Source organism: Lunatibacter salilacus (assembly GCF_009797935.1).
Lineage (GTDB): Bacteria > Bacteroidota > Bacteroidia > Cytophagales > Cyclobacteriaceae > Lunatibacter > Lunatibacter salilacus.
Window position 1 is genome coordinate 1 of the sequence record NZ_VOLC01000004.1, and the last position, 115343, is coordinate 115343.

The 115343-nt window shown below is 41.7% G+C and carries 99 protein-coding genes, 2 tRNA genes and 1 pseudogene (1 of these 102 running past the window's edge); 84 read left to right on the forward strand and 18 right to left on the reverse strand.

Going from position 1 to position 115343, the window contains the following annotated elements:
* On the forward strand, nt 1-423 hold a 423-nt coding region (locus tag FQ608_RS06715; RefSeq protein ID WP_158857069.1), incomplete at its 5' end, for a nucleotidyltransferase family protein.
* 3 nt (nt 424-426) lie between these two features.
* Nucleotides 427-852 carry a DUF5958 family protein gene (locus tag FQ608_RS06720; protein ID WP_158857070.1) on the forward strand — a complete coding sequence of 142 codons (426 nt, stop codon included), beginning with the start codon at nt 427-429 and terminating at the stop codon, nt 850-852.
* A 30-nt stretch (nt 853-882) separates the two neighbouring features.
* On the opposite strand, the gene FQ608_RS27205 is transcribed toward FQ608_RS06720, so the two are convergent.
* Nucleotides 883-1083 (reverse strand): hypothetical protein, encoded by a 201-nt coding sequence (locus tag FQ608_RS27205; RefSeq protein WP_199856329.1) that lies wholly within the window; start codon nt 1081-1083, stop codon nt 883-885.
* Nucleotides 1084-1226: 143 nt separating this feature from the next.
* Between FQ608_RS27205 and FQ608_RS06730 the strand changes: the two genes are divergently transcribed.
* Genes FQ608_RS06730 through FQ608_RS27215 form a run of 3 tightly spaced genes read left to right on the forward strand, consistent with a single transcriptional unit; the run spans nt 1227 to nt 2493 of the window.
* Nucleotides 1227-1388 (forward strand): hypothetical protein, encoded by a 162-nt coding sequence (locus FQ608_RS06730; RefSeq protein ID WP_158857071.1) that lies wholly within the window; start codon nt 1227-1229, stop codon nt 1386-1388.
* Between the two features lie 25 nt (nt 1389-1413).
* A complete protein-coding gene (locus tag FQ608_RS27210) occupies nt 1414-2028 on the forward strand; it encodes a DUF1016 N-terminal domain-containing protein (protein ID WP_199856330.1) in 615 nt (204 codons plus the stop codon).
* Between the two features lie 3 nt (nt 2029-2031).
* Nucleotides 2032-2493, forward strand: coding sequence for a DUF1016 domain-containing protein (locus FQ608_RS27215; RefSeq protein ID WP_262885481.1), 462 nt, complete (start codon nt 2032-2034; stop codon nt 2491-2493).
* Between the two features lie 206 nt (nt 2494-2699).
* On the opposite strand, the gene FQ608_RS06740 is transcribed toward FQ608_RS27215, so the two are convergent.
* On the reverse strand, nt 2700-3062 hold the full coding sequence (locus FQ608_RS06740) for a DUF4180 domain-containing protein (RefSeq protein ID WP_158857072.1): 363 nt from the start codon (nt 3060-3062) through the stop codon (nt 2700-2702).
* Nucleotides 3063-3156: 94 nt separating this feature from the next.
* Here FQ608_RS06740 and FQ608_RS06745 point away from each other — a divergent pair, with 94 nt between their 5' ends.
* The 10 genes from FQ608_RS06745 (at nt 3157) to FQ608_RS06790 (ending at nt 20033) form a co-directional block, all read left to right on the forward strand.
* Nucleotides 3157-5982, forward strand: a complete 2826-nt coding sequence (locus FQ608_RS06745; RefSeq protein ID WP_158857073.1) for an alpha/beta hydrolase family protein — start codon at nt 3157-3159, stop codon at nt 5980-5982.
* Between the two features lie 293 nt (nt 5983-6275).
* Nucleotides 6276-7496: an ATP-grasp domain-containing protein gene (locus tag FQ608_RS06750; protein WP_158857074.1), complete on the forward strand. Its 1221-nt coding sequence runs from the start codon at nt 6276-6278 to the stop codon at nt 7494-7496.
* 234 nt (nt 7497-7730) lie between these two features.
* Complete coding sequence (locus FQ608_RS06755; RefSeq protein WP_158857075.1) at nt 7731-9725, forward strand: hypothetical protein; 1995 nt, start codon at nt 7731-7733, stop codon at nt 9723-9725.
* Nucleotides 9719-10876, forward strand: coding sequence for an alanine racemase (gene alr / locus FQ608_RS06760; protein WP_158857076.1), 1158 nt, complete (start codon nt 9719-9721; stop codon nt 10874-10876). Before FQ608_RS06755 ends, alr begins: the two co-directional genes overlap by 7 nt.
* A gap of 576 nt (nt 10877-11452) precedes the next feature.
* On the forward strand, nt 11453-11596 hold the full coding sequence (locus FQ608_RS06765) for a hypothetical protein (protein WP_158857077.1): 144 nt from the start codon (nt 11453-11455) through the stop codon (nt 11594-11596).
* 564 nt (nt 11597-12160) lie between these two features.
* Complete coding sequence (locus FQ608_RS06770; RefSeq protein WP_158857078.1) at nt 12161-12574, forward strand: response regulator; 414 nt, start codon at nt 12161-12163, stop codon at nt 12572-12574.
* A gap of 183 nt (nt 12575-12757) precedes the next feature.
* Nucleotides 12758-15571, forward strand: coding sequence for a DUF1553 domain-containing protein (locus FQ608_RS06775; protein WP_158857079.1), 2814 nt, complete (start codon nt 12758-12760; stop codon nt 15569-15571).
* A gap of 6 nt (nt 15572-15577) precedes the next feature.
* Nucleotides 15578-17056 carry a DUF1501 domain-containing protein gene (locus FQ608_RS06780; RefSeq protein WP_158857080.1) on the forward strand — a complete coding sequence of 493 codons (1479 nt, stop codon included), beginning with the start codon at nt 15578-15580 and terminating at the stop codon, nt 17054-17056.
* Nucleotides 17057-17073: 17 nt separating this feature from the next.
* The gene (locus tag FQ608_RS06785) at nt 17074-18522 is read left to right on the forward strand and encodes a c-type cytochrome domain-containing protein (protein ID WP_158857081.1); all 1449 of its coding nucleotides are present in this window, start codon (nt 17074-17076) and stop codon (nt 18520-18522) included.
* 605 nt (nt 18523-19127) lie between these two features.
* The gene (locus FQ608_RS06790) at nt 19128-20033 is read left to right on the forward strand and encodes a DUF6807 domain-containing protein (RefSeq protein ID WP_234364101.1); all 906 of its coding nucleotides are present in this window, start codon (nt 19128-19130) and stop codon (nt 20031-20033) included.
* A 5-nt stretch (nt 20034-20038) separates the two neighbouring features.
* Here the strand turns inward: FQ608_RS06790 and FQ608_RS06795 are convergent, their stop codons facing one another.
* A complete protein-coding gene (locus tag FQ608_RS06795; protein ID WP_158857082.1) occupies nt 20039-20623 on the reverse strand; it encodes a hypothetical protein in 585 nt (194 codons plus the stop codon).
* Nucleotides 20624-20891: 268 nt separating this feature from the next.
* On the opposite strand from FQ608_RS06795, the gene FQ608_RS06800 reads away from it, so the two are divergent.
* The 10 genes from FQ608_RS06800 (at nt 20892) to rplT (ending at nt 31798) form a co-directional block, all read left to right on the forward strand.
* A complete protein-coding gene (locus FQ608_RS06800; RefSeq protein ID WP_158857083.1) occupies nt 20892-21671 on the forward strand; it encodes a sialate O-acetylesterase in 780 nt (259 codons plus the stop codon).
* A complete protein-coding gene (locus FQ608_RS06805; RefSeq protein ID WP_158857084.1) occupies nt 21668-22567 on the forward strand; it encodes a metallophosphoesterase in 900 nt (299 codons plus the stop codon). The genes FQ608_RS06800 and FQ608_RS06805 overlap by 4 nt, the downstream gene beginning before the upstream one ends.
* Nucleotides 22568-22827: 260 nt before the next feature.
* Complete coding sequence (locus FQ608_RS06810; RefSeq protein ID WP_158857085.1) at nt 22828-23016, forward strand: hypothetical protein; 189 nt, start codon at nt 22828-22830, stop codon at nt 23014-23016.
* 226 nt (nt 23017-23242) lie between these two features.
* Nucleotides 23243-23743, forward strand: coding sequence for a DNA topoisomerase IV (locus FQ608_RS06815; protein WP_158857086.1), 501 nt, complete (start codon nt 23243-23245; stop codon nt 23741-23743).
* 25 nt (nt 23744-23768) lie between these two features.
* Complete coding sequence (locus FQ608_RS06820; RefSeq protein WP_158857087.1) at nt 23769-25667, forward strand: DNA topoisomerase IV subunit B; 1899 nt, start codon at nt 23769-23771, stop codon at nt 25665-25667.
* Between the two features lie 102 nt (nt 25668-25769).
* Nucleotides 25770-28370, forward strand: a complete 2601-nt coding sequence (locus FQ608_RS06825; RefSeq protein ID WP_158857088.1) for a DNA gyrase/topoisomerase IV subunit A — start codon at nt 25770-25772, stop codon at nt 28368-28370.
* A gap of 193 nt (nt 28371-28563) precedes the next feature.
* Nucleotides 28564-30513: a threonine--tRNA ligase gene (gene thrS / locus FQ608_RS06830; protein WP_158857089.1), complete on the forward strand. Its 1950-nt coding sequence runs from the start codon at nt 28564-28566 to the stop codon at nt 30511-30513.
* A gap of 86 nt (nt 30514-30599) precedes the next feature.
* On the forward strand, nt 30600-31151 hold the full coding sequence (gene infC / locus FQ608_RS06835) for a translation initiation factor IF-3 (protein WP_158857090.1): 552 nt from the start codon (nt 30600-30602) through the stop codon (nt 31149-31151).
* A gap of 21 nt (nt 31152-31172) precedes the next feature.
* Nucleotides 31173-31367, forward strand: a complete 195-nt coding sequence (gene rpmI / locus FQ608_RS06840; protein ID WP_158857091.1) for a 50S ribosomal protein L35 — start codon at nt 31173-31175, stop codon at nt 31365-31367.
* A gap of 86 nt (nt 31368-31453) precedes the next feature.
* On the forward strand, nt 31454-31798 hold the full coding sequence (gene rplT / locus FQ608_RS06845) for a 50S ribosomal protein L20 (RefSeq protein ID WP_158857092.1): 345 nt from the start codon (nt 31454-31456) through the stop codon (nt 31796-31798).
* 200 nt (nt 31799-31998) lie between these two features.
* On the opposite strand, the gene FQ608_RS06850 is transcribed toward rplT, so the two are convergent.
* A tRNA-Met gene (locus FQ608_RS06850) sits at nt 31999-32072 on the reverse strand.
* Between the two features lie 91 nt (nt 32073-32163).
* Between FQ608_RS06850 and FQ608_RS06855 the strand changes: the two genes are divergently transcribed.
* From FQ608_RS06855 to bshB1, 8 genes are all read left to right on the forward strand, one after another.
* Nucleotides 32164-32565, forward strand: coding sequence for an START-like domain-containing protein (locus FQ608_RS06855; RefSeq protein ID WP_158857093.1), 402 nt, complete (start codon nt 32164-32166; stop codon nt 32563-32565).
* A 181-nt stretch (nt 32566-32746) separates the two neighbouring features.
* The gene (locus FQ608_RS06860; RefSeq protein WP_158857336.1) at nt 32747-34525 is read left to right on the forward strand and encodes an LptF/LptG family permease; all 1779 of its coding nucleotides are present in this window, start codon (nt 32747-32749) and stop codon (nt 34523-34525) included.
* Nucleotides 34526-34591: 66 nt separating this feature from the next.
* Entirely contained in the window at nt 34592-34867 is a 276-nt protein-coding gene (gene rpsO / locus FQ608_RS06865; protein WP_158857094.1) for a 30S ribosomal protein S15, read from the forward strand.
* Nucleotides 34868-34968: 101 nt separating this feature from the next.
* On the forward strand, nt 34969-37113 hold the full coding sequence (gene pnp / locus FQ608_RS06870; protein ID WP_158857095.1) for a polyribonucleotide nucleotidyltransferase: 2145 nt from the start codon (nt 34969-34971) through the stop codon (nt 37111-37113).
* 89 nt (nt 37114-37202) lie between these two features.
* Nucleotides 37203-38066 carry a sigma-70 family RNA polymerase sigma factor gene (locus FQ608_RS06875; protein WP_010853621.1) on the forward strand — a complete coding sequence of 288 codons (864 nt, stop codon included), beginning with the start codon at nt 37203-37205 and terminating at the stop codon, nt 38064-38066.
* A gap of 163 nt (nt 38067-38229) precedes the next feature.
* Nucleotides 38230-39174 carry a thioredoxin-disulfide reductase gene (trxB, locus tag FQ608_RS06880; protein WP_158857096.1) on the forward strand — a complete coding sequence of 315 codons (945 nt, stop codon included), beginning with the start codon at nt 38230-38232 and terminating at the stop codon, nt 39172-39174.
* Between the two features lie 9 nt (nt 39175-39183).
* On the forward strand, nt 39184-40215 hold the full coding sequence (locus FQ608_RS06885; protein ID WP_158857097.1) for a peptidoglycan DD-metalloendopeptidase family protein: 1032 nt from the start codon (nt 39184-39186) through the stop codon (nt 40213-40215).
* Between the two features lie 7 nt (nt 40216-40222).
* Complete coding sequence (bshB1, locus tag FQ608_RS06890; protein WP_158857098.1) at nt 40223-40942, forward strand: bacillithiol biosynthesis deacetylase BshB1; 720 nt, start codon at nt 40223-40225, stop codon at nt 40940-40942.
* A 147-nt stretch (nt 40943-41089) separates the two neighbouring features.
* Here bshB1 and pdxH read toward each other — a convergent pair whose 3' ends face one another.
* Complete coding sequence (gene pdxH, locus FQ608_RS06895) at nt 41090-41725, reverse strand: pyridoxamine 5'-phosphate oxidase (RefSeq protein ID WP_158857099.1); 636 nt, start codon at nt 41723-41725, stop codon at nt 41090-41092.
* A gap of 99 nt (nt 41726-41824) precedes the next feature.
* On the opposite strand from pdxH, the gene FQ608_RS06900 reads away from it, so the two are divergent.
* The 4 genes from FQ608_RS06900 to FQ608_RS06915 all read left to right on the forward strand — a co-directional run bounded on the left by FQ608_RS06900 (nt 41825) and on the right by FQ608_RS06915 (nt 45634).
* A complete protein-coding gene (locus FQ608_RS06900; RefSeq protein WP_158857100.1) occupies nt 41825-42394 on the forward strand; it encodes a YqgE/AlgH family protein in 570 nt (189 codons plus the stop codon).
* 57 nt (nt 42395-42451) lie between these two features.
* A complete protein-coding gene (locus FQ608_RS06905; protein WP_234364103.1) occupies nt 42452-44737 on the forward strand; it encodes a DUF349 domain-containing protein in 2286 nt (761 codons plus the stop codon).
* 157 nt (nt 44738-44894) lie between these two features.
* Nucleotides 44895-44967 (forward strand) — tRNA-Thr (locus tag FQ608_RS06910).
* Between the two features lie 265 nt (nt 44968-45232).
* Nucleotides 45233-45634: a hypothetical protein gene (locus tag FQ608_RS06915; RefSeq protein WP_158857101.1), complete on the forward strand. Its 402-nt coding sequence runs from the start codon at nt 45233-45235 to the stop codon at nt 45632-45634.
* A gap of 167 nt (nt 45635-45801) precedes the next feature.
* Here FQ608_RS06915 and FQ608_RS06920 read toward each other — a convergent pair whose 3' ends face one another.
* Nucleotides 45802-46377 carry a hypothetical protein gene (locus tag FQ608_RS06920; protein WP_158857102.1) on the reverse strand — a complete coding sequence of 192 codons (576 nt, stop codon included), beginning with the start codon at nt 46375-46377 and terminating at the stop codon, nt 45802-45804.
* Entirely contained in the window at nt 46352-46477 is a 126-nt protein-coding gene (locus FQ608_RS27750; RefSeq protein WP_262885476.1) for a hypothetical protein, read from the reverse strand. The genes FQ608_RS06920 and FQ608_RS27750 overlap by 26 nt, the downstream gene beginning before the upstream one ends.
* Before the next feature lie 68 nt (nt 46478-46545).
* Between FQ608_RS27750 and FQ608_RS06925 the strand changes: the two are divergent.
* The 6 genes and pseudogenes from FQ608_RS06925 to FQ608_RS06945 all read left to right on the forward strand — a co-directional run bounded on the left by FQ608_RS06925 (nt 46546) and on the right by FQ608_RS06945 (nt 49103).
* Nucleotides 46546-46938, forward strand: a pseudogene (locus tag FQ608_RS06925) (GxxExxY protein).
* 136 nt (nt 46939-47074) lie between these two features.
* The gene (locus tag FQ608_RS27430) at nt 47075-47302 is read left to right on the forward strand and encodes a hypothetical protein (protein ID WP_234364104.1); all 228 of its coding nucleotides are present in this window, start codon (nt 47075-47077) and stop codon (nt 47300-47302) included.
* A gap of 13 nt (nt 47303-47315) precedes the next feature.
* A complete protein-coding gene (rhuM, locus tag FQ608_RS27435; RefSeq protein WP_234364105.1) occupies nt 47316-47666 on the forward strand; it encodes a RhuM family protein in 351 nt (116 codons plus the stop codon).
* A 46-nt stretch (nt 47667-47712) separates the two neighbouring features.
* The gene (locus FQ608_RS06935) at nt 47713-48021 is read left to right on the forward strand and encodes a nucleotidyltransferase family protein (protein ID WP_158857103.1); all 309 of its coding nucleotides are present in this window, start codon (nt 47713-47715) and stop codon (nt 48019-48021) included.
* Nucleotides 48011-48349, forward strand: coding sequence for a HepT-like ribonuclease domain-containing protein (locus FQ608_RS06940; RefSeq protein ID WP_158857104.1), 339 nt, complete (start codon nt 48011-48013; stop codon nt 48347-48349). Before FQ608_RS06935 ends, FQ608_RS06940 begins: the two co-directional genes overlap by 11 nt.
* A 409-nt stretch (nt 48350-48758) precedes the next feature.
* On the forward strand, nt 48759-49103 hold the full coding sequence (locus FQ608_RS06945; RefSeq protein ID WP_158857105.1) for a ribose-5-phosphate isomerase: 345 nt from the start codon (nt 48759-48761) through the stop codon (nt 49101-49103).
* An 81-nt stretch (nt 49104-49184) separates the two neighbouring features.
* Here FQ608_RS06945 and FQ608_RS06950 read toward each other — a convergent pair whose 3' ends face one another.
* On the reverse strand, nt 49185-50297 hold the full coding sequence (locus FQ608_RS06950) for a fatty acid desaturase (RefSeq protein WP_158857106.1): 1113 nt from the start codon (nt 50295-50297) through the stop codon (nt 49185-49187).
* Nucleotides 50298-51017: 720 nt separating this feature from the next.
* Between FQ608_RS06950 and FQ608_RS06955 the strand changes: the two genes are divergently transcribed.
* From FQ608_RS06955 to FQ608_RS27885, 23 genes are all read left to right on the forward strand, one after another.
* On the forward strand, nt 51018-51278 hold the full coding sequence (locus FQ608_RS06955) for a type II toxin-antitoxin system ParD family antitoxin (RefSeq protein WP_158857107.1): 261 nt from the start codon (nt 51018-51020) through the stop codon (nt 51276-51278).
* Nucleotides 51265-51564, forward strand: a complete 300-nt coding sequence (locus tag FQ608_RS06960) for a type II toxin-antitoxin system RelE/ParE family toxin (protein WP_158857108.1) — start codon at nt 51265-51267, stop codon at nt 51562-51564. The genes FQ608_RS06955 and FQ608_RS06960 overlap by 14 nt, the downstream gene beginning before the upstream one ends.
* 252 nt (nt 51565-51816) lie before the next feature.
* Nucleotides 51817-52365, forward strand: a complete 549-nt coding sequence (locus tag FQ608_RS06970) for a hypothetical protein (protein WP_199856332.1) — start codon at nt 51817-51819, stop codon at nt 52363-52365.
* Nucleotides 52366-52881: 516 nt separating this feature from the next.
* Nucleotides 52882-55986, forward strand: coding sequence for a PAS domain S-box protein (locus FQ608_RS06975; protein ID WP_158857110.1), 3105 nt, complete (start codon nt 52882-52884; stop codon nt 55984-55986).
* Nucleotides 55987-56094: 108 nt separating this feature from the next.
* Nucleotides 56095-56517, forward strand: a complete 423-nt coding sequence (locus FQ608_RS06980) for a response regulator (protein ID WP_158857111.1) — start codon at nt 56095-56097, stop codon at nt 56515-56517.
* Nucleotides 56518-56827: 310 nt separating this feature from the next.
* Complete coding sequence (locus tag FQ608_RS06985) at nt 56828-57880, forward strand: nucleoside hydrolase (RefSeq protein WP_158857112.1); 1053 nt, start codon at nt 56828-56830, stop codon at nt 57878-57880.
* A gap of 451 nt (nt 57881-58331) precedes the next feature.
* The gene (locus FQ608_RS06990) at nt 58332-59969 is read left to right on the forward strand and encodes a sulfatase family protein (protein WP_158857113.1); all 1638 of its coding nucleotides are present in this window, start codon (nt 58332-58334) and stop codon (nt 59967-59969) included.
* On the forward strand, nt 59969-61498 hold the full coding sequence (locus FQ608_RS06995; protein WP_234364107.1) for a sulfatase: 1530 nt from the start codon (nt 59969-59971) through the stop codon (nt 61496-61498). The genes FQ608_RS06990 and FQ608_RS06995 overlap by 1 nt, the downstream gene beginning before the upstream one ends.
* A gap of 791 nt (nt 61499-62289) precedes the next feature.
* The gene (locus FQ608_RS07000; RefSeq protein WP_158857114.1) at nt 62290-63729 is read left to right on the forward strand and encodes a hypothetical protein; all 1440 of its coding nucleotides are present in this window, start codon (nt 62290-62292) and stop codon (nt 63727-63729) included.
* Between the two features lie 281 nt (nt 63730-64010).
* Nucleotides 64011-64622, forward strand: coding sequence for an RNA polymerase sigma factor (locus tag FQ608_RS07005; protein ID WP_158857115.1), 612 nt, complete (start codon nt 64011-64013; stop codon nt 64620-64622).
* 75 nt (nt 64623-64697) lie between these two features.
* A complete protein-coding gene (locus tag FQ608_RS07010; protein WP_234364108.1) occupies nt 64698-65744 on the forward strand; it encodes a FecR family protein in 1047 nt (348 codons plus the stop codon).
* A 154-nt stretch (nt 65745-65898) separates the two neighbouring features.
* Complete coding sequence (locus FQ608_RS07015) at nt 65899-69192, forward strand: SusC/RagA family TonB-linked outer membrane protein (RefSeq protein WP_158857116.1); 3294 nt, start codon at nt 65899-65901, stop codon at nt 69190-69192.
* Between the two features lie 23 nt (nt 69193-69215).
* A complete protein-coding gene (locus tag FQ608_RS07020) occupies nt 69216-70667 on the forward strand; it encodes a RagB/SusD family nutrient uptake outer membrane protein (RefSeq protein ID WP_158857117.1) in 1452 nt (483 codons plus the stop codon).
* A gap of 222 nt (nt 70668-70889) precedes the next feature.
* The gene (locus tag FQ608_RS07025) at nt 70890-72359 is read left to right on the forward strand and encodes a BNR-4 repeat-containing protein (RefSeq protein ID WP_158857118.1); all 1470 of its coding nucleotides are present in this window, start codon (nt 70890-70892) and stop codon (nt 72357-72359) included.
* A 192-nt stretch (nt 72360-72551) separates the two neighbouring features.
* On the forward strand, nt 72552-75197 hold the full coding sequence (locus tag FQ608_RS07030; protein ID WP_158857119.1) for a PQQ-dependent sugar dehydrogenase: 2646 nt from the start codon (nt 72552-72554) through the stop codon (nt 75195-75197).
* Between the two features lie 517 nt (nt 75198-75714).
* Nucleotides 75715-76320 (forward strand): RNA polymerase sigma factor, encoded by a 606-nt coding sequence (locus tag FQ608_RS07035; RefSeq protein ID WP_158857120.1) that lies wholly within the window; start codon nt 75715-75717, stop codon nt 76318-76320.
* A gap of 116 nt (nt 76321-76436) precedes the next feature.
* Entirely contained in the window at nt 76437-77528 is a 1092-nt protein-coding gene (locus tag FQ608_RS07040; protein ID WP_158857121.1) for a FecR family protein, read from the forward strand.
* A gap of 141 nt (nt 77529-77669) precedes the next feature.
* Entirely contained in the window at nt 77670-81227 is a 3558-nt protein-coding gene (locus FQ608_RS07045) for a SusC/RagA family TonB-linked outer membrane protein (protein ID WP_158857122.1), read from the forward strand.
* Between the two features lie 22 nt (nt 81228-81249).
* Complete coding sequence (locus FQ608_RS07050; RefSeq protein ID WP_158857123.1) at nt 81250-82845, forward strand: RagB/SusD family nutrient uptake outer membrane protein; 1596 nt, start codon at nt 81250-81252, stop codon at nt 82843-82845.
* A gap of 247 nt (nt 82846-83092) precedes the next feature.
* Nucleotides 83093-85087: a DUF5060 domain-containing protein gene (locus tag FQ608_RS07055; RefSeq protein ID WP_158857124.1), complete on the forward strand. Its 1995-nt coding sequence runs from the start codon at nt 83093-83095 to the stop codon at nt 85085-85087.
* A gap of 361 nt (nt 85088-85448) precedes the next feature.
* Nucleotides 85449-85703: a hypothetical protein gene (locus FQ608_RS07060; RefSeq protein ID WP_158857125.1), complete on the forward strand. Its 255-nt coding sequence runs from the start codon at nt 85449-85451 to the stop codon at nt 85701-85703.
* 135 nt (nt 85704-85838) lie between these two features.
* Nucleotides 85839-86156: a hypothetical protein gene (locus tag FQ608_RS07065; protein WP_158857126.1), complete on the forward strand. Its 318-nt coding sequence runs from the start codon at nt 85839-85841 to the stop codon at nt 86154-86156.
* 201 nt (nt 86157-86357) lie between these two features.
* Complete coding sequence (locus FQ608_RS27885; protein ID WP_317168901.1) at nt 86358-86663, forward strand: sulfatase-like hydrolase/transferase; 306 nt, start codon at nt 86358-86360, stop codon at nt 86661-86663.
* A 189-nt stretch (nt 86664-86852) separates the two neighbouring features.
* On the opposite strand, the gene FQ608_RS07075 is transcribed toward FQ608_RS27885, so the two are convergent.
* From FQ608_RS07075 to FQ608_RS07085, 3 genes are all read right to left on the reverse strand, one after another.
* Nucleotides 86853-87725: an SDR family oxidoreductase gene (locus FQ608_RS07075; RefSeq protein WP_158857127.1), complete on the reverse strand. Its 873-nt coding sequence runs from the start codon at nt 87723-87725 to the stop codon at nt 86853-86855.
* Nucleotides 87726-88077: 352 nt separating this feature from the next.
* Nucleotides 88078-88398: a type II toxin-antitoxin system PemK/MazF family toxin gene (locus FQ608_RS07080; RefSeq protein WP_234364109.1), complete on the reverse strand. Its 321-nt coding sequence runs from the start codon at nt 88396-88398 to the stop codon at nt 88078-88080.
* Between the two features lie 14 nt (nt 88399-88412).
* Nucleotides 88413-88643 carry a hypothetical protein gene (locus FQ608_RS07085; protein WP_158857128.1) on the reverse strand — a complete coding sequence of 77 codons (231 nt, stop codon included), beginning with the start codon at nt 88641-88643 and terminating at the stop codon, nt 88413-88415.
* A gap of 443 nt (nt 88644-89086) precedes the next feature.
* On the opposite strand from FQ608_RS07085, the gene FQ608_RS07090 reads away from it, so the two are divergent.
* On the forward strand, nt 89087-90550 hold the full coding sequence (locus FQ608_RS07090) for a sulfatase-like hydrolase/transferase (RefSeq protein ID WP_158857129.1): 1464 nt from the start codon (nt 89087-89089) through the stop codon (nt 90548-90550).
* Nucleotides 90551-90591: 41 nt separating this feature from the next.
* Here FQ608_RS07090 and FQ608_RS07095 read toward each other — a convergent pair whose 3' ends face one another.
* Both FQ608_RS07095 and FQ608_RS07100 read right to left on the reverse strand, forming a co-directional pair.
* Nucleotides 90592-91125, reverse strand: coding sequence for a VOC family protein (locus FQ608_RS07095; protein WP_158857130.1), 534 nt, complete (start codon nt 91123-91125; stop codon nt 90592-90594).
* Between the two features lie 81 nt (nt 91126-91206).
* Nucleotides 91207-91443, reverse strand: a complete 237-nt coding sequence (locus FQ608_RS07100; RefSeq protein ID WP_158857131.1) for a hypothetical protein — start codon at nt 91441-91443, stop codon at nt 91207-91209.
* A gap of 196 nt (nt 91444-91639) precedes the next feature.
* On the opposite strand from FQ608_RS07100, the gene FQ608_RS07105 reads away from it, so the two are divergent.
* The 4 genes from FQ608_RS07105 (at nt 91640) to FQ608_RS07120 (ending at nt 94614) form a co-directional block, all read left to right on the forward strand.
* A complete protein-coding gene (locus FQ608_RS07105; RefSeq protein ID WP_158857132.1) occupies nt 91640-92077 on the forward strand; it encodes a nuclear transport factor 2 family protein in 438 nt (145 codons plus the stop codon).
* A gap of 316 nt (nt 92078-92393) precedes the next feature.
* Nucleotides 92394-93440 carry a ThuA domain-containing protein gene (locus tag FQ608_RS07110; RefSeq protein ID WP_158857133.1) on the forward strand — a complete coding sequence of 349 codons (1047 nt, stop codon included), beginning with the start codon at nt 92394-92396 and terminating at the stop codon, nt 93438-93440.
* A 17-nt stretch (nt 93441-93457) separates the two neighbouring features.
* A complete protein-coding gene (locus FQ608_RS07115) occupies nt 93458-94066 on the forward strand; it encodes a Uma2 family endonuclease (protein WP_158857134.1) in 609 nt (202 codons plus the stop codon).
* Nucleotides 94067-94347: 281 nt separating this feature from the next.
* Complete coding sequence (locus FQ608_RS07120) at nt 94348-94614, forward strand: hypothetical protein (RefSeq protein ID WP_158857135.1); 267 nt, start codon at nt 94348-94350, stop codon at nt 94612-94614.
* Nucleotides 94615-94721: 107 nt separating this feature from the next.
* Here the strand turns inward: FQ608_RS07120 and FQ608_RS07125 are convergent, their stop codons facing one another.
* Nucleotides 94722-95906 (reverse strand): aldo/keto reductase, encoded by a 1185-nt coding sequence (locus FQ608_RS07125; protein ID WP_158857136.1) that lies wholly within the window; start codon nt 95904-95906, stop codon nt 94722-94724.
* A gap of 265 nt (nt 95907-96171) precedes the next feature.
* Between FQ608_RS07125 and FQ608_RS07130 the strand changes: the two genes are divergently transcribed.
* Nucleotides 96172-97605, forward strand: coding sequence for a mandelate racemase/muconate lactonizing enzyme family protein (locus FQ608_RS07130; protein ID WP_158857137.1), 1434 nt, complete (start codon nt 96172-96174; stop codon nt 97603-97605).
* Between the two features lie 114 nt (nt 97606-97719).
* Nucleotides 97720-98655 (forward strand): RraA family protein, encoded by a 936-nt coding sequence (locus FQ608_RS07135; RefSeq protein WP_158857138.1) that lies wholly within the window; start codon nt 97720-97722, stop codon nt 98653-98655.
* 133 nt (nt 98656-98788) lie between these two features.
* Here the strand turns inward: FQ608_RS07135 and FQ608_RS07140 are convergent, their stop codons facing one another.
* Nucleotides 98789-99400 carry a Uma2 family endonuclease gene (locus tag FQ608_RS07140; protein ID WP_158857139.1) on the reverse strand — a complete coding sequence of 204 codons (612 nt, stop codon included), beginning with the start codon at nt 99398-99400 and terminating at the stop codon, nt 98789-98791.
* Between the two features lie 187 nt (nt 99401-99587).
* Nucleotides 99588-100742, reverse strand: coding sequence for an ATP-binding protein (locus tag FQ608_RS07145; RefSeq protein WP_158857140.1), 1155 nt, complete (start codon nt 100740-100742; stop codon nt 99588-99590).
* Nucleotides 100743-100806: 64 nt separating this feature from the next.
* Here FQ608_RS07145 and FQ608_RS07150 point away from each other — a divergent pair, with 64 nt between their 5' ends.
* Nucleotides 100807-100986 carry a hypothetical protein gene (locus FQ608_RS07150; protein ID WP_158857141.1) on the forward strand — a complete coding sequence of 60 codons (180 nt, stop codon included), beginning with the start codon at nt 100807-100809 and terminating at the stop codon, nt 100984-100986.
* Between the two features lie 85 nt (nt 100987-101071).
* Here the strand turns inward: FQ608_RS07150 and FQ608_RS07155 are convergent, their stop codons facing one another.
* A complete protein-coding gene (locus tag FQ608_RS07155; protein ID WP_158857142.1) occupies nt 101072-101707 on the reverse strand; it encodes a DUF2459 domain-containing protein in 636 nt (211 codons plus the stop codon).
* 354 nt (nt 101708-102061) lie between these two features.
* Here FQ608_RS07155 and FQ608_RS07160 point away from each other — a divergent pair, with 354 nt between their 5' ends.
* The 10 genes from FQ608_RS07160 to FQ608_RS07205 all read left to right on the forward strand — a co-directional run bounded on the left by FQ608_RS07160 (nt 102062) and on the right by FQ608_RS07205 (nt 114963).
* Nucleotides 102062-103993: an alpha-galactosidase gene (locus tag FQ608_RS07160; RefSeq protein WP_158857143.1), complete on the forward strand. Its 1932-nt coding sequence runs from the start codon at nt 102062-102064 to the stop codon at nt 103991-103993.
* Between the two features lie 166 nt (nt 103994-104159).
* Entirely contained in the window at nt 104160-104672 is a 513-nt protein-coding gene (locus FQ608_RS07165) for a plastocyanin/azurin family copper-binding protein (RefSeq protein WP_158857144.1), read from the forward strand.
* Between the two features lie 216 nt (nt 104673-104888).
* Nucleotides 104889-107186, forward strand: coding sequence for a DUF6797 domain-containing protein (locus tag FQ608_RS07170; RefSeq protein WP_158857145.1), 2298 nt, complete (start codon nt 104889-104891; stop codon nt 107184-107186).
* Between the two features lie 217 nt (nt 107187-107403).
* Nucleotides 107404-108510: a hypothetical protein gene (locus FQ608_RS07175; RefSeq protein WP_158857146.1), complete on the forward strand. Its 1107-nt coding sequence runs from the start codon at nt 107404-107406 to the stop codon at nt 108508-108510.
* Between the two features lie 65 nt (nt 108511-108575).
* On the forward strand, nt 108576-109634 hold the full coding sequence (locus FQ608_RS07180; RefSeq protein WP_158857147.1) for a tartrate dehydrogenase: 1059 nt from the start codon (nt 108576-108578) through the stop codon (nt 109632-109634).
* A gap of 3 nt (nt 109635-109637) precedes the next feature.
* Nucleotides 109638-110297 carry a cyclase family protein gene (locus FQ608_RS07185; protein ID WP_158857148.1) on the forward strand — a complete coding sequence of 220 codons (660 nt, stop codon included), beginning with the start codon at nt 109638-109640 and terminating at the stop codon, nt 110295-110297.
* On the forward strand, nt 110287-111675 hold the full coding sequence (locus tag FQ608_RS07190) for a four-carbon acid sugar kinase family protein (RefSeq protein ID WP_158857149.1): 1389 nt from the start codon (nt 110287-110289) through the stop codon (nt 111673-111675). Before FQ608_RS07185 ends, FQ608_RS07190 begins: the two co-directional genes overlap by 11 nt.
* Before the next feature lie 173 nt (nt 111676-111848).
* The gene (locus FQ608_RS07195) at nt 111849-112886 is read left to right on the forward strand and encodes a Gfo/Idh/MocA family protein (protein ID WP_158857150.1); all 1038 of its coding nucleotides are present in this window, start codon (nt 111849-111851) and stop codon (nt 112884-112886) included.
* Between the two features lie 66 nt (nt 112887-112952).
* Nucleotides 112953-113600, forward strand: coding sequence for a GntR family transcriptional regulator (locus FQ608_RS07200; RefSeq protein ID WP_158857151.1), 648 nt, complete (start codon nt 112953-112955; stop codon nt 113598-113600).
* Nucleotides 113601-113676: 76 nt separating this feature from the next.
* Entirely contained in the window at nt 113677-114963 is a 1287-nt protein-coding gene (locus tag FQ608_RS07205) for an MFS transporter (protein ID WP_234364110.1), read from the forward strand.
* A 60-nt stretch (nt 114964-115023) separates the two neighbouring features.
* Here the strand turns inward: FQ608_RS07205 and FQ608_RS07210 are convergent, their stop codons facing one another.
* Nucleotides 115024-115343 carry the end of an AI-2E family transporter gene (locus FQ608_RS07210; protein WP_158857152.1) on the reverse strand. It continues 892 nt past the right edge of the window, so the window shows 320 of its 1212 coding nt (coding positions 893-1212); its start codon lies beyond the right edge, outside the window; its stop codon occupies nt 115024-115026.

The window sequence follows — 115343 nt, forward strand, 5'->3', positions numbered from 1 at the left end:
GCGGTGATGTCGGTTCCAATGGGGGGGCTGGAATCAAGTTTGGCGTCAGGCATAGTCAGGACCTTTGCCCGAAACTCGTCCGCCATTCTGAGGTCCAGTTCGGTTGGATCGGGTGCTGTAGAGAATGCCGCTAAGGGGGGAGGTAATGTTTTATCCAAAGGTGAACTGCTTAGAATCGAGAATGCTGCGACCCGAATCAACAAACCCATTACAGTTGTAGGTAGTCGGGCAAAAGGAACAGCAGGAGCATATTCTGATTGGGATTATGTAATACCAGGGCTTAATAGTAAAAATTGGAGTACTATTAAAAACTCTTTACCAGGTTCTCGTTCGGTTTTGGATAATACACGTCGGAATATAGATGTTTTTAAAGGACCTCTTGATGTAACAGAACCTCATATAATTATAAACCCTCGTCCTTAAATAATGAAAATAGAACACGAAATATTGGTTAATAAATACGGACAGGAGCTTATCAATATAGAGCAACTCTTATATTTATTTGGAGGTTTAGACATGAGTTCTCAGAAGTTATTTTTAAACGAAATTCTGTTTCTTATTCTTCAATCAAAACCGAAAGAAGAAGACATTGAACCGGCTATAATTAATAGTGGTCTGAAAGCTACTTATACCCCTTGTGTTTTACTCAAAAAAGGTGTTGCAAATCATAATTTGGAAAAACTTATAACTCTGCCTGAAAATGAATTGACAAAAGCGTTTGTGTTACTTTTGAATTTGTTTAAAATAGCTTATAAGAGAAGGTTTGCAGTTGAAAAAGACAGTCCTGATAAGTGGTGGTACTGGGATTTGTCTGACGAAACAAATATTAATAGAATACCGCAAAATGTATAAAATAACAAAGCCCGCTAACTGGGGGCGTTGTTATTTAGCGAAAGCCTGTTTGGTCTTAAAATTCTGGATGTAGGTGTCGATGACGTTGAAGAGGACGTTTTTGGTGCCCTCGTCCATTTTTTGGATGTTGTTGATCCTGTCCACTGTTTCCTTGTCGTAAGAGGCGTTTTCGCCTTCCCCGATTAGGTAATCCACTGTAACCCCAAAAGCCCTGGCCATCTTGGCCACCATCTCGATGGAGGGCAGGTTCTCGTTGCGCTCTTACTTTCCGATAATTTCCCTGGATGCGGCTATCCGCTGGGCGAGGTCACCCTGTGACCAGTTTTTTTCTTTTCTGAGCGTTAATGTATTACTCATATCCTGCCTTTATTACGGTGAAAACACAAAGAATCGCCAACCTCTTGAAGCGGGGCAACGATCTGCGCATCGTACAGGTTTTTGCAGGGCACAAATATCCGTCCGCCACGGAAAAATACAAGCAAGCCAATGTGGAAGCCCTTCAGGCGGCTATAAATCAATACCATCCTATTAAATAGACCTGATATCACAAACTGCGGTGTCATGGAAAAAGTAAATTTAAACCGTAATTTTACACCTATGGAGAATTTGGATAAAGACCTTTACAAAGCGTTTTTCAGCGATATAAAAGAGAAAATAAACCAGTCCCAATATGAGGCACTGAGACAGGTAAATAAAACCCTGCTGGCCCTGTACTGGGAAATAGGAAAAAGCATTGTTGGGAAACAGCAGGAGCATGGATGGGGGAAAGCCATAGTAGAAACCCTGTCAAGAGATTTACAAAATGAGTTCCCGGGCGTGCAGGGTTATTCCACTCAAAACCTTTGGTACATGAGGCAAATGTATCTTGAATACAAGGACGACACAAAACTCCAACCATTGGTTGGAGAAATCAGTTGGAGCCACAACCTTGTAATAATGGGCAAATGCAAAGAGGGTTCAGAAAGGGAGTTTTATATCCGTATGACTAAAAAATACGGTTGGTCAAAAAACGTGTTAATCCACCAGATAGAAGGAAAATCTTACGAAAAGTTTTTGCTCAACCAGACCAACTTTGATGAAGCGGTTCCGGAAAAATACAGGCATCAGGCCAAGCTTGCGGTAAAGGACGAATACAATTTTGATTTTTTGGAAATAGGGGAACAGCATAATGAATAAGAACTGGAGCTTGCTTTAATGAAAAACATCCGCAAATTTTTACTTGAAATGGGCGGGGGCTTTGCCTTTATCGGCAACCAGTACAGGTTACAGGCCGGGGATGAAGATTTTTATGTTGACCTGCTTTTATATCACAGGAAGTTAAGATCATTGGTGGCAATCGAGCTGAAAGCAGGGAAATTCAAGCCTGAATTTGCGGGGAAAATGAACTTCTATTTAGCCGTTCTGGATGAAAAGGTAAAACAGGAAGATGAAAACCCGTCTATCGGAATAATCATCTGTAAGAGTAAAAGCAAAACAATCGTTGAATACGCACTGAGGCAATCAAACAGCCCGATAGGCATAGCCAGTTATACCCTCACGGAAACACTTCCGAAAGAATATAAAGACCTGCTGCCGTCGCCACAGGAAATAGAGGAAAAGCTGTCCGGCCTGATTGATGGTGTACAACCAGAGGAAGAATAGGAAAGAAAAGCCACGCCAGCCCCTCGGGAAAGCTTCATGCCTTACCCCAATATTACCATTGCTCGATATCGATCGTCCCGATGGGACTTTTTAAATACACTTCGTGTTTGGTCCCCCGGTTGAAACCGGGGGCTACTATATCGGCCGTGCCTAACGGCACTTGGATGTTCAAGGAAACCAATGTACTGAAGAATTCCTATATTTTTTCACCCCCTGCTAAGCACATCAATTGCCTGCTCAACCGTAGCCACAAAGTTGACATGCTTGCCCTTATTACTTTCGTAAATAAAATCCTTAAGCGCCTGCCCGGGATATTTATAAAAATCACCAACAATGGCTAACCGAACCCGATAGGTGGAAAATTTTTGAAGGATCTCACCCGCCATCCCGTTTTTTAGGTCAAAAAAGGTTGGTATAATATTTTTTTCATGGATAATTATCCGATCGTACCCGTTGTAATACATGTTTCCCATCATATCCAACCCGTCTTCCACATTCTTGATGATCAATTCGGAGGAAGAAATTTCAGCAATGTGGATGTCGTCATTGACGTGGGTAATTATTTCCATTAGTATTGCGTTTTGAATTTTAAGATTCAAATTTAACCCGCTTTTTTATTTTTCCCGCATTCCCCCTTATCTTGAGCCTTCTTAACGCCATTTTATGAAAAAGCAGCTACTGTTCGGTACGTTTTTATTGATTTTTATCCTTCCAGCGCAGGCTCAGAAAAGGGCAAAGGTTTCCCCGACACCCAAAAAACCACTTACCGAAGAGGTATATGATGAATGGAAGAGCATTACATACAAACAAATTAGTCCTGATGGTACCAAAGTAGCCTATACACTCAACCCTGAGAATGAGGATGGAGAACTGATTCTATTAGACGTAAAAACCCAAGCCGAGAAGCATGTGCCCCGTGCAGAATCGATCAAATTTACTTGGGATGGTGCGTATCAGGTCTTTTTGATAAAGCCTGAGAAAGAATTGATAAGAAATCTTCAGCGGGAGAAAAAGAAAAAGGAGGATTTCCCAAAAGATTCTCTTGGAATATATCATTGGCAAAGGGGTGAACTGGAAAAAATCCCCCATGTTCTCTCCTATAAGCTCCCAGAAAAAGTAGGTGGATGGGTAGCATTTCAGACAAATACAGAAAGTAGTGAAGCAGAAAAGGATACAAGTGCTGTCACCGAAAATAAGAAGGAGAAAAAAGCTTCGGAAGAAAACGGTTTCCACTTACATATTAGAAATCTGGAATCGGGTGAGGAAAGAGATTTTCCTTTTGTAATCAAATACCAGTTTGCCGAAGGGGGGGTGGGTTTGTTGTTCCACAGCACAGGCGACGAACAGGCATTTGATGCTGGGGTTTATTGGTATGATCTAGTAAAGAAGGAGCTTGTTTCTCTTTTGAAACTTCATCCAAAGAACAAGGTTCAGCAATGGGCCATTGCTGAATCGGGAGACAAGTTATCATTTATCGCCGATTTGGATACGTTAGAGGCATTGATTCCTGCCCCAAAACTGTTTTTGTGGAAGGATGGAGAGCCCTCAGCCGATCGTTTTTTTGTTGAGGAATCCAAAGGTATTCCAGAAGGCTGGCTGCTTTCCCCGGACTTTGCTCCTTATTTTTCAAAGGACAGCGAAAAGCTTTTTCTGGGCACTAGGCCGGAACCCATAGTTCAAGATACCACTTTATTGCCCGAAGAAGTAGTTCAAGTTGAAGTCTGGCATTGGCAGGATGATTATATTTATCCTGAGCAGAACCGAAGACTGGAAAGCGATCAAAAAAGAAGTTATCTGGCAGTGATCCACCTCAATAATCAGAGTTTTGTTCAATTGGCCTCATCTGAAATTTCAGATGCTGAACCTGCGGCTGAGGGAAATGGAACGTTTGCCCTTGGCAAAGATGACCGTTCATACCGTATTTTGAGAACCTGGGATATTAGCTCTTTTGAAGACCTGCATATTATAGATTTGGAGACCGGGGAGCGGAACCCGATTGCAAAAGAAATAAAAGGTCGCTCAGGAATCTCACCGGGAGGAGATTTCGTCTACTGGTTTAACAGTCCGGATACCGCATGGTACACGCACGAGGTGGCCACCGGAAGGACACTTCGCCTCAACACCCCAAAGTCCATTTCATGGGTAGATGAGGAAAACGATCTCCCGGATTATGCCTCCTCTTATGGACTGGCGGGATGGACTGAAAATGATAAGCAATTGTTGCTCTATGACAGATACGATATATGGGCCTTTGACCCTAAGGGCAAAATAGATCCAGAAAACCTAACCAAAACGGGCAGAGCAGATAATAAGGTATACCGATATCAGTCGTTGGATCCCGAAGAAAAGGCCATCGATATAAACAATGCATGGATTCTACCTACCTTTGACGAAACGACCAAAGAAGCAGGTTATACGCAGTTTGATCCAAATTCAAAGAGCATGAAGTCGCTTATTCAAAGTCCTCACCATTTTGCGGGATTGGAAAAGGCAAGAGAAAATGATCGTGTAATCTTCACTAGAGAAAGCTTCCAGGATTTTTCGGATATATATCTTACTGGCCTATCTTTTAAATCCCCAAGAAAAATCAGCAATGCCAACCCACAACAGGATCAATACCTTTGGGGTACGGCGGAACTGGTGAGTTGGAGATCGCTGGATAATATTCTGCTGGAGGGGATCCTATACAAGCCGGAAAATTTTGATCCCAACAGAAAGTATCCCATGATTGTGGTATATTATGAAAAATTCTCAAATACCCTTCACTACCACCACAAACCCGAACCTATCCGTTCTCTGGTCCACCGGACGATGTATGTGAGTAATGATTACCTAATTTTTATTCCTGATATCGTTTATCGTGAGGGGTATCCCGGTGAAAGTGCCTACAACGCCATTATGCCTGGGGTCACTTCGCTTATAGAGCAAGGATTTGTAGATGAAGAAAATGTAGGTATTCAGGGCCATAGTTGGAGCGGATATCAGACCGCATATATTCTCACACGGACCAATATGTTTAAGGCTGCTGAAGCCGGCGCGATTGTCGCCAATATGACCAGTGCCTACGGGGAAATCCGCTGGGAGACTGGACTTGCCCGGACATTTCAATACGAGAAAACACAGACACGGCTCGGAGCCTCCCTTTGGGATAACCGATCGTTGTATATTGAAAACTCCCCTTTGTTTTATGCCGATAAGATAGAGACCCCGTTGTTGCTGATGCACAATGATTCGGATGGTCATGTTCCCTGGTATCAGGGGATAGAGATGTACTTGGCCATGCGGAGATTGGACAAAGCCTGCTGGATGCTAAATTACAATGGGGAACCCCACTGGCCCGTCAAGCGGCAAAACCGGATTGATTTTCAGACGAGGATGCGGCAGTTTTTTGATCATTATCTTAAGGATGCTCCTATGCCATTTTGGATGGATAGGGGTGTACCTGCGATTGAAAAAGGTATTCGGCAGGGTTTGGATTTTGTAAACTAATTTCGACGGCAGGTTGGTGCGATCATGAAGATCGAAAATCACATAATTTATTCGATTAGAGTTGTTACCTTTTCTTTTTGTGAGCAATATCTTGAGGTTGACCTGAATAGGATACTCCTGATAACCTTAGGGAGATATGAAATTCTTCATTTTGTTGGTGTTTAGGATTTTTTGCTTATTAACTTTTGATATATAAATAAATTTAAAAATAATATGTCAAAAACAGGTTATTGGTCGGAAATTTGTTGCATTAATTAGAAATTGAATATTAATTATTAAAAATAAATATAATTATGGCAAATTGTTTTGCACTAATGGGTTGGAGTTTGCCCGTTATCGAGAGTATGCAAAAACTCAACAAACCTTATGTAGTAGTTTCTTTTCCCGACTTTGAGGGATATGCAAAAGAACATAACATACCTTTCGTAAGCTACCAATTTAACGAGTGGAGTGATACCTCGAATTCCCTGGATTTGTATGAAAAGCTAAAGCCATTTAATGCTGACGTAGCTGTTCCACTTTTTGAAGAAACGGTAGAATGGGCCGGTGCGCTCAACTCGATCTACCGGGATGATCCAAGAGTACTTAATCGGGCATTTTTGTTTCGTAATAAAGCGATGATGAAAAGAAAAGCTTTGATAGGCGGCTTACGGGTTGGTCTTTTTGAGGAAGTTCACAACAAAGAAGGTGTAAGGAATTTTATGAAAAGGCTTAATCAGGCTAACCTTCAATTAGATGGAGAGCAGGATAGTTGGGTACATATTAAACCATTTGCATCGGCAGGAACCGTTGGGCACCGTCTGTTGAGGTCAATGCAGGATATTGAAGACAAATGTCAGGATAGTGACTTCCCTTGTCTTGCGGAAAGCCATTTACCCGGTACAGAATTTTCATGTGAGGCATTCATTCACGGTGGAAAAATCCGCTTTCTAAATATCACAGAATATGTAAAATTGGGATATTCTAACTTTATTCCCGAAGGCCATCTGTTGCATTCCAAGCGGGATAAAATCATGAAGGAAATGCAAAAGCTGGTTGATTTATTCGGAATTCAATACGGGATGATTCATCCGGAGTGGTTCCTTACCGAAAATGACGAACTGAGCTTTGGAGAAGTTGCCTGTAGAATTCCCGGTGGTCATATACTGGAACTGGCAGCCAAGGCCTATGATTTTGACGCTTTAGGTGCTTTTGTTTTATGTCACGACCCAAGCTTGTCTGAGGAAGAGCTGAAGGAAATCCTGCCACCATTGGATGCCCGACCGAAGCAGTTTTACGGCAACGTGATGATCTATCCGCATAAGGATGTGATCAATAAACTTGAGATTCCGGAAGAATTGAAAGAAGAACCTTATTTTCTCGATCATAATTTGATTCCTCCCTATACCAATCAAAAGATCAACAGCCGCGAAGGTTTTGGTAACCACTTTGGTACAGTGAATTTCAAAGGCGAAGATCCGGACAGAATGACTGAGCTACTCTTACATTACGAAAACGTAGATTTCTATCATTAGAAAAATGATTTTATCAAATGTATAAATACAACCTCTTACATTAGGGGTTGTGTTTCATCATTTTTATTACTCCGATTAATACAATAAATATTAAGACTAGCTTTCCTGCTAGATTCAGAACAAATATCAATCAATATCCAACCCGCTTACAACAGGCAGGTATCGATCATTATCCATTAAACCCAATATCAACCAATATCCAATATCAATCAATGTCATTAAAAAATGCTTTTTATGCATAATCAAGTGCTTACAGACAATACATATCAGAAATTCGAAGAACATTTCAAGGAGTTCAACCTGGCAACAGTACTAACTAGACCCGAGAAGGCACGTACAATGATGGGTCAGATTGATTTACTCATAGACACCACAGAAGGGCTTGATTTTATTTACCAAAATATAGAAAATCTATCTAACGCAGGCATATTTGAAGGGTCCCCTTGGGCTGATCCCTCCAAACTGGTGGCAGGCTTGGTAAATGGGACACTTAAAAGTGGCCACCCAAATTCTACCATCGAGATCCTGAGCGAATTGCGTTTATTGGCTATTGCAAAAGGGGACTTGGAGATGAAAGGCATAACCCCTTCCGATGCTGAAAATTTCATACAAGAAGTCATCGTGGCCAATTTGGAGTTTGTTTTTAATGAGCCATTGGAGGAGACTAGGCTGGTGATGAGTGAGCATGAACTGAAGAAAGTTCACACCCTATTTAAGTTCATTGCGGAAAAAACCAAACTGGACAATGTCAAAGAAAAGCTCGTGGAAGAGCTGACATTGATCTGTGAGCAGAGACCAGTAGTCACTGAAAAACAGCGAAAGATAATAGCCCTGGTAAAGGAAAAAATAGATCTAAACCCTAAAAATGATCTGGACGCTCGGCTTCTGAGGTTTCAAAGATGTATTTACAGACCAACCATACATACCGTCAATAAGGATTATCAAGAATATGGTGCCACATTGACTGAGTTGTCAGAAGACAAGTTGCGGGAGGAAGCCATGGACATGAGCAAAGCCATGCTAAGTTTTGGATTGGTAAGTCAATATCATTCCGTACTGCTGATTTTTCTTATTGAGAATGGGCATAATGAATTGATACCAGAGTGTTTGGGCTTGACTGATGCAGGCAAAGCAAGATGGAACGAATTCAGTGAATTCATCTCCAATTTAATTCTGAAAACCATTCATCCATTTAATGCTCAATGTATATATGGGCTGGCCAAAATGCTTGAATCGGGTATTTTTTCCAGAGAGGCTGTCCGTTCGGGATTGGCCAATATGCTCACTCTCGAGATTCACCCTGAGGTGGAGGCTCGGATATTGAAATCTACCAAAACTCCACATGAAAATTTAACTGCATTACAGTATCTGATGGGAGCGTTGTTTAGGGTATTGGGACAGCCACTTGGTGTAGGACAAGGTAATAATCCAACCTGTCAAAGTGCCCGCGGTATTAGTATGTGGAGTCAACATGCCCCTGCCAAACTTATCGATATGGTGCAAACGGCAGCCACTTATAATGATCTTTCCTTTCGATTTGAAGCCCAGGAAATAAAATCATCCCAAGTAGGTTTGGGCTTGGTTCAGAAACTAGACCATAATTTGGATGCGGTGTCGGTGACTTTGGTGCCTATGCTGGATAAGGTTTACAATGAGATGATGGTAAAAGCAGCCGGGCGAGGAGAGGATCCCCACAAGTGGGTAAATCCGGCACTCTACGGACAATGGATTCAAATTGGTTTTGCATCGGCGTATGATTACCTGTACAATGCCATCATTGACTATGACGGATTTGTAAGGGTGTTTTATGCCATGTGTCATCCAGCTTATAATGGTGGACATAGGTTGATCTACCCAAATCCTGTGGGGATCTTTATCACAAGTGCGAAAGGAGATATGTTAGGTTTCCATGCTGTTTCTTTGCTGCGGGTTGATTTAGATTATAAAGGAGTCTACAGGGCTTATTTTCTTAACCCCAACAATGAAGGCCGCCAAGATTGGGGTCAAAAAATCAAACCCTCCGTCCACGGAAATGGAGAGATATACGGGGAATCATCCCTACCCTTGCATGAATTTGCTGCAAGGATTTATGCTTTTCATTACAACAATTTGGAAGCGGCAGATAAAATGGAAAATGTTCCTGAAATAGAGATTCAAAAAATCAGAACGTTGGCTAAGGAAAGTTGGGGGCGTGCTTACACTTGGCTAGAAACAAAAAAAATATGGTAAAACATTCCTCGAGGATTGAATTGAAACAATCCGCATACAAAAACAATATAAACTTTATCAGAAAAAAAATTGGTGAACATGCGATCGTTTCTTCAGTAGTGAAGGCCAATGCCTATGGTCACGGTATTCGAACCTTTGTGCCAATGGCCGAAAAATGCGGTGTTAACCATTTTTCGGTTGCCTCCAGCTTTGAGGCTGAAGAGGTGATGAGCGTATGCTCTCCTTCAAGCCGTATTATGATTATGGGCATTATCTACGAAGAAGACATTCCCTGGGCGATCGAGAACGATATTGAGTTTTTTGTTTACAATATTGAGCGGCTGCCGAAGACCTTGGCGGCCGCTAAAAAAGTGGGGAAAGCGGCCAAAGTCCATATTGAAGTAGAAACGGGAGCCAATAGGACTGGATTGCCCCAGAAGGATTTTCTCAAAGTGCTCACTTTTCTGAAAAAGCATGAGGAGCATATTGTCTTTGAGGGTCTTTGTACCCACTTTGGCGGTGCGGAATCCATTGCCAATCAGTTTAAAATTGACATGCAACATAAGCGGTACAAGGCATTTCTCAAGCAATGTAGGGAGAAGAAAATACTGCCTAATATCCGACATATTGCTTGCTCCGCCGCTGCGTTGGCCATGGAGGATACGGTGTACGACATGGTTCGGATTGGAGTAGCGCAATATGGATTTTGGCCCAGCCCGGATATATATTTTGCGCACCTGCACGAAACCAACAAAAAATCGGATAATTCCCTTAAGCGGATTTTTACCTGGAAAACGGACATTATGGACATCCGGGATGTGGAACAGGGAGAGTTCATCGGCTATGGTACATCGTTTCAGGCAACACACAAGATGACCATTGCTGTGATGCCCTTGGGCTATTCCAACGGCTATCCAAGGGCTCTGTCCAATAGAGGATTTGTATTAATCCATGGTAAAAAGGCTCCGATCGTTGGCCTTATCAATATGAATTTGTTTATGGTGGATATTACCCATATAAAAGAAGCTGAGCTTGGCGATGAGGTGGTACTCATAGGAAGGCAAAATAACAACGTGATTAACGTGTCCAGTTTTACCAACAGCACGCAGCTATTGAACAATGAGATGCTAAGCAGATTGCCTGCCGCTATTCCACGGACTGTAGTGAGGTAATGGATGGGTTAAGAAAGAAGATAGTCAACGGACCGCTAAAAAAATGGATGTAAGGCAAATTACCCTTCAATTCGTAATTAGTACTTTGGCCCCTAGCGTCTTCTTTCTTTAGAATCACTTAATTTATTAAATCGTTAATATCTCTAATTGCGGCATCTTTTGAGCATTTCGCGATTTTTGCCCCTTTGGAAGATGTTAACTTTCCTTCAAATCCGTCAAGAATTTTATTTAACAACTTCTTCTGCCTTTCATTCTAGCCCGTTTTTGAATGTTTATTCCAAAATTCAGCCATAAGCAAAACAGGGTTTAAAATTGTTTCGGTAGAATTAAGTGCGTTCAACAGGCAACTTAGAAACCATTTCAACCAGTCAGTTATGTCTAGATTTCCTTTTTGGGTTTTTTTAAGTACTTCGTAATAAGCTTTTCTTTCCGCTCTGATCCGGACCAGTCGGGAAGAGTGCTGCATGCCAGTCAAAAAGCTGTTCAGTGGTTAGCGGACTAAAACAATTCTGAGTTGCATCAAGCATCATTTCAACTATTCCATTCTTTTTCTTATTTCTTCAAATCGTAAAACAGTTGCACAACTTGGCAGGAGTGGATATGGTGCTTGAAAAAAAGCGCATGGAGGAAACCGTTTATTTTATTTTTGAAGTTTCCCCCGAGGGAAAAATGGAGAATCTGGAAGTAACCAATCCCGAACCGCATCCCCACTTGCCCTAGAGGCATTAAGGGTCCTGTACGAATATCCCTATCTCTGGAGACCCGCAAGCGAAGATGTTGAAAAATGCCGCGTATTGATGCGTGTACCCATACGTTTTAAGCTATAACATGCCCCCAGCATCAAACCAATAGAATTCCACCACATTTCAACTATATTTCCCTTCAAAAATATACACCAGTATCTAATATCAACAAATATCATTTTTCATATTTAGGCCATAGGCCATATTTCAACAATATTTCCACCATATTTCCCTCCAATAATATCCACAAATATCCAGTATCAATAAATATCAATTCAAGAACTACCGTCAAAGAACAACTAATAACCCATCAAAATATAATACCAAAAAACCCTGAATATTAATACATTGAAACCATTATAGTATTTATTTTTTTTAATCCGTAATTTAACAGCAATATTTTGGCCTAGAATTTGCAAATTACCAACAAGAACCAGACATTTTAAGGAATTTCTGAATAAAACGATTTCCTTTGCAAGTCGAAGAGTGGATAGCCCAGTAGGGTTTCATCTTTATTTTAAATATTAATTTTAATTTTAATATGGATAAGAAGTTGAATTGTGTGATGTTGGTTGATGATGATGAGGCAGTCAACTATTTGCATCGGGAAATCTTGGAGGAAGCCGGGTTTGCAAGCAATATTATTGTGTCCGATACAGCAAGTAAGGCACTTAGTCTGCTGGAAAAACCTGATAGGGAAGCCTGTGAGCAACCCGATGTGATTTTTCTGGACCTTAATATGCCTTTAATGTGTGGGTGGGATTTTGTGGAACGATTGGCCGACAAGAAGATTGGTGATGACTCCTTTCCACTTATTTTCATTCTCACCACTTCAATGAATGTAAATAATTTGAAAAGAGCAGTTGGGTCCAACAGAATTACAGGGTTTTTACCCAAACCACTTACTGAAGAAATGTTGCATGGAATTTTATCCCGACATTTCGCCAGCTCCTAATATTCGCAGTTATCAGTGATTTTTTCCGCTTATCCCCATTTGGGTTTACTTATGTATAAGCTTATATGGGGAGCGGTTTTAATTTAAAATTTCTCTTTTTGAAATGCGTTTATTATTTGTTTACTTTGGTTTGCTGATAACAGCCTGCCTTAAAACAAAATAGCCCTATTCCCCCATTTGCCCATGAATTCCATATACGCTAAATGGAAATACCTCCTCGCCGCATTCCTTTCAATTTGGTTTGTGGTATGGGGTATCAATGCAATATCCTTAGAGAACAAACACAGGTATGTTCCCGCTGCTATTTTGGGACAGGAAGTGGATTTCAACCGGGATATTCGCCCCATCATCAATAAAAAATGCATAGCCTGTCATGGCGGGGTAAAAAAGTCAGGCGGTTTCAGCCTGCTTTTTGAAGAGGAGGCGTTGGCGGTCAATGAGTCCGGCGAACGGGCAATCGTACCGGGAAGTATCCGAAAAAGTGAACTGATCAAACGAATAAACCACCGTGATCCAGAATATAGAATGCCCTTGGAGGGTGAACCGTTGGAGAACGAGGAGATTGCCCTTTTAACCAAATGGATCAATCAGGGTGCAAGATGGAAGGATCATTGGGCATACATCCCGCCAGAACCCCAACAAATCCCGAATATTTCCGATCCATGGATTCAGAATGACATAGACAAATTCATTCTCTCCAAGCTCAATAAGGAAAAGCTGCTTCCAAATCCAAAGTCAGATAGATATACCCTGCTCCGACGCGTGAGTCTTGACCTGACCGGACTTCCACCCACGCTGGAGGAAATGGAAGCATTTATAGGGGACGAATCCGACTCGGCTTTCGAAAAGGTAGTTGACCGCCTGCTGGCTTCTCCCGCTTTTGGGGAACGATGGGCAGCTATGTGGATGGATATGGCCCGGTATGCTGATTCAAAAGGTTATGAAGCCGATCGACCCAGAAGTATCTGGAAATACCGGGACTGGCTAATCAAGGCTTTCAATGATAACGTTCCTTTCGACCAATTTATCACCTTGCAGCTGGCTGGGGACCTGCTTCCCAATCCTACTGATGAACAGCTCATCGCCACTGCCTTTCACCGCAATACCATGAACAATGATGAGGGGGGAACAGACAATGAGGAATACAGAACTGTTGCGCTGATCGATCGGGTAAACACTACTTGGTCTGTATTGCAGGGTACTACGATGGAGTGTGTCCAGTGTCATAGTCACCCTTATGACCCTATTAGGCATGAAAATTTTTACCAATCCATGGCCTTCTTTAACCAAAGTGCCGATGCGGATATACCCAGCGAATCCCCGACCTTGGTTCAGTTTAAGGAAGAGGAAGACTTACAGAAATTGAGCCGGGTCAAAAATTGGGCAGCAACACATCCGGGTAAGAAGGATTCGGTTTATTTTGAAAAACTGATCCGTATCACAGAACCGAAGCTACATCCCCATTACTTTGAACAAATGGAAAAAGATATTCCCATTCGCGGTACGGCCACCTTCAAAGTCACGGACAGTGTTTACTCATTTACCAAAGAGGTGCCACTGATGAGTGAGGACAGAATAATGCTTCGCTACAGGGCCGATACCTCAGTGGGGACCCTTCAAATACGGCTAGATAACAAAGAGGGCGAATTAATAGGCTCCATTCCAGTCAACAGAAAAACAAAAACTGAATACAATAAGGAAGTGAAAAAGGATAAAATATATACCATCAATGAAACGGTATCCTTTCCGGTAAAACCAATTTCAGGAAAGCGGGATATTTACTTGGTTTTGGAAGGAAATACGGGATTAAAGACGGAATGTACCATAGAATGGGTTTTGTTTCACCATGCTCTACCGGGAGAAGAAGAAAGTGGCTTTGAAGAAATAGCTAGAGATTTCCATGAAATTTTCAACAGTACGAACGAAAAAGTCACCACTCCCATTATGCTGGAGCTGAAAGATGGGTACCGAAGAAAAACCAACGTATTCGAAAAAGGCAGCTGGATGTCTCATGGGGAGCAGGTAGAACCCGGCGTTCCGGCGAAATGGAATGCCCTCACGCCAACTATGGAAAAAAACAGATTGGGCCTGGCTCAATGGCTGACAGATCCGGACAACCCTTTGACGGCCCGGGTGACTGTAAACCGGTTTTGGGAACAGCTTTTCGGGTTGGGTATCGTTGAGACCATTGAGGATTTTGGATCTCAAGGTTTTGCCCCCACCCATCCGGAATTGTTGGATTGGCTGGCTTTGCAGTTTGTCCACGAACATCAGTGGGACATCAAAAAATTACTTAAGCAGTTGGTCATGTCGGCTACCTATCAGCAATCTTCCCATATGAGGGAGGACTTGGAGCAGGTAGATCCCCGGAATCAATTATTGGCGCGGGGCCCTAGGCTCCGATTGACCGCTGAGCAGGTTCGGGATCAGGCATTGGCTGTCAGCGGATTACTTAGTCCAAAGATGTTTGGACCAAGTGTGATGCCCGAGCAGCCTGAGGGGATTTGGCAGGTAGTGTACAGTGGGGGAAATAAATGGGAGACAAGTAGCGGAGAAGACAAATACCGCAGGGCTTTGTACACCTTTTGGCGTAGAACAAGTCCCTATCCTTCATTTATTTCCTTTGATGCACCTAGCCGAGAAGTGTGTCTTCCCCGTAGAATAGATACGAACACGCCACTTCAAGCCTTGGTATCCCTAAATGATCCGGTTTATTTGGAGACTGCCCAAGGCTTGGCACGGAGGACGCTGGAGAGCTCACCGGAAGCCAATCCTGAAAAGTTAATTGCGATCATGTATGGATTTGCGATGGCAAGAGGGTTGGATCACGAAAAGCTGCAGGATCTTATTGAACTATACAGGCAAACGCAGGTCTATTTTGACAATGACCCGGGTGCGATCTGTCAGTTTACCGGAGAAGAGGACAAAGAATTGGCCGTCATGACCGTGATGGCTAACGTGATCATGAATTTGGATGAATTTGTGATGAAATCATAACATGCCATGAATTTACAACAGGAATTACAATATAGAACACTTCAACGCGAGACGCGGAGACATTTTCTGAAGCAATGTGCCCAGGGTTTGGGTTCCATTGCCTTGGGGTCGTTGATTGGTTGCGGTGCCTCAAGCACTCAAGAAGAACAGGCTTCGGCAGTGATGGAAAGTCTCGCTGCCAAAATGCCGCATTTTGCACCTACGGCCAAGCGAATAATTTACCTTCATATGGCCGGCGCACCTTCTCAGTTGGAGCTGTTTGACTACAAGCCCGAGTTGGGCAAGTTGGATGGAAAAGATTGTCCGCCTTCTTTGTTGGAAGGGAAAAAATTTGCCTTTATTCAAGGAGTACCCAAAATGCTGGGTCCTCAAGCGGAATTTAAGCCTCGTGGTGAATCCGGGATGATGATTTCAGACTGGTTACCCCACTTTTCCACCATTGCGGACGACGTGTCCCTGATCCGCACCATGCATACCGACGAATTCAACCACGCCCCTGCCCAATTGCTATTGCAAACGGGAGGCCCCCGATTGGGAAGGCCCAGCATGGGATCCTGGGTGACCTATGGTTTGGGTTCTGATAATGAAAACTTACCGGGATTTATGGTACTGGTATCAGGAGGGAATACCCCCGACGCCGGTAAATCAGTATGGGGAAGTGGGTTTTTGCCCTCGGTGTACCAGGGCGTGCAGTGCAGGTCAGAGGGTGACCCGGTTCTGTTTGTTTCCAATCCGGAAGGAATGAGCCGGGACTTACGCAGAAATACCATAGACGCCATCAATAAAATCAACGATAAGGAATACCAGGAAATGGGAGATCCGGAGATTTTGACCCGTATTTCCCAATATGAAATGTCCTTCCGTATGCAGACCTCCGTTCCAGAGGTAATGGATATAAAAGATGAACCGGCCTATATACATGATATGTACGGGACGGAGCCCGGCAAAACGTCCTTTGCCAATAACTGCCTTTTGGCTAGGAGGCTGGTCGAACAGGGTGTTCGCTTTGTTCAGTTATTTGATTGGGGATGGGACACCCACGGGGTGAGTGAGGGAGATTCAATAGAAGGCGGACTGAAAAACAAATGCAGCCAAGTTGACCGACCTATGACCGCACTGATTAAAGATCTAAAACAACGAGGCCTGCTGGATGAAACCCTTGTCGTTTGGGGGGGAGAATTTGGCCGTACTCCCATGCAGGAAAACCGGGGAGGTAAAGTTTGGCCCTTTAAAGGAAGGGATCACCACACCGAAGCTTTCCCCATCTGGATGGCTGGGGGTGGTGTGAAAGGCGGCTACACCCACGGGGAGACAGATGAAATCGGGTATTATGGAATCAAAGATAAAGTTCACGTCCATGACCTGCAGGCGACCATCATGCATCTGCTGGGTATGGATCATGAAAAATTCACTTACTTTGCCCAAGGTAGGGATTTTAGGCTGACAGATGTGGCGGGAAAAGTAGTTCATAAAATTATAGCATAAATACACTTGAGTATAACATGGAGCAATCGGGAGATTTTATAGTATTCTTAGGCAGGTTTCACCCGCTGTTTTTACACTTGCCAATTGGATTTTTGGTACTGGCGGTTTTGCTGGAGCTGGCTTCCAGAACGGAAAAGTACGCCGCTCTCAAGCCTGCGGTGGGTTTCACGCTTTTACTCGGTGCGCTGTCTGCATTGGTAGCTGCCATATTGGGATTGATGTTGGCACAGGACGGAGGCTATTCGGAGGATTTGCTGTCCATTCACAAATGGCTGGGGATAGCGTTGGTCGTTTTTTCGTTCGGAGCGTGGATTTTATATGTGCAGAAGGAAAAAAAGCAAACAGCTACACTTAAAAAAGCATATGTAGGTTCATTGGCACTTATGATGGTCCTTCTTGGAGGAGCGGGCCATTATGGGGGTTCCTTAACCCACGGTACCACTTACCTAACCCAAAATATGCCGAACGGACTTCGGAAGTTGGTAGGCTTACCCGTGCAGGAAGGGCCTAAACTGATTACCAATTTGAATGAAGCGGAGGTTTTTTCGGATATCATTCATCCCATCTTAGAAATGAGGTGTAACTCTTGCCATAATGCGAGTAAAAAGAAAGGGGAGCTGCAAATGCATACGGTGGAGGCTTTGAAAAAAGGGGGTGAAAATGGTGATGTTTTTGTTCCCGGAGACCCGACAAAAAGTATGATGATTCAGCGGGTTCACCTTCCTGACGTGGATGAGGAACACATGCCTCCCAAAGGCAAGACCCAGTTGACACCCGAGCAGATCGCCTTGCTGGAATGGTGGATAGGGGAGGGTGCTCCCTTTGACAAGAAAGTGCAGGAAGTAGCCATAGCTGCTGATATTGACGCCATCTTACAAACCTTGGTGGATCCCAATGCCAACAAAACAGAGGTAGAGATTCTGCTTGCAGATGATACCTCTCCCCCTGATGGGGAAAAATTAAACGATTTTAAATCCAAAGGAGTCATGATCAAGGCACTTTCCAACAATTCCAACTGGCTTCAGGTGACTATTGACAAAAACCTTCCTGTGGCGGATCTCTTGTCAGAACTCTCAATTGCCTTTCCGGATCAAGTGACTTGGCTGGACTTGAAAGAGACTCCGATTACCGATGCGACATTGGCTCCGATATCCAATTTTAAAAACCTAACCCGGCTTAGACTAGAAAAGACAGCTATAACCGATGAGGCTATGTCACATCTACAAGGGTTGAATTACCTTGAATTTTTGAACATCTACGGATCCAAAGTCGGTAATGAGGGGATCGAAAAGCTTGCAGATTTGCGAAATCTTCGACGATTATACGCTTGGGAAAGTGGGGTAACGGCGGAAGGTGCGAAAAAATTGGAAGAAAAAATGAGACAACTTGAGGTTAATTTGGGGTTTGAGGTACAAGTACTGGACTCATTGACTGTAAATGTCCTTCCTGTAGGACTGAAGGATTAACGTTAAGTTTGTTTAAGACATCTAGAGTTTTTAAACACAATTTGAATACCCTAGTTCTTCAAAAGGAATGGAGATAGGGTATTTTTTATGCCCGATGCCGACATACCTGAAAACAAACCAAAACTTGGGGATATTCACCTGTCCTCAATCATCACTTATACTTTTCGAGCTATTCGATACGCTATTTTTGAAAATAAATGAATACCTAATCCGTTACCGTTGAAAAAATAAATCCATGGTTTTTTTGGTAGGTGCAATATTTTTAGTATGTTTAACAGATAATGGAATTCGAAATGAAGAACAATTTCGTTATTTTCAAAATATTAATAGCTGTTAGTCAGTTCGAATAAACCCAACCTAAAGGAATCTTAACAAAGATTCCTTTTTTTTTGGCTTAAATTTTACCCGGTTATGTTCTAGCTTCTGATTATTTTTAAAATCCGGGTTTAAATTAACACCAAATATTATTCGTTATATCGAAATTTTCCGGAACGGGTTTAGGTATAAACGGATTAAATGGATAATCGCTTCACCCCTTGTGGAAGCAGTTTTTTTCCCCAGACATAATCCCTATTTTTGAAAAATTCTAATCAACTAATCAACCCATGAAAAAAACCATGATATCCCTTGCACTCCTTATAGGTTTGGCAGGAATGCAATGTGAATCAAGCTTTGCTCAGCAGAAAATCCGGGCGGAAAAAATCGGATCCAGAATTGACATCCATATCGGCAATCTTTTTTTTACCAGTTACCGTTTCGACTCGAACGAAAAGTATCCGTTTTTTTATCCCGTAAACGGGCCCTCCGGAGCGTCGGTATCGTCAATGAGAAATGGCACCTACCCGCATCACAGCTCCCTGTTTTTTGGATGTGATATGGTTAATGGCGGTAATTATTGGCAGGAAGGCTTGGACCGGGGACAGATTGTGTCCTTGCGGGCGGAAATCGAACAGGTAGATGAATTTACTGTGGTGATTCACAATGAAAATATCTGGACACGCCCGGGTGCTAAAGCCCCAATCAAGGATATCCGTAAAATTACTGTGACAAGTTCATCCAAGGATATTTTCCAGATTGATTTTGACGTCACCATGGAAATGCTGGAAAATGTGACGATTAAAAAAACGAACCATTCCCTCTTTAGTGGAAGGATGGACCCGGACTTGTCTGTGGTTAATGGTGGTACGATGATAAATGCCGAGGGGGATAGGGGTGAAAAGGATACTTTCGGCAAACCTTCTCCTTGGATAGATTTTTATGGTCCACGAGGGAGCGGGATAGAGGGAATGGCCATTATACAGCATCCATCCAATGACTGGTATCCATCGCCTTGGTTTACCAGGGACTATGGATTCTTTTCCCCCACACCCATGTATTGGCCGGAGGACGATAAGGAAACTGTCTTGGAAAAAGGAGAAAAAGTGACGCTGAGGTATAGGGTGCTTGTACATGCTGGAGACCATCAGGGTGCCGGCATTGCCAAGCATTTTGAAGACTATAAGGGACAATAAAAAAGCTAGTCAAAATACCCTGTCCAAAAAAGCAGTTGAATGCCGGTAAATAAGCCAGTAGCCATGCCGGCTAATACTTCCTCCCAGCTGTGGCGCTTTTGTGTAATCCGTGCCCAGCCGATGAACGGGACAATGATGCCTAAGATGGCAGCAAGGGTAGCGTTTAATGGCAATAATCCACAACATATAAAAGTGGATATGGTCATATGCAGGGATGCCTTGATCCAAAAGTTCAATATGAATATAAGTAACATTGCTTCGATAAGCAAAAGACAGCCAATAATCAGGACGGAAGGCTGACCGCTGAAATATAAAAACCCGATAAGGATTAATGAAAGGGAAAAAATGATACCAAACATCGAAAAACGCTGCTCCCGGATGGAAACATCAAAATTGGAGTACTCACCTTTGTGTGTTTTCCAGATATTCCAGCCAATCAGTGGAATGACGGCAATTCCCAGGATAGCGAAGGATGTCCAAGCGGCAGTTCGTGGATCTTGGATGGTATAGGTGCTGTAGATTATAAAAAGGGAAATCAATAAAAGAGGGTGTGCTAGGCGGGAAATTGCTAAGGCTATATGTTGCTTCATTGTTTTTTTGGACACAAAAATTTTAAACCCGAATTATGCGTTAGGGTACGTAGCAGCCTGTCCCGACTACGTCGGGAAGGGGTTAAAACGCAATAAAATCAGTCACTTTGGAGAGTGAAGCGTAGTAGTTCCTACGGTGAACTCGAAAAGCGAAGTGAAGCGGCTGATTTTGAAGCGTTTTAAGTACGCAGTAGAAATTTTAATGCATATTTCGGGTTAAATATAGCGGCTAATCCATATCTTTCAAAAACTTCTGTAAATCTAGACTATGCTGATTAGCTACATTTGGGCAGTACTTGGAGGGCTTTTGTTGATGGAAATCACACCGCAAGGCCTAGCACAACCAATTCCCCAAGACTTGGATATTTATTTGGTTATTGGCCAGTCCAATACGGCAGGGCGGGCGGAAATTACGACAGAATTGCAAGAATCAATTAGTGGTGTGTACCTGTTTACCGGACTGGAAGATAGCCTGTGGATGCCTGCCAAAAATCCCTTAAACCTTTATTCGACCATACGGAAAGAAGTGGAAATGCAGCGACTTGGTCCGGCCTATAATTTCGCCAAAACGCTCAGAAATCATAAGAGAGATCAAGAAATCGGCCTGGTCGTAAACGCAAAAGGAGGGACCGCTCTGGCGGAATGGATGCCCGGAACGCATTTTTATCAAGAGGCAATTAGCAGAGTAAAATCAGCCTCAGCGCATGGAACCATCCGGGGTGTCATTTGGCATCAGGGAGAATCCGATCTTAGTAAGTTAGAAACCTATCTTCCAAATCTGGAAATCCTTATAACGCAATTGCGCACAGACTTGGGGATTTCGAATCTTCCTTTTGTGGCGGGCCATATCGCCACTGACCAGCCCGAGAGAGAAGTGTTTAATAAACTCATTGACAAATTGCCTGAACAGGTTCCTTTTACCGGGGTGGTTCATTCGAGACGTACGCAGACGTTTGACCAGGTACATTTTGATACAGATAGTCAATTGCTAATGGGAAAACGGTACGGGAAAAAGATGCGTAAACTTTTAAGAAAAGGAAAACAATGAAATTAAGGATCAGCCTTATCGTCTTAATAACCGAATTGATGATTGTAATAACAGGTTTAGCCCAGGAAAAGCCCCTTTTTTCTTTTGGCGTAATTTCAGATGTACAGTATGCAGATGTGGATCAGGCAGGAGAGAGGGACTATCGGGGAAGCCTTGCGATTTTGGAAAAAACAGTAAAGGAACTGAATCGGCACGAGCTGGCCTTTACAGTCAATTTGGGGGACCTAATCGACCGGGATCTGGAGAGCTTCGGCAAACCGCTGTATGTACTGACACAGAGCAAGGCAAAAATCCACCATGTTTTTGGCAACCATGATTATACCGTTGCGGATGAACATAAGAAGGAAGTACCCAAACTGTTGGGCAATCCTAATGGTTATCATGCATTTACCCATGGGCAATTCGTTTTTGTTGTGCTCAACGGCATGTACAATAGCCTTGACGGGCATCCGGTTGGATCGAGGGGATATAAAAAAGCGGAGGCTACCTTGGCAGAATTGGAAGTGTTGGGTGCTTCGAATGCCAAGCCATGGAATGGTGGATTAGGGAGAAAGCAAATCAATTGGCTGGAAAAAACACTTGCCAACGCCCAAAAAGAAGAGAAACGGGTGGTTGTTTTCTGCCATTACCCGCTTTTGCCGGAAAACGGGCTTCACTTATGGAATAACCGGGAAGTTTTGGCAATGTTGGATAAATACACCAATGTAGTGGCGTACTTTTCGGGCCATCACCATGCGGGCAACTATGTGGTGGAAAACGGGCTGCACCACCTAACCTTTTACGGCATGGTCGAAGCCAAGTCACCCAACTTGGGTGCGGTGGTACGTGTTTTTGAGGACCGATTGGTATTGGAAGGAATAGGTGATCAGGAATCCAGGGAGATGCGGTTTAGGTAGGTATGCTGAATTGGTTGTTAAATGGTGCCAGAACTATTCTCCCTGCCTAGGCTGCCCCACTCCATCCCTGCCCTCCTGTAACCGCTACGCTACTCCAGGATTTGCAACTTGAGGGGAGGGCGATCGATGACGTCACATAAGTTAATTTTCCCTTCGAAAATGTTCTAACCAAGGTCTTCGTTTTACCCACGGCTATGATGATTTCACACCTAAGGCTCTGAATTCCTTAATCATGACTCATATCTAACAATCCCGTAGGGATGACCGATATAGTAGCCATGGATTTCAACCCATGGTTAAAAAAAACAAGAATCCACCCCCGTTTTGGCCGCAAATCCGTCAATTTCTCCAAACCCATTTCCGCCAAAACCCCTGCCCGGTTGGTACAGCATATTGCGTCAAAGCCAACCAATTCCTCCGAACAGAAATCCAGACAAATCGTTCATTGATATTGAATTCATTCGAGCGACGGGAAGGCAAAGATTGATGGAATCGGGTTTTGGCGGGAAATGAAAGGCCCCTCAACAATTCCCGCGGCCAAAACGAAACCAAAAATTTCCACCCGCTAACAAATTGACTATGCGGCATCTTGCGGTAAATTGGAATTTCGTTGAAACACTAAGGCCCGAAATGAACTTATAAATTTTTATATTAGCGGCCTAATTGAAAAAAGTTATGTATCGACGATTATCCAAAGCGTTTTATGTATTAACCATCCTGTTGTTCCTTATCGTCTTCCTGTACATCTACTCAGCTTCACCGGAATTCGTTACTTATGAGCTGTCCGACAGGGGATTGCCGCTGAAACAGTTCGCCAAAGAAACCTTTTTCTACCTGTTTATCGGTGTCTTTTTGGTGGTTAACGTGTTGCTTATTCTCCCTGCCAAGATGATTGAAATGGAATATACTCCGATGTTGAGGCGTGTTTTTCCCAGGGGAGAAGGTTTCCGGGATCACGTACTATCCTGGTTTTACTCCTTTGCCGCAGTATTAAATATCTCCACGGTGATACTCATCTTTTACCTGCACAGCATCACCAACCAAAATGAGATCAGCAGTTCGGAATTCAATTTCTTTTTTTACCTGATACCCGTCTTTATTGTGGTGTGGATTATTGGTTTTTTTTATATCCTTGCCAAGCGAATAAGACAGGTGAAAACAACAGCTTCTATTTAACCCAATAAAATTTCTCTTTGCAGCTATGCCTGAAAATGTAAAATACAATGAAGACAGCATCAAGTCCCTTGATTGGAGGGAGCATATCCGACTCAGACCGGGTATGTATATCGGTAAGCTGGGTGATGGCAGTGCCCAAGATGACGGTATCTACGTGTTGGTAAAGGAGATCCTTGACAACAGCATTGACGAACATATGATGGGAAATGGCAGGACCATCGACATCAAGATAACAGAACACCGTGTTGAGGTCAGGGATTATGGCCGGGGCATCCCCTTGGGCAAAGTCATCGACTGCGTTTCCAAAATCAATACCGGAGGTAAATATGACTCTGGAGCCTTTCAAAAATCCGTTGGGCTAAACGGTGTCGGTACCAAAGCTGTAAACGCCCTATCAGACTATTTCAAAGTGCAGTCTTTTCGGGACGGGGAGACCAAGGTGGCAGAATTCGAAAAGGGCATCCTTACGGAAGACAGAAAAATTGATAAGACTTCCGACCGAAACGGCACCAAAATTATTTTCACCCCAGATGCTACCGTGTTCAAGAATTACCATTTTATCCCCGAATACCTTGAAAACCAAATATGGAACTACGCCTTTCTGAATGCGGGACTGACGATAAATTATAACGGCAAGAAATTTTTCTCAGAAAGGGGACTTTACGATCTCCTTAACAGAAAAGTGGATGAGGACAGCATCCGATATCCGATCATCCACCTGAAGGGTGCTGACATTGAAATGGCGCTTACCCACAGCAACCAATACGGAGAAGAATATTACTCATTTGTAAATGGGCAGTTTACCACACAAGGTGGAACCCATTTGGCGGCATTTCGTGAGGCGATCGTCAAGACAGTCCGGGAATTTTTCAAAAAAGACTACGATGCCTCCGATATCAGGCAAAGTGTCGTGGCGGCAATTGCGGTACGGGTCCAGGAACCGGTATTTGAATCCCAAACAAAAACCAAGCTGGGATCCCAAAGTATGGGTACCGACGGACCGACGGTGCGGACCTTTATCTCTGACTTTATCAAAAACGCACTGGACAACTACCTGCACAAGAACCCCAGCACAGCGGATGCATTATTGAAGCGCATCCTCCAGTCCGAGCGGGAGAGAAAGGAGATCTCCGGAATTAAAAAATTAGCCAACGAACGGGCCAAAAAGGCCAATTTGCACAATAAAAAACTGAGGGATTGCCGGGCTCACTATGATGATACAAAGGCGAATGAAGAACTGAGAAATCAAACCATGCTCTTTATCACTGAAGGTGATTCCGCATCGGGATCCATCACCAAATCCAGGGATGTGCAGACTCAGGCGGTATTTTCCTTGAGGGGGAAACCCCTAAACTGCTATGGTATGACCAAAAAGGTGGTTTATGAAAATGAGGAATTTAACCTCTTGCAACACGCCTTGAATATTGAAGACGGTATAGAAAATCTACGGTACAGGAAGATCGTGATCGCAACAGATGCCGATGTGGACGGCATGCATATCCGGCTGTTGATTATGACCTATTTTCTTCAGTTTTTTCCCGATTTGGTGAAAAATGGCCACCTGTATATTTTGGATACACCACTTTTTCGGGTTCGGAATAAAAAGGAGACCATTTACTGCTACACCGACGAGGAAAGGCAACGTGCCATTCACAAGCTAGGCAAAACGGCGGAAATCACCCGGTTCAAGGGGTTGGGAGAGATTTCCCCCGGGGAATTTGGAGCTTTTATAGGTGAGGATATAAGGCTGGAGCCGATTATACTTAGGAAGGAAACCAAAATCGCTGATTTGTTGGGTTTCTATATGGGGAAAAACACACCCGACAGGCAGACCTTTATCATCGATAACCTGAAGGTAGAGAAAGACATTGTTCACGATGACCCTGCCGCCAAAGAAGTAGAGGAAGAGAGCGAGGCAGCATAATTTGATTTATTTTTGGATAAGCAAGGTTGATAGGGAAAGCCTTGTTAACAGGTTGGCCATAATGGGCCAGCACCTAAAATTTGGGAAATACTTGACTTACTAATGAGCGATACGACTGATAACATACCGGAAGAAAACGAAGATAGCTTGCACCAGTCCATACCTGTCACCGGCATGTATAAGGAGTGGTTTTTGGATTATGCCTCTTATGTGATTTTAGAGCGTGCAGTTCCGGCCATTCAGGACGGGTTAAAACCCGTACAGCGGCGGATTCTCCATGCGATGAAGGAAATGGACGATGGCAGGTTCAATAAGGTAGCCAACATTATCGGGCAATCCATGCAGTACCATCCGCATGGGGACGCATCCATCGGAGACGCCATTGTCAACCTGGGACAAAAGGAGCTTTTGATAGAAACCCAGGGCAACTGGGGGGATATACGTACAGGGGACAGTGCTGCGGCATCCAGATATATTGAAGCCCGGTTATCCAAGTTTGCCCTTGATGTCGTTTTTAACCCGCAGACGACCGAATGGCAGCTATCTTATGATGGCAGGAAGAAGGAACCGGTCACCCTTCCTGTAAAATTCCCCTTACTGTTGGCACAAGGCGTGGAGGGGATAGCCGTAGGCTTGTCCACGAAAATCCTACCCCACAATTTTTGCGAACTGATTGAAGGATCCATACAAATCCTTGAAGGTGGAACTGCCCAGATGCTGCCCGACTTTCCCACTGGGGGTCAGGCGGATTTTTCCGACTACAACGAAGGAAAACGCGGTGGCAGGGTAAAGGTCCGCGCACGAATCGAGGAAGAGGACAACAAGACCCTCCTTATCAAGGATATCCCATTCGGGACCACGACCAATTCCCTGATTGAATCCATCATCAAGGCAAACGATAAGGGGAAAATTAAGATTAAGAAGGTGGTGGACAATACTGCCAAAGATGTTGAAATTCAAATTCAACTGGCCCCGGGGCAGTCCCCGGATATGACCATCGATGCCTTGTATGCCTTTACGGATTGTGAGGTAAGCATTTCGCCGAATGCCTGCGTAATCATAGACGAAAAGCCCGTTTTCCTCACGGTCAATGATATTCTCAGGTACAATACCGAGCAGACCAAGGTTCTGCTAAAGCGGGAATTGGAAATCCGCAGGGCGGAGCTGATGGAAAAACTGCTCTTTTCTTCTCTGGAAAAGATCTTTATCGAAAACAGGATCTATCGGGACATTGAGGAATGCGAGACTTGGGAAGCAGTTATTCAGACCATAGACAAGGGGCTTGATCCTTTTAAGCCTGATTTCTATAGGGACATAACTACGGAAGACATTGTTCGTCTTACGGAAATTAAAATCAAGCGAATTTCCAAGTTTGACACCTTCAAGGCCGATGAACTGATGCGCAAGCTTCAGGATGAGCTGAAGGAAGTAAACCATCATTTGAAAAACCTGACTGCTTACGCAATTGACTACTACCGCAACCTGTTGCAGAAGTATGGCAAAGGAAGGGAACGTAAAACAGAAATAAGGGCCTTTGACACCATTGAAGCTACTGTGGTTGCCGCTAACAATGCCAAACTCTATGTCAACCGTGCGGACGGTTTTATCGGCTATGGGCTGAAGAAGGACGAATTTGTCTGCGACTGTTCCGACTTGGATGATGTCATTGTGATTCGAAAGGATGGAGTTTGCGTTGTCAGCAGAATTCAGGATAAGGGGTTTGTGGGCAAAGACATTCTCCATGTGGCCGTTTACCGCAAGGGGGATGAGCGCATGGTCTATAACCTGATCTACCTGGATGGCACCTCGGGAAAAACCATGGTAAAGCGGTTCCAGGTATTGGCGGTAACCAGAGATAGGGAATATGACCTGACCAAAGGAACCAAGGGTTCCAAAGTACTTTATCTGACTGCAAATCCAAATGGAGAAGCGGAAATTATCACCATTTACCTTACCCAAGGCGCGAAAGCCAAAATCAAGGTTTTTGATTATGACTTTAGCTCCATAGAGATTAAAGGGCGCGGAGCGGGAGGAAATATTCTGACCAAATACCCTATCAGAAAAATCCAGCATAAAATGGATGGGGTGTCTACCCTGGGTGGGCTGAATATTTATTATGACGCTTCCATTGGCCGCCTGAATACCGATCAGCGAGGTAAATTGATCGGTAACTTCCTCGGAGAGGACAAGATCATCGTTTTTTATAAAAACGGAGACTATGAACTTACCGGATTTGAATTGACAAACCGTTTTGAGGCTTCCAACGTCTTGCTTATCGAGAAGTTTATTCATGAGCGGGTATTCTCTACCATTTATTTCGACGGCGGAAGCAAAACGTATTTTGTAAAGCGGTTTTTGATAGAAACCACTTCTCTCAATAAAAAATTTAACGTTATTTCAGACCATAAACAGTCCTACCTGAAAATGGTGACTTCGGACAAACAGCCACAAATCAAACTGACCGTCTCAAAAGGCAAAGAAAGGGAAGAACAGGAATTTGACCTGGACATGCTGATCGATGTAAAGGGATGGAAAGCAATTGGGAACAAATTGTCTCCGCATCCTATAGAAGACATAAGCCTCATTTCCTCCTCAAAAGAAGCGGAGAATGAAACTTCCGAGGATGAAGACTTGGAAATTGGATCTACGATAGATTTAAACGTGAAAAAGGACGATGAAGAGGATCAGTTGGGCTTGTTTTAAAGATAGTGGAGGCTCTTGAAAGATAGTTGGTTAGTTTTGAAAATCATGCCGATCTTACACCGGTACTTGTTTCAAGGCTAGCGTATTTTGAGATAAGTAGCGCTTAACTTTTTAAAAACCATGATCTATTCTCATATTTGCAAGAATTAAGATCGCCTGTTTGTATAGGCGCTATGTACTATAAATTGTATTCATGTCTACCCAAGAAATTAAAATTACCTTTCCTGACCAGTCGGTCAGGGAATTTGTGAAGGGAATTACCGGGCTTCAAGTCGCCAGTAGTATCAGCGAAGGTCTAGCCCGTAATGTCCTAGCCGCCAAAATCAACGGAGAAGTGTGGGATGCCACCCGACCCATTGAAAATAATGCCACGATAGAATTGCTCACCTGGAATGACACCTTGGGCAAGTCAACTTTTTGGCATTCATCAGCCCACCTTATGGCCGAAGCCTTGGAGGAATTGTATCCCGGAATTAAGTTCGGGATAGGTCCGCCAATAGAGAACGGTTTCTATTACGACGTTGACTTCGGTGAAATGGCTCTTGATGGAGCTGAGTTGGAAAAAATCGAAGCCAAGATGGTGGAGTTGGCCAAGAGAAAGAGCGAATTTGTTCGCAAAGATGTCTCCAAACCGGCAGCGGTAGAATACTTTAAGAAGAAAGGCGACGAATACAAGTTGGATTTGTTGGAAGGCTTGGAGGACGGAACTATTACCTTTTACGAGCAGGGAAATTTCGTGGATCTCTGCAGAGGTCCACATATCCCGCATACCGGATTTATCAAGGCCATCAAGTTGCTTAATATTGCTGGGGCATATTGGCGGGGAGATGAAAAAAACAAAATGCTTACCCGGATCTATGGAATCACTTTCCCCAAAGCCAAGGAGCTTCAGGAGTATCTGACCATGCTGGAGGAAGCGAAAAAGCGTGACCATAGGAAGCTTGGACGGGAATTGGAACTATTTACCTTTTCTGAAAAGGTAGGCATGGGCCTTCCGCTTTGGTTGCCTAAAGGAACCCTACTTCGGGAAAGGCTGGTGAATTTTCTTAAGAAAGAGCAGGATAAGACCGGCTACCAACAGGTTATCACCCCTCATATTGGGCATAAGGCACTTTATGAAACCTCCGGGCATTACGAAAAATACGGGAAGGATTCCTTTCAGCCCATTACTACTCCCCATGAAGGAGAGACATTTCTGTTGAAACCAATGAACTGTCCCCACCATTGCGAAATATACAAAAGCAAACCAAGGTCGTACAAAGACCTGCCCGTCCGCTATGCGGAGTTCGGCACTGTATATCGCTATGAGCAAAGCGGGGAGTTGCACGGGCTAACCCGGGTGAGGGGCTTTACCCAGGATGACGCGCATATTTTCTGTAGACAGGATCAGTTGAAGGCAGAATTTATTAAAGTGATTGACCTTGTGCTTTACGTATTCAAAGCTTTGGGCTTCGACAATTATACGGCACAGATATCCCTGCGTGATCCTAACGATAGGGAAAAATATATTGGCGGAGATGAGGCATGGAACAAGGCTGAAAACGCAATCATTGAGGCAGCCGCGGAAAAAGGGTTGATAACGGTTACGGAACTGGGTGAGGCTGCATTCTACGGTCCCAAATTAGACTTTATGGTCAAAGACGCGCTAGGAAGAAGCTGGCAGCTGGGAACCATTCAGGTGGATTATCAGTTACCGGACAGGTTTGAGTTGGAATATGTGGGAGCGGACAATCAGCGTCACAGGCCGGTGATGATACACCGGGCACCGTTTGGGTCGCTGGAGCGCTTCGTAGCTGTTTTGATCGAACATTGTGCGGGTAATTTCCCGCTTTGGCTGGCACCGGAGCAAGTGATTATCCTTCCAATTTCTGAAAAATACATTGCGTATGCGGAGGAGATCAAACAGGCACTTGAGGATCAAGAAATCACAGGAAGCATAGATAACCGGGACGAAAAGATTGGCCGGAAGATTCGGGATGCTGAAGTGAAGAAGATCCCGTTCATGATCATTGTCGGCGAAAAGGAAGAGGAAAATGGGGAACTTTCGCTGCGGAAACACGGAGAAGGCGATCAGGGAAGCTTCACTCCGGGAGCTTTTATTGCGTATTTCAAGGACATAATCGCTTCATCATTACAGAAATGAAACGGAAATAAAAAATTTTGGATTTTTAATAATCCAAAATTTATTTGATATTTGCACTTTAAATCTAAAAAACAACCATAAACATTTTGAGAGGAAAAAGAACGTATACACCGAGACAAGAAGAACCATATAAGGTAAATTCCAAAATTAGGGCAAGGGAGGTCCGTGTCGTAGGTGATTTTGTAGAGGGTGGAAACGCCGTCATGCCTACTGACAAAGCCATCAAACTTGCCGAGGAAAACGGACTTGATCTCGTCGAAATTTCTCCTTCCGCTGCACCTCCGGTTTGTAAAGTGATTGATTATGCGAAGTTTAAATACGAGCAAAAGAAAAAGCAAAAGGAGATCAAATCAAACGCCGCTAAAACCGTAGTAAAGGAAATCAGATTTGGACCAAACACCGATGACCACGACTTCGATTTCAAATTGAAGCACGCCATCAATTTCCTCAAGGAAGGATCGAAGGTGAAGGCCTACGTCCATTTTGTGGGAAGGACAATCGTTTTCAAGGAAAGGGGTGAGATGCTTCTGTTAAAATTTGCCCAAGCTTTGGAAGAGTTTGGACAGGTGGAGCAGCTACCTAAAATGGAAGGAAAACGGATGAACATCTTCGTTTCCCCGAAAGCCGGTAAAAAATAATTTCAACTAATATATATCGCAATGCCAAAAGTAAAAACAAAATCAAGTGCAAAAAAGAGGTTCACCGTGACGGGAACCGGGAAAATCAGGAGAAAGCATGCCTACAAAAGTCATATTCTGACTAAGAAGTCCACCAAAAGGAAGAAGAATCTTACCAAGATGGGGGTTGTACATGAGTCAGATGAAGGACGTGTAAAAGCAATGCTTAGAATCTAATTTTCAAAAATCAGTAAGGTTATTTATTTCACCAGAAGCTTGGTAAAAAAGTCCGAAAGGCACCAAGGGTCAAAAATTAAAAATGTATGCCACGATCGGTCAATTCAGTAGCTTCAAGAGCTAGAAGAAAAAAAGTATTAAAAGCAACCAAAGGTTACTTCGGAAGAGGTAAGAACGTTTGGACAGTAGCAAAAAATAAGTACGAAAAAGGATTACAGTACGCATATAGGGATCGTAAAGTTAAGAAGAGAGAATTTCGGAAACTTTGGATTCAGCGTATCAATGCCGGCGCCAGGTTACACGGCGTGTCATATTCACAATTTATGGGAATGTTGAAAAAAGCAGAGATCGAACTTAACCGAAAAGTGTTAGCCGATCTAGCCATGAACCATCCCGAGGCATTCCAAGCGATAGTTGAAAAAGTAAAGTAAGTTCCGCACTAACTTATTTGAAACGAAAAAACCCTCCTAGGAGGGTTTTTTTTATTGGTTTTTCCTGACTAAAAAAATCTTTGTAAAATATTTTCCCTATATTACATTCAAACATATGGCTGCCGGAAATTGGCCTATTTGGATGTTCTGTCGGTCTGCAAGGGCATAAAAAAAGCTTCATGCATACATGAAGCTGAATGTAGCGAGGAGGGGAATTGAACCCCTGACCTCAGGGTTATGAATCCTGCGCTCTAACCGACTGAGCTACCTCGCCATTTGGGAATGCAAATATGTGAGGTTATTCCTTTAATTCCAAGGAGGTGTAACAAAAATTGAGACTTTTTCTTATTACAACAATTACTGCTATGGTTAAAAATAAATTTGTTTCTGATTATCAGATAAATACTTCCAAGAAAGTCATTTATCCATATTTAAGTACAGCTAGCGGACTTTCGCAGTGGTTTGCTGACGATGTCACGATCAACGAGGACAAGGTTTTTAATTTCGTGTACGACGGAGAGGACCATTTTGCCAGACCCACCATCATGCGGCTTAATCACCACGTCAAATTTGAGTTTTTTGACCCGGAAGATGTAGATGGGGTAGAGGAAAACCATTCCTTTATTGAATTTAAACTAGAGGAAAACGAACTCACCCAGACATTTTACCTTCGTGTCATAGACTATGGAGATACCTATGACGATCAGGAGCAACAGGAAATTTGGGAGGGACTCATCACCATTTTGAAGGAAATAATCGGGGGATAAAAACAAGAAAATTATCTATTTTCACATAATATCCAGACCTTTGCAGCGTAATCAGCATGCGCCCCTTTTCCTGAAACGTTATTCATGAAGAGAGTAGACCAGTTAATCTTGGGGCCGTTTTCTTACATTAATCGTCGTGGATTTTATTCTGCTTAAGGTGAATATGCTCAAATACTTTTTCATCAAGAAATTAGACAAGTTAATCTTGGGGTCCTTCATAGGGCCGTTTATTCTTACATTCATCGTTGTGGATTTTATTCTGCTTACGGTGAATATGCTCAAGTATTTTGATGAAATATTTGGCAAGGATTTGCCATTTATGGTTTATATGGAGCTGATTGGCTATTTTGTTATCAGTATTTCTCCAATGGCACTTCCCCTTGCGGTTTTGCTCTCCTCTCTGATGACCTTTGGCAATTTGGGTGAGCATTTTGAGCTTACCGCTATCAAAAGCGCCGGCATATCCCTAATCCGTGCGCTACGCCCCATCGGTATTTTTGTAGTCTTTCTTACCATTGGAGCTTATTTGTCCAACAATTACCTAGTGCCTCGGGTAAATCTTAAAACATTCAGCCTGCTGTATGATATCCGCATGAAATCACCCGCTCTCGATATTAAGGAGGGGGTCTTTTATAACGGCATACCCAACTACAGTATCAAAGTGAATAAAAAACTGGACGAGGTTCGGTTGCAGGATGTGTTGATCTATGACCACACATCCGGACAGGGGAATATCCATGTAATTACGGCAGATTCCGGCAGAATGGAGCCGTTTTTCAATGAGCGCTACATGCAGCTTGTCTTATACAATGGCTTCAGCTATCAGGAAGGTCAGGGGCAGCGGGGCATTGCGGAGAAAGCGCCAACCTTCAACCGTACCGAGTTTTCAACCAACCAAATGGTTTTCAGTCTGGATGCCTTTGACATGAACCGGACTCCGGAAAACCTTTGGTCCAATAACCGCTCCATCAAAAACATTAAGGAAATCAGGACCGACTTGGACTCGATGGATTTGGCACTCAACCAAAAATACTTTTATAACTATGTCAATACCGAGGCTTCGTATCCTTTCTTTGCCAGAAACCGCAAGCTGACTCCCCCGGCGGATATTGAAAGAAAGCGACTTATCTCCGATTCTCTCCGTAATGTGAAATTCCAGGCAGAATTCGAAAAGGAATCCCGTGCGAACAGCGACGGATCCGGCAGCCCGATAGGGTCCACAGCAGCCCCGACTTTACCGGATGATCAACGGCAGCTGAGGGCGGATGAGTTAATGGGAGATTCAGCCGCGCAAACTACTGGTGGGACAATCAGCAGGGCGGATTCCGCACGGGCCATAGTGGATACCATGGCAGTTGTTCCTGCCCCCAATCTGGCGGGAAATCCGAATTTTGTTCCAGCCACCACAGAAAAACAAATTGTCCTGTCACCCGAGGAAAAGGCCTCATTGGACTCCTTAAGACAAACCCGGAGGTATTTGGTTTCCGCGGCTTCCGGGGGATTGACCACGGCTAGGAATATCAAGAATAATTTCACCACAAACAAAAATGAAGTCGACGTCATTGCCAGAGAATTTAGGAGATTTCAAATTTCATGGTATCAAAAATATACACAGGCCATTGCCTGTTTTGTCATGTTTATGATCGGGGCACCATTGGGAGCTATTATCAAAAAGGGAGGGCTGGGGATGCCTGTTCTGGTTTCTATCATATTCTTCGTATTATACTATATGTTGACGATTACCGGGGAAAAGTGGGCGAAGGAAGGAATTGCCGACCCGCTGTTCGGGACAGCTTTTTCCAATTTGGCACTTATTCCCTTTGGAGTGTTTTTTCTCCGGCAGGCTCGAAAAGATGCCCGTATTTTTGAGGCCGACTTTTACGCCGCCATGTTTCAAAAAATAAAGACGAAGTGGGTAAGTTCCAGGAAGACGGAAAAGTTGAAAGAAGAACTTTCATAATTAGAAATATTAATTGTATCTTTGTGGCTGTTTTATTATATTATCCGTAAACTAGTTTGACTAAGCATGTATTTAACTAAAGAAAAGAAATCTGAGTTGTTTAAAAATCATGGTCGGTTAAAAGCAGATAACGATACGGGTTCACCAGAGTCACAAATAGCTCTGTTCTCCTTTCGTATTCAGCATTTGACAGAGCACTTGAAGACCAACAAGAAAGACCACTCTTCCAGATTGGGTCTTTTGAAACTTGTCGGTAAAAGAAGAAGTTTATTGAATTACCTCGTTAAGATCGACATCGAAAGATATCGTTCAATCATAGCGGAGCTTGGTATTCGTAAATAAAATTTTTGTAAGGTTCTTCACGGGAAGAACCTTACTTTTTTTCAATTCATATAGTAAACCTTACTTTTCTAACTATTCACCTTACAGAATCATAGGATTTTATGTTACCAAATGTTATTAGCAAGTCCATCCTCTTAGAGGATGGAAGAGAAATTACGATTGAAACAGGTGCGTTGGCCAAGCAGGCCGACGGTGCTGTAGTCGTTAAAATGGGCAAAGCAATGCTTTTGGCCACAGTTGTTACCAAAAAAGAAGCCGGCGAAGGTGTTGATTTCCTTCCCATGTCAGTGGATTATCAGGAGAAATTCGCAGCCTCGGGTAAAATCCCAGGTGGATTTTTAAAGCGGGAAGGCAGACTTTCCGATTATGAAATATTGATCAGCCGACTGGTTGACCGGGCTATTCGTCCGATTTTTCCGGATGATTACCATGCGGACACCAACATTTCCATTACACTGATGTCTTCCGATGAGGATGTCCTGCCGGATTGTTTGGCAGGCCTTGCTGCGTCAGCAGCCATCGCGGTTTCCGATATACCTTTCAATGGACCCATTTCAGAAGTTCGTGTAGCAAAAATTGACGGCAAGCTTATCCTTAACCCCAAACCTTCCGATCTCAAGAAAGCTACGTTGGAGCTTATAGTTGCGGGATCTGAGGAGTTTATCCTTATGGTAGAAGGAGAAGGCGACGAAGTCTCCGAGGATGAGATGGTAGATGCACTTCAATATGCCCATGAAGAAATAAAGCGTCATTGTCAGGTGCAAAAAGAACTTACGACCCTTGTAGGAAAGGACGTTAAGCGGACATACAACCACGAAACGCACGATGAGGCGTTGATGGAGAAAATGAAATCCGAATTGTACGATAAGTGCTACGAAGCAGTAAGCCGTCAAATCCCCAATAAAAACGAGCGCTCTGAAATCATCAAGGCAATCAAAGAGGGATTTGTTGAAAGCTTGGGCGAGGAACATGGATACAATGCATCGTTGATAGGCCCATACTTCGGTAAAATACACAAGGAAGCAGCTCGAAATTTCACGCTTATCGAGAAAAAGCGACTTGATGGTCGTAACCCGGACGAAATCCGCCCGATATGGTCAGTTGTGGATTATTTGCCTTCCGCACACGGATCCGCCATTTTTACCCGTGGTGAAACTCAGGCTGTCACCACCTGTACACTTGGCACGAAATTGGATGAGCAGATGGTGGACGGAGCGGTCCATTCTGGATATAATAAATTTTATTTACACTATAACTTTCCTGGATTTAGTACTGGAGAGGTAAAGATAAACCGTGGACCTGGACGTAGGGAAGTGGGACATGGCAACTTGGCTATGCGTGCTCTAAAGAGAGTACTTCCTTCCGAAGCCGAAAATCCTTATACCATCCGTATCGTTTCTGATATTCTAGAATCAAATGGCTCTTCATCCATGGCTACAGTTTGTGCTGGATCGTTGGCCATGATGGATGCTGGTATACCGATCAAATCGGCTGTTACCGGGATTGCGATGGGAATGATTTCCGATCCGAAGACAGGAAATTACACCATCTTGTCCGATATCTTGGGAGATGAAGATCATTTGGGTGATATGGACTTCAAGGTAACAGGCACTGCCAAGGGAATCACTGCTTGTCAGATGGATCTAAAAGTGGAAGGTTTGGACTATAATGTGCTGAAAGAAGCGCTTTACCAAGCCAAAAAAGGAAGGCTCCACATTTTGGATGAGATCACTAAAACTTTGGCTCAACCGAACGCTGAATATAAACCTCATGCTCCAAGGTCTAAAAACATGGAGATTCCGAAAGAACTTATCGGGGCTGTCATCGGACCAGGTGGTAAAGTGATTCAGGAAATCCAAAAGGATACCGGAGCCACGATCATCATCGAGGAATCAGACAACAAGGGTAAAATAAATATTTTCTCCAACAATCAGGAGTCCATGGATGAAGCCATCAGCAGAATCCGGGCCATTGTAGCACAACCGGAGATAGGCGAAGTTTATACAGGTAAGGTAAAAAATATCATGCCTTTTGGTGCTTTTGTCGAATTTATGCCTGGTAAAGATGGTTTACTTCATATTTCCGAAATCAAATGGGAAAGGTTGGAAACGATGGATGGCGTGTTGGAGTCCGGTGAGGAAATTACCGTGAAACTCATAGACGTGGATAAAAAGACAGGAAAATATAAACTTTCCAGAAAAGTTTTGCTTCCTAAAGGTGAAAAATCCGATAAATCGTCCCAATAATCTTAATTAAGTTCGAAATAATACCAGCGGTTGAACTTATTTAAAGTTTACTTCTGTTATTTAGTGAGTCAAAAAAATCAGATACTTGAATGAGGCAGCTTAAAATTAGCAAACAGATTACCAACAGAGAAAGTCAATCTCTGGACAAATACTTACAGGAAATAGGAAAGGTGGATCTTCTCACCGCTGATGAGGAAGTCGTATTGGCTAAAAGAATCAGAGAAGGAGATCAACTTGCCTTGGAAAAGCTCACAAAAGCCAACCTCCGGTTTGTGGTATCTGTTGCCAAACAGTATCAAAATCAGGGCTTGTCCTTGGGTGATTTGATCAATGAAGGTAATTTGGGCTTGATTAAAGCTGCACAGCGATTTGACGAAACCCGTGGGTTTAAGTTCATCTCTTATGCCGTGTGGTGGATCAGACAGTCCATCCTTCAGGCACTTGCAGAACAGTCCAGAATAGTTCGACTGCCCCTTAACCGGGTAGGTTCACTTAACAAAATCAGCAAAACCTTTTCGGAGTTGGAGCAGAAATTTGAAAGAGAGCCATCTCCGGAGGAATTGGCCGAAGTGCTGGAAGTGACTGCCGGCGAAGTGGTGGATACCATGAAAATTTCCGGTAGGCATGTATCCATGGATGCTCCGTTTGTCCAAGGTGAAGAAAACAGCCTTTTGGATGTGTTGGAGAATGACGGGGAAACCAAGCCGGATGACGGACTGATGAACGATTCCCTTCGCAAAGAAGTGCAACGTGCGCTGTCTACGCTTACCCAGCGTGAGGCAGACGTCATTACGCTGTACTTTGGACTGAACGGTGAACATGCCATGACGCTTGAGGAGATAGGGGAGAAATTCAACCTTACCAGAGAGCGGGTTCGGCAAATCAAAGAGAAAGCAATCAGAAGGCTAAGACACACGTCGAGGAGTAAAACCCTCAAGCCTTATCTGGGATAAGTACTTATTTTCATAGCATACGGAGAGAGGGGTAGTTGCTACCCCTCTTTTTTGTACCCGCTAACGTTAAAATTCGTTAACAACGGACATTTTCATTGAGGGTGGAGCGTTGTTTATTTTATAAAAATCGCAAAATTTGCCATTCTTTTAAAAAGCAGTATACATGAGTGAGGAAATAGAAAAGATAAAGGTATTGATTATTGGATCGGGTCCGGCCGGATATACTGCCGCCATTTACGCGGCAAGAGCTGGTCTTAATCCGGTTTTATATACGGGAATCCAACCCGGAGGTCAATTGACCATTACCAATGATGTGGAAAACTATCCGGGATATCCGGATGGGGTCATGGGACCTGAAATGATGGAGGACTTCCGAAAGCAGGCGGAACGGTTTGGAACCGATGTACGCTTTGGATTGGTGACCAAGGTTGATTTTGATTCGCAGCCGCATAAAGTAACCGTAGACGATTCGCAGGAAATATTGGCAGAAACTGTCATAATATCCACCGGAGCATCTGCCAAGTGGCTCGGACTTGAAAGTGAGACCCGTCTCAATGGGAAAGGAGTATCAGCTTGTGCCGTATGTGACGGATTTTTCTTCAAGGGATTGGAAGTGGCAATAGTAGGGGGTGGCGACACTGCGTGTGAAGAAGCATCTTACCTGTCAAATATTTGCAGTAAAGTGTATATGATCGTCCGAAGAGACGAACTGCGGGCCTCTCAGATCATGCAAAACAGGGTGATGAAAAATCCAAAGATAGAAATTCTCTGGAATCATGAGACTGTCGAAATCCTGGGAGAGGAAGAAGTGACGGGAGTCAAACTGAAAAACAACAAGACCAACGATATTTATAACCTGGCAGTTGGGGCGTTTTTTGTGGCCATAGGACATCAGCCAAACACGGAGGTATTTCAGCCTTTTATCAAGATGGATGAAAACGGCTATATTCAAACTATTCCCGGGACCACGAAAACAAATATTCCCGGTGTGTTTGCCTGTGGCGATGCCCAAGACCATGTCTACCGGCAGGCAGTTACAGCCGCGGGTACGGGTTGCATGGCCGCTTTGGATGCGGAAAGGTATTTATCTGAGCACGAACTATCCTAATTCGTGTTCATGGACCCAAACTGGCGAAACTGTTTCATCTTAGTTTTCCTTTGGATTTTGCCGGGAATAGCGATAGGGCAGGTTAATCAGCGGATAATCAAGAAATCCAATACCCAAGACAGAACCACTCCAGATCAAAAAAATATTCATCCCTTTGACGTACAGGAGTATTTATACAATTTACAAAAAGGAACGGATTCTTTAATTTTCACAGGAAACGTGGATCTTAAAAAGCGTCTTTCAATCGTCAACGAGGATACGCTTTCTATCGTATGGGCACCCACCAACCAATTGGTACAGGTGTCTGAACAAATTCTGATTGACAGTATTTGGGTGACGGCTTTTGAGTATTATGCTTCCTGGGATAGCAAGAAGATTGACATTTATGATTTTGATCCAAAAGGCTTCTTGGACACCATACCTATCCGTTTGTACGAACCACAATCTGGTTCGCTTTGGAGCATGCCCCTGAAGGACAGTAGGCTAAGTTCGGATTTTGGATTTCGCAGGTACCGTTGGCATCATGGGGTGGACTTACGGTTGACTACCGGAGATGATGTTTACAGTGCTTTTGACGGCATTGTGCGTATGGCTTCCTATGACCGGTATGGATACGGTCATTTTGTATTGGTCAGACATCGGAATGGATTGGAAACACTGTATGGACACCTGTCTAAAACCCTTGTGAGTGTGGGGCAGGAAGTACGCTCCGGGGATGTTATAGGGCTTGGTGGAAGTACTGGAAGAAGCACTGGCCCACACCTTCATTTTGAAGTCCGGTATAAAGGACTTTCCATGAACCCGGGAGATATGTTTGATTTTAACGACCACAAACTGAAACAGTCCATTTTTACACTTACTTCCCAAAATTTTGAACATGTCCTCAAAATGAGGGAGGCCATTGTCCATCGGGTAAGAAACGGGGAAAACCTGTCGGTAATTGCAAGAAGGTATGGGGTGTCCGTTTCTCATATCACCCGGATGAATAATATTTCCACCAGCGCTGTACTTAGAGTTGGGATGGGACTGAAAATTAGATAGATAAGGTATGAACAAACTTGATATACTGGTAATAGCAGCGCATCCTGACGATGCGGAGCTCTCTTGCTCCGGAACAATCGCATCCCATGTGGCAAAGGGACTAAAAGTGGGTATCCTAGATCTTACGCAAGGGGAAATGGGAACTCGGGGAACGCCCGCCATTCGGCTGGAAGAATCCGATGTTGCTGCGAAGATATTGGGCTTAAGTGCCAGGGAAAACCTCGGTTTTGCTGATGTGTTTTTCACGGAGGATAGGGAACATCAAGTTGCCATTGCGCGGATTATCCGAAAATACCGGCCTGAAATCGTATTGGCCAATGCCGTAGCCGACCGCCATCCCGACCATGGAAAGGGTGGCAGTCTGGCAACCAAAGCCTGCTTTGTCAGCGGCCTCCGAATGCTGGAAACGGAGTGGGATGGCAAAGCTCAAGAAGCTTGGAGGCCTAAAGCGGTCTACCACTACATACAAAACAATTACATTGAACCGGATTTTGTCGTTGACATCACGCCTTTCTGGGACACCAAAAAGGCCAGTATTATGGCATTCAAGTCCCAGTTTTTTGATCCCAATAGTAAGGAGCCCGAAAGCTTTATTTCAAGCCCTGACTTTATGGATTTTATTGAGGCAAGAGCCAAGGAGTTTGGCCACAAGATTTCCGTCAAATATGGGGAAGGTTTTACCGTCGAACGTGTGGCGGGGGTTGATAATCTGTTTAACCTCATCTAAGGGAAGCAATTAATTAGGAATTAAAAATTACGAATTACGGGGGGGGCATAATTTGTTTAACCTCATCTTAGGGAAGCTTTTAATTACGAATTACGAATTACGGTTGGGTTAATGATCAATTACGAATTAACCATTAACAATTATCCATTAAGGAGCAAGGCGTTTGAGCGTCCAAGAACTGTCAGGCATAAGGGTGTATAGTATCCTGTCATGAAGTCTTGCGGGGCCTCCTTGCCAGAATTCGATTTTTTCAGGCATCAGGCGAAATCCACCCCAATGCGGAGGTCTTTTTAGCTCTTCTGAGGCAAACCGGGCTTCCATGGCTTCTTTTCTCTTTTCCAGAAAGTCCCTGTCAGGGATTTCCTCGCTTTGTGGGGAGGTCCAGGCACCGATTTGGCTTTCTAGGGGTCGGGAAAGGAAGTATTCATCGGACTCTGCCTCGGAGATCTTTTCTACGGAACCTTCTATTCTTACCTGCCTTTCCATTTCAGCCCAAAAAAATGTGATCGCAGCAAAGGGATTCGCAAGCAATTCCTGACTTTTTTTGCTTTGGTAATTGGTGAAAAAAACAAACCCCAGATCCACCCCTTTCAACAAGACAATCCGGGAGGAGGGACGGTTTTCCGGGGTAACAGTCGACAAATGCATGGCATTCGGCTCATTGATACGGGCATCAATCGACTCCTTCATCCAGGATTTAAATTGTTCTATAGGGTTTGAATCAACCTTATTTATTTCTAATATTTTGGAAGAATACTCCTTTCTTAAGCCTGCTATTTTCATTATTTTATTTATTTTTCCTTTATACTAATTTAAAAATGTAAAGATATTGGAATTAAATTTTTTTGCTTTATCTTATGCCCTCTAATGAAAAGAAATTTAATGAATGTTAATTCAAACATACCGCCATCGTCAGGATGTTTATTAATATCCGAACCCTTTCTACAGGATGAAAATTTCGTTAGATCCGTCATCTTGCTGTGTGATGCCAATGAAAAGGGATCCTTCGGTTTGATATTGAACAAGCTTTCCATGTTTAAGTTGGGCGACCTGCTTGAGGGGATGTCCAACCTGGAATCCGAGGTGTATGTAGGCGGACCGGTGGAGCAAAACACACTACATTTTATTTATTTTGGAGAGAAAATGTTGGAAGGAAGTGTGCAGTTGGGTAACCAATTATGGTGGGGGGGAGATTTTACGGAGTTGGTCGAAAAGCAGAAACTAGGTGTGGTTGACTTGGAAAACTTCCGTTTTTTTATCGGGTATTCGGGCTGGTCCGAGGGACAGTTGGATGCTGAGCTGGAGCAAAACTCCTGGATTATTTGCAATAATCACTCTACAAGGAATATTTTCTTTTCCGATCCGGACGAACTATGGCGTGATATTTTGAAGAATATGGGGGGGGATTATCAGGTTCTGGCAAATTATCCCATAGACCCAAGACTTAATTAAATCAAAATCACTACTTTTGTTTTAGAGCAAAATCGGAAGCAAGTACGCTTGACACTTATGGAGAATGACAAAGAAATGTCTGAAGAAGACAAAAAGGTGACCCAATCGGTAAATGAAACCACCGAAACGGGTAATAGTAAAAAATCAACAGACGAAACGCCTGAGACTGTTGCGGAAGATAATCAAGAAGGGATAGTGAATGAAAGCCCTGAAGAAAAGAAACCGGAAGTCGCTTCGGAAGATAATCCGGCGGCGGAAAGCGGTGAAACGGTGGCTGAGGAAGACGCAGTGACAGCATCTCCCTCAGATGCGGCGACTGAAGAATCCGTAGCCGCAGTGAAACAGGAAGCGGAATCGAAAGAAACACCAAAATTCGCGGCAGAAGACAGTGAGCATCCGGAAGTAGATGAAAGGCAGGAATCTAGTTCTAAACCTAACACAGACATAGTAGCCGAGGATAACGCTGAGGTGGTTGCTGAAGGAAAGCAGGAAGTCGCTGTAGATGATAAATCCGAAGTGAAAGCGGAAGGCAAGACTAAAGCAGAAGAAGGCGGGTCAGTGGCAGCTAATGCCAAAGACGATGCTTCTGCAGAAGAAGGCCACGACGAAGACTCCTCAGATGGGGAAGATGAAGCACCGGATTTCAGTGAATATTCGAAAAAACAGTTGGTTCAAGAGATAAAGGAGGTTTTAAAGGAAGAAAACCTTATAAAGCATGAGCGAAAAGCGTCCGATCTGAAAGGGATCTATGAAGAACTCTATCAGAAGGAAAAGGAGGCAGCGCTGGAACTTTTTACGGCTGATGGTGGAGCGGCGGATGATTTTGCCTATAGGGGCGACGACCTCGATAAGGAATTTTTTACTTTAATCCATGACTTTAAGGAAAGACGCAGTAAGCAATTCCGGGAAATAGAACGATCAAAGGAGCGGAATGCCGTTGCCAAAAACCTAGTTCTCGACAAACTGAGAGAACTGGTGGATAGTGAGGAAACTACTTCAAGTATTGACGGGGTCAAGGCCATTCAGGAGGAATGGAAGAGCATAGGACCTGTTCCCGGCAATCAGAATAAAAACCTGTGGGCCTCATTTAATGCCCTCATGGACCGGTATTATGACAACAGAAGTATTTACTTCGAGTTGAAGGAACTGGATCGGAAGAAGAATCTGGAACATAAACTGGAGATCTGCGAAAAGGCGGAGGCCTTGGTAGAGTTGGAGGACTTGAAAGATGCGATCAAGTCGCTAAATGATCTTCATGAGGAATTCAAACACCTGGGCCCTGTGCCCCGGGAGGAGCAGGAGAAGGTCTGGCAACGCTTTAAGGCGGCCTCCGACCAGGTTTATTCCCGTAGAAAGGATTACTATGACGAGCAGAAGGTAGCGCTGAAAGGCAACCTGGATCTTAAGCTGGCCCTGATCGAGAAACTGGAACCCTTCAAGGATTTCCGTGCCGAACGCATCAAAGACTGGAATATCAAGACTAAGGAAATGCTTGCCATCCAAAAGGAATGGGAAACTATTGGACCAGTTCCCAGAGAAAATGGGAAGGAGATAAACAGGGCCTTTTGGGGACTATTCAAGCAGTTCTTTAACCACAAGAATCACTTCTTCAAAGAGCTGGATGAGGTAAGAAAGGTTAACAAGGACAAGGCGGAAGCGTTAATTGCGGAAGCCGAAAAACTGAAAGACAGTACCGAGTGGAAAAATACCGCCAACGACCTGATCGGCCTACAGAAGGAATGGAAGGATCTTGGCCCCATGCCGGAAAAAATACGGGATGACCTGTACCACCGCTTTAAAGCCGCTTGTGATTCCTTTTTCCAAAGCAGAAGGAGTAGCAACAAGGAAGCCAATCTGGAGTTTGATGATAATTTAAAGCAGAAGGAAGCGATCTGCAAAAAGATCGTAACGGAAGCCAAGGCAGGCAAAGACCTTAGCACAGATACGCTGGAGGACTATATCAAAGCCTACAACGAGATCGGGTTTGTTCCGCGGAAGAGCATCAAGGACATTGCGGCCAAGTTTACTGCTGCCGTCGACGAATACGTGGCTAATCTCGGTGTGGATGGACAGGACAAGGACGAATTTCTGTTTCGCCTTAACCTCAACAAAATCCAAACAGATCCCAACGGTGCCCGGGTGCTTAACAAAAAGGAGCACGGAATCAGAAAGCAGATTTCGGATTTGGAGAACAACATCACCCTTTGGAGAAACAACCTGGAATTCTTTGCCGCATCCAAGACGGCGGATAAGCTGAAAAATCAGTTTGACGAGAAAATCGACAAGGCAGAGCAGGAGGTAGACCGTCTGAAGAAAAAACTTTCGATCATCCGGGAATTTTAAGCCGCTCATTGTTAGGGGGATATTATATCCCCCTTAATTTTCCTTACCATTTGCTTGATTGCTTCGGTATAGACGGCTATATTTGCATCGCATTTAAGGAAAAGAATCGCTTTTCTTTTGCAAAATCCCGCCATTAAATGGGATACCAGGATAAAAAGCCTCCTTAGCTCAGCTGGTAGAGCAACTGACTTGTAATCAGTAGGTCGCTGGTTCGATCCCGGCAGGGGGCTCTTGATTATCAGGCACTTACAAGTTCATTCTTGTAGGTGCCTTTTTCATTTGCACAAGATTTGCACAAAAGAAGTTATCAAAACTTTAAAATTCGTGAAATTCATGGGAATGAATAAGTACAAATCTGCACGAAAAGGTGTTATATCGGTATTTGGCTAATCGTTAGTTTTTTAGTTTAACTTCGTTTGATGGTCTCTTTAAAATCATTTTTTTGGAAATGAATCAGAAATTTTTAACTTTATTCAAATTAAATATTTAATAGAGATGTTCAAAACAATTATCTTAATACCTGTTTTTTGTTTATTGCTTATTTCTCCCTCATATTCTCAACTGGCAGAAATTGGAAATTTTAAATTTGACAAATCAGAAAGAACCGTTTCCTGGGTTAACGTTTTTGAAGTTGAGCAGAAAATTAATTTCAATTCATTAAAAACATACTTTTCGGAAAATGGAATAATTCAGATTATTTCGGAGGATTCTACTTCTTTCAAAGGGGAATTTGTAAAAAGGCCTATTGATAACCAAAAATATGGATATTCTAGGGGCAAAACTCCCATGGTTTTACTTGATGTTGAGCAAATTTTTAACGTATCAATTGAATTTAAAGAAGGTAGGTATAGGGCTTCTTTGACTAATTTGGGTTATATCAACGACTGCAAAGGGTAATATTGAATCTTATAATGGAGATTTTAGTTTTACTAAAAAAAATGAAGTTAGAAGAAATATTTCTCCCATTATTGACATTTTGAACCAATTTTATATTGATATGCTGACATTTAAACAGATTAAAATTAAAAATGAGGACTGGTAAATAAATATAGCTATGATTAATTTTAAAAAATCATCTTTTCAATATCCCGTATATTGAGTAATTCAGCTTTCCGTATTTGTCCCATTATTCGCAAATACCTCTTTGTAGGTTTTCCGGCATACGTTTTTTTGAAGTGCTTTTTATAAAGTTCGCTGTACAGGTTGTCAGTTCTGTAATATATCCCTAATGTTTTATCCAGTTGCCTGTACTTCTTGCTTTGGGTTTGGGTTTCATACATACAGCCGTTGAACGCTTCACGGTGCAAAAAGTAACCGCCTATTGAATACAGTTTACGGCAATGCTTCTTTGTTTGTGGGCAAATGAAATACCATATTTCCCCCCGGTTCAGGTTGGAAGGGGTTGAGGTCAAATAAACTTTGTATTTTCGGGGTTCGTCCCTGTAATTGTAATCCAGTTCAAAGCATGGTTGGTTGTCAAGTGTGCAAACCTTTATTGAAATGCTGCCTGCTGGGTTTCCGTTTCTGCTCCAGTCGAGTGTACCGCTCATTATTTGACCGGGTGAAAGGTAGCCCCATCCCTTCAGCTTTGAAATATGTATCTGCAATGCTTCATCAAACAAGTGTATATTCCGATCCATCTTGACCACCTGTTCCGATGATCTTGACCACCAATCCGGTCATCCTGACCACTCTTACAAGGGTGGTCAGGATGGCCGGATTGACAGTGGTGAAGATCATCGGAATTTACGCATAGTCTTGAACTGTGATTTTTATGATGAATTTGATAGCATGATTGATGAAAAAATATGATCAATGAAAAATACAAATATTCGGAACTAACAGGTAAGATTATCGGTACAGCAATGGAAGTCCATTCATTTCTTGGCAATGGCTTTCAGGAAGTAATTTATCAGCGTGCATTATCCTATGAATTGGAATTACAAAGCATTCCCCATAAAAGGGAATTAGAAATGAATGTTCTTTACTAAGATATTCAAGTAGGTACAAGGCGAGTTGATTTTTTAGTAGATGAAATAATAAGCGTTGAAATTAAAGCTTTAACTCAATTAGAGCCGGTACATCTTGCACAAGCAATAAACTATCTGGAAGCCTACAATTTGGAAATTGGGCTGTTGATTAATTTTGGCGACGCAAAGCTGAAATTTCATCGGTTGGAAAACAAAAAGTTTAAACCATAATTATGTTATCACACGAATCAAATAAATCACAGTTCAGACAATTTGACGAAAAAGGCGGACGAGGCAGAATGTACCAACTCTATGATACTCAGATGACGCAAATTATTGAGGAATTAAATGAGGCAACAGCAGCATAATGGAAAATAACATCATACTATACAGCAATGAAAATGAGAAAGTAAGCATCAAAGTTACTTTTTTGAAAGATACTTTTTGGCTGCCTCGAAAAGGAATTGCGGAAATGTTTGGCGTTGAAGTCCCTGCTATCAATAAGAAGTTAGCCAATATCTATGAATCAGGGGAATTGACAAAAGAAGCAACTATTTCCATTTTGGAAATAGTTCAAACAGAAGGCAAACCGTAGTGTAAAAAGAAAAGTGGAGTTTTACAATCTCGATGCCATCATAGCCGTGGGCTACCGAGTAAACAGCAAACAAGCAACGCACTTCAGGATTTGGGCCACTCAGACGCTCAAAGAATTTATCATTAAAGGTTTTGTGCTAAACGATAAAATGCTGAAAAACGGCAAGCCCTTTGGCAAAAATCATTTTAATGAACTTTTGGAGCGTATCCGTGAGATACGAGCCAGCGAACGCAGATTGTACCAAAAAATATTTCGGATCTGGACAGACATTGGAAAAAGCCAAAAACAAAAAATCCAACAAATGAGCAGCATAATGAGAGAAGATTGGATAGAAGTTGAGTATGCTCGATTATGGTTATGTTAACCATGTCCCGAAAATAGTAATGAAAATTAACTATCTTTGAATTGAAATGATACAGATAATAAAAGAAAGACTTAATGAAATAATTGCCCTATGTAAGGTGCATAAAGTAAAGTCTATCGCATTATTCGGCTCGGCTGCAAAAGACCTAATGAATGAAACCAGCGACATTGACTTATTAGTGCAATTTTCAGAAGAAATTGAAGTCCTTGATTACGCTGACAATTATTTTTCTTTTTTAGAGAAATTAGAGAATCTAACGGGCAAGAAAATTGATCTTGTTTCAAGAAAATCACTTAAAAATCCAGTCTTGATAGAAGAAATTGACCGCTCTAAGATAGTCTTATATGCAGCCTAAAGTTTTAAAATATATCCTTGACATCCAAAGTGTCATCCAAGAAATCGAAACAGTAAAAAGTAAAACCAAAAATAATTTCATTTCTTTTGAATCAGACATCATCTTGCAAAGAGCAATTGAGAGAGATTTAGAAATTATCGGAGAGGCAGTTAGAAAGATAATTGAGATTGATCCTGCTATCAAAATAACTTCTGCGAAGAATATTATCGGATTACGAAATATTATTTCTCATGCTTATGACACTGTTGAACCGGAAATGATTTGGGGCATTATTCAGAATAATATTCCTGTTTTAGCAGACGAAATTAAAAATATTAAAGGGACGTAATGAAGAGCCTTGCAATCCGGGGTTCGGCTCCGCTCACCCCTGGTTTTTTAGTCGTCTAGTGGAATAGCAAATTCCATTTATCTGTCCTCACGATTGCAATCACCTGCTGTTCGACATTTGCAATGTCGAATTACAAATAATAAGGATTTGCAATCCTGGTCCCAATTTAGTCGTCTACTGGAATTACAAATTCCATTTATCTGTCCTCGGGATTTCAAATCCCGAGGAGCACGTTTTTTTAGATGCAAGAAAATCCTATCTTTAAGACATAGTCGGCAACTGAGTATACCTTCCTGGCGGAAGGTATTTCAAAGCAAACGGAATGTATAGGATTGTAACTATTGAACTATTTTCTTGGGGATTACATCGGTCGGATAAATGGATATAGGGAAACAAAAATTTGATGACAATGAGGTATCAGGTATATGTTGTTGAGCTATCGAAACGAGTTTTTACAGAAAACACAAAGTTCAGAAATGCTAATCCGCAGTTTAATGGAGTGCTTGAATGTCTTTATGTGGGCATGACCAGCAAGACTCCATTGGAACGATTCAAGCAACATAAAACGGGTTATATAAACAAAAAAGGACATAAATTATCTGCAAATATTGTCGAGAAATATGGAACCTACTTACGACCGAGCTTATACAACCCAATTAATTTGCATCCAATGACAAGAGCAGAAGCATTGGTAATGGAAAAAAAACTTGCGTTGAATTTGCGACGAAAAGGATATGCAGTTTGGTTCAACTGATATTTAATATGCGCCCAATTCATTTGCAAAAGTCTTAACTCTACTATCTCATATTCTTTTTATTAATTTCAACATCATAAATTACCGCTGCTTTCCTTGGCGTTCATCACCTTCTGCTTGAAAAACCAGCAGGTCTTCTTCCTTAACTCGAGCTTGCTGCTTTTTCTCAGTTACGGCATTGGCGTCAGGCTCAAAGTAGTTTCGCAAAAATTCTTCTTTGGCATCATTGTACTGCGAAACAGCCCCTAACTTATACAATCCGTAAATATAGATCCATGCCATATCCAATTGGTAGGTCAAAAAGCCGGCCCTCGCACTATTCGGGTATAGGTGGTGGTTGTTGTGCCATTCTCCTGAGAACCAGCCTGGCCTATTTTGGTTAATGGCTAGGTTACTCCGGTCGAAATCAACCCCTTCTACATGTTTTTGTTTACCGCCACCATGTCCGGTATAGTTGAAGGCGCGAACCAGTAAAAACCATAAAATGGCAGCGCTAAACAGCGCACAGGCAAGTGAGTGGCCGCCAATCAAAAAGAAAGCCGTGTACCAAAAAGACCAGTTTAGGATCCTGACAATCATCTCATCAAGTGGATTGCTCACAGTGCCCCACTTTTTGTACTGTTCATAGGTATTGATTTTTACGCCTGTATGCTTGAGGTAGTTAGAAACCTTTTTGTATTCCTTTTCATCTAGATCCGTTGAGATACCTTGATGGTTTGCATCTGAAAGCATGCAATATAAGAGTCCGGCCTTGGCATTGTATGGATCTCCCGGTTCATCAGAAAGGGCATGATGAACATGGTGCGAAATGGTATAAGTTTCTTCTGGAATAGTTCTCACTACTAAATTGCGCGTAATGAAACGCCAAATCGGATGGCTGAATTTATAGGCCCTGTGCGTACAGAAGCGATGAAACCAGATGGTGCCGTGAGTACTCATGATTATCATGCTGTAAACTACAATCAAAGGAATGAACCATGGATTGAAGAACTTAAACAGGAATAGGGAAAGGAAAGGGACGAGACAAAAAACGGTAGCCCAACTTACGAAGGTTATCCAGTTTTTTTTGGACTTAAATATATTTACCCGAGAAAAGGCTTCCGTAAATAATTCTTTTTTTGATGGTATTACAAGTCTACCATGCTTTTCCCATCCGTAAGATGGCGGACGGAGTACTCTATTTATAAATGTCATATTCTATTATAATTGATAATCATTTGATTCTATAATCTTAATTTTTTGATATCCGGCTATATGGGTTTAAGATGAGTAATTATTGCACAGATTATCGGAGGTTGGCGCTAGTTATAAATGAAAAGCCTATACTCCATTAAAATTTCACTGATTTTATTACTACTTGGTTGCAAAGAAATGAACAAGCAGGACAAGATTAAAATTCAGTTAAAGATCTAAATAATTACCTATTTATAGAAAAAAATATATTTTGTACTAAGTAAAGTTTAATAATATAATTTTAACCTGAAGAAAATTTTCGTCCAATTTTTTTTATAATCAATACCTTGGCTCCACTGATTGTCGGGGAAATAGCGCAAAAGTGCCGTCAACTTTCTTGCGGATCAAATTATGGCGAATGAACCAAAACACATACTGCTCCCATGCTTTTGTGTAAAATAGGATGTTTATCTGGAAAGGCTTGATGTTGTTTTGGGGTTCGGCTCCGCTCACCTCTCGATTTTTAGTCGTCTAGTGGAATTGCAAATTCCATTTATCTGTTCTGGAGAATGCAAATCACGGGCAGCAGGGGAGCAGGTGAATTAAAATCACGAGCGCCTTTAGAAGCAATAAACAAAAGTGAATAAATTCCCTTGCCAGATTCCGTTGGATGTAATTTGACAATTCCAACTGGCTTGGACAATTTACCAAATTTTGGTATTTTTGGGAAAAGTTGAAAAAATGAGCAAGAACACATCCATATCGCTTGGGGATTATTTTGAGCAGTTTGTAAGCAATCAAGTAGAATCTGGCAGATACAAAAACGTCAGTGAAGTAATCAGAGCTGGGCTTCGACTTTTGGAGAACGAAGAAAGTAAAGCCATTGCCCTTAAACGAGCCATTCAAGAGGGAGTTGAGAGTGGAGTCGCTCGCGATTTCGACCCCAAAAAAAACCTTCAAGAACTAAAAGCAAGAAGAAGCAAGTATAATGGCTCAATATAAACTGACCAACAAAGCTGTTGAGGACTTGAATGAAATCTGGGACTATACAGCTAATAAATGGTCGGAAGAACAAGCCGATAGATATTACAATATGTTGTTTGACAATTGCCAAGACATTGCTAATAATCCCGATTTAGGACGAAACTATAACGGAATTGCAAATGACTTGTTCGGACTGAAATCAAATCGACATATAATTTTTTACCGGATTCTAGAAGATAAACCGATTGAAATAACTAGAATCTTATACGAAAAAATGGACTTAAAAAACAGAACAACTGAGTAATCAAGAAGCTAGATTCAACATGGTTTATCTTGTCCGTAATATCACGGTCCGTCTCTGACCAATACACATACTGCTCCCATGCTTTTGCGGAAAATAGGATGTTCATTGCAAAGCCTCATGGGCCAACCAGCTAGCCAAGCTTTACAAATGACCCATATCCCCCAATTACTCTAGATTTCCAATATTTACCTGTTTTTCAACTTACTCGCGTCTTTTTGATTTCCAATATTCGCCAAAATTTCGTAATACATTGTGCGAAAACACTTGTTGGACAAATTTTATCAGGATGGAGAACAGCGAATCAGTCTCCGTGATCGTATTTTCCGTGAGGTAGTAGGAAATCTACTCGTCCACAGGGAATTTGCCAACGCTTTTCCGGCGAAATTCATTATTGAAAAAGAGCGGATAGTAGCTGAAAACTGGAACCGTCCGCATGACGCTGGCGTGATTGAGCCGACCTGCTTTTCACCCTTTCCTAAAAACCCAGTAATTGCCAAGTTCTTCAAAGAAATCGGAAGGGTAGACGAATTGGGTTCAGACGTTCGGTATACCTTTAAATATTGTGAAATTTACACTACTGGGACAATTCCGGAGTTCCTGGAGGATGACGTTTTCAAGACAATTATTTCTCTAAAATCCAAAGAAAGTAGAGAAGTCGTTTCAGCCTCCGATTGGGATGAGGTTTGGGGAAAAGTTAGGAGAATGTTCGCGGGAGATATGGAGAGTGAAAAGAAATACGGAAGAAATCGTTGCATGGATGCTTTTGAAACCGGAAATTACAATGGAAGAAATCGCACATAAAAAACATAAAAGTCAAAGCACGGTGGAGAAAACCATAAAAAAATTAAGTGAAGACAAAATATTGGAAAGGGTTGGGTCAATAAAAGCAGGATACTGGAAAATAAACTTGTAGATGAATAGCAAATCCACTACGGCATTTAGAGCGGCCATAGGTCCAGCAGGCTACTTAACTGGGTAAAGTGGGGAAAAGTAAATGTACAGGAGGGCAGCAGTGAGATAGCTCAAGCAGCAGTACCAGCCAGATCTGGTCGAACATTGGAAATTGGTTCAATCTTAGGTACTTTTGGTGCCAAGCGATTTACAACCTGTCTGCCGACTGGCAGGCATGAGGTGCCTCCGCAATACCGCGGAGCAGGCAGTGGAAGGGAGACTTTCACGCACACCCTGCTGTTACGCTTAGCTGAAGTTCAGTGAAAGGGTGTGGCTGAATTGAAAATCACGAACGCCATTAGAAGCAATGGGCAAAAGTGAGTAAATTCCCCTGCCTGACCCAATTAGTAAACATTATAGAAAAGCATGAAAGGACAAACTTTTCGTTTTAGTGAAAAAGACAGACTTAAAAATTTAGAGTCTTACCAAATATTAGGTATAGCTGAAAAAGATGATTATGACTTTATCACTTCCATGGCTGCACAAATCTGCGGCACTGAAATTTCACTTATCAGCTTGGTCACGGATGATAAACAGTGGTTTCTATCCCATCATGGATTAGATACACGAGAGACTCCTAAAGAATACTCATTCTGTGCCCAGGCTATCAAAACACCAGACCGACCTTTTATTGTAGAAGATTCCAGAACGGATTCCCGCTTTTCGGATAATCCTTTAACTACAGGCGATCCTCATGTCATCTTTTATGCAGGCATTCCATTGGTAAGCCAAAATGGATTTCCGCTGGGCACCCTTTGCGTCATAGATAATTTTCCTAAGCAATTGAGTGATGAGCAAATTAAATTGTTGAATAAACTTGCAAGACAAACCATAAGTCTTTTGGAATTGAGAAAGTCCCAAAGGGAAATTGAAGAAATAAACAATCAACTAAATGAAAAGAATTTATTGTCTACGCTAACGGAAGAGGCAAATCAAATCGGTACTTGGGAATTGGATATCGACTCTGGTGAAACAGTTTGGAGTAAGGTCGTTTACCAAATTCATGAGGTTGCTTTAGATTTTGATCACAATAAGGCCAACGCAATCGAGTTCTACCATCCGGATTACAGAAGTGTTGTTACCGATGCACTTCAAAACACCATAAAAAATGACCAGCCAATAGATATAGAAAGTATCCTTATCACCGCCAAAGGCTACCACAAATGGGCTAGAATTATAGGAAAAAAAATAGGGAACAAAGTCATTGGGAGTTTACAAGACATCACAAAAATCAAAGAAAAGGAACTAAAGTTCAAAGGCATTTTTAATTCCACTTTTTCTTTTATCGGTTTCATCAGTAGAGCTGGAATCTTGCTAGAAGCAAACGATACCGCTGTGAATATGGCAGGCATCAGGCATGACGAAGTAATCGGCAAATACTTCTGGGATTGCTATTGGTGGCAAATATCATCGCAAACGCAAGAAGAGCTTAAAAAGAATTTTCTGAAAGCCCTTTCGGGAGAAGCAGTTGTATATGAAGTCAGTGTTTGGGTAGCGAATAAAACACCAATCACTATCCTATTTAGCTTAAAGCCTATTTTTGATGATAACGGAAATGTGATTTACATCATTCCTGAGGGCCGGCCGGTTCAGGAAATAGTGGATGCTAGGAGGAAATTTAAATCCGTAATAGAAGGGACTAATGTAGGTACTTGGGAATGGAATGTGCAAACAGGGGAAACGGTATTCAATGAGCGTTGGGCAGAGATAGTAGGCTATACGCTGGAGGAGTTAGCTCCTATAAGTATCGATACATGGATGAAGTTGGCAGACCCGGATGATCTGGAAGAGTCTGGGAGAATACTAAACGAATGCTTTGAAAGAAAGTCTGAATACTATGAGTTTGAAGCTCGAATGAAGCATAAGGACGGACATTGGGTGTGGGTGTACGACAGGGGAAAAGTATTTGAATGGACCGAGGACGGCAGACCCTTGATGATGTACGGGACTCATCAGGATATCAACGAAAGAAAGCAGAAGGAAGAAGCCCTCAGAATAAGTGAAGAAGCTTTTAGGGGTAATTTTGAAAATGCAGCCGTAGGGATGGCTTTACTGGACGAAAATGGAAAATGGCTAGAAGTCAATGCGAAGCTTTGTGAAACAGTAGGATATTCAGAAGAGGAATTAAAACAGCTCACGTTTCAGCAAATCACCCACCCGGAAGATCTTGATGCTGATTTGGCATTGTTACAGGAATTGACAGAAGGTAAAAGAAACCACTACCATATGGAAAAACGCTATTTCCATAGGGAAGGACACATCGTATACATTATACTTGCTGTATCAATGGTAAAGGACCATAACGATAACATTTTGTACTTTATATCTCAAATTATTGATATTTCAAAACAAAAGCATACCGAAATAGAATTGAAGAAGCTTTTGGTAGAGAATCAAGCGCTCATGGCTGCTACTACCGAAGTAGCATTTGTGTCGATTACTACTGATGGAAAAATCATAAACTCGAATACAGGAGTCAGGAAAATCCTAGGGTACAAAAATGAAGAAATCATAGGTAAAAGTATTCAGGAGCTACTTTTTTTAGAAAATGAATGGAAGGATGTAGCAGAAAAATTGCTCAATTGCCTACCTGAAAAAGGTAAAGAGCATGAATTGCTTTATGCCTTGGCAAATGATACAAAACACAGGATTAGAGAGTGGACTTTTAAGAAGAAAAACGGCAAATTACTACTGGTATTGCTATCAGTAACTGAAATTATATTAGACAATAAAACCCATGGGTATCTATTTGCCGCAACAGACATCAGTCACATTAAATCCATTCAGAAACAGCTGGAACAGAAAAATGAAGAGTTGGAACAATTCGCCTATATCGCTGCGCATGACTTAAAAGAGCCGTTAAGAGGTATTACCACCTACCTTTCTATTTTGAAAAAAAAATACAGTAAACAGCTAGACGAGAAGGCAAATAGCTATATCGACAATGCGTATAATAACGCTGGAAGAATGAAGAATTTAATTACTGATATTCTCGATTTTTCTAAGACTGGGGATGTGGGACAAGAGCAAGTGAATCTGGATGAATTGCTAAATTCGATTTTCACCAATTACCAAAATGACGATAAACTAAAGCAGATTAATTTCTCAAAGTCTAAATTACCGACAATAAAAGGGGATACCAGTTCATTTGTACAACTATTCACCAACTTAATTGACAATGGAATCAAGTATCAGCCGGCTGATAATGTGCCTGAAATCACTATTGGTGTTACTGAAGATGAAAAAACCTATATATTCCGTATTACAGACAACGGGATCGGCATAAATCCGGAACATCAGGATAGGGTATTTGAAATATTTAAACGCTTACATACTGACTCCGAGTACAGCGGCACAGGTATAGGACTGGCGAGTTGTAAAAAAATAGTTTCCGCCTTCGGTGGAAAAATATGGTTTGAACCAAGTGAACCAAAAGGAACTATCTTTATATTTACGATCCCGAAATTTTAAGTTATGAAATCCTGCATGACTGAATTGTCATGCAGATTAATGATAATTATTCATGCGAAATTCCTCCCGAGCTATCGGGATGGCCTATGAAAATCAAATTATAAACAGATGAAAAAACTGATCATTCTTTTAGTAGAGGACAACAAAGAAGATGCTTTTTTAATTAGGGAAGCATTAGAAGATCAAGAGTTTTTGAAAGAGCTATATCATGTAGTGAATGGTGTAGAGGCCATCAAATTTTTAAAGAAAGAAAAACCCTTTGGACAAGTAGAGATACCAGATTTGATTTTAATGGATATCAACATGCCAGTAATGGATGGTCATGAAGCCCTAAAAAGAATCAAATCACTAGAGGTTGTAAAGCATATCCCTGTTCTGATGCTTACCACCTCATCCAGAAAGGAAGATATCCTTAAAGCCTATAAAGAGCAATCCAGCTCCTACATCGTGAAACCTGATGACATCTACGAATTGGAAATCTTGGCTGAAACTATAAAAAACTACTGGAATAATACCGTAAGACTACCGTAAGACTACCGGAATAGTGAACTAAATACCAACATTGTTTTCTTATTTTCAAAAAACGGGAATGAATGTTTGCTGTGCAATAGGCGGGGCTTCATGTACCTCAGACAGTTTTGTAGTAGGAGGTAGGTCTGTGCTCCGCAAAACGCTGCCTTAGCTGATTTCAAAGTGAAAACATGTTTGCATTCCATTGCCTTAGAAAATCGAGCCATTATCTGAAAAAAAATGCAATTTCAGCAGTAAGTTCCGCTTTGATTATATTAGTATTGCCTTAAACCCCCTTGCGGAATATATCTAAATCATTAGATGACCCAGTATGCAAAAAATTTCTCTTTTATTAATTGTGGTATTGCTTTTATCACGTTCTCCAATCCAAAATGGAAAAACTAGTTCATCTGTCTCTGAGCCTGTAAAGATTATTTTGGATACAGACATGGGATCGGATTGTGATGATGCGGGTGCTTTTGCATTGCTACACCGTTATCAGGATCTTGGTATGGCAGAAATAATAGGATGCATATATAGTTCAGGTAAAGTCCCCTTCGGTGCGGGAATTGTTGAGGCAATCAATATTTATTATGGACGCCCGGATATACCCATCGGAGCGTATCATGGAGCCGAAGTCGGTGATCCGGTAGATAAAATGACGGCTGAAAAATTAGCGCGAGATACGGCTGCCTTCAAAAATAGTATAATTTATAACACAGATGCTGAGGAACAAACCCGTTTGAACAGGAAATTACTTGCCAGCAGTGAGGATCATAGTGTAACCTACGTTACAATTGGACATACTAAAGGTCTCTATGATTTACTTGTTTCTGGGCCGGATGATATGTCACCACTGTCCGGTTATGAGCTTGTAGATGAAAAAATAGAAAAATGGGTTTCAATGGGGGGAGTAGGTGCTTACAATCAGGATCAGAAATTTGTATCCGATTGGAACCTCTTCCAGAATGGATCGGCAAGCTATAGCAGGTATTTGGTAGAGAATTTCCCAAGACCAGCCTATTTTTCTGATGGGGGCTCCAATGTCATGACCGGGAAATCATTAAAACATACCCCTCCGGGAAATATTGTAAGGGCAGTCTACCGGGATTGGCTCTGGAATATGTCAAAAAAAACACTTGATGACCAGCGGCCCAGTTGGGACTTGATAGCTGTGTATTTTGCTGTTGAAGGTCTTGGTGACTATCTGAAAGACTCAGGTAAAGGATGGATGGAAATTGATATTGAGAAGGGTGCCAGATGGCATAAGGATGAAAATATCGTTAATAGGACACTGATCCAACAGAAGGAAAATACCAATGAGAGTTTTGGTGCTTACCTGAACGATATGATAGGGGCAAGGCCAAAGTATCATAAAGAATAAAAATTCGCTTACCTGCAACTCAGATGATAATGCCCAGACCATTAGCCCTGTCAATATTAATTTTTCCGACTATGTACAGGGTACAGGAGGTTCAGGAACCTTCGCGCAGTAGGGTTGCATCATGTGGAGCTTAGATCAATTGTAGGTTGATTAACCGCCTCGGAATTGTCGGCGGATGGATTTGTACAGTTCGGTGTATCCCGGTTGTCCCGCGGAATTTACCTGATAGCGATTACAGATAAACATAGTCGGAGACAATTGGAAAAACTAATAGTCAGATAGTATTACGTATCGTTCAGAAAAAAGCTGCTCCAAATGGGGCAGCTTTTTTTGTTTAAACAAAATTTGACTATTTTTCCATACCATTTTGAGCCATAAAATTTTAGCCATATAAAGAAATACTAACTTTCATTAAGATTTCTTACGCAAATCAACCTTTAATAACCCCATCATGAAATTCTTTACCCCATACAATTACTATGTTATAATTCTGTTTTGTTGGATACTTACCACAGCTTGCAACAACGTAGAAAAAGAAAAAAAATCTCCACCAAACATCGTATTCATCATGAGTGATGACCATGCGTATCAGGCCATCAGCGCCTACAGCGATAAGTTGATGCAGACGCCGAATATTGACCGAATTGCTAAGGAAGGCGCAATATTTACCCGGGCTACGGTTACCAACTCCATCTGCGCCCCTAGCCGGGCGGTGCTGCTTACGGGGAAACATAGTTTTATCAACGGAAAGATAGACAATATGGCTGCTTTTGACTGGGAGCAGGATAACTTCCCCAAGTTGCTCCAAGCTAATGGTTACCAGACCGCCATGATTGGTAAAATTCATATGGATGGGATTCCGCAGGGATTTGACTTTTCCATGGTGTTACCCGGGCAAGGTCATTACTATAATCCTGATTTTCTGATAGAGGGGGAGACGGTGAGAAAGGAAGGCTATGTGACAGATATCATCACCGATACTACGCTGGATTGGCTGCAGAATACCAGAGATCCTGACAAGCCCTTCTGCGTGCTTTACCACCATAAAGCACCCCACAGGGAATGGGAACCCGCACCAAGGCACTACCGGGAATTTACCCAAAGAAAATTTGAGGAACCGACTACCTTATTTGATGACTATGAAGGCAGGGGAACAGCGGCCAAAGAAGCTGAAATGAATATCCTCAAGCACATGAACTGGGCGGGGGATTCAAAGCTTTATCCAGAGACCATTGCAAAGCTAGGGATAAGCCCGACGGTGGTTGGGCCCGGCAATAATAGCTGGGATATAGGTGCTTTTGAAAGGACCATCGGCAGAATGAATGAGGCTCAAAGGGCCGAATGGGATGAAGTTTATGGACCCATCAACGAAGATTTCATTAAAAGGTATCCCACTATGACGGAGGAAGAGCTTATGAAATGGAGGTATCAACGCTATATGCAGGATTACCTCGGCACCATCGCAGCCGTGGATGAAGGAGTAGGCCGAGTGTTGGATTACCTCGATGAAGCAGGTCTTGCGGAGAACACCATCGTGGTATATACTTCCGATCAGGGGTTTTACCTGGGAGAGCATGGCTGGTTTGACAAGCGTTTTATGTATGAAGAATCCTTCCGCATGCCGCTGATGGTTCGTTACCCGCCGGAGATTGAGCCGGGGACAGTCATTGACGCATTGGTACAGAACCTAGATTTTGCGCCTACCTTTTTGGATTACACTGGGGTAACTATTCCAGATGACATGCAGGGCGAGTCTTTCAGGAAACTGGTAAGCGGTGAGCGGGGAGAATGGCGTGATGCCGTTTATTATACTTATTACGAATATCCTTCCGTGCATATGGTGAAGCGCCATTACGGAGTGGCAACGGAACGTTACAAATTGATGCATTTCTACTATGACATCGATGAATGGGAAATGTATGACCTGCAGCAAGATCCCAAGGAGATGAAGAATGTTTATGGTGATCCAAGCTATGAACAAGTGCAAAAAGATCTGCACAGCAGGTTGGAAGCCTTACGGACACAATATGGCGATTCCGATGAACTGAATCAGCAGTTTATAGACCGATATATAAATCGAAATAATTGATGACGAACGATAGAGTTATGGGGGCAGGTATCTTGGGTCTCGTTTTTCGACAGCTGATTGTTGTCGTTTTATGTTGTTTACCGACCATGCTACAGGCGCAACAACCGAATATTTTGGTAATCATCTCCGATGACCTGAATACCAAAATCGGCCCCTATATGGAAATAGATAACCATACCCCGCATCTTGACCGGCTTGCCATGGAAGGGATGCGGTTTTCTAGGGCCTACAGCCAATTTCCGCTCTGTGGCCCATCTAGGGCTTCATTTATGAGCGGTTTGTATCCGGAGTCCAATGGGGTATTGGGAAACAATGACCAGCCGGGTAGTTATAGAAAGGAAACACCCGCTTTGGCCAACCATCCTTCCATGGCGGGATTTTTCAGGGAGCGGGGTTATTTTACCGCCCGGGTTTCAAAGATTTTCCATATGGGTGTTCCGGGCGGTATAGAACGTGGTGAACCGGGAGGGGATGACCCGGATTCCTGGGATTATGCGTATAATGTGATGGGTCCTGAAACGATGAGTCCAGGTGATTTGGAGTTATTGTCCCCCAAGAACCTACACTATGGCTCCAATTTCGCCCAAATGGTGATAGCGGATAGCCTCCAAGGCACCCAAACAGATTACATGGCCGCCAGCCAGGCAATAGCCATTCTGGAAAACCGTGCGGGTAAAATACCGGAAGGAGGCACCAACAATCAGCGGATTAAACAAGAGGCTCCGTTTTTTCTTGCGGTTGGATTTGTCAGGCCTCATGTGCCTCTTATTGCCCCTGAGAGCAGCTTTGTACCATATCCGGTCTATGAGGTGGAACTGCCACAATTCATTATCGGTGACAATGTTCCCGAACAGGCATTAAGAAGGCAAAACGATAAAGTATGGGGCATGGATGAGCTCCAACAAAAAAAGACTATTGCTGCCTATATGGCCAGTGTCCGTTTTATGGACGAGCAGGTCGGGAGGCTACTGGATGCCCTTGAGCGGTTAGAGCTAAGAGAGGAGACGATTGTTGTTTTTCTTTCGGACCATGGCTATAACTTGGGTGAACATGATAGTTGGTCTAAAGTAAGTCTATGGGAGGGAAGCGTGGCAGCACCGATGATTATTTCAGTACCGGGAACTGCGTATATGGAAAAACATGGAACAACTAATAATGCGATCACCGAACTGATGGACCTCTATCCCACATTGGCGGATTTGGGAGGGTTTGGGGATGAAATACCTTCCATTCTTCAAGGAGAAAGCTTGACTGGTATTTTAAATGGGACTAGGAATGATAAAATAAAGGACTACGCCTACACAATCAACAATGGGGGTGCTACCATCAGAACAGATCGGTGGAGATACACCCGATGGGGAGATGATACGGAGGGTGATAATGAAGAGCTTTACGATCACCACAATGATCCGGAAGAGCATGTGAATTTGGTAGGAGAAACTTCTAAAAATGGAGATTTACTTCAATTAAGAGTTAAATTTGAAGAAGTCAGAATAAAAGCACGAAATGGTGTTGGTGTGATAAAATAATAGCCCGCAGATCTCGCAGATTTACGCAGATTTTTTTGAATTATGATGGCCTTATTTTTTTTTAGCCCTGTAAGGATGTAATCTTAGTAGCCAGGGGTATAGCGAAGCGGAGCCCCTGGAAGGGATATAATCGATCGGTTTTGTTTTGGCAGCGGGGACGGTTGAAGAGCCTGCCTTTTCCGCCAAAACCCGGCTTTGTTGATCTTTGCCTTCTTGAGGAAATAGCCCGCTGATTGCGCAGAACTTGTCCCGGTTTTTCGTGATTTTCGCTGATTTTTTTAGGATAGCCCCAACGGGGTGACATCAACAGCCAGGGGTGTAGCGAAGCGGAGCCCCTGGATTGGATTTAATCGATCGATTTCGTTTTGGCAGCGGGGATGGTTGTGGTGCCATTCCTTTCCCGCCAAAACCCGGTTCTGTTGATCTTTGCCTTCTTGAGGTGGAATGGAACGCTGATTAGCCGGATTTTACGGATTTGAGCGGATTTTATGGGTTATGAATGATGAACGTAGGAATGGATAGTGTCTGGTTTTTAGTCGAAGGTTGGAGTTGGGTTTTGATCCGAACGGGGTTTAACAACAATAACCATGGGTGTAGCGGCAGCGGAACCCATGGATGGGAAGACATCTCGGTTGTGTTTTGGTCCTCTTGGATTAGGACAGTACCTAGCGAAGAGAAACATCCAATCAGAGAGAGCTTGAGAAATCAATTTAAAGAAGCAAAAAAGGGCGAAGTGATACAGATTTTGAAATTTGAAGGGATCCGGCTAATTTCAAGTTTATTTAAACGATATGAAAAAAGCAGTAATTGTCATAATCATCCTAATCCAAAGTTTTCAAGCGGAAGTAATTGGCGAAATAAGAGAGAAATTTACTAGTGAAACCAGCAGCCCGGGCGATGAAATAATGCCGTACGAAAAGAACCCGTTTTATTGGCAATATAAACAAAAACCAATTTACCTGAGAGGAGGGAGTGATAATGATAATCTATGGCAATGGACAGGAACTAGGCTTACCGAACATTTGGATTTGCTTACCTCTGTTGGAGGTAACTATGTGCGTAATACAATGTCGGACAGGGATGAGGGAGATGTATTTGCATACTATAAATTGGATAATGGAAAATACAACCTTGGGGAATGGAATCAGGAATATTGGGACAGGTTAGTTTATTTTCTTGAAGAGACAACCAAAAGAGGTATTATTGCCCAGTTAACTCTCTGGGATTGTTATGACCTCTCCGGCACATCATTCGATAAGCATCCATTCAATCCGAAAAATAATGTAAACTGGGAAGAAGGATTGGTTGGCGGAATGGAGGATTTTTATGGTGGTTCATTGTCAACTGACAATCAAGAAGTCCTCAAGATTCAAAAGGAATTTGTTCAAAAGCTTCTTTCAGTAACCCTTCAATTTGATAATGTACTCTATAATATTACTAACGAAAGCTTTCTTAGTCTTGAGTGGGAGGATTATTGGGCTGCATTTGTACAGGATTTAGCTCAAAAAAATGGGAAAACAATCTATATAACCAGTATGAATATAGTTGCTTCTACCGGAGTAAGACACGTTATGAATAGAAGAAACCTCTATTCATTTGTGGAAATTTCCCAAAACAATCAAGAATCAAGAGGAGCTAGGGGAAAGGCACACTGGGAAAATGTTGTTAAATGGAGACGGATTCTAGAACTTCAGGAGGAGGGAGCAATGCCTATGAACAACGAGAAGATTTATGGCTCTAGGGAAAATACAAACTATTCTTTTGGAACTGGTACAGAGGCAGAAGACAGATTTTGGAAGAATGTTTTTGGTGGGGCTGCCTCTGTACGCTTTCATAGACCTGATGGTGGAATGGGTTTATCCGAAAGAGCCCGGATAAATATAAATGCGTTGTCGATGTTTTTGGAGGAATTTGATATCTTTTCTTCCGGTCCGTACACGGAAATAGATTTTTATGCCGAATCCGAAGGTTATGCTTTAGCCAATATTGGAAAGGAGTTTGCTGTTTATCTTCCTGCTGGAAGATATTCACTGGAACTCGATCCTTGGCTTTTAGCCAAAAAAGTAAGTATTAAGTATCTGGATTTTGATTCGGCTACGTGGTCGGAGGAAGAAACCTTGGAATTAACCTGGGAAAAGGGTCTAAGTGAATTCTTTGGGTACCAACAGGGAATCCAAATTACTTCTCCTTCCAATCGCCCTTGTATAGCAGTAGTCAGATTTTTAGAATAGGATAACGAAAAAATCAAATGGATAGAGAGAAATTCATAGTTAATACTAATATCATTTTTCAATATGGTTTTGATAAATCTGAATTTAATCAACTGTATATGAAAAGGTTAGATTAATATGATTAAGATTTTTTAATATTATAGGTTACATTTCCAGTTATATCCGCTTTGTCAAGTGAAGACCGATTCTTATTTGCTTTTTGTAATCAAATACAGAATAAGAAATTAACATTAAGCCATTGCTGAATAAATTAAGTAAGGGCTGAAAAGCCAGAACCCAAAATGCCTGTGAAAAAATTTTTACCGTCGTATCTTGAATCCGAGAAGGCTTTATCTATTGAAGAACCCGGTGCATTCTCCTCGGATGCATCGGCTTGGAAAGCGTTTAGGGAAGGAAATGAGTCTGCGTTCATTTATATCTATGAGTGCTATTTTCATGTATTGTATGCGTATGGCTTTAGGATTATGGCTGATTCTTCCGTTGTCAAAGATGCCCTTCAGGATATGTTTATTAACCTGCGGGAACGTAGACAGTATCTTGGGGATACAGATGATATTAAGTTTTATCTCTTTAAGTGCCTCAAAAGACGTTTGATTAAGGATTTTTCAACTTGGCAAGGGAGAAAGGAAGGATTGGAAGCGATTCCAGAAGGGATCCATTTTGCCCTTTCCCATGAGACCCAATTGATAGATCAACAGCTTACCGGGGAAAAGATAGTCAAGCTGAACGCAGCCATTGCACAATTGAGCCCACGTAAAAGAGAAATAATCTACTACAGCTTCTACGAGGGTCTTTCTTACGCACAAATTCAGGAGATTATGGGGTTGGAAAATCAGCAAACTACCAGAAACCTGATGTATAAAGCCATCAGGTATTTACGGAAAATGATTTAGTCTGATCAGGTTTTACACTTTCAAAAAACTGGAAATTAATACTACACCAACATTATCAGCTTGCCTGTGAGAGAAATGAAAAACATAGAAGACTTTTTGACCCATCCTGAATTTATCCGATGGGTTAAACGGCCGGACAAGGAACTCGATGCCTATTGGAACCAATGGCGTAAAGCCAATCCGGAGCAACTTTCCTCCATGCGCTTGGCTAAGGAAATATTACTTAGAACTGAGTTTGACCACTCGGAACCGCCTACGGGAATGAAGGACGAAGTGCTGCAGCATGTCCTTAGGCTAAGGGAAAGAGCTGCACCTTCATCATCAAACATTGGTGAGAAACACCGACCGAAATGGACTTGGATTTTTTGGGATGGATTAGGACAAATGAGTCGGGTAGCTGCCATTTTAGTAGCCAGTTTTGTACTTGGGTGGGTTTTAGCGCCAATTTCTCAGGTAAACCTAGAGCCGCATCTAGCCCAGATTGAAGAAACATATATACAAAAAATCACCGGAAAGGGGGAAAAAATGCAGCTTACCCTATCCGATGGCACAAAGGTATGGCTAAACTCCTCCAGCGAAGTAACCTTTCCTGAGAAATTCGGAAACGAAAATCGGGAGATCAGTCTTAGGGGAGAGGCTTATTTTGAGGTGGTGCGGGACAGTTTGAGACCTTTTATGGTTCAGACCCATGATTTGCAGACCACTGTTCTCGGTACCAGCTTCAACGTCAATACCAAGGAGTCAGGGAAAACCAAGATCGCCCTTTTGAGCGGAAAGGTGGAGGTATCGTCATCACAAAGCCAAGTTTCTTTGGTGCCAGGTGAAATGCTAAATTTTGACAATGTCAACGCCACCTTTGATATTACTGGCTTTAGTACGTCGCAAGTACTTGGTTGGAAAGATGGAGTGCTTCGGTTTCAAAAGGCTTCACTCCGGGAGGTGAAGGAAGGCCTTGAAGAGTGGTATGGCGTAGAAATCAAACTTAAAAATGAGAAGGGTATAAACTGGCAGTTTTCCGGGGAATACCCGCAGCAGATACTGGAGGAAGTACTTGAGAGTATGTCATATATCAAGGATTTTGACTATCAGATAAATGATAAGGTAGTAACACTAACTTTCTGAGACTATGAACAATACAGACACATCATAGAGAAAGCCGAAGAGTAGCTATCTACCTTCTAAATAAAAAAGAAACCTGCGCATGGCAATCATTGGGGAATGGCACCATGGCAGGTTTGGTTTACCGAAATCGATTATTCAATAAACTTATGTAAATATGAAAAATAAATTACTAAAGACAATCATTATGTTGTCCAAATGCTTTCTATACGGTTTAGTCTTGCAGACCCTGCTGCTAAACTTGGTTTTGGCCCTGAATGCGAACGGGCAATATAAAAATATAGAGGAGGTTAGGGTTACCCTTTCATCAGATCAGTTGAGTCTAAACCAGTTTTTCAAGGAGGTGCAGCGGCAGACACCCTTTAAGTTTTCCTATGAACACAGGGATGTAGACCGGCAGCTATCGGTAACATTCGCAAAGAAAGAAGGCCCGGTCATTGATTTCTTAAGGGAGGCCGCACAGCAGAGTGAGCTTTCCTTTCGGCAGGTAAATCACGGGATTGATGTGTTGAAAAGGAATAATGGTGGAGTTGAGGTGATTGATGATGTGGATATAATTTCAATAACTGGTACCATATTGGATGAAAATGGAGAACCCTTGCCGGGGGCAACTGTCACAGTAGAAGGTTCCACTGTAGGTACAGTTACAGATATTGATGGCAATTATTCAATTGATGTAGATGAAGGTGCTGTTTTGGTGGTTTCATTTATTGGATATAAGACCAAAAGAATTACCGTTACCAATCAAACTCAGGTTAATTTTGCTATGGAACTGGATGAATCTTCTTTGGAGGAGGTGGTTGTTATAGGATATGGAGAAGTTCAGAAATCAGATCTAACTGGTTCCGTATCCTCCGTTAAAGGTTCAGACTTGGCAGCATTTCCTGCTTCCAATCCTGTGCAGGCATTATCTGGCAGAGCGGCAGGTGTTCAGGTAACTCAAAATACTGGAGCACCAGGTGCGCCTATTAGTGTGAGAATTAGAGGGACAAATTCAATTCAGGGAAATAATGAGCCACTATATGTTATTGACGGATTTCCCTATTCCGGCAATCCAAATCTATTGAATAATCCTGACATTGAGTCTGTCGAAATTCTTAAAGATGCTTCTGCTACTGCAATTTATGGTTCAAGGGGTGCAAATGGTGTAGTCTTGATAACTACAAAAAGAGGTAAAGGTGGTGTAACCAAAGTTGATTACGAGGGCAGTGTCAGTATTCAAAAAATAAGAAATAAAATTGATTTAATGGATGCTAGAGAGTTTGCTACCTTTTATAATATTCAGGCTACCAATGATAATTTAACACCCTATTTTTCCAATGAGGAAGTGAATAATTTTGAAAGAGGCTATGATTGGCAGGACGGAATATTCCAAGATGCCCCGATCAACAGCCAATCATTGTCTATTTCAGGTGGTACTGAAAAAACGCAGTTTCTTATAAGCGGGAGTTTCTTCAACCAAGACGGGATAGTACGTAATAGTAATTTCAACAGAACGTCTTTAAGAGCAAATGTCTCTCATAAGCTTAATGATGTTTTTTCAGTAGATTTTAACACGACTCTTAGCCGGATAGACTCTGACAGGCAAAGTTCGGGGGGAGGCAATAGAGGTGGCTCTCTAATCTCTGGAATCCTTTCAGCTCCACCTACTTTGACACCCTATGAAGATGATGGTGGATTTACAATGTTGAATACAGCCTATTCTTTCAGCTCCAATGTGATAGTAAATCCTTTTAACTATACAGACTTTCAAACCGATCATTTAAAGTCAAACAATGTGTTAACCAATGCAGCAGTTACCATTAGACCAATAAAAGGACTGTCCATAAGAATTTCCGGAGGAATTGAAAATGCTGACAACAGAACGGATTTTTATCGTCAGACCCAATTTGTGAACTCTTTCGGGAATGCAAATATTGCCTCCACTCAGTATACAAGTATATTGAATGAGAACATTATTAATTATACGAAGTCATTCGGTAATTCTCATCATCTAACAATTACTGGAGGATTTACCTATCAAGACTTTCTTAATACATCATTGAGCGCCTCCGGTTCCGGTTTTATAAGCGATGTCAGCGAAACCTATGAACTATCAGCAGCAGAAATCTTCAATGTTCCAAACACGTCTTATTCGAAAGCAGTTCTTTTATCCTATCTCGGCCGTGTTAATTATGGATTTAAAGATAAATTGCTAGCTACAATAAGTTTTAGATCGGATGGGTCTTCTCGCTTCTCTCCTGGGGAAAAGTGGAGTTTTTTTCCCTCGGCGGCCCTTGCTTACAGATTATCAGAAGAAGATTTCATCAAGAGAATAGATTTTATTTCTGACCTTAAAATACGGAGTAGTTTCGGAGTAACAGGAAATCAGGCCATTTCACCCTACCAGACTTTAAACCAATTATTTGCAAGAAAGACAGTTTTTAACTCTGCCCTGTTTACATCATATGCTCCGGGAACACGGTTACCCAACAACCTAAAATGGGAAACAACTTTTCAGACGAACATTGGATTAGATTTGGGTTTGTTTGATAATCGTATCTTTTTCACAATGGACTATTACAAGAAAAATACCCGCGATTTGTTAAATACAGTTTCCCTTCCCGCTTCATTGGGATATTTAACAACACTTCAGAATATAGGTGAAGTTGAGAACAGGGGTCTTGAGTTAAATGTTGACGCTCAAATTTTAGAAAACAATTTCAAATGGAAACTTAACGGAAACATATCATTCAACAGAAACAAGGTAATAGAATTGTATGACGGACAGGATATTCTTAGTCAACCAATAAATATTGCTGTAGTAAATGATGTTGTTAATATATTACGGGAGGGGCTTCCAATGGGTGTTTTTTATGGTTTTAAGGAAAGTGGATATGATGAAAATGGAAAAATTAAATTTGTCGATTTTAATGAAAACGGGATGCGTGATGCTGGTGATAAGACTGTTATTGGCGATCCAAACCCAGATTTTATTTATGGATTGAACTCCACCATGTCTTATAAAAACTTTGATCTTAACATTTTTATACAAGGTTCATATGGGAATGATATTTTCAATGTTAGTGCGATTAACCAAACCCTGGATTATGGGTTTGGCTTGAACCTGCCACGTGAAGTATTGTATGATAACTGGACGCCAGAAAATGTAAATGCAAAATATCCTGTTATTAGCAGAACTACCCAGCCCCAAATATCTGACAGGTTTGTAGAGGACGGCTCATTTCTTCGGTTAAGAAATATTCAATTGACCTATAATTTCCAGATTGAGCGGTTAAGATATGTCCAAGTATATCTGAGTGCGCAAAATTGGATAACATTTACAAAATATTCATGGTTCGATCCCGAAATAAATACCTATGGGAGTGGCAACTCCATAAGACAAGGGATAGATCACTATAGTTATCCTACCGCAAAGACGTTCACAGTTGGGTTACGCTTGGGATTCTAATTTAAACATTTAATGTAAAAAACATGAAAAATTATATAAAAGTAACATATTCATTTGCTATGCTATTGTTTTTTGGTTGCAATAGTTTATTGGATGAATCTCCAAAATCATTGGCAGAGGAAACCTTTTATAACACAGCAGCAGAAATTGAAGCCGGGCTATTTGCAATTTATGCTCCGTTAAGAAGTGGTAGTTGTATGGGTGGTTTGTATCCTGCTCAACAAGAAGCAATGCCAGATTATGGCTATGGAAGGGGAAGTTATGTGCCGGTAAGCAATTACCAAGGTCTAGATAATACAAATATATCCCGAGTCGGGCAAATGTGGAATTTGTTTTATGAATCCGTTCGAAATGCAAATCTCGTTATTATAAACACACCCAACGCGGAAATGGTCAGTGAATCTGAAAAAGCACGATTCATCGCTGAAGCAAGATTTATGAGAGGAATGATATACTTCATTATGGTAAGGAATTGGGCTGGAATTCCTTTAAGAACTGAGGCTAATATGACTGTGTCAGATATACCTAGAAGTTCAGTGGATGATGTATACGAATTGATAGTAGAAGATTTGCAATATGCAGATCAAAATTTGCCTGAAAATCCCGCCCAAGCAGGAAGACCTACGTCTTTTGCCGCAAAAACTGTCCTTGCCGATGTATTTCTTCACCAAGGGCTATTTTCACAGGCAGAAGATAAAGCATTGGAAGTTATAGAATCCAATAAATACGCTTTATTAGATACAGAGGATTCTGATAATTTTCAACGAATTTATGGAGCGGATGTAGTTACTACATCAGAAGAGATATTTTATCTTAAATATTCCCGTGAAGACAACCAAGGTTTTAATTTGGTCATGTTCCCCCATCATCCTGGATCAGGACTACATGGTGCTGGTGGATATTTTGCCCATTATACCGACAATGTAACAAATCCTTTCATTGTAAACTGGGACAATAATGATTTACGAAAAAATTACAATATTTATTCTTGGAATATTGGTCTTGGACCTAATACTATGCTATTCAAGAAATTTGTTGACCCAGCAGCCCCGGGTGCGAATTCTGCAGGAAATGATTATCCATTATACAGATATGCAGACCTTCTACTGATTCATTCTGAGGCATCAGCTCGTTCAAACGGGGGACCTAGTACTACAGCCTTGGAGAGTTTAAATCAAGTTCACAGAAGAGCATATGGATTTCCACATAGAAGCCCTTCTCCCATCGATTTTAAACTTTCTGATTACAATTTAAATTCATTTCTCGAACTAGTTATTAAAGAAAGGGGGTATGAAACGATGTTTGAAGGTAAGCGATGGATGGATTTAAAACGTTTAGGAATAGCTGAACGGGTCATACAGGAAGTCCATGGAATGAAAGTTGATCCTAAGCACTATCTATGGCCAATTCCAATTTTTGAAACAGATTTTAATAATGCAATTGATGCCATTACTGATCAGAATCCAGGATATTGAAAAAATGGACAATGAATAGTCTTGCATGCTAATTATCATAAAAGGTAAATCTAAATTTTGAAAAAGAAATTCCCAGATTAGTCCAAGTACCTGGTGGTTCTACAACTTTGGCTTTTAATATTTGTAGGATTTTGCCAGGTTCTGGTGAATGGGGACGCTTACATCGAATGCAGGTAATCTATCTACTTATAAATAGATATTGAAAATATAAATATTTAAATCATGAAAAGAACCATATTTCTATCTCTGCTCCCAGGAGAGAATTGTCATCGGCTTTCCCTTTTATTTGTGATGATTTTTTTTATTGTGGGTCCTGGAATCTGTCAATCCCTGAACAATACAAAACATGCTGGCTACCGGGGCATATGGTTTACCTTGGGGCAGGAAAGTGATGAATATGAGGGAGATAAGTACTCTGGTGGGCTGGCATTTTGTTTCAGTCATACACTTACTCCAATGGCCATTTATTCACCTGAAGTAGATAAGACCTTTTTCGTTTACGGAGGCACCACCGAGTCGGACGAAAAGCATTTGTTGGCCATGGCTTCCTATTACGATCATGCCAACCATCGCGTTCCGAGGCCAACCATAGTCAGAGACCAGCTTGGGGTAGATGATCCCCATGATAATCCGAGCATCACCATAGATGATGATGGTTACATATGGGTTTTTATAGCCGGCAGGGGCCGTAGACGGCCGGGACAGATATTTAAGGCTACCGAACCCTATTCTGTAGATGAATTCGAGGAGATTATCTCACGTGAACAGACCTATTCTCAAATATGGAATGTGCCGGGAAAGGGATTTATGCACCTGTTGACCATGTACACCGGAGGCAGGGAATTATACTGGGAGACGAGCGAAAAGGGAGACGACTGGACGGAAAATCCTTCGGAGGATTTACGTAAGCTGGCAGCCTTTGGTGGACATTATCGAGTAAGCCGGCTTGATCAGAGTAAACAACGTGTTGGATCAGCATTCAACTATCACCCCGGAGGAAGCCCTGACCGGCGGACAAATGTGTATTATGTAGAAACCAATGATTTTGGGAACACTTGGACTACTATAGACGGGCAGGTCCTGTCGCTGCCGCTGGATAATCGTGACAATCCTGCCCTTATCATGGACTACGAGGCAGAAGGTAGGTTAGCATACATTACAAAACTGCTGTTTGATGATGTTGGAAATCCTGTCATACTTGTCGTTACAAGTGATGGGTTCGAACCGGGTCCGAAGAATGATCCGCGAAAGTGGGAAATCATTCACTGGACAGGGGAGGAATGGGTGACCCATGAGATCACGAGGTCAGATCATAACTATGATATGGGTAGTCTTTATATTGACGGGGACCGCTGGACCCTACTTGGACCGGCACTTCCGGGGCCCCAGCCTTATTACACTGGAGGTGAGATTGGACTGTGGCTGTCCACTGATAGTGGTAAATCATGGAATTTACAAAGGGCGGTCACTAAAGAGAGTCCAAGAAATCATAGCTATCTTAGGCGCCCTCATAATCCGGAAGAACCATTTTTTGGCATATGGGCGGATGGAAATTCTAGTGAGTTTTCTATTTCCAACATTTACTTCACAAATTCAGACGGATCGAAGGTGTACATGTTACCTTATACCATGGATGAGGATTTTGCAGAGCCCATTTTGCTGGACCCACCGATACCCCAAGGTCCTAATTGAGGGGGACTTCTGAGTAACACTAAAAAGGATTAATTGGTGCACTAGAGTTATGGAGTGTAACACTGAAAACAATGGTCAAAAGCCAGTAATTAATTACCACGAATTTTATGACAATAAATTATTATAAATATATATTTTTTGTATATCATTTATCACTTCCCTATACAAAGTAGTTTAAATTAAAGGAAAAAAATGAAAAATTTAAATGTTCTATTGTATGTACTCATGTGGATTTTCTTCCAATGTACTTCATCCGATCCTTATAGAGATCAAGTTAAACCAGAATCCAATAGGTTCGAAATAGAATTGTTGGCTGAGGATCTAAATCAACCTATGTCAATGGATATTTTAAATGATGGAAGGGTACTTATTGTTGAGAAAGATGGGGCTGTCAAGGTTTTCGATCCTAATTCAAATCAAGTAAATACAATAGCAGAAATACCTGTGAATAAAAGATTCAGCCAACCATATACCACTTCTGGAAATAAGTATGATGCAGATGATGGTATGCATGGAGTTTTATTGGATCCTAATTTCGACGTCAACAAATTTATATATTTATACTATTCTCCAGAGAGTGAAGATCCTAAGAGTTTATTGGTTCGATATAAATGGGAAGGTGATTCCCTCGATTTAGATTCGAAAAATATATTATTGGAGTGGAGTACACAACGAGAAAGATGCTGTCACTGGGGAGGGGGAATGGTCTTTGATCAGGATGGAAATTTGCTTTTAGCTATTGGTGATAATTCTGGATTTAATCTAAAAACCGAATTCGGAGATTCTCGTAGAACTTCCGGTAATTCAAATGATCTCAGGGGATCTATACTTCGAATAAAACCTGAATTAGATGGGACTTATACCATTCCAGATGGAAATTTATTTTCCGAGAAAAACCTTAATTCAAGACCTGAAATTTATATAATGGGAGTCAGAAACCCATGGAGGTTAAGCACAGACAGCAAAACTGGTTGGTTATATTGGGGTGAAGTGGGTGAAAGCACTGATGAATTTAATAGTGCACAAGAGGCAGGAAATTTTGGTTGGCCATTCTTCATAGGTAATAATGAAAAAAACGCTAAAATAGAAACTGAATATGATACTACACATATCACCAACAACTCCCCTTACAATACTGGTTTGACGGAATTGCCCTCTCCTCCAGTCCCAGCGTTAGTCTGGTATGACCGTAATCCGTCCGAGATTTTTCCAATACCAGGTAGTGGTAGCCTAAGTGCTGTTGGAGGGCCTTTTTATCGAAAAGCAGATTTTGCAAGTGCCATTAGACCATTTCCTGCTTATTATGATGGTAAATGGTTTGTTACTGATTATGTTAGAGGTTGGGTTATGGTAATTGAAGTGGATGAAAAAGGAAACTTTAAAGCGATTGAAGAATTCATGCCAGAAGGCACGTTTACGGGGATTAATGATATGGATTTTGCACCGAATGGAGATCTCTATATATTGCAATACGGGCATGACTCGTATGAGTCATATGCCAAGGATGCAAAATTATTTAGAATAAAATATAATGATGGAAATCGCAAACCTATTGCAAAAGCAACATCAGATAAGAGATCAGGATCTGTTCCGATGGAAGTAACACTATTGACAAAGGGAACTATAGATTATGATAATAATATCAACCAATATAAATGGATTATTACGTCAGAAAATGGTGAATACACCACATTTAATGAGCAACAACCGGTTGTAAGCATAAATATTCCTGGTGTATATCAGGCTATCCTTACTGTCACAGATTCAGAAGGAGCCACCGATTCCGATACTTTAGAAATTATTACTGGAAATGATCCTCCTAAAGTAACTTTTGAATTTTTTGAAGCAAATAGTAGTTTTTATTTTCCCGGAGATCAATTACAATACTCAGTTCATATAAGCGATCAGGAAGATGAGGAGATAGACTATTCACGGATGAACGTTTGGGCCGATTATCTACCAGAAGGATTCAATTTGAAATATTTTATAGAGACAATTGAAAAGTCATCTACATATTTACCAGCGAAGTCTATATTAGGAGAACAGCTTATAGAGCAAAATAAATGCAATCAATGTCATTATTTAGATCAAAAGGCTGTTGGTCCTTCATTTAAAGAAATTGAAAATCGCTATCAAGAGGTAGAAAATGTTTACGAACTGTTGTCTGAAAAGATAATTGGAGGAACCAGAGGCACTTGGGGACAAGCTGAAATGCCAGCACATCCATCTATTACGCTGAATGAGGCTAACGCAATTATTGAGTTTATTTTGAATTCAACAGAAAAAAATGAATCAAGAGGGAGCTTGCCAATAAGTGGTAGTATATCAGTACCTGATGAGGCTAACGCTGGATATATGATTTTCAAAGCGTCATATAAAGATAGTGGATTTGAAGAGATTCCATCAATAGAAACTGTAGAAATAGTTGGATTAAGAGATTCTAGAGTCTTTGTATCGGATGTTGATACAACGAGGAATATGCGCTTATATGTCCCACATTTTAAACAACCTAACCATTTGATTCCAAATGATACAATGTCCTTTATTGGCTTAAGGAATATCGATTTATCAGGTATTAATAAGGTTAGTTTAGATTTAATCAATTTGTCCCAGGTAAATGATTCAGGTTGGGGAATAACGATACGAACTAATTCCGTTAATGGTGAGATTATAGGGTCTACAATGATTGGTGATATGGTAGAGGTTGATGAAGGGTTTTATCAAATACAAATACAGCCAATTTCTGGAAAGAGGGACTTATATATAGAGTTTAATAATAATAGTTTTAAGAAAGATTTAGTTCAGTTTGAAATAAGAAGTTTGAAATTTATTAAATAAATTGAATCGCTCATGTGCGAAACCAACTCTTTAAATAATTTGATCTAAGAATATAACAAAATAAAAGATGGGAACCTGTTTGAAGCTTTCCCATCTTTTTTCTATTGTTGTTTCGATTAAGAATCAACAATATGAAACAAATCAATATTGAATTTTGTCCAGGCATTTTTTATCGGCTAACTTTTATCCCTAGTCCCTAAGGAAATTGTCTCTTATTATCTTGAAAACGTATCACTTCGGCAGCTACAAATGAAACCATAGATCTGAACGTCATGGAACTTCCCGGAAACTGCATAGCGGTATTCGACAATGGGAACAGAGCTACTCAAGGTTTGAAAAGTAGGCCAGTTCCAATAAGTATTTTGTAACCCTCAAAAGGACAACGCCAAATTTGATTGGATGCTGATTATTGACTATTCCCAAACTTCTCTATCCTTATCAAGAAATATTTCTCTCTTATCTCTATTGTCTTTACTAAAAAAACTAAATACATTAGTTTTAACAAACCAATAAACCCTTGCGCCAACAAAACCCAAATAACGAATCCCATTTAGATGCCTATTTGTGGCAACAGCTCAAAAACGGAGACGGGAAGGCTTTTGAGCGGATTTATATAATTTATGTGGATGACTTGTATCGGTTTGGGAAAAGTATAACAGATAGGCATGCATTTATCAAAGATTGTATTCAGGATGTTTTTATTGATTTGTGGCATTATAGGGCCAAACTGACTGACAACGTTCATATTAAGTTTTATCTTTTTCGGGTCCTCTCAAACAGAATTCAGCGTCAGATTGGAAATGAGCGGAAAAGTAAAAATCAGGAGTACGGGGAGTTTTTTGATAAAAACATCTTTCAGCCGTCTTCTGAAGATGATTGGATTTGCAATCACGAATTATCGGTCAGCAATAATAAGCTTGAGAAGGCCCTTTCTATGCTTCCGGTAAGGCAAAGGGAAGTGATCCATTATGTTTTTTTTGAGAAGTTGACCTACGAACAGGTGGCAGTGATTATGGAGATTACTATTAGATCTGCCTATACGTTGACTTGGAAAGCGCTTCAAACCATGAAAAAATCATTTTTATATATTATTTTATTACTATATAATTCAATATTTTTTTAAGTAAAAGATAAAATCATTGCACATTTATTGAAAGATGTTAAAATTTTAAAAAAAAACGCATTTTTAAAGGATACATTTTCATCTTTTTTACCTCTTTATCATGAAAAGTTTTTCCTATGGAATTGTCGAGTCAAACCACAGAAGATTTTGTTTTGGATCCTGAATTCAGAAAGTGGGTGCTTTCTCCGAATAATAGTCGAAATATTCGTTGGGAGCGTTATTTACAGGAGAATCCAGGTAGAAGAGATGCAATACTTTTGGCAAAAAGTATCGTATTGAACCTCGACCATTCATGTTTTGATAAGGATGGCCTGAGTGAAGCGGACAAAGTCCATATTTGGAATAAAATAAAAGAAGGTGCAACACAAAGTGGTGCTTCGAAATCGATAGGTTCAGTCGTTGTTCCAATTTCTTCTGAGGCAATATTGAAAAAAAGGAGAACTAATAAGGGTAGTTTTTTGGGTATTTGGAGGTATGCCGCAATAATACTTTTTTCCCTGGGACTCGGGTGGCTGTGGATTATTAATATTGAGAATCAAGATGAGGAAGTACTTGCAGTTGCGAATTGGCAAAATTATGAAACCCCACTTGGTGTCAAATCTACCATTACGCTGAGCGATGGTTCCGTAGCAACATTGAACTCAGGAACCAAGATCAGGTATGTCGAAAACTTTATTGGGTCCGAACGGGAAGTTTTACTTGAAGGAGAGGCATTTTTTGAGGTAGCAAGCGACAGCACCAAACCCTTTGTGGTCCATGCTGGGGGGCTTTCGACCCGTGCGTTGGGTACATCATTTAATATCAAGGCATTTGAAGACGAAATGACTGAGGTTGCACTCGTGACCGGGTCAGTTGAGGTGAGAGATACAGAAGGATCAAATGTCGAACGAATACTCCCCGGCGAGGGTGTCTTTTCCATTCCGGGTAAGGGGAACATGAATCGACAAAGGGTGAATTTGGACCATATTACTGCTTGGATGCAAAAAACTATTGTTTTCGATAAAACGCCGTTTAGTAAAGCAATGCTTACCCTTGAAAAATGGTATGGGGTCCAAATCAACGTGGTCAATCTTAAGGAAAAGGATTTGAAGATTACGGGCAGGTATCAGGATGAGACCCTGAAAAACATCCTGGAAGGTCTGGGTTATGGAACCAGTTTAGAATACCGTATCAATGGAAAAGAAGTGACGATCAAATTTAAAGAATAAACCCAATTGTTGCCTATGTAGAAAACTAAAAAATAAAAAGGCTGAAAGTGCGCCAACACTTCCAGCCAAAAACCACCGAAAGCGGAGCCTTCGGTGATGAAAATTTAAACCCTTTGGTAAAGTTTAAACAGTTGTAAAGTTATGAAAAAAAACTTACGGTCGTACCTATTGTACATGTCCAAAAAACTACTACACATATCATTGGTCCAGTGTTTGACGATTACCATTCTCTTTGCTTGGGACGGCAATGCCCAAGTCAAACGGATAGACGAAATTCGGTTGAACATTGAATTTAAAGAAACCAGTATAATTCAGGCCTTTCGACAGATTGAAAGGGAGACAGGATTGAATTTTGTTTATTCCAACAAGGAGATAGGGAATTCCGACATGCTCACCGTGGGCAAAAAGGAAAATCTTTATGAAATATTGGTGGAGATTTCAAGGCAAACAAACCTTCACTTCAAACAGATCAACCACAATATTATCGTACGTAAACATACTCCCTCTGATAACGGGCAAAAGGAAGTGAGCATTATTGAGCAGGCGGCCGTCACCGTAAATGGAACGGTGGTGGATGAGAATGGGGTGCCTATGCCTGGCGTGACCATTTTGATAGAGGGCACATCCACTGGCACTGTTACGGATATCGAAGGCAAGTATGTTATCGAAGTAGAGGAAGGTGCGGTACTTGTTTTTTCATTTATAGGGTATGAGAATCAGATACGACTTATAGGTTCTTCCAATGTAATAGATGTAAGGATGGTCGAGGACGCTAGTTCTTTGGAGGAGGTAGTGGTCATTGGGTATGGTACCAAGAAAAAACGGGATGTCTTGGGTTCTGTAGCCTCCGTAAGTGGAGCTGAAATCACACAGTTGCCATTTGGGTCTTTGGATGCAAGTCTTCAGGGATTGGCACCGGGAGTCCAGGCTGTAGGGTCGGGAGGAACTCCAGGGGCACCGGTGAGGGTGTTAGTTAGAGGAACAAACTCCATTTCTTCAGGCACGGATCCCCTATACATCGTTGATGGCATGCCAATATTTTCAGGTATCACCGGGTTGGAAAGATCACAGAATACCACTCCTCAAAGTCCCCTGTCTACCATCAACCCTAATGACATAGAATCGATAGAGGTTTTAAAAGATGCCGCCGCAACGGCGATTTATGGTTCCAGGGGATCTAACGGCGTGATTATTATAACTACAAAATCTGGAAAGTCTGGTGTGGGTTCCACAGATGTAAACTATTCTACAGGTGTTTCCGACCTTTACCGCACAGCGGATGACATAGGCTTTGCAACTACCGCCCAATGGTTTTCCATCATGGACCAGGCCAGAAGTAATTCAGGGCTTTCTCCATATGATCCCAATTTTAATATTAATCTTTTTATCGACAATCCTAAAGCCAATATGACCCGTCAGGAGGCGGAAAGTACTCAGACAAATTGGTTTGATCATATTTTACGAACAGGATCCTTTCAGGATTTGAATTTATCCACGTCCAGTGGTTCCGAAAAGAGCTCATATTTTTTATCTGTCAATTATAGAGATGATAAAGGTGTTTTAGAAAACAACCGCTTGCAGCGGTTTTCTACGCGGGCAAATTTGGACTTCACTCCGGCCAATAATCTAAAAGCTGGAGCACGGTTGAATTTCACCTATACAAAAAATAACCGGGTGAAATCCGGGGGTGGTGGTCTTGGTGGTGATACCGGGGGTACTGCCGGAGGATGGGTACAAGCGAATTACAATACGTTGCCATGGTATAAAGTCGAAAATCCAGACCACCCCAGTGGCTATTGGAATCCACGATCCGGAACGAATTTGGTGGCTAATATCAACCCTGATTTGTTTTTAGACCAGGTAGATCAGTACAGGGTCTTGGGAAATGTGTTTTTGGATTACAGTTTGCCATGGGTGCCGGGACTTTCACTCCGGTCTGAACTTTCAGTGGATTTTATCCAAAATAACAGTGTCTTTTGGGTCAGTAATACCCTAAGAGAGCTCGGAACTTCCGCCACAGATCAGGCAGTTACCTCCAATAATTTTAATTACAACCTTTACGGAAGTTACGCAAAGAGTTGGGGTCAGCATGATGTGTCGGCCGTGTTTGGTACTGAGTCCCAAAGTACCAGCTTCTATCGAAGGTTTATGTTTGGAGATCAGTTGGTGGGTACCTATCAGCAGTTAGGCTCCCCTGATAACAGGATTGATATGTTTTCGGGAGTTGAGGGGGAAAGATACCTGAGGGCTTATTTTGGACGGGCTGATTATAAGTTTAAGGATAAATACCTTCTTGGAGTTAGTTTAAGAAATGATGCTTCCTCTGTTTTTACTCCTGAGAATAGATGGGGAACATTCACGGCATTATCAGCAGGGTGGATAATTTCCGATGAAGCATTTTTCGATGGGGGTGAATTCAGTCTTCTTAAGCTTAGAGGAAGCTTTGGACAAACTGGCAACCAAAATATTCCCGGTAATCTGGATATAACCAGATACAATGCGAATCGAAGATACGGGGTGCCTGAATTGATTGGTGGGGGATCTTCCATACAAGCAATTGGAAATAGAAACCTCGTTTGGGAGACTACCAATAGTTATGATGTTGGAATAGATTACGGATTACTGTCCGACAGGATCTCTGGTTCCATAGCCTATTATGTACAGGATGTGAAGGATATGTTACTCCAGGTTCCCATACCCTTATCCACCGGCCTTGATGGTGGCAGCAGTATTTGGGCCAATGCCGGTCAATTGATTAATAAGGGATGGGAATTCTCCATTACTTCTGTCAACATAGATAAAAACAATTTTAAATGGACCACCAACTTCAATTTCACGACCAACACCAATAAAGTGGTTGGATTGAATCCTGATGTGGATGCCACAGGCCAAGGGATAATTGCCGGTCAGACCATCACAAGAAAAAATGGGCGGCTAGGAGCATATTTTCTGGCAGAGTTTGCAGGGATTGATGCGGAAAGAGGAGTAGAAATGATCCATGAAATTGACAGGGCCAAGTTTTTGGAAACTGGGGAAACTGTCAAAACCGGAAGGTTAATCCCGGCCACCCAACCGAACGTGCGTGACCATCGGATAGTCAATGAAGACAAAACGGGTTTGCCCACCTATTTTGGTGGTTTGACCAATTCATTTAACTACAAAAGTTTTGACCTAAGTATCTTCCTAACCTTCATGGGTGGCAATCACATCTACGACTATGCGGAACACCGGGGGTCTTATGCGCAGCGTGGACAGTTTATGCTTCGGTCAGCAATTATTGGGAATACTTGGACTCCTGAAAATAGAGATGCGGAATATCCACAATTGAGGTGGGACAGTTCCTATCCTTGGGATTGGAACGCTGCCTCAGGAGAATGGGTGCAAGGTGTTGGAAATTATAACAACGAATCCATCTATCATGACAGATTTTTGAAAAGAGCGGATTTCATGCGGGTTAGAAATATACAGATAGGATATAACCTTCCATTGGAACTTATGTCAAGACTGAAAATTCAGGGCATCAGAATATTTGCTTCGGGCACGAATCTATTTACTTTCACTGATTTTAATGGGTGGGATCCGGAGGTAATAAATATTACCGGAGGTGCCCAAAGCAATAACCTGGCACCTGGTATAATTTCAAACCCCATCTTACCAAATTTAAGAACCTACAGTTGTGGTATCAATGTGAAATTTTAATCCATCGCTTAAATTGAAAGTCATGCAAAAATTAGCTATATATTTTCTCTCAATCCTTATGCTCTTGGGCACAAATGGATGTAATGATGAAGAATTCTTTACCCTGGCCAATCCACCTGAGGATCCGTGGTTGAATTTAAGAGATTTTGAAAGAGCTCCCGTGGGTACATATTGGCTGGCATTTAGAAAGGGAGCTTGGAATAATCTGATTGGAGGTATGCGTCTGCTAAAGACAACCCAAGGAGACAATGTTCAGCTATTGCCAGGAACCTCTGCCAACATCCCTTTCAATGAGATGTATGGCCGAATGGCAAATGTTGAAATTGATAAATCAAGGAATGCTTTTGTGACGGCCTATCAAATTATTGCCTCCTGCAATGCTGCCCTGGATTTTATTGGTAGAAATGGGGGCAATCCTTTTCCAAACGCATCTCAGGCCGATGTCGATAATAATCTCAGAAGGATTGAAGGCGAATTACATTTTATGCGCGGCTATGCCTACTGGGTTTTATCTACGATATTCCTTCCACCATTTGAATCTGGAGGAACAGCCGGATCTAGGCAATTGCCCCTCAGGCTATCATTTGTAGATAATTTTGATGGGGCTAAAGCTCCCGATATGGGTACAGGTCCGGAAATTTATAACCAAATTGTAGATGATCTAAATAAAGCTAAGTCCCTTTTACCGGAACGGTTTAACTCCTCATTGCATCATCCATCTTATGAATTTGGAAGAGCGAACAGATTCACTGCCTCCGCATTGCTGGCAAAGGTGTATTTTATGATGGACCGGGATGCGGAAGCAATACAGGAATTGAATTATGTCATTGATCAAAACGGCGGGGATTATGACCTGTCAGAGGATCCTCTTGAAGCCTTTAATAAGGACAACAGTACTCGGGGAAAGGAAGTCCTTTGGTATGCATTGTATTATGACCCTGTGAATCGGGTAGGGCCTGACGAATTATCGAGTATGACCTTGCGAAGGCAGGTCACCACAGGGGCCAATACGTTTCAAAGATGTACTTGGAACCAATTCACTATAAGTTACAATACCTTAGCTAAAATTGGTTGGATGGAAGATCCTTTGAATGGGAATTATGCTCTTACGGAAGAAGCCATGCAGGATAAAAGATTTAATCAACTCTACAGAAAATTAGATGGTTACAATCCTGACCCGAATGCTGACCCCTTTGTGTATGAAACTATACACTCAGAAGTTGTGACACCAATGGTCTGGTGCGATAAATATTACAGGGGACAGGCAATAGGTCTTCTAGCGAATATACCAGTGATTCGTCTGGCAGAAATGTATTTGACAAGATCTTTGCTTCGGTTAAGGTCTGGGGATATTGGAGGTGCTACAAGTGATTTGAATGTGGTGAGGCAAAGGGCAGGTATCGGTCCTTTGCCGGGTACTATTTCGGAGGAAGCGATCGATAACGAAAGGATCAAAGAATTGGCATTTGAGGGTGACCGGGTAGATTATTTAAGGTCGGCCAAAAAATCCATTCCGGGAGGGGACAGGGGAATCCCGGTCGAGCCTTTTTCGTCAACCTCCTTTGTATGGGCTTTGCCACAGAGTGAACTTGATTTAAACCTGAATTATAGGGATTAATTGACTAGTAATTTTAAGGCATAGTAAAACCCGATCAATGATTTTTATTCATTGGTCGGTTTTTTAATGTTATTGATTTCATATTTTAGTTCACCGTATCTTCACATGCCTAGAATTTCATTTATTAGCTAGATTTTAAATATTTATTGGATTTTAAGTGTGTAATTTTTAATTTGAACATGCACTTAAACTTAATTTCGAGCATTGATAGTGTACTTTTGAATTGTTAAGAATAAAACCCAATAAAATGATAACCAAACCCATCCTGATATCCTCTCTTATATCTTTATTTTTCTTTCACCACGCATTTCTGCTGGCCCAAGATCAACCCCAAGAGCTAGAAAAACTAAACAAATCCGTCACACCATTCTATTTCCCATTACTCTCCTTTACGGACCCCAAGCAGCGGCAAGACCATGGGGATGGGGAAGTTCAGGTTTCTGGAGAACTGAAGGATTGGCATAAGATTACCCTGACAATGGATGGCCCTTTTGCACATGAACTGGACAAAGAACCCAATCCATTTACGGATTATCGCATGACGGTGCGGTTTGTACATGAATCCGGGGAGCCCGAGTATTCCGTTCCCGGTTATTTTGCGGCTGATGGAAATGCTGCCGAGACAGGTGCTGATAATGGCACCAAGTGGCGGGCGCATCTGTCTCCCGATAAAGCAGGTAAGTGGCAATATGAGGTTTCGTTTTTGAAAGGAGAATTAGTAGCGGTATCGGATCAACCATGGTCCAAACCACTTGCACCTTATGATGGGGTAAAAGGAGATTTCAGCATCAATCCGACTGATAAGGACGGAAAAGATTTTCGGGCCAAAGGAAGACTGGAATACGTGGGAGAACATTTCTTAAAATTTAAGGGGACCAATGAATATTTTCTAAAAGTTGGTCCTGATGCTCCGGAGACGTTATTGGCCTATGCGGATTTTGACGGCACCTATAATGTACACACCGAAATCTGGAATACCATTGTCCCCATCAAACATTTCAGGGATCATCTAGGGGACTGGAAGGATGGTGATCCCACTTGGCAGGGAGAAAAAGGAAAAGGGTTGATCGGGGCGGTCAATTATTTGGCATCTAAAGGAATGAACACTTTTTCATTCCTGACTTACAATGCAGGAGGAGATGGCGAAAATGTTTGGCCCTTTATTGAAAGAAATGAAAAGTATAAATACGATTGTTCAAAGCTGGACCAATGGCAAATTGTTTTTGATCATGCGCAGACCAAGGGCTTACATTTGCACTTTAAAACTCAGGAAACAGAAAATGATGATGATAATTATCCGGCTACCAACAAAGCCAGGGGATCTTCCGTAATAGTTGAGTCCCTTGATGGAGGGGATTTGGGGCCACAAAGACGATTATATTACCGGGAATTGATTGCCAGATATGGTTATAATCTTGCGTTGAATTGGAATTTGGGAGAGGAGAATTCTCAAACAACCGAGCAACTCAGCGAGATTACAAAATTCTTTTATGAAAACGATCCCTATAGGCATAATGTAGTGGTGCATACCTACCCACAACAGCAGGATGACGTTTATACGCCCTTATTAGGCAATAATTCTCATTTGACTGGAGTTTCTTTGCAAAATTCATGGGATGCTGTCCACAAGAGGACCCTACAATGGGTTAATGCATCAAAAATGGCCGGAAAACCCTGGGTGGTGGCGAGCGATGAACAAAATCCAGCCGGAACAGGTGTACCTCCGGACCCGGATTTTGGAAATTATGAACCCTTGGATTATGATATCCACGATATAAGAAAAAGTACCTTGTGGGGAAATATAATGGCCGGTGGAGCCGGAGTTGAATATTACTTTGGCAACAGGCACCCGGATAGTGATATGCAAAGTGAAAATTACCGCAGCCGGGATAAATCCTGGGATTACTGTAGCATTGCCCATACTTTTTTTATGGATCATGAAATCCCCTTTTGGAAAATGACCAACCGGAACGCACTAATTTTTAATGAGGACGACGGAAACGAAAAATATTGTCTTGCGCTTGATGGGGAACAATACTTGGTATATCTCGCAGACACACAGACCTCAAAATTGGACCTTAGAGAAATAGAAGGCTCATTTACAGTGAAATGGTTTAACCCGCGAAAAGGAGGAGGACTATTGGATGGCAACATCACCGAAGTTGAAGGTGGGGATATAATCGAATTGGGCTTGCCTCCAGAAGATCTGGAGGAAGATTGGCTGGTTTTTATTTATTTATAATCAATAGCTTCCTAAATATAAATTAGTAAATTTTTCATAATCAAAAAGACCAACCACATAGGACACATAGTTTTTTGATAATTGGGAGGATGATTTATTTGATTAGCGAAAACCAACTATGTGAACTATGTAACTATGTGGTTAAAAAAACCAACAATTGAATTCTTAGATGTAACATATTTGCTTATTCGCAAATGCGTGAAACTTAATACCTCAATGCGCTGTCTTCCCCATCAGAGGTTCGATGGTTAGGTGTTAAAAATATAAAATATTATTATTGAAAGGTATGATAGTAAGGGAATTCAGTATTACTCTCGTAAATTACGCTTTCAGTTAAGGTGCAACACCAAAATCATTAACCATGAAAATGAAATCTCATAAGCCGATATATTGGATTTGCAGGAGCGTTGTTTTCTTGATCATCTCTCTGATGGAAGTCAACTCTGCATGGGCTGTTGAAGGAAGGGTGCAAATAGATTACACGACAAAAGTAGGGGAAAAGAAGAAGGGAAATCATTCGGAAAGCGGAAAAATCAGGGTGGCTACCTGTCAGTTTCCTGTTTCTACCGATATAAAGGAGAATTATGGGTGGATCAAAATGAAGCTGGCATCCTGATCTCTGACCTGGATATTTCAAGTCAGTATTATGATGCAAGCAAGCCATTTAGGTTGGATGCGATTAACGGAAAATTAAATAGCGGGGAAGTGGTTGAGGATCCGAAGTCCGTCAACAAAAAAAGTGTATATTGAGATGTTTCAACCGGGACCCCAGCCTTATTATACAGGAGGGGAAGTGGGGATTTGGACTTCTGAAGACAATGGCAATACATGGTCATTAAAAGGTCCGGTTACCCAAAACAGCCCAAGAAACCACAGTTACCTTCGTCGCCCCCATAATCCGGAAGATCCGTTTTTTGGCATGTGGGCAGATGGCAATTCCAAGGAATTTTCCATTTCTCATATTTATTTCACCAATTCCAACGGTGACAAGGTTTACATGCTTCCATATACCATGGAAGAGGAATTTGAAAAGCCTATCTTAATGGATCCGCCCAGTCCCTTGAAATGATTTGATATACATCAATTTGCCAAAAGCTGTTTTTCCGATACCTTTAATTGAAAAGCAAGTAAAAAGCCAGAAATTACGCCATAAAAAATCCCTTAAACTTTAAGTTTAAAAGTGCAATACTTGCGGTCACAGTTATGGCTTCCTGCTCGGGCCCTTCCCAAACCCAAAGCGACCAACCAAATATTATTTTGATCATGGCAGATGATATGGGATATTCGGACCTTGGATTTTTTGGTGCTGAAAATCGCTACCCCTAATAAAGAGCACCTGGCACGGAATGGTTTGGTGATGACGCAGTTTTACAATACTTCAAGCTGCTTTCCCAGTAGGGCAGCACTGCTTACCGGCCTTTACCAACATGAATACCTGTTTTGGGAACACCGGGGTAACAAAGCCGGCAGAAATGGGAAATGGAAAATTGTTCATAAACAAAGCGAGCGGATTTGGGAACTTTATGACCTGGAGTCCGACCGGACCGAATTGAATGATGTCAGTATTTGGTGTTAGAGTTGGAGCGAAAATACAATGAATGGGCAACAGGTGCCGGGGTATTGACTTGGGAGTAACTGGAAAGGCTTGGAAGGAAGCAAATAATAACTTATTTTCTTTTCTTTGCTTATTAAATTTATTGTATAGGGGAATAGATTATTTAGTTGCTACATCTAGGCTTTATAAGATTCCTTTCAGGGGCAATAATTACTTTTCCAAATAAGGCATTATATCCAGTTGAAATATTTCTTTCATACCCACCGCCCAGTATTGTTCGTCCATACTTGCGGAATCTATCCAGTCCTCATCACTGATAGAACTTCTAAAGCTTATTAATGGTTCGGCTTCGGGGCCGGCTGTAAACCTTAATTGAGAAGGGTTGTTTTCTATGACGTGTCTGATTACCTCTGCCACCACTACAGGGGGAACATGGTTGTCTAATAATGCAAGTACTAAAGCCCTAAATCTTTTGATAGCCGGATAGCTTGTAATTTCAGGAACTGGTTTATTTTTATAAAAAATTCCAGTATCAATTACACCGGGTTGAACAATAGCTACCCTGATGTTAAATTCCTTTATTTCCTGAGCCAAAGATTCACTAAAAGCCTCTACCGCCGCTTTGGAGGCACAATAGGGACCATGAAAATTGGTATATACTTTGCCTGCTATAGAAGTCACATTAATGATGCATCCACTTTTTCTTTCCCTCATGGAAGGCAATACTGCCTGGATACACCGTACAGTACCAAAATAATTTGTTTCCATTATTTTTTTAATTTCCTCTAGGGGTAATTCTTCTATAGGTCCTACAGTATCAATGCCTGCATTATTGATCAGTACATCAATACCAGCCTCTTCAGTAAGAATAAATGTTACGGCCTCCTTTACGGATTCGTCATGGTCTACATCTAACGGGAGAATGGTAATTGGAAGGTTGTTTTTTTCCGCAAGTTCTGCCAATTGGGGGGAATTTTTTGGGTTGCGCATGCTGGCATACACTTTATGTCCATTCTTTGCCAACAATTCGGCTGTTGCAAACCCTATTCCAGTGCTACTTCCTGTTATAAGTATTATGGCCATAATATTTGGGTTTAGGTTGACTATCTATGTTAGTATTGCTTTTTCTAAAGAATGGATTAAAGCTAATAAAAAAACATAGGAGTAGTTAGTAATCAGGTATTAAATGTTGAAATAGAGGTATCAAAAAAGCTGAGCCTAGCAAATGGTTAGGTGGTATTTTGGGCTCAGGTTTAAAACCAAGGCAGGATTGTCCTAAAATAGTGGCTGTAAATGGTATGACTAGGCCTCAGATAGAAAGACTTGGTGTCAGGAATGGAAAATAGAGTTATCAATCCAAAGGATATCAGAACGGATTTTCCCAATATTTATGATTTGTGGTGAGTCCCCTGCCATAGCCGAAACACAAGTTTTTTTATAATTCGAACAATTCTTTCAGTCTTCGATTAACTTCTTGTTGTTGATCTGCAGATAGATTACCTAGTTGCCTTTTGATTAATTCTTTAGGAATAGTTACCAAACGATGTAGTCTGATAACAGATTTTACGGCCAAACCCGTTTTAGCAAAATCACTATCTTTTTGTTTAAGTATTATATCTGAAACAGTTGGCTTAATAGGGATTTGACTACTAATGAAACCAATAATTACATGTTGGTGGTCTCCAATTTCGTTTGTCAGACATACAGCAGGCCGTACTTTTGTAGCACTGAAATCATCAAAGGGAAAAGGGACCAATATGATTTTTATGTTTAATCATTTAAAGGCTTCCCATCAGTAATAGAATAAATATCTTCTAATTTATCTTTGAGAAAGTCAAATGCAGGATTTGTTGAAATTCCAGAAATCCATTCTTTTACTTCGTTTTCATCCTCTTCGATTAAGATAATGATTTTTACTAATTTTCCTCTTACAACCAAAGGCTGGTCGAGAAGTAGTCCACCGTCTTGATTAATTCGTCCTGTAGTCTCTATTGCTTTCATGTCCTTAAATTTATACTAGTTCAATAATATAAAATAAAAATCAAATTCTCCATTCATATGAAACCAATTTGGTGGAAGATACATCTGTTTAATTCCGAACGGGATAAACTTTAAAATGATCAGGCCGATATTCTTGCATCCTTCCCTGAGACTGCCGTTTGCCTCCGAGTGGTTTTCATTCACATGTTCTTTGCCCCAAAGACCGCAAGTTATTGCGGATATTTTTAGTTCAGCAAGACCCAGTTTAAGATTTTAAAGGAGCTTCATTACCCCCTACAATACTCGTTGAACCTTTTGAATTTCCCACTCGTGTATGGGTTGCAACACTTTGCCTTATAAAAATATGGAAACGTCCTTAGCGTTGACCCCTAGCATATTTTTAAATCATTAACATGATTGCGGATTACCATTAGTATATTTATAGCTCAATAAATAACCTAATTATGAATAGCAAAATACTCCTTCTTGTTATCATCCTTTTCATATCAGGAGGTTCCCATGCCCAAAATACTCCTGAAGAAAAACCCAACTTTCTCTTTATCTTCTCCGATGACCAGCGCTATGACCTGATCGGTGCGCTCGGGCAACATGAGGTGCATACTCCTAATTTGGATAGATTGGTTAAGGAGGGTTCCACTTTTACCCATGCCTATAATATGGGTGCTTGGAACGGAGCCGTCTGTGTGGCAAGCCGGGCAATGATGATTAGCGGATTGTCTGTCTGGGATGCCCACCGAAAAGAAAGCGATTTCCAAAACAGAGCTGACCAAAAACAATTCTGGCCCCAGTTATTGGAAAAGGTGGGTTATGAAACTTATATGACCGGCAAATGGCACGTGAAAGCCAAAGCTGAAAGCATTTTCCAAAATGTAGTGCATGTAAGACCAGGTATGCCCAATCAGACGCCTGAAGGCTATGATAGGCCCAAAAGTGAAGCAGATACCACCTGGCAACCATGGGATAAAAGTTTTGAGGGTTTTTGGCAAGGGGGCAAACATTGGTCTGAGGTGTTGGCGGATGATGCGCTGGGTTTTTTGGATAAGGCCGGAAAAAGTGAATCCCCTTTTATGATGTACTTGGCGTTTAATGCTCCCCATGATCCCCGACAGGCCCCCAAAGAATATGTGGACATGTATCCCGTGGAAAGCATTGCCTTGCCACCCAGCCACATGGATATGTACCCTTATAAAGACAGCATTGGCTTGAGTGAAAAACTAAGGGACGAGGCCCTCGCACCCTTTCCCAGGACGGCCTACGCCGTTAGGAAAAACATCCAGGAATATTATGCCATTATCACCCATATGGATGCTCAAATCGGGAAAATTCTGGACGCCTTGGAGGAAACAGGGAAAATGAACAACACCTATATTCTTTTCACTTCTGATCACGGTCTTGCGGTTGGCCATCACGGATTGATGGGCAAGCAAAATATGTTTGATCACAGTATAAGGCCCCCCTTGCTGATAAGCGGTCCGGATATACCAAAAGGCAAAAAATTTGGTCAGCAGGTGTTTTTGCAGGACGTAAGTGCCACCATGTTGGATTTGGCGGGCGTGGAAAAACCAAAGGAGATGGTTTTTAACAGCCTGATGCCCTATATCCGGGAGGGATCAAAAAGTGCCTATCCTGCTATTTATAGTTGTTACCTAGACCTGCAGCGTATGGTCAGGACTGATAACCATAAGCTGATCGTCTATCCAAAACTCAATAAACTGTTGCTATTTGATATGGAAAAAGACCCGGAAGAGCTGAGAGACCGTTCAGATGACCCCGCTTATCAACGTGTGAAAAGTGAGCTGATAGCGCTCTTACTCCAGCAGCAAAGTGATTTGAATGACCCTTTGGGGAAAATTGATTTTTCAAGTTATCAGAATAATAATGATAATAGGATTTCCAAGGGAAATTAAATCATTCGGATTGGCATATACATCTACATTTGCCCTAAGGCTTAATAATTTCCCGTATTGAGCTGTTCTAAAAGCTGATTTCCAGCTTCTGTCAATCCAATTATCTCAGTTGCAACTCCAATGTCGGTATAGGTGTCAAAAAAAGCAACTTTCGCTACGGGTAAAATAAGGCGTTGAATTTCCGTGACACCTTTTTTTTCCAACTGAGCAACTGCATCATCAAATTCTGGGGCTTGTACCATATAAGCGATATGCTGTATACCGCCATTCTTTTGTTGGGCCAGAAAATCGGTAAAGATGCTTTTTCCTGAAACCGGTTGGATCAACTCCAGCATGGTACCTCCGGACATGGCCAAATAAAGGTGAAATTCAAAATCGGCAGGTTGTCCATTATAAGTGCCTTCCAAATCCTGGGATCGTAAATTTTCCATTTTCATGAAATGAGGAACACCCATTGTTTCCTGAAAATATTTTGCGGATTCCTCAATATCTGGAACTACCCAGGCAACTTGCCCAAAATACTTTCCAAATAAGGTTTTTTCCTGTTCTTTAGTAGTTGCTTTTTCTTTTTTCATGGCTTATTAAATATTAATGTATAAGGGAATAAATTATTTCTTTGCGACATTTAGGCTCCATAAGATTCCTTTCGGAAATACTTACTTTTCCATATAAGGCATAACATCCAGTTGAAACCCTTCTTTCATACCCATTGCCCAGGATTGTTGGTCCATACTTACGGAATTTATCCAGTCCTCATCACTGAGAGAACTTCTAAAACTAATTAAAAGCCATGCGTCGGGTCCAGCTGTAAACCTTAATTGAGAAGGGCTATTTTCAATCACGTTTCTGATCACTTCTGCCACCACTATGGGGGGAACATGGTTGTTTAACAATGCAAGAATTAAAGCTAAAAAAATTACCCTATGTGTAGTTAGTACTCAGGTATCAAATGTTGAAACAGAGGTTACAACGTAGTAGTACATTTAATCCTAAAGCTAAATTAACCTCCTAAAAGGAACTAATTCGGCTGTCTGTATGTGATTTTTTCTTAATTTTAAATTTAATTATTAACCCAAAACACCTAGCACCATGAAATTATATTGCCATTTCTTAATTTTAATCGTATTTTTTGCCTGTGCCGGACCAACTAATGATGAAGATTCATTAGCTTCTGAGGTGCTTGAGCTGGAAAAAAAACGTTTCCGGGCTGTGGTGGAGGGCGATATTGATTTTCTTCAAGAGGTGATCAGTGAGGACTTATATTATATCCATTCAAATGGAGCTGTGGATACCAAAGACAGCTTTATAGGCCCCATTGCGACTGGTGACCGACGTTACGACGATATCACGCTCGAAAGTTCCCAGGTCAGACTTTATGGCAATACAGCCATCATTAATGGAGAATGCACCTACCACCGCAAACACCCAGATGGCACACCCAATAACCTTCGACTTAGGTACACGAATGTTTATATCAATATGGAAGGGGATTGGAAAATGGTAACGTGGCAGTCCTTTAAAATGTAGCTAGGCATAACATTTTGATTTTTCAATAATATGTACCCGAATTGAGTGACCATTAAAAAGGTCAGCCGTTTAAGGCCTGATTTAAAAGGAGCATGTCTTGGAACTGGCTAAAATCCGGGATATTCTCTATCTTTAGATTATCGATATCGACTGTATAGGGCGCTTCCCGAAATTGATGACACCCTGAAAACTGTTCTCGGCCGATGGGGTGATATAAACAAGGAATACGACTGGGAGCGGATTAAAAAGAAAGTAAATAGCGTGAGATTTTAAAATAATAGAAATACCGTTACTCTAAAAACATAAAATTAATCATATGAAATTTCTTCCTTATGTCGTAATGTTCTTGCTTTCATTAAATTTGAGCGCAACATCCGGTACTAAAACCCACTGTCTGTATAAGCCTGACACAGGCAAAGAAACCAAGGATTATAATGAACCAAAACGAAACGCTCCCTTAAAAGCTTTAATTGTTGACGGACAAAATAACCATGCTGTCTGGCCAAAATCTACCATAATGATGAAGCAGTACCTGGAAGAAACAGGACTTTTTCAGGTAGATGTTTATAGGACCAAGTTTACTTGGGGAGCAGAAAGGGAAAAGGAGTACCTGCCATTAGCCGGAGTTGGAGAAACAACAGATCTGGAAAACCCGCAACAGGATCCGAATTTCTTCCCAGAATTCAAGAATTATGATGTTGTAATATCAAATTTCGGATGGAAAGCTGCAGATTGGCCTGAGAACGCCCAAAAAGCGTTGGAAAATTATATGTCCTCCGGTGGAGGGTTTGTGTCTGTGCATGCCGCAAACAATTCATTTCCTGACTGGCTGGAATACAATAAAATGATTGGTCTTGGTGGTTGGGGTGATCGTACCGAAAAAGACGGGCCCTATGTGTATTATACTAATGAAGGCGAACTAATACGTGATATTTCTCCGGGAAAAAGTGGCGCACATGGACCAAGTCATATTTTTCCCATCACACTTCGCATAAAAGACCATCCTATCACTAATGGAATGCCGGAAGTATGGCTAACCACTGAGGATGAATGCTATGCCCAATTGCGAGGACCAGCCGAAAATATGACCATACTGGCTACAGGCAAGGATGTTTCGGGCAAAGCTCCTACTGACCGGCACGAACCAATGCTAATGGTGGTCGACTACGGCGAAGGGCGAATATTTCATACCGCACTCGGGCACGATGATTTCTCCATTGAAAGCGTTGGTTTTATCATCTCATTTTTAAGAGGTGCGGAATGGGCCGCTACCGGAAAGGTCACCATACCCATACCTCATGATTTTCCTACAGCAGAAGAATCCAGCAGCAGGGTTTTTAAGCTAAAAAATGATAGCAAATAAAATTGAAAATTTGATACATGGAAGGCAAAAAACCCGATTTAGTTAAGGAACCCGATTTAGAATACGGTATCTATTCCTATGCCGACTACCTAACCTGGCAGATGGACGAGGTGGTTGAACTGATTAAAGGGAAAATGTTTAAAAAAGCTGCGGCCGCCCCCAGAAGGATTCACCAAAAAGTATCTGTCGAATTGACCCTGAGATTAGCCGGTTTTCTTAAAGGAAAAAAATGTGAGGTTTATACTGCCCCGTTTGACGTACGTTTTCCCACCTCATCAAAAGCAGATCAAAAAATATTTAATGTCGTACAGCCGGATATCTCTGTGATTTGCGATCCGGAGAAACTCGATGACCGGGGCTGTATAGGAGCTCCGGACCTGATCGTGGAAATTCTCTCGCCCGGCAACAGCAAAACTGAATTGAAGCATAAGTTCGAGCTTTATGAGTCAAACGGGGTTCGGGAGTATTGGATTATTCATGCTGAAACCCAGGATTTGCTAATCTATAGTCTTTCAAATGGAAAATATGAACCCTCACATTTGTTTACGTCCGGTGATGTGGTGGAGTCGAAGGTAATCGATGGGTTTAAGTTGGATTTGGAAGATTTTTTTGGGGATATCGAGTAATTTGATAAGGATATCGTCAGGGTGAGAACTGCCACGTATAAGTCATCGAATAACATTTTCCAATCGCCCATCGTTTATTTAACCATAAATGTTTAAATTTAACCATGAAATCGAGCATGACGAAGGCGACGAACGGAGGGATGATTATAATTGCGAGATTCCATGTGGCCATTAAAAAACAATTATAAACACATGAAATCGAGCATGACGAAAACGTCACACAGTGGGATGATTATCGTAGCGAGATTCCATCTGACCGTTAAAAATCAAATTATAAACAGATGAAAAATGAACATAAGATCGTGGAACTTCTTTCTGAAATGCTTATCCGGCAGGACAGGTTTGAAAGCGGTTTGGCAAAAATAACTTATGTAGTGGAAAAGCTTGTTCCTGCCATGGATCAGCTTGGAACAGCCGTGGATCAGCTTAGAACAGGCCTGGAAAAATTAAGCAATTCCCAAGAAAGACTGATAGCCATTCAGGAAAGGCAGGAAAAGATTTTGATAAACATATTAGAGGTTTTGGCAGACGAGAGTTCGATGAATTGATTGAAATGGAACAAATGGGAGGAAAAAAGGTGGTGCTCAGAAAAACAAAGTGAAGTTAAACCAATAATAAAGTACCAAACTCTATTCAGGACTGATTTCGCATAGAATTAACCCGGTTGCAACTCTACCTTTTTACCGGCAATTGAAAGGTTGTCATCCACGTGTTGTTCATCCCAAAGATTGGAGATTACCGCTGATATATTTTGGTTTTGCAATGCCCAAATATAAGCCTTTACTGGAGCTTTCATTTCCCCAGGCACAATCCGTTGCACTTTTTGAATTCGCCATTCGGGTATGGGTTGCAGTGCTTTGTGTTGGGTAGCCACCGCCATGGCAGCTTTCATGGCAATTATTCCCATGCCGCTTTCTTTGGCCAATTCGATTTCTCTTTCCATATATCCGCCATTGATAATGTTATAAGCTACCATGGCGACCTCATAACGCCCAGTTTCTCTGGCGGCCCGTAATACTCCCGCTGGATCATTATGGCTTGACAATCCTAAGAAACGGACTTTTCCGTCTTTTTTAAGCTGTTCGAAAGTGGTAAAGGTTTCGTCAATTTGTACTTCTTCGGAGGATCCGGCACCGTGTGGACACATCAGAATATCGAAATAGTCAGTTCCGACCCGTTTCAGGCTGCCCTCAACGGACTGAACGATAAACTCCTTGAACTTTGGACTTCCTTCCACCTTATGGGCATAGTCAGCAGCCATGGCATTGCTTAGGTAGGTTCCTTCAAAAGAGTTCTGCTGTCCGGGCCAATAGGTTATAAAATAGCCGGGCTTATCCACATTCCGGGAAGCCCGCATTTCCCCTGCTCTTTTTTGATAATACTCCTTTCTATTACTAGGCAGTCCATCATAAATCTCCCGGTAAAGGTTATTTCTTACATTGGTATAGTTACTCACTTTGGTAGTCATAAACACCTTTTCCCGTTTGGCACTGTTGTCGATGATTTTACCGTAGCTTTCTTCACATTCGCCATTACCGTAGGCTGGAGCCATATCCAGGTAGTTTAATCCACGTTCCACGGCAAGTTCCGTCATACGCAGGTTACCCAGCCTAACCGGATCACCACCATTGACAACTTCGGAGATCATCAAGCCGGTATTTCCCAACTGCCTATAGGCCATGCCTGCCTGCTTGTTTCGCCATTCAGGTTTGATATCCGGTTGCAGGTGTGAAGCAAGTGTTTTTGTTGTTTTAGCATTTCCCAAAAAAGGAATGCCTAAACCTATAGCGGCACCTACTGAAATAAATTTTCTGCGATTGATATTGAAGTTATTTGGCATAATATCTAAATTTTATATCTACCTTAATTTTTGTTTAATCCAAACTTCCTACTAAAAATATCGCTTCTTTTAGCGTAAAAAGTATTTTTTTTCATTAATTTCAGACAATTAAAGTTTGAAAGGTTTAAGATACAAAATAGGACGGAGAATTTAAAATTTTTCAACTCAATAACCTAATAAAGAATGATTTGCGTTTTAAAACCTAACTTCTCCAAATAAATTATTGGAACATGTTTTTGATAAACCCAGATAATAACTACGATAAATGAAAAGTAAAAACAATCAAAGCCTTTCCCGGAGGGCTTTCCTTACTACCGGGGGAACCGCGATAGCGGCAGGTCTGACATACGGCCTCTCCGGTTCAAGTTTAGCTTCTGGAATTCCCAAAAGCAACTCTTCTGTTGGTAAGCTTAGTACCAGTAATACCATACCATTCGTACCGGGTGATTTTACCGAAAAGCGTTCCCATCCCGCTGAAGGTTTGGAGCGGGAAGACATCACCATCACGGACATCAAAGTCACCCCTCTATCCTATGTGCATAAAGGGGATTATCTGTGGCGGGTAGGTGGGCTGGTCGTTTGGAAATCTGATGCGGCCCTAGTCCAAGTGTTTACAAATAAAGGAATTGTTGGCATTGGGGAGGGCAGTCCCTATCGCGGTCCGGACAACTTGAAGAAATATACCGACACCTACATTACTCCTCTTCTGAAGGGGGCGAATGTCTTTGATGTTGATTTTATCACCAATAACCAAGGACACAATAGCATAGCAGAAGGGGCATGGGCAGGCGTCAACAATGCTATTTGGGATATAATTGGAAAAGCGAAAGGGCTGCCGGTATATAAAATTTTATCAGGCGACCGGACGCCCAGCAATAAAGTTCATATGTACGCCAGTGGTGGCGTGGAGCATGCATGGTATGACAAGGGTGATGAAGCGCTTATTGCAGAAGCACTGCGTTATAAAGAGGCTGGTTTCGATACGTTTAAATTCCGCCAGGGAACCAGTTGGAAATTCAGTGGCATGACAATGGAGAAATATATCCCCATTTTACAGCGTCTCCGCACGGCTGTCGGTCCGGATTTTAAACTCTGCATTGAGAAATTCCCATGGGACATGGATACTATTCTCAATCAGCTTTGTCCGGTGCTGGAAGATTTGAAATTTTATTGGTATGAGGAACCGGTTTCACCTTATGACCCCAAAGCCATTGAACAGCACATAGCCATAAATGAGGCCATGCCGTCTGTGATGATTTCAGGGGGTGAACCCTTGTGGAACCGACATCAGGTTTATCCTTTTACCAGTTCCGGAGCAATGGATCTCATCCAGACTGACCCTAATTTGACCGGGATTACCGAAGGGTGGCATATTGGACAAATGCTGTACAAACAGGGTAAGAAATACAGCCCACACAATTGGGTGGGTGGGCTTACCACCATAGCCAGCATACACTTGGTGGCAGGGGTTCCAAGTGGTCATATGTGCGAAACTAATATGACCCACAACCCCTTGAAATGGGAAATATTCAAGGACCCTTATGAGATAAAAAACGGCTATTTGACCATTCCTGATAAACCTGGATATGGAGTGGAATTGGTGGATAATATAGAGAAAAAATTCCCTTTCGAACCCGGATTTTATGGTAAGCCCAACCCCGTCATGGATGGAGCGGATATCCCACTCTGGTGGAGTTAAATGCGAAATTTGAATAAAATTTCTACTTCAAAGATTAAAGGCTGATTCAAGTGAAAGCCCTTTTCAACAAGATATATCATTTCTAAATAGGTCACCTGATAACTACATTCAACTATGGAAAGCAGCCGAATTAAGTTACTATTTATTCCATTTTTCTTTGTCCTATGTTCCTTTCTGCATGCGCAATCACTTACAATGGAAAGGGAGGAAATGATTGGATTGACTCCCGACTGGGAAGGAGAAAGATATCCGGATGGAAGGCCTAAAGTACCTGACGATATTTTAAAGAGGATGAAACAAATTTCTCTGGAACAAGCCTGGTCGGTACTGAGAGGAGCAGGTTATTCCCAACAATATGAAACTGACTGGGAAAATATTTATCCCGGAGAAGTATTGGTAGGTAGGGTCCTAACTGCCCAATACATGCCCCTTCGTCCCGAGATAAGAAAACACTTGGAAGAAAAGGGGGCGGAAGAAGGACGAATAGGAGATATGGTATCGTGGCCGATCGACATGCTCGAAAATGGAGATGTATATGTGGCTGATTCCTATGGTAAGGTAGAAGACGGACCTATCATTGGCGATAACTTAGCTACCTCCATTGCGGCCAAATCAGGGAATGGGGTAGTGTTTAACGGAACGGTGCGGGACCTTGATGGGTTGATGGAAATTCCCGGCTTTACCTCCTTTATCAGGGGATCCCACCCCTCTTACCAGCAACAAATGATGTTAACCGGGATAAATATTCCAATCCGAATTGGCCCCGTCACGGTGATGCCCGGGGATGTGGTACTTGGAAAATTGGATGGGGTAATCTTTATCCCTCCCCACTTGGCTGAAAAAGTGGTGAAAACGGGGGAATTGATTTTGTTGAGGGATAGGTTTGGCCACCAACGGCTGCGTGAAGGGAAATATACACCAGGACAGATAGACGCCCGCTGGAACGATGAAATAGAACGGGATTTTTCCCAATGGATGGAGGCCAATATGGATGATTTGCCTGTGCCAAAAGAAGAAATTCAGGAGTTGTTAAAGACCAGGACATGGTAATAGTTTCGTCGGAGAGCTTTATGGTGTAAGAGTTTACAAACAAAAATAGTGGCATGATTGAATTAGGATTGCATAGTTAGCGACAGTTGCTTGTTATAAAAATAGAATCTCTCATATGCCGATTGCTAATCAATCAGGTGATCTCGGCAAAAAATGGTTCTAAGTCCAGTTCGAAACCTAAAACTACTGAAGATTTTGCCCTATCACCGGACGTTAGTAAGCGGGAACTTTGATATTTGCCCCTAACCAAGGTGTAAATCAATAGTGTCTGCCCTAGCGCATCCATCAGCCAATATTCCTTTACTCCAGATTCTTCATACACCTCATATTTATGTTGGAGTTCAAGTTGCTTGTTACCGGGAGAGAGTACTTCCACCACCAGGTCAGGGGCTCCGATACAGCCTCTGTCATCCAATTTATCTAGATCGCAAACTATGCAGATGTCGGGTTGTACAACGGTATATATTTTATTATCTTTTTTGGATTTTACAGGAAGGCGAACGTCAAAAGGGGCAACATAGGCTTGGCACTGTTTGCCTTTTAGGAACATGTTCAGTTCTGTGAGTAAGTTTCCCGTCACTCTTTGATGAATTCTGCTTGGAGCTGCGGCCGCCCTTTTGAAAACTTTCCCCTTAATCAGCTCTACCATTTCTTCAATATTCCAAGACAGGTAATCCGCATAGGTATACCGCCCATAATTCAAATCGGGTTCTTTTACGATAGATTTGGCTTTCTCCTTTTCCATATTTGAATTTAACAAATTATGGACGAATCGTATCTAATTTTTATGCAAATGTTTATTCACCAACGTTTCATTGTAAACTACTACCATGGGATTGGGGTCGTTTTAGACGTTGAATTCGAGGAGGGCTAATACAAAATGTATTTTTTTGCTAAAAAGCATGAAAATTATAAACCCCGTGAAGCAACACTTAAATTGTATGCAGATCTTTAAAGCCAACTATGGTAACTTGACTCCGTTTCTGTGATTCGTTTCCACCATAAACCAGGAAATTGGAGACATCGGGTTTGAATCCTTTAAATTGGTCTAGTGATTTGAAAAAATCGTTATGTAGTGTTTTTCCTGATTTTACCTCTATTGCAATAAGCTGTTGACCTCTTTCTATGAGGATGTCGATTTCATTTCCAGAAACATCTCTCCAAAAAGAATAATTTTCATGAGTGTTGTTGTTCCACGTTTGTTTAATTTTTTCCAATAGTATTAAATTTTCAAATACCTGTCCTTTTGCAAAATGTATTTCCAAATCATATTCGGTCCTTATACCTAATAAATAAGCCAACAAACCAGTGTCGTAGAAATAAACTTTTGGAGTCTTCACAATTCGTTTGTTAAAATTATTGTGATAAGGCTTTAGTCGGAAGGCAATAAATGATGCCTCCAGAAGACTCATCCATGAATTGATGGTCTTATTGTCTAAACCCAATTCATTCCCCAAACTGCTCTGATTTAACAGTTGCCCAGTTCTACCTGCTAGTAGATGGATGAACTTTTGAAATACATCCAAATTGGTTATGTTTTTAATTAATCTCACGTCCCGCTCCACGTAAGTTCTTACGTAATTTGCGTAAAAATCTGTGGGGTCAATGTCATTCACCCATTTTCTGGGGAATGAACCATTTAATGCATATTCCTTCCAGTTTTCGAATAAATAGTTCCCTTTTTCAAGTTCCTTCAAGGAAAGCGGCAACAAATTAAATAAGGCTACCCTTCCTGCCAAGGACTGGGAGATACTTTCCAACAATAAAAAGTTTTGAGAACCGGTGATGATATATTCGCCGTTTTTTTGACGTTGATCAGTGTAAACCTGTAAATAAGAAAACAAGTCTGGAGCATATTGAATTTCATCGATGATGACACCATCTTGATAAGTTTCTAAAAATCCCTTCGGATCGGATTTGGCAAATTCCCTTTTTGAAATGTCTTCCAAATTCACATACGTAAAATCGGGTTTAAGTAATTTACATAAAGTTGTTTTACCCGACTGCCTAGGTCCGGTGATAGCCACTATCGGATATTTACCGAGTGCACTGGAAATTTTACTCGCTATTTCTCTTTGTATTTGCATTATTTATGTAAATTTAGGAATTCAATTCCCAATTAGCAAATAATCTTGGTTAATACTTCGGTTTTTGTCCGTTGATATTATCGCAGCCTTGCAGGCTAAAAAATGGGTAAGTTGGGAGAAGGACAAGGAGAAACTACTTTATAAAAGCCTGCGCTTCAAATTGGGCGATATTGTAATGCAGGCTCAAGATCAGCTTAAAAGACGCCAAAATGAAGGAATGGTCTCTTATTGTGATTTTTTGTAATAAATGATCTATATTAACGAATCAATAGGACGTAACTCAAAATTTCATGAAAATTACTCACCTCTCATTCTTATATCTTGTCCACCTATTCCCCTTCCATCACCAATTCACCAAATTCCGCCACCTTTCTCAGCACGCTTCCAGTAGTCTGTTGCCAGATGGGACGAATCGGAAAACCCGCCCTTTTCAAGGCTTTTGCAACCCAGACATTTGAGTTGTTGGGAAAATAGTAGGATGAGCTTCCCTTGTAAAAATAGCTGTCTTTATAAAATCCATCCGCGACAGGTATGATTTTTTTGTTTTCATCCAGCTTGAATTCGCCTACCAAAAAAAGGCATAGCTGATAAAGCTGATCATCATTGAGTTCAATTTTTACTACATCCGTCTTAAAATAGAAGTCTTCTAACTTCCAATGAATTGGGTTTATGTGTAATGCGGAAGAAGTAGGCCAGAATACAGCCTTAAATGCATACCAAAGGTTAAATCCCGGATGCGTAAAAAAATCTTCATCTCCCCACCCTATTTCCAGATAAGGTGCTTTTGAATAATTATGTCCTTCATGCCAGAGGCTATCAGGCAAAGCGTAGCCTGGGATAACGATTCCGGTATGCCAGCTGATACTGCTGACATAGATGACATGAAGTTCTTTTGTTTCCTCCTGAAAGCGGTCAGGAGGACCCAAAAGAAGCAAAATCCAATAAAAACTCAACAAGGTTGTCATAATACGTTTGGCTTAATCAAGAATTGAGTCTTGAGATGGTGTTGGCTTGAAAGCTTTTATCAACACTATAATTATCCCTATTACTTTTAAATTAGGTTTCATAAGTAATTTTTAACCTGTTAATTTACTCGTAAATTAATCTAAAACATAACATCCGCTCACCAAGCCTCTTAGTCATTAGTTGTGAGGATTGAATTGCAAAAAATTATGAAAAAAAGAAATTTCGTCCTCGGGCTATTATGTCTTTACACTATTTCGGTTTCCTACAGTTTTTCACAACAAACATTCAAAGACTGTAGCGCCTATCTTCGAAATGATACTTTGGTTATACAAAACTCCAAAATTAAGTACTCCATGCTTTGGAATAAGGGGAATTTTATACCTCACGCTATAGCAGATGGTAACGGCAATCATCCGGTGACTTTCGTTGGTAATGAGCCTGCATTCGACTTGGTGAATGCTCCTTTCAGGGAAAATAGGGATATTCAAATCAATTTTATGAAACAAAGTATCCACGCTCCAGCCCATCTACGTGTGAAGGTGCTGAATGAGCATGATGCTTCTGTGAAGGTACTGCGTGTTTTTAAGATATTCCCGGAGACTTCGGCCATTACCATGGAAATTTTCCTGCAATATGGGGTTTTGGCTCAGCAAGCAGATACCGAAAAAGTAAAGCTGGATGGCACCGAAAGCTTTTTTAAACAAAGCCCAGAAGATAAGGACCCTTACCTACAGCATTTTGGACTTGCTTTTCCCCATTGGAAACATAAAGTGATTAGGTTTAGGGATGTGACCGATAGAAATGATAACCTCGTTGACGAACAAACTATCATGCCCTATGGTGCTGGCCGGCAACTTCAGGGTAATTTATTGCTGTCTAGGGATGTGATTAATGAGGTGGGATTTTTCTTGCTCAAGGAGGGTCCTAATGGAGATAGTCAGATTAATTATCCGGGCTACGATTATTCCCTGTCCAAAACCAATATCACTGTACCTTTTTCAGGTTTTCCCTTTAACGCTCGGGATGGGGAATGGGTGAAGGGATATCCCTTGACAATAGGTCGTTCGGAAAGGGGAACTCCAGTAGAATGGGCCTTACGGGAATACTTGAAAAATTCCGTCAATTATGATCCCGAAATGTATGAGATGGTCATGATGAACACCTGGGGAGATAGGGGACAGGATGGAAAAATCAGTGAGGAATTTGTTTTAAAAGAGTTGGATGTAGCGAGAGAACTTGGAGTTAGTCATTACCAACTGGATGATGGCTGGCAGCAGGGGCTTTCCAAGAATTCTGCGAGCAGCGAAGGAAAACTGTGGGAGAGGTGGCTTCCGGAAGACTGGGAACCCCATACGATCCGGTTTCCCAACGGTTTGGACAAGGTGGTCGAAAAGGCCAACAGCTTCGACATTCGTCTTGGATTATGGTTTAACCCATCCATGGCCAATGATTTCGCCGCATGGGAAGACGACGCTAAAATAATCGTTGACCTGCATAACAGTACCGGCATCCAATATTTTAAAATCGATGGGGTTCAGATTCCCACAAAAGCAGCAGAAGTAAATTTGCACCGTTTCTTTGACAAGGTGAAAATGGAAACTGACAATAAGGTATTCTTTAATCTTGACCTGACGGCGGGAATCCGGGGCGGCTATTTTCTAACCAGATATGCCGGGAACTTATTTTTGGAAAACCGCTATACAGACTGGGGGAATTATTATCCATATAGAACCCTTCGCAATGTATGGATGCTTTCAAAGTATTTCCCTCCTGAGTTTTTACAGGTAGAGTTTTTAAACAAATGGCGCAATACGGACAAGTATCCCGCTAAAGACCCCTTTGCACCTTCCCAATACGATTTTGAATATGTTTTTGCCACTGCAATGGCGGGGCAACCGCTGGCATGGTTTGAGGCTACCGGACTTCCGGAGGAGGCTTTGGAAATCGGGGAAACAGTTAGAAAATATAAAGAGCATCAGGAAGATTTTCATTCGGGTTTTATATTTCCCATTGGGGAAGAACCTACTGGAAGCTCTTGGACGGGGTTTCATTCGGTAAATCCTGACAGGCAGGAAGGGTATGTATTGGTCTTCCGTGAAAAGAATGAAAGGCAGTCAGCGAAGTTTTCCCTTCCCTCGCTACAAGAGGGCACCTTTACATTTACGCACGTATTGGGAGGTGGCAAAGATTTCACCGCCGTGGTAGGTTATAATGAAGAGGTGGAGTTTTCGCTTCCGAGTCCAAACTCCTATCAACTGATGAAATATAAATTGGTTCGGCCTTAACTCACGTAGTTCACATTTTCAGAGGAAACTTATTTTCATCCAAAATAATAAAATTTTCAGGAAATATGTGTATGTTTACCTATCAAAAAATGTATACGGTATTCAAAAAATTTAATAATTGGTTTTCTTATAAATCAATAAATTTAAGTTTAGTAAAGAGTATTTTATGAGAGGAATAGCTTTATCATGTTTGGGATTATTTCTAGTCTCCTTTTTTCTTATCCTGCCGAAGTCAGATCATTTGGGAATAAGTAGACTGTATAATTCATCAATTCAAAACACATCTTTAGAAACTATTTCGGAGTATGCAGATACCACTGTGGTAGAAATGAAGACTGGAGGTATTGATCTGAATTATTCTGTAACAGAAATCAAGGCCAAATCCGGAGATATCTTGCTTATCCGATACATCAATGAAAGCGATATGAGTCATAATATTGTAGTGGTAAGGGAAGAAGAAGATATCCGTCCGGTGGGGATTGCCGCACTTCAGGCCATATCGAGTGATTGGATTCCGGAAAAAGAAAAGCATCGCATTATCGCCCACAGCGAATTGGCATATGCGGGGGATACCGTGGAGTTCTCCTTCAAAGTGCCGCCACCGGGAACATATCCATACATCTGTACCTATTCAGCTCACTGGACCCAAATGCAGGGCAGGTTAATCTCAACGGAATAGATCTATTATAATCCAGTTTCTTAATATCAATTATAGACAATCATAATTAAGAAAACGCTTCAAGTACATTGACTTTACCAATTTTGGTTAAAGCAATATTCCCACAGATCTATGACAAACTCATTTAAACAACTTTTACTCAGTTTATTATTTACTTTGACAGTAATCATATGCTCAAATATACCACTGCAAGCCCAGTTTCAACCTTCGGATAACATGAATCCTATGATTCATGGGCCATTTGTTACATCTACAATTGCTTATGATCCGCTTACTTCTAGTAGCATATTTGTTAATAAAGGAATTGCTGTCAAGTTGGGAAAGGATTCCCAGGCAGTAATGACGTTTGATACAGATCTATTGCGTGTTGCAAGTGCTTGGACAGGTGGATTTCTTCATTGGTATTTGGAAAGAGATGGACTGGAAAATTGGCCCAGTCCAAACGGGTATACCCATTTCGAAACAAGCAAGACCCCTGGATGGTCACTTGACGGGAAATTTAAGGATCCAAGAACTTGGCCTTACGGGCCAATTCCAAAAAATCTGGGCCACTACAAGGGATTATATATAAACGGCGATAATGTCCTTTTTTCCTATACAATAGGTGATACTGATGTCCTTGAATTGCCGGGTTTTGAACAAATTGATGACCATCCTGTATTTTCCCGGACGTTTAATGTGAGCCCCACGAATGAAACATTGTCCTTGCGGGTATTGCAAGTACCTGAAAATGCTGAAATTGAGGTAGTGGAAATGTCAAATTCAAAGGCGCATATCACAATAAAGGTTGGAGAAAATACCCGAATAGTAGGATTGCAGGGAGTTATAGATGCTAACTGGAGGATACAAAACCGTCATCTCATCCTTGACCTTCCAGAGCTAAACCAAGCGGGTAATTTTAAGCTTTCGATCGGGCCGATTACGGCTGATAACGCATCGAATTATATGGCTTCACACCTAGATCAGGCTAAGGATTTATCCGATTTGTCCGAATATAAAAAACCGGGGCCAGACCAATGGGAGACACTACAAACTGAAGCGGTAATGGGCAGTAATGATGAAGGGGCATTTACTGTTGATCAGCTTACACTACCGGCTGATAATCCATGGAAATCCTTTATTCGTTTAATGGATGTGGACTTCTTCTCCGATGGACGTGCGGTAGTGGTTTCTCTAAGTGGAGATGTATGGTTGGTTGATGGCATAAAGGAAGAATTAGAAACACTTCAATGGCATCGATTTGCAACCGGTTTGTTTCAGCCCAGTGGGGTTAAGGTAGTAGATGACCAAGTGTATGTGATAGGCCGTGACCAAATTACGAGATTACATGATTTGAACAAGGATGGTTTTGCGGATTATTATGAGAATTTCAATAACGAGCTTATGGCTTCAACGAATTTTCATGCCTTCACATTGAATTTGGAAACGGACGCAGAGGGAAATTTTTACTTTGCCAAATCCACCCCGTGGCCCCCTTATATCAGTGGACAAGGGCCTGCCAGAAACGCAGAGATCACTCCCCATCACGGAGTACTTTTTAAATTGTCGCCGAATGGTGAGAACCTTGAAATTATTGCCACGGGCCTGCGGAACCCCAACGGAATGGATATCAACGCTGACGGCGAAATAATATATGCCGACAATGAAGGGAACTGGGTCCCAACAAGTAAAGTACATAGAATTAAAAAAGGAGCATTCCACGGCTTTATTCCATCGGCACATCAATCGGATAAACCTGATTCCTTTGAACTGCCAATTGTCTGGACCCCTCATTATATTGACAACTCTCCCGCCAAACCTATGTTTATAACAAGCGCTCAATGGCCTGAGGAGCTTAAGGACAATTTATTATTAGCTTCATACGGTCGTGCAAACCTTTCTGTGATTTTAAAAGAGGAAGTTGATGGCGTATGGCAGGGTGCCCATTTGTACCTACCCCTCATGTTCAAATCAGGACTTGAGCGTGGCCGATTCCAAAAAGATGGACACCTATACATCGCAGGGATGACTAGCTGGCAATCCATCGGAGAAGATTGGGGTTCCTTTCATCGGGTGAGGTATACCGGGCAACCATTGGATATACCCATAGCTGTAAATACCAAAGCGGGTGGAATTGAGCTGCGTTTTAGCCAAAATCTAGATCCCGAGGTGGCAACAAATAGTGAGAACTTTCAATTACAAAAGTGGACCTATCCTTGGACAAGCCAATATGGCACCCGTGGAAGATTATATTCTGTGGACAATCCAGGAGAAACAAAACCTGATCCGGTAAAAGTTGAATCCATTCGTCTATCCGCTGATGGTAAATCGGTATTTCTAGAAATTCCGGATTTGAAACCGGGTGCTGTAGCTACCTCCATTGGTAAACTTGATGGGGTACCCGATATGATTGAAGCCTCATTGGGTTTGGTGATGTCAATAAGTTATCAGATTTCTACCGCTGATGGTGTGGAGTTAAATCACATGATTCATAAAACCATACATAGAGTTCCTACTGAGCAATTTACTAAATAGAATATGGAAGTATTCATTTATATGCTATCCTGTGTCATCATTGTTGCTAGTCCTAACAGGTTGAACCTCTGTATGCTACCTGGGGATAACAAGGAAGACTGGTTTATGCTCGTAAGGAAAAGGTAGGTTGCTTAGCGTACTATTCTATAAATAATAATAATTCAATATTAGGTTAATCTAGCCTGTATTGAAATCTTAAATAGCTAAATTAAAAATCATGAAGAATAAACAACTATGGATGCTGACTTTATGTCTAGTCCTATCTTCCACAATGCTCTTTGCGCAATCCCATAAAACCGGAAATACGGTAGTTGAAATAAAGAATGAGCAGTTTTATGTCAATGGAAAACCTACTTATGAAGGTAGGGTATGGAAAGGAAATAAAATTGAAGGCTTACTTATAAACTCCAGGATGGTTCAGGGTATTTTTGATGACTTAAATCCGGATACACGACAATTATTCAAATATCCCGACACCAATACTTGGGATCCGGACCGGAATACCGATGAATTCGTCGCCGCCATGGATGAGTGGAAAAAATATGGTTTAAATTCTTTCACTATAAACCTTCAGGGAGGAAGTCCCACGGGGTATGGTAATAAAGCGTGGGTAAACTCTGCCTTTCATCCTGACGGGGAACTCAGAACAGACTTTATGAAGCGATTGCAAAAAATTCTCAATAAAGCAGACGATCTAAATATGGTAGTGATGCTGGGTATTTTTTATTTCGGCCAGGACCAATATTTAGATGATGAAAAAGCTGTGATCAATGCCGTAAAAAATTCAGTAAACTGGGTTTTACAGGAAGGCTACAGAAACATCTTAATCGAGGTGAATAATGAATGTGATGTCAATGCCTATGATCATGAGATATTAAAACCGGCTAGAGTCCACGAGCTAATTGACTTGGTAAAAAGCATGGAGCACAAAGGAAATAGGTTATTGGCCAGCACCAGTTACAAAGGAAACACCGCCCCTAAACCGAATGTTGTAAAGTCTTCCGATTATATTTTGATTCACGGGAATGGGGTGAAAACAACAGAAATGATGGAAAAACTTATTAAAGCGACGCGGGAAGTGGAAGGATATCGGCCAATGCCTGTAGTCATCAATGAAGATGATCATTATGATTTTGAAAAAGAGCGGAACAATTTCACAGTGGCGATAGAAAACTATGTCTCATGGGGATTATTTGATTACAGAAGGGATGGAGAATCTTTTGAGGAAGGCTACCAAAGTGTTCCAGTGGACTGGGGAATCAATTCCGAACGGAAAAGGGGCTTTTTTAATTTGGTCAAAGAAGTTACCGGCGGGAAGTATTAAATATCAAGTTGAGATTCAATAGATAACATTATCCAAAAACGAGAACCTAAACAATAAAAAAATATATGAAGACGTATCGATTAGCAATAGTCCCCGGCGATGGCATTGGCCATGAAATCATACCCGCAGCCCTTAAAGTTCTAGAGGCAGCAGCAAATAAGTTCGGCTTTGAATTAAATTATACGTTCTTTGATTGGGGAGCGGGCAGGTATGTTAAGGAAGGGGCGTTTATGCCGGAAGATGGCTTGGAGACATTGAAATCTTTCGATGCTGTATTCTTTGGCGCTGTCGGATTGACGGAGGTAGATGATACGCTGCCGGCCAAATTATATACCTTTAAAGTACGGACCGCCTTTCAGCAATATGTCAATTATAGACCAGTGAAATTGTTTAAGGGGCTTGAAAGCCCTCTTCGAAATAAAACTTCAAAAGAGATTGATTTCGTGGTGATCCGGGAAAACAATGAAGGGGAATTTGTACAGTCTGGTGCATTTTTCAGACCGGCAAGTCCTGAGGGCTTAGCGACAGATACCAGCATTTTTACCCGTAAAGGCATCGAACGAGTCGCCCATTTTGCCTTTCAATTGGCACAAAAAAGGAGAAAAAAAGTCACCAATGTTACCAAATCCAATACCTTGATTCATAGTTTAAAATACTGGGATTCGGTTATATCAGAAGTTTCTGAACAGTATCCCGATGTCAAACTGGAGAAAATGTATATTGACAACGCCAGTGCCAATTTTATCCTGCATCCGGAGTATTTTGATGTTATACTGACAACCAATCTCTTTGGTGATATTTTAAGTGATCTTGGTGGTGGTATCATGGGTAGTTTGGGCCTAGGAGGAAGCGGCAACATCAATCCCGAAAAGGAATTCCCGTCCATGTTTGAACCCATTCATGGGTCTGCACCTGATATTGCCGGGAAAGGAATAGCCAATCCAGTAGGTACGATTTGGTCTGGAGCCTTGTTGTTGGAACATCTTGGAGAAGCCGAAGCTGCTAGTCAAATCATAAGTGCCATTGAGGGTGTCTTCGAAAAAGGTATAAAAACCAAAGACCTTGGAGGTACTGCAACTACCGGTGAATTTGCGGAAAATGTCATCTCTGTGTTAAACCAATAAAAAATGGAATGGATTGATCTCACCCAAACCATTTGTCCGGAAATGCCCGGAGTGCAACTTCGGGAGGCTAAGAATCTGGAGAAGGACGGATGGAATGCTACTACCATTGAAATGTATAGCCACTCGGGTACGCATATGGACGCACCTATACATTTTGGCGTAGAAGGACCAACTATAGATCAGATCCCGTTAGACAGTTTGATGGGCTATGCAAGAATTCTTGACTTGACAGGAATCCTTCCTTCCGCTTTGATCGAAGTAGATGATTTGGGTCCGCTGAGGGAAGAGCTTAACGCCGGAGATAGCCTGATTATTCATACCGGATGGAGCCAATTTGCTGTCACCTCAAAGGCGAAGTACAGGAACGAATTGCCAAGAATCAGTGAGGGACTTGCCAAATGGTTAGTAGAGAGAGGTGTCAAAATGTTGGTCGTTGAACCTCCTTCCGTTGCGGATGTAAATGATTTGGAGGAGGTTACGCTGATTCACCGTATATTATTTTCCGGTAAAATCATCATTGTAGAAGGTATCTGTAACTTGGAGGAAATAAAAACAGATGAAGTTGAACTAATGGTTTTGCCCTTAAAAGTAGGTGGGGGAGATGGCGCTCCTGCTAGGGTAATTGTAAAACCGCTGAATTTAAAATCAATTAATGATGGATAATTACGACCCACTTGAAAGGCCGTTCGAGGAAAGAATTAGCACCTTGTTTTATGGGCAGCAGATGTCCTTGGTCATTGTGGATGATGATCCTACCGGCACACAGACTGCCCATGATGTACCCGTATTGGGCGATTGGTCTGCGGATGCATTTATTCATGAATTCAATCTAAAAACCCCTTTATTTTTTGTGCTGGCAAACACACGAAGTCTTCCCAAGGAGGAGGCCACTTCCCGGGCTACTGAAATAGGCCGGAACTTGCTAAACGCGTCATTGAAAACAGGCCGGAAATTCATGATTGTCAGCAGGAGTGACTCCACCCTGAGAGGATATTTCCCCACCGAAGTAACTGCTTTAAGTCAGTCGGCAGCTATGGCGAACTTGCCGGTTCTTTTAACTCCGGCATTTTTTGAAGGAGGAAGGATAACCGAAAACAACGTTCATTATATTTTGGAAGGTGAAAAAAAAATCCCGGTTTCGGAGACAGTTTTCGCCCAAGATAAAAGTTTTGGATATATCAACTCCGATTTGACCAAGTGGATAGAAGAGAAGTCCGAGGGCAAAATCAAGCAGGAAGATGTGAAAAGCCTTTCCATTGAGGATATTCATGCTGGCATTGAAGTGATATCCGAAAGGCTAAATGCATTGCAGCCCAATGATATCATGGTCATCAACAGCAAAACCTATCGAGATTTGGAAATGACCTGTTTGGTAATCCATCAATTGATAAAAGCGGGAAAAGGGTTTAATTTTCGAACTGCGGCTTCCTTCGTTTCCGCGTTTGCCGGCATAGCAGCAAAACCGTGGAAGCCAAACAATGTTTCCGGAGCATCGAAAGGGGGCTTGACGATCGTCGGATCCTATGTCAAAAAATCTACTTCTCAATTGGAATTCCTGTTGGAAAAAGAGGGGATTTCGCCATTTCCTATTTCTGTTGATACAATTGTATATGACTCGAGTGCTACAAAAACTTATATGAATGTTTTGGTGGACAACATTGAGAACGAATTACAAAAAGGAATTGATGTGGTGGTATATACTTCCCGGGAACTGATTTCGGGAGCCAGCGCGGAAGAGAGCCTTGCTATAGGGGAAAAGGTTACCAGTTTTTTGGTTCAATTGGTTGCCAACATCAACTTCCAGCCGGCATTTATAATTGCCAAAGGAGGGATTACATCCAACGACATTGCCGTTAAAGGATTGGGGATGAAAAGAGCTATCGTATTGGGACAGGTTATTCCCGGCGTTCCTGTGTGGCAACTGGGTGAGGAGACCAGATTTCCTGAGACTCCGTATGTTGTTTTTCCTGGAAATGTCGGAGATGAAAAGAGTTTAGCCCGGGTATATGACTTGTTTACAGAAAATAAGACGGGTGCATGAAATCGAGCATGAAGTATCCGTCACACACTGGGATGATTATTATTGCGAGATTCCATCTGACCATTGAAAAATCAATAATAAACAGATGAAATCGAGCTTGACGCAGGCGACGCACGGAGGGATGATTATAATTGCGAGATTCCATGTGGCCATTAAAAAACAATTATAAACACATGAAAAGACTGAAAGGGGTAATTGTTGGTGCCGGATATTTTAGCCATTTTCATGGAGACGCATGGTCGCGGATGCCTGATGTGGAAATAGTGGCTATATGTGACAAGGATGTTCAAAAAGCGAAATTATACGCCAAACATTATGATATTCCCAATGTATATGGGGATCTAAATGTAATGTTTGCGGCACATCAACCTGACTTCGTGGATATTGTTACACCGCCGGCTACGCATAGGTCGATCATCAAGGCAGCAATAGCCAAAGGCATTCATATCATCTGTCAAAAACCACTGGCTGACACCTTTAAAGAGGCAAAAGAAATCAGGGAACTGGTTAAGGGGACGGGTATCCGTTTTATGGTACATGAAAACTGGAGGTTTCAACCTTGGTATAGGGAGATCAAATCGGTTATTCAGGCAGGCATTATCGGGAAAAAAATATTTCAGTATACCTTTAAAATGCGCTTGGGAGATGGTTGGGGAGACGATGCCTATTTGGATAGGCAACCGTATTTCCGAAATATGCCCCGCCTTTTGATCCATGAGACGGGAGTTCATTTTGTAGACACCTTCAGGTATTTGGAAGGGGAGATTTCCGAGGTCTACGCCCATTTGAAAACCCTAAATCCAATTATTAAAGGGGAAGATACCGGCATGGTTTTTTTTAAATTCAAATCAGGTTGTACCGCTTTATTCGATGCCAACCGTTATCACGAGCCTACTTATAACAATGCAAGGTATACTTTTGGGGAAATGTGGATAGAAGGGGATAAGGGTAGCCTTACGTTACACCCCAACGGTCAAATTTCCATCAAACCATTGGGAGAACCACAATATAAATTGCCTTTTAAACCTACGGAAAATGGCTTTTCCGGTGACAGTGTGTTTGCCTGTCAGTATCATTTTATTAGAGGAATTTTAGAAGAATCGCCGTTTGAGACCGGAATTGATGATTATATCAAGACCTTGAAGGTCGTTGAAGCAATTTATCACTCCCATGATGAGAAAACTGTTTACCCAATTAACAGGGTGAAATAAATTAAAATACCTAGGTTTATTAGTTAGTATACAGTATACTAAAAACAAAAATGAAAATCAAGACTTATGCTTAAAAACGATGAGTTGGGAATTCAGGCATACAGGGAGCTAAGGAAGTTGATCATCAATGGCACCTTGGCACCCGGGCAAAAGATTATCCAGGAAAAATTGGCCACAAAATTGGGTATCAGTAGAACCCCTCTTCGGGTTGCACTACACATGCTGGAGGCGGAAAACCTCATAGAGCCAAAAAACAAAACTGGATTTAAAGTTAAGGAAATTGACAACAAGGAAATCCTCGAAATTTTCGATTGTAGGATAGCACTGGAATCAACCGCCGCCGGACTGCTTGCAAAAAGGATAAGTGGAAAAGATGTCGAAAAACTGAAAAGTTTTTTTCTACCCTTTGAAAATGAAGGTTTACAGAAAGGAAATGACAACTATAAAAGGACTGATACCCAGTTCCACAATTTTATTGTGGAAAAATGTGGGAACAGATACATCGACAAGTTGTTCAAGCAAGGAAATCTGATCACGTATATCGAAAGAATCGGTCTTATCAGACCTCCCGAAGCCACTCTTCAGGACCATATGGATATAATCAACGCCATCATTAATCGTGATTCCGAGGGGGCTGAAAGGGCCATGAAAGCTCATCTAACAAAATCAAAGGAGGTCATTGAGGAAAAGCTCATCAACGAACCTGTCCAATAGGCCTTTATCATCAAGATGCCGACGATTCCTACATCTTCGATTGTGAAAATTACCCACAAAATAAACCCAAAATAACGTGCCTCTATCAAAAAAACCATTTGTTCCAAGTAGGTATTTTATGGTAGCCGGAACCTTCCTTTTGTCCATGTTGGTCTACGTGGACAGGATAGGCATATCGGTTGCCAAGGATCCAATGACTGATGCCCTTCAATTGAGTGACAAGCAATTTGGTTGGGTACTGTCCATGTTTGCTTTAGGGTATGCCCTGTTCCAAACGCCATTGGGAATTCTTTCTGACAAAATTGGCCCACGACGAGCTTTGGCGGCAGTGGTGAGTTTATGGTCTTTTTTTACAGCACTGACGGGAGCTGTGACAAATTTCATAACCTTATTTTTTGTACGGTTTCTTTTTGGGGTCGGTGAGGCCGGTGCTTATCCCGGTATATCCAAAGCGGTTTATCATTGGATTCCGGTAAGAGAGAGAGGCATAGTAAACGGAATAAATTTCTCCGGAGGCAGGTTTGGCGCAGCGTTTGCGCTTCCCTTAATAGCTTTGGTTATAGATACCTTAGGATGGCGCAGCACCTTTTTTGTCCTTGGTCTGCTCGGAATCATTTGGGCCTTGGGCTGGTATTTCTTATTCAGAGACAATCCAGAAGACCATCCCAGGGTTTCAGCATATGAAAAACAGGAAATTTTAACTTCAAGAACTATCTCCGGGGTTGAAACTCCCTCGAAATTTGCCTTGAGTTCTTTGTTGGAATCCAGAAATATGTGGTTGGCCATGGGGCAGTATTTTGCCAGTAACTTTACCTTTTTCTTTTGCCTTACCTGGCTGTTTCCACATGTCAAGGAACAATTTATGCTGAATAATCTAGAAGCTGGTTTTTATGCGTCGTTTCCATTGATTGCAGGCGCATTTGGCAATATGTTTTCAGGTTGGTTGGTAGATCGGATTTATAAAGGCGGTAGCTTAAAATGGTCAAGGATAATCCCAGCAACGGTTGGATTTGCATTGGCTGCCTTGGGGTTGATCGCCAGTTTGTATTCCACGGACATATTTTTTTCCATTATGTTTTTATCCATTGCCATTTTTGGGGCGGATATGACCATAAGTCCTTCTTGGACCCTATGCAATGACATTGGGAAATTGCATTCTGGTGCTGTATCCGGCACTATGAATATGGCGGGAAATATAGGGTCTTTTGTCACCGCACTAGCTTTCCCTTATCTTCGGGATTGGACCGGTTCAGTGACCCCTTTCTTTATTATTGGAGCGGTGTTGAATGTATTGGCAATCATCATGTGGTTTAAAATAAAGCCACAAAACGCCATACATTTTGAGACCATTAACCGTGATTAACAGAAGTTTCAGTGTTTTTTCTAGGATCATAGCGTAATATATACCCATCTAATTCATTTCTTAAAAAGTTAATTTATCTTTCGTCCAGCCAATAACCTTGTCGAAAAAACCAGGCTGATCATCTCCAATATCCTCTCCCCCGAATAGATACCCAAGGGGTTGAAGGCTAGGTATCCGGTCAAACACCACCTTTAACATACCTAATGCCGGTATTGCGATCAGCATACCAATTACTCCCCAAACGGCCCCTCCCAGAACAACCACGATTATGGTGAACACTGGATTGATATTAACCTTATCTCCCACAACATAAGGTTCCAAAATATAGCTTTCCACAAATTGAGCAACACCGAAGGTGACACTTACCCCAATTACGCCGT

What these genes read in the sequence shown, in the direction of transcription:
- FQ608_RS06810 (WP_158857085.1), top strand. Translation starts at nt 22,828, where the DNA reads ATGACCGATATAGTAGCCATGGATTTCAACCCATGGTTAAAAAAAACA.
- FQ608_RS06775 (WP_158857079.1), top strand. Translation starts at nt 12,758, where the DNA reads ATGAATTCCATATACGCTAAATGGAAATACCTCCTCGCCGCATTCCTT.
- FQ608_RS06915 (WP_158857101.1), top strand. Translation starts at nt 45,233, where the DNA reads ATGTTCAAAACAATTATCTTAATACCTGTTTTTTGTTTATTGCTTATT.
- FQ608_RS07200 (WP_158857151.1), top strand. Translation starts at nt 112,953, where the DNA reads ATGCTTAAAAACGATGAGTTGGGAATTCAGGCATACAGGGAGCTAAGG.
- FQ608_RS07195 (WP_158857150.1), top strand. Translation starts at nt 111,849, where the DNA reads ATGAAAAGACTGAAAGGGGTAATTGTTGGTGCCGGATATTTTAGCCAT.
- FQ608_RS07085 (WP_158857128.1), bottom strand. Translation starts at nt 88,643, where the DNA reads ATGAAAGCAATAGAGACTACAGGACGAATTAATCAAGACGGTGGACTA.
- FQ608_RS07185 (WP_158857148.1), top strand. Translation starts at nt 109,638, where the DNA reads ATGGAATGGATTGATCTCACCCAAACCATTTGTCCGGAAATGCCCGGA.
- FQ608_RS06750 (WP_158857074.1), top strand. Translation starts at nt 6,276, where the DNA reads ATGGCAAATTGTTTTGCACTAATGGGTTGGAGTTTGCCCGTTATCGAG.
- rpsO (WP_158857094.1), top strand. Translation starts at nt 34,592, where the DNA reads ATGTATTTAACTAAAGAAAAGAAATCTGAGTTGTTTAAAAATCATGGT.
- FQ608_RS07010 (WP_234364108.1), top strand. Translation starts at nt 64,698, where the DNA reads ATGAAAAACATAGAAGACTTTTTGACCCATCCTGAATTTATCCGATGG.
- FQ608_RS06980 (WP_158857111.1), top strand. Translation starts at nt 56,095, where the DNA reads ATGAAAAAACTGATCATTCTTTTAGTAGAGGACAACAAAGAAGATGCT.
- FQ608_RS07175 (WP_158857146.1), top strand. Translation starts at nt 107,404, where the DNA reads ATGAAGAATAAACAACTATGGATGCTGACTTTATGTCTAGTCCTATCT.
- bshB1 (WP_158857098.1), top strand. Translation starts at nt 40,223, where the DNA reads ATGAACAAACTTGATATACTGGTAATAGCAGCGCATCCTGACGATGCG.
- FQ608_RS07000 (WP_158857114.1), top strand. Translation starts at nt 62,290, where the DNA reads ATGAAAAAAGCAGTAATTGTCATAATCATCCTAATCCAAAGTTTTCAA.
- FQ608_RS27885 (WP_317168901.1), top strand. Translation starts at nt 86,358, where the DNA reads ATGATATGGGATATTCGGACCTTGGATTTTTTGGTGCTGAAAATCGCT.
- pnp (WP_158857095.1), top strand. Translation starts at nt 34,969, where the DNA reads ATGTTACCAAATGTTATTAGCAAGTCCATCCTCTTAGAGGATGGAAGA.
- FQ608_RS06950 (WP_158857106.1), bottom strand. Translation starts at nt 50,297, where the DNA reads ATGACATTTATAAATAGAGTACTCCGTCCGCCATCTTACGGATGGGAA.
- FQ608_RS07145 (WP_158857140.1), bottom strand. Translation starts at nt 100,742, where the DNA reads ATGCAAATACAAAGAGAAATAGCGAGTAAAATTTCCAGTGCACTCGGT.
- FQ608_RS06900 (WP_158857100.1), top strand. Translation starts at nt 41,825, where the DNA reads ATGAATGTTAATTCAAACATACCGCCATCGTCAGGATGTTTATTAATA.
- FQ608_RS27210 (WP_199856330.1), top strand. Translation starts at nt 1,414, where the DNA reads ATGGAAAAAGTAAATTTAAACCGTAATTTTACACCTATGGAGAATTTG.
- FQ608_RS06825 (WP_158857088.1), top strand. Translation starts at nt 25,770, where the DNA reads ATGAGCGATACGACTGATAACATACCGGAAGAAAACGAAGATAGCTTG.
- FQ608_RS07140 (WP_158857139.1), bottom strand. Translation starts at nt 99,400, where the DNA reads ATGGAAAAGGAGAAAGCCAAATCTATCGTAAAAGAACCCGATTTGAAT.
- FQ608_RS06820 (WP_158857087.1), top strand. Translation starts at nt 23,769, where the DNA reads ATGCCTGAAAATGTAAAATACAATGAAGACAGCATCAAGTCCCTTGAT.
- FQ608_RS07060 (WP_158857125.1), top strand. Translation starts at nt 85,449, where the DNA reads ATGAAAATGAAATCTCATAAGCCGATATATTGGATTTGCAGGAGCGTT.
- FQ608_RS07045 (WP_158857122.1), top strand. Translation starts at nt 77,670, where the DNA reads ATGAAAAAAAACTTACGGTCGTACCTATTGTACATGTCCAAAAAACTA.
- FQ608_RS07015 (WP_158857116.1), top strand. Translation starts at nt 65,899, where the DNA reads ATGAAAAATAAATTACTAAAGACAATCATTATGTTGTCCAAATGCTTT.
- FQ608_RS07105 (WP_158857132.1), top strand. Translation starts at nt 91,640, where the DNA reads ATGAAATTATATTGCCATTTCTTAATTTTAATCGTATTTTTTGCCTGT.
- FQ608_RS06990 (WP_158857113.1), top strand. Translation starts at nt 58,332, where the DNA reads ATGAAATTCTTTACCCCATACAATTACTATGTTATAATTCTGTTTTGT.
- FQ608_RS06815 (WP_158857086.1), top strand. Translation starts at nt 23,243, where the DNA reads ATGTATCGACGATTATCCAAAGCGTTTTATGTATTAACCATCCTGTTG.
- FQ608_RS06985 (WP_158857112.1), top strand. Translation starts at nt 56,828, where the DNA reads ATGCAAAAAATTTCTCTTTTATTAATTGTGGTATTGCTTTTATCACGT.
- FQ608_RS07065 (WP_158857126.1), top strand. Translation starts at nt 85,839, where the DNA reads ATGTTTCAACCGGGACCCCAGCCTTATTATACAGGAGGGGAAGTGGGG.
- FQ608_RS27750 (WP_262885476.1), bottom strand. Translation starts at nt 46,477, where the DNA reads ATGATCTTCACCACTGTCAATCCGGCCATCCTGACCACCCTTGTAAGA.
- FQ608_RS07155 (WP_158857142.1), bottom strand. Translation starts at nt 101,707, where the DNA reads ATGACAACCTTGTTGAGTTTTTATTGGATTTTGCTTCTTTTGGGTCCT.
- FQ608_RS06875 (WP_010853621.1), top strand. Translation starts at nt 37,203, where the DNA reads ATGAGGCAGCTTAAAATTAGCAAACAGATTACCAACAGAGAAAGTCAA.
- FQ608_RS06885 (WP_158857097.1), top strand. Translation starts at nt 39,184, where the DNA reads ATGGACCCAAACTGGCGAAACTGTTTCATCTTAGTTTTCCTTTGGATT.
- FQ608_RS07130 (WP_158857137.1), top strand. Translation starts at nt 96,172, where the DNA reads ATGAAAAGTAAAAACAATCAAAGCCTTTCCCGGAGGGCTTTCCTTACT.
- FQ608_RS06740 (WP_158857072.1), bottom strand. Translation starts at nt 3,062, where the DNA reads ATGGAAATAATTACCCACGTCAATGACGACATCCACATTGCTGAAATT.
- FQ608_RS27205 (WP_199856329.1), bottom strand. Translation starts at nt 1,083, where the DNA reads ATGGTGGCCAAGATGGCCAGGGCTTTTGGGGTTACAGTGGATTACCTA.
- FQ608_RS06795 (WP_158857082.1), bottom strand. Translation starts at nt 20,623, where the DNA reads ATGAAGCAACATATAGCCTTAGCAATTTCCCGCCTAGCACACCCTCTT.
- FQ608_RS07160 (WP_158857143.1), top strand. Translation starts at nt 102,062, where the DNA reads ATGCTTTGGAATAAGGGGAATTTTATACCTCACGCTATAGCAGATGGT.
- FQ608_RS07115 (WP_158857134.1), top strand. Translation starts at nt 93,458, where the DNA reads ATGGAAGGCAAAAAACCCGATTTAGTTAAGGAACCCGATTTAGAATAC.
- FQ608_RS07180 (WP_158857147.1), top strand. Translation starts at nt 108,576, where the DNA reads ATGAAGACGTATCGATTAGCAATAGTCCCCGGCGATGGCATTGGCCAT.
- FQ608_RS07075 (WP_158857127.1), bottom strand. Translation starts at nt 87,725, where the DNA reads ATGGCCATAATACTTATAACAGGAAGTAGCACTGGAATAGGGTTTGCA.
- FQ608_RS27430 (WP_234364104.1), top strand. Translation starts at nt 47,075, where the DNA reads ATGGAAAATAACATCATACTATACAGCAATGAAAATGAGAAAGTAAGC.
- FQ608_RS07165 (WP_158857144.1), top strand. Translation starts at nt 104,160, where the DNA reads ATGAGAGGAATAGCTTTATCATGTTTGGGATTATTTCTAGTCTCCTTT.
- FQ608_RS06785 (WP_158857081.1), top strand. Translation starts at nt 17,074, where the DNA reads ATGGAGCAATCGGGAGATTTTATAGTATTCTTAGGCAGGTTTCACCCG.
- FQ608_RS07095 (WP_158857130.1), bottom strand. Translation starts at nt 91,125, where the DNA reads ATGAAAAAAGAAAAAGCAACTACTAAAGAACAGGAAAAAACCTTATTT.
- FQ608_RS06975 (WP_158857110.1), top strand. Translation starts at nt 52,882, where the DNA reads ATGAAAGGACAAACTTTTCGTTTTAGTGAAAAAGACAGACTTAAAAAT.
- FQ608_RS06755 (WP_158857075.1), top strand. Translation starts at nt 7,731, where the DNA reads ATGCATAATCAAGTGCTTACAGACAATACATATCAGAAATTCGAAGAA.
- rplT (WP_158857092.1), top strand. Translation starts at nt 31,454, where the DNA reads ATGCCACGATCGGTCAATTCAGTAGCTTCAAGAGCTAGAAGAAAAAAA.
- FQ608_RS07020 (WP_158857117.1), top strand. Translation starts at nt 69,216, where the DNA reads ATGAAAAATTATATAAAAGTAACATATTCATTTGCTATGCTATTGTTT.
- FQ608_RS06920 (WP_158857102.1), bottom strand. Translation starts at nt 46,377, where the DNA reads ATGGATCGGAATATACACTTGTTTGATGAAGCATTGCAGATACATATT.
- FQ608_RS07030 (WP_158857119.1), top strand. Translation starts at nt 72,552, where the DNA reads ATGAAAAATTTAAATGTTCTATTGTATGTACTCATGTGGATTTTCTTC.
- FQ608_RS06720 (WP_158857070.1), top strand. Translation starts at nt 427, where the DNA reads ATGAAAATAGAACACGAAATATTGGTTAATAAATACGGACAGGAGCTT.
- FQ608_RS07025 (WP_158857118.1), top strand. Translation starts at nt 70,890, where the DNA reads ATGAAAAGAACCATATTTCTATCTCTGCTCCCAGGAGAGAATTGTCAT.
- FQ608_RS06745 (WP_158857073.1), top strand. Translation starts at nt 3,157, where the DNA reads ATGAAAAAGCAGCTACTGTTCGGTACGTTTTTATTGATTTTTATCCTT.
- FQ608_RS06805 (WP_158857084.1), top strand. Translation starts at nt 21,668, where the DNA reads ATGAAATTAAGGATCAGCCTTATCGTCTTAATAACCGAATTGATGATT.
- FQ608_RS06960 (WP_158857108.1), top strand. Translation starts at nt 51,265, where the DNA reads ATGGCTCAATATAAACTGACCAACAAAGCTGTTGAGGACTTGAATGAA.
- FQ608_RS06940 (WP_158857104.1), top strand. Translation starts at nt 48,011, where the DNA reads ATGCAGCCTAAAGTTTTAAAATATATCCTTGACATCCAAAGTGTCATC.
- FQ608_RS06770 (WP_158857078.1), top strand. Translation starts at nt 12,161, where the DNA reads ATGGATAAGAAGTTGAATTGTGTGATGTTGGTTGATGATGATGAGGCA.
- FQ608_RS06995 (WP_234364107.1), top strand. Translation starts at nt 59,969, where the DNA reads ATGACGAACGATAGAGTTATGGGGGCAGGTATCTTGGGTCTCGTTTTT.
- FQ608_RS07135 (WP_158857138.1), top strand. Translation starts at nt 97,720, where the DNA reads ATGGAAAGCAGCCGAATTAAGTTACTATTTATTCCATTTTTCTTTGTC.
- FQ608_RS07090 (WP_158857129.1), top strand. Translation starts at nt 89,087, where the DNA reads ATGAATAGCAAAATACTCCTTCTTGTTATCATCCTTTTCATATCAGGA.
- rpmI (WP_158857091.1), top strand. Translation starts at nt 31,173, where the DNA reads ATGCCAAAAGTAAAAACAAAATCAAGTGCAAAAAAGAGGTTCACCGTG.
- FQ608_RS07190 (WP_158857149.1), top strand. Translation starts at nt 110,287, where the DNA reads ATGATGGATAATTACGACCCACTTGAAAGGCCGTTCGAGGAAAGAATT.
- FQ608_RS07120 (WP_158857135.1), top strand. Translation starts at nt 94,348, where the DNA reads ATGAAAAATGAACATAAGATCGTGGAACTTCTTTCTGAAATGCTTATC.
- FQ608_RS06780 (WP_158857080.1), top strand. Translation starts at nt 15,578, where the DNA reads ATGAATTTACAACAGGAATTACAATATAGAACACTTCAACGCGAGACG.
- pdxH (WP_158857099.1), bottom strand. Translation starts at nt 41,725, where the DNA reads ATGAAAATAGCAGGCTTAAGAAAGGAGTATTCTTCCAAAATATTAGAA.
- FQ608_RS07110 (WP_158857133.1), top strand. Translation starts at nt 92,394, where the DNA reads ATGAAATTTCTTCCTTATGTCGTAATGTTCTTGCTTTCATTAAATTTG.
- FQ608_RS06935 (WP_158857103.1), top strand. Translation starts at nt 47,713, where the DNA reads ATGATACAGATAATAAAAGAAAGACTTAATGAAATAATTGCCCTATGT.
- FQ608_RS06790 (WP_234364101.1), top strand. Translation starts at nt 19,128, where the DNA reads ATGAAAAAAACCATGATATCCCTTGCACTCCTTATAGGTTTGGCAGGA.
- FQ608_RS06945 (WP_158857105.1), top strand. Translation starts at nt 48,759, where the DNA reads ATGAGGTATCAGGTATATGTTGTTGAGCTATCGAAACGAGTTTTTACA.
- FQ608_RS07055 (WP_158857124.1), top strand. Translation starts at nt 83,093, where the DNA reads ATGATAACCAAACCCATCCTGATATCCTCTCTTATATCTTTATTTTTC.
- FQ608_RS07040 (WP_158857121.1), top strand. Translation starts at nt 76,437, where the DNA reads ATGGAATTGTCGAGTCAAACCACAGAAGATTTTGTTTTGGATCCTGAA.
- FQ608_RS07005 (WP_158857115.1), top strand. Translation starts at nt 64,011, where the DNA reads ATGCCTGTGAAAAAATTTTTACCGTCGTATCTTGAATCCGAGAAGGCT.
- FQ608_RS07125 (WP_158857136.1), bottom strand. Translation starts at nt 95,906, where the DNA reads ATGCCAAATAACTTCAATATCAATCGCAGAAAATTTATTTCAGTAGGT.
- FQ608_RS07170 (WP_158857145.1), top strand. Translation starts at nt 104,889, where the DNA reads ATGAATCCTATGATTCATGGGCCATTTGTTACATCTACAATTGCTTAT.
- thrS (WP_158857089.1), top strand. Translation starts at nt 28,564, where the DNA reads ATGTCTACCCAAGAAATTAAAATTACCTTTCCTGACCAGTCGGTCAGG.
- FQ608_RS06855 (WP_158857093.1), top strand. Translation starts at nt 32,164, where the DNA reads ATGGTTAAAAATAAATTTGTTTCTGATTATCAGATAAATACTTCCAAG.
- trxB (WP_158857096.1), top strand. Translation starts at nt 38,230, where the DNA reads ATGAGTGAGGAAATAGAAAAGATAAAGGTATTGATTATTGGATCGGGT.
- alr (WP_158857076.1), top strand. Translation starts at nt 9,719, where the DNA reads ATGGTAAAACATTCCTCGAGGATTGAATTGAAACAATCCGCATACAAA.
- FQ608_RS06800 (WP_158857083.1), top strand. Translation starts at nt 20,892, where the DNA reads ATGCTGATTAGCTACATTTGGGCAGTACTTGGAGGGCTTTTGTTGATG.
- FQ608_RS07050 (WP_158857123.1), top strand. Translation starts at nt 81,250, where the DNA reads ATGCAAAAATTAGCTATATATTTTCTCTCAATCCTTATGCTCTTGGGC.
- FQ608_RS06905 (WP_234364103.1), top strand. Translation starts at nt 42,452, where the DNA reads ATGGAGAATGACAAAGAAATGTCTGAAGAAGACAAAAAGGTGACCCAA.
- FQ608_RS06955 (WP_158857107.1), top strand. Translation starts at nt 51,018, where the DNA reads ATGAGCAAGAACACATCCATATCGCTTGGGGATTATTTTGAGCAGTTT.